Consider the following 115,343-nt stretch of genomic DNA (forward strand, 5'->3'; position numbering starts at 1 on the left):
ACTAAAACAGTGGGTTAAGTTTCGCTTCGCTACACATTATAACCCACTATTTTAGTCCGCTTAGTGCGGCGTTATGTTGCAGGAGTAATATGAATTTTATACCAGCTACCGAGGAACATTTTTACGGAATATCTGCTTTAGTTCCTACGGCTGAGGAATTGTATAGAATCTACCCAAGTGCGACTTTTCCTTTGGATAAAACACAATTAAATAAACTAATGATTGAACGTAAAGATCTGACTGTTTTGGTTGTTAATGAGCAGGTTGTAGCTTTTGCAAATTTATATAATGTTACTGAAAATGTATCGGCATTTATTGGCAATGTAGTTGTTGCTAATTCACACAGAGGTAGTGGCATAGGTAAAGCTTTGATGTTACATATGTCAGAAATTTGTATTGATAAATATAATGCTAGTGTCCATTTAGCAGTGTTTAACTTCAACACGAATGCTTTATTATTATATTCAAAACTTGGCTATAAACCTTACTCTGTTGAAGAAAGAGTTGGTTTTAAAAAAGAACCAGTAGCACTATTGCACATGTCGTTGAGTTAGCAACATAACAAGTCAATTTAAACGGAACTAAAACAGTTTGCCATGTTTCGTTCCTCAACAAGTTTGGCAAACAATTTTAGTCCGCTTAATGTGGGCGTTGTATAATCGAGCTATGAGAATAATTTTTCTATTTTCAGCCTTTCTTATCGGCTGCTCAGAATCAAAAATAGATTCCTGCTTAGATCAAGGTGGTAGCTTTAATTACGAAAAATGTAAGTGTGACTTCGAGGAAAACCATGGGTATAAAGAGTCGCATAGCTGCAAATAAGTCTAGCTTTTTTGTAAGCATGTTATTTGGCTTATTACTGGATATTTGATAATGCATCTATCCTGGCAGCACAACCCCCAATGTGAAATTCATTGTGAAGGTACTATGTATTGGGGCTATTGGTTTATGTTGGGTTTTTCAGTATTTATGCTGGTATCTCTAGCTGTATTTAGTTTAATTTGGATATTTAGCTATGTCAAAAGCACATAACAATACGTGCCAGCCGGACAATGTAGTTGATCCGATTCAGTAGACACTTCATTCGAACAAGATGAGGTGTTTATGCCAGCTTATAAAACAGGTAAAAAACTCAGCAATACTCGGTGGAGTTTAAGGCCACTGCTGTCAAATTAACTCACCTAGCGGTTGCTACAGTTAAAGGTGTAGCGGAGTCACTTGATATCCTTCCATTCAAGTTATCTCGGTGGCGAAAGAACTATCGCAAGGGGAAAATCATGTCGGATAGAAGACGTTATATTTTTAGGAAAGTCTCGTGATTACAAATTTTAATGAGTTTCATCAGGCACTATCAAAATACAAGAATAATATTGCGTGGGTTTACGGTTAGCTCTGATCCCAACAAAAGTATTGAGGAGCAAATGCGTGACAATGAAGAATTAGAAGTAATCACAATTTCAAAGGATTATCGTAAGATCCTTCTCCAAGAGTTGAACTTTTATGGTATCAATACGTCATCTATTTACCCTGACTTAGATGGCTTATCTAGCCATATGAACTGGATTGTTGAAAACAACATTTATAGCCTTGCACCAGAAAAAATATAACGTGGCGTTAAATGCCATACGGAGGTTCAATGGAAATTGAAGCGTTAAAAGTTCCATTCAATGGCACTTCGATTTTCGTTGATAAGATTGAATGGAATAGAGAAAGCGACACTAGAATAACAGTCGTTTTAGAATCGACGAGTGAAAGAGCAGAGGTAACTTTTAATAGTGACTTTGGTATGCGGGTATTAGATGAACTAGATATTGCTAATTTTTGGAGTAGTTCTAATACTTCCATTTTACGAGAAAGTTGGCTATTCAAAGTAAAATCTGGAGGTTGGTTTGATTTTGAGTCTAGCAGAAATGATTTTTACTCTAGAAATCAAGAAGAAACTCTCGAGTATATTATAACTAGCCATCAAGACTGTGTATCAATAATATGTTTGGAAGAGCCGATTGTCACTGTAATAAATAGCATTTAACGAGACGTTTAAACGGAACAAAATCTAACTCGTTTATACCCTACTCTGAGTCAGCAGAGTTGCTGACTTACTTATCTCTCTTTTAACATGTTACAGCCGCTCTCAGAACACTCCCGACAAGCCTATTTACACCTTGCATGTCTACCTTAGGGGTGAGTATCAATACTGTGATGTTCGCATTCAAGTTGCAGATCTAACTTTCATAAATCACTATTGATTGATTTATTATTTATATAGTAATGCGAGTAAAAAATGTTATTCTGATTTTTAGAACATGACTGATAAGAGGGGTCTTATGACTACACATAAGAAGAAAGGGTTCACCCTGTTAGCGATTAACTTTGTAGTACTAATCATCGCTTATGTGCTGTTAAAACTTGAGATAGGAGGCTTGCTTCCTGGGATTTTAATGGTGAGTGAGTTTTTTGTAATTATCATGATTGCAGTTCGCTATTTTGTTTATGACGAGAATGAAACACCTCAGTCTGTGCTAGATGACTTTGCAAAAGATGTGGCTAAATCTGAGACGGATATTTACAAAATTCGTTCAGGTCGAGATTGAAGAGTTGCCATTTCGGCACATGGTTTTTGAATAAAAATCGGCTAACAAGCTACTCCAAGGGGTAAAATGGAACAGCCCTCAGCGAGGCTTTAGTTGTAGATTCCTTTTGTTCAAAAATGTTTAAGAACGCCAGTGCAAACCTTACCCCAACCATTCTCTTGTCACGCAGTTTTCGTCAAACTGATTTTACTGCCACCAATATATTCAATAGGCGTTTGGCTAGTTAGACAAGAGAACGCCCCGTAAGCGGCCTTAGCCTCTCGATTGCCGAGCGAATAAATCATAGATAACAAGCTATTAAACGTTATGGGGAGCTGTACTTTTACACACGTTTAATGATAAAACCCACATCAAATAGTTACACAACAAGGTTCTATATAAATGAAAGGCGCAGGTGGAAGTTCTGGTGGCATTGGGCACTTTTTTATTGGTTTAGTCATGATGTGTGGTGGTTTCTACATGCTGCTAAATGCCATTTCGGTTACGTCTAACTTTGGTATGGGATCGAGATTATATAACTTTAATGCCTTAGGTGGATTTAGTGTTACCAGCGGTACCGTTATGATCCCCTTTATTTTTGGTGTGGGCTTAATTTTTTACAACTCGAAAAACATCTTAGGTTGGGTACTGTCTATAGGCTCTCTTGCTGCACTGTTATTTGGCGTTATATCTAGTGTTCGCTTTAGCATGCGCACCATGACCTCTTTTGATCTTATCGTTATTTTGGTTCTTGCTGTGGGTGGTTTAGGGCTATTTTTACGCTCACTTAAAACCTTAGACGCACGCTATAGCTAGTAAAAATCTACGCTTAACCAACTAAACCAAAGGTAACAACACAACGTGCTATAGCTCGCCAGTTAATACAGCGATGGGCTAAAGATAAGTCGGTATTAATATTACCGACTACGCCCAGTGAATGCTAAGGCATCGAGTCACCAAAGGATGTTGGTTGCAATATATGGACTCTAAGCGAGTAATGCTATTTGATGCCAAACGGTAACAAATTGAATCTGACATATTCCCCACTTAAAAACCTAATTCTAGTCTCTATAGATGAACTCGAACAACTAGCAGTGCTCGAAGGTGGCAAGTTAACTGATTGAAGTTTTAACCGCATACATTGGTAGTCGCTGTTTATTTAACGTAAAGCCCACACTCCCCCCGCTTTTGCTTAATCCCAAGCTAAACCCATCAATTTTGTATGACTATTAAGTAAGTCCCTCAATGGTGCTATCGGCATAGCTAGGCCTTTCATGCTTAAGGTCTGTATCTGAACCAAGCTCACAAATTATTTATATGTATTATTAAATTATATTAATACGATCACTTTTAATTGCTATTTATTGAGTAAGATATTGGTAGCTTATTTTCTGCTCAACTAACACTAAACAAAGAAAAGGAGATTCTATGTACCCTAGAAAGTGCTTATCCGTTGTTCTGGGTTTAATTCTTGTAGGATGTAATAGCAGCACCGATTCCCCTGCTACGCCAAGCGCCCCTGTTGATCCGCCTGTAGTGATAGACCCACCCACTGAGCCCGATCCCTCTACGCCAGATCCCACCGTTCCAGAACCGAGTTTTGGTTTACCCGAAGGTGTACTCACTGTGCCAGATGTTTCATGTAGCCAAGTATTTGATTCAACATCAGCGCTGGTAGATGCCACCTCAAAAGAAATGGAAGCTGGCACTACCCTTTGCTTAGCCGACGGCGAATACAGCGGTGATTTTACATTTAGCTTTGGCGGCGCTGGCACACTAGACAACCCCATAACAATTGCCGCGCAAAATCCCGGTAAAGCGATTTTAAAAGGCGGTGAAGTGGGCATTAACATGGGCGGTTCTTACACCCAACTGCAAGGCCTAATTTTTGATGGGGTGGAATATGGCAGCAACCTCATTGCCACCCGCTTTGGCACTAACGATTTATGTAACCATTGTCGGATTAGCGAAATCACCATTGTTGATGCTAAGGCGCAAGATGACTATGGCATTTTGGTACATATTTACGGCAAAAATGTCTGGCTTGATCATAGCGTGATTAGCGGTAAAACCGTGGCAAACCCTATGATTTCGTTTAACCGTTGGGTAGATGATGCTTGGGATGAAGCCACTAAACTGGCCGAACTTGCGCAAGGCATTGTGGTGTACAACAACTACATTGCTAACCGCCCGCCAGCAAACAATAAAATGTATGCGGGCAGTAGTGATAATGATTATGAAGCGATTCGTACCGGCTTAAGTTTTACCCACCATTACCCAGGTGATTCTTTTATTGTGCGAAACGTATTTGAACGCATTCAAGGCGAAGCCGAGGTTATCTCTAACAAAGGCTCTAATAACCTAATTGCTTACAATACCATTCGCAATAGCTATGGCTCGCTCACCAATCGCCATGGCAATAGCAACAAAATTGAACACAACTTTATTCTTAGTGAAGATTACCCGCTCTCTGGGGGAATTCGTATAGCTGACGACGGCCACTCGGTAGTGAATAACTACATTGAGGGAGCGCGTTATCAAAATACCAGCCATCATGGTGGTATTGTTTTGCTTGGTTATGATGGTGCGGGAGATGGCGACAACGGCTATCAGCAAGTAGAAAACGTGCACGTTGCCAACAACACCATTGTAGACAGCGTAAATAGCTTAAATATTGATGGTGGGGGTAAACCTCAACAGCCAAAGAATATTTACTTAGCCAACAACTTGATAGACCACGCCATTGGGCCGGTAATCACCCAAGCTGAGCGCGGCATGCTGCCCGATTCTAACGTGGTAGGAAATATCTTTTACGGCCAATCTTTTGCCGATGATGATGCCGTAGCATTAGGCACAGCAGGCATTGAGTTTTACAGCGCCAACTTGGAAAAAGGCGCAGATAATTTATATCGCCCTTCTGCTAGTTCCCCCAATTTAGATGCGGTAAGTGACTACAACAAAGCAGATTTTGCCAATGTTAGCTTAGATATGGATGGCCAAACACGTTCAACCATTAGTAGCGTGGGCGCCGACGAAGTACTCGCTAGCAGCATTGCCTTAACACCGTTGAGTTATGAAGACGTAGGCCCAAGTAGCTACCGTTTGAGCAAGCCACAAGCCACCATGCTTGAGACTAGCATTAGTAACCCCGCCTTTGATGATGGTTTAACAACTTGGGCCAACAGCGGCGCAGAGTTAGTGAATGGCAGTGAAGCCTTTTCGCGTAACGCCAGCGCCAAAGTGAGTGGCACTAGTCGCCTAAGCCAAACGGTTTCACTTACGGCCAATACGCCTTATGTAATATCGGCCTTTGTTAAAGGCAGTTATCAGCTTGCCTTGGGCGATTTGGTCAAGCACTCGGGTGTTGCTTCTAGCAGTAAATATCAGTGGGTAAGCGCCGAGTTTAACTCTGGCAGCGTAACCGAAGCAGACATAAGCTTAAGTTTGCCCGAGCAAATTACTACCGATACCGAACTAGCAGACGGTCATTTAGGTGAGTTTCGTAGCAACAGTGGCTCAAGTACGGTTTGGCTACAAAATGAGGGTGACAGTGCAGGCTTAGGTGATGTGGGCAGCTCAGGCGATACCGCCTTTAGTGATAGCGGTTCTGCTAGCAGTGGCTCGGCACGGATTCGCTTTAAGAAAAGCGGCACTAATCACAACTTTGCTGCTACCCCTGGTTTATCGCAAATGGTGGCGAATATTCCGCAAAATACAGATTTACGCTATTCACTTTATTACTGTGATAACAAAGGTGATAACTCATTAAGTACATTACATTACGGGCTTAAAGATTCTTCTGGCGACATTGTTGCTGAAGCTTTCGCTCATGTAAAAGATCTTAACGATGCACCACAAGGCGCTGTAAAAAGCTGCTTTAAGCAGGTGAGTTTAAGCGTTAACTCTGCAGCCAATACCAGCCTAGAAGTGTTTGCTTACATGACACTAGATACCAGCACTTACAGCGAGGCTGAGATTTATGCTCACCAGCAATTTACTGACGACGAACTGGAAGTGCGGATTGACGAATTTAGCTTAACTTACTCGGCAGCGCCTGATGGCGCTAGCGAAGGTTATTTTGACGATATTCGATTAATGAGCCGCCAAGATTAGCCCCTCCCAACAAAAGAGCAGTAGTTAGCTACTGCTCTTTATTGCTATTTAGCGACACGCCTATTCAATTAGTTAGCTATTTGCTTAGCCACTATTGGCAGGTGTAACCAGATACAACATTGCCGTTTTTATCGTAATACTGCGGCGCATTCCCAGTGCCGTTAAACGCACTTTGGTTGTAGCGAATATTAGTATTAGTACCACGTGCAGTACTTGTGCTTAAGCCACAAGGCACATTGTAAAATGAGGCGGTAACTTGATAAGGATTACGCGTGGTAAATTGCGACGCATCATTGTCTTGAATCACCAAGTTAGAAAAACCAAAACCTAAGATGGTGTTCTCACCAGTGCCCTTAAAGGTATTTCTTACCAAGGTAATGTTTTTACTGGCTTGTGCGTGATTTAACGGTGCGTGATGATCTTGAAAAGACAGTACATTAATTCCAGTGGCAAAGTTACCCGACGCACCCACCGTAATGGTGTTACTGTCGACAACAATATTGGCAGCGTTATGCTCTACATTAATACCAGCGGTAAAGTTGTTTTCGATATCAGCTGAAGAATTAATATCATCTTCAGTGGTGCTTACAGTGTTACCAGACACACTTAAATTAGCCACTGTAGCCAGCGCAATACCAAACTCATTCGCCCCTTCCACTATGTTGGAGTTAACCTGAGAGCCGTTAGCAAACACCACTGGTTTATCACTAAACTGAGCACGAGCAGCTGCATCAAAGAAAGGAATATTGGTAAAACTTGGCGGTACATACACGCCGTCGTTACCGGCATCTACCGAGATCCCCAAACGCACTCGATTACCACGAATTCGGTTATTAGAAATGTTTAATGTGCCGCCGTTTAGCACCACGTTATTGGCATTCACATTCCATACATTGTAAACACGACCAACATCGCGAAGCAGCTCCACGCTGCGATTCACTTTTATAAAATCGTTGTTACTAATGGTGAGGTTGTGAGGGATCAAACCAGAAGACGCAATACCCACAGGTGTGTTTTCAAAGGTATTGTTCTCAATGGTGATATTAGTAATTTGCTGGTAAGCATCTTCGTAAGGAATGTTAATTAGTCGCGCATTTGAATGATCGTTACCGGCCTCTGCGGCTACTTGCGTATTGGTATTCTGACCATTTTGGTCAATCAGCAGTAAGTTGCGAATGGTTACGTTATGGCTTTGAATATTAAACAAAGGCTGGAAACCGTCTGTAGACGTTCTTATCACTCTGCTCACTCGAAAGCCTGAATCACCTTGAATTATCACCGGTGTTTGTACATCAATCTGTTGGCCAGTAAATATGCTGCCTTGAATGGTAATAACGTCAACACCAGGTCCATTATTTGCGGCATCAGCTAACCGTGCTGATAACTGAGATGCGCTATTTGCCGTAAAGTTTGCTGCGCTCACTCCATGACTAAGTGCTAAACCCGCCACCAAGGCAATTAAGCTAGGCTTGAATAGGCAACGAGGTGACAAAGATGTATTCCAATTTTTATGCGCAATCATAGACATGAATGACTCTCCTTTGGTTAAATTCAACGCAAAGCTAACACCACTCATCAACAAAAAGAACATAATTGGATTACCAATTTTATCTTTTGTTAACCTATCTGCAGAAAATTTTATTTATCTATTTTAATAATAAAACTGAGAACTCAATCACTACAATCTTTCGTAAGCAATGCTTAATGAGCAAAGAATGCCAAGTAAACCACTAATAAATTGTGCAAATATAGGCAAGAACAGTAGTAGACCAATGACTTGGTTTGCGCTAAGTAAAGGGAAGTATTGTTGAATGTGGGCATCTAGAAGGTAAAGAAAACAGGTTAACCAAATTGATCTTTAGTTAACGCTGGCAGCTCTTTTGTTGATACATTAACTGATCGGCTTGCTCTAAGGCGCTTTCAATGCTGGGGAAAGCAGCAAAATCTACGTCTAATAAGCCAAAGCTAAAACGTAATGTATACGCGAGCTTATTCTCTTCTGCAGCCGCTTCTAAGTCTGCGGCAAAGCGCTGCAAAATCTCTTTGGCATCGGCAGCTTCGGTGTCGGTAAACAACACCACAAACTCATCGCCGCCCATACGAGCAAACAAATCAGACTCGCGAAACGAACCACACATTTGCTCAGCAAATAGTTTAAGCGCTCTGTCTCCTTCAGCATGACCATGCTCATCGTTAATCGGTTTAAACTGGTCTAAATCCATGTAGGCAATAGCCAAGGAAATCTTTTGGCGACGACACATGGCATAAGAGTAGTCAGCCAACTTCATAAAACCACGTCGGTTCGAAATACAGGTCAACTCGTCGGTACTGGCCAACTGTAAGGCTGCTAACTCTTGTTCCACCATAACCGCTAAGTCATTTAAAGCGACTAAATCGTCGGCACTTAAACTTTTCGGTTTAGTGTCAATAATGCACAAGGTTCCAATTTTTTCGCCATCGGGGGTGGATAACGGATGACCAGCATAAAAACGAATGTGCGGGTAACCGGTAACTAGAGGATTATCGGCAAAACGAGGATCGCTAAGCGCATCTTCAATTTGAAAGGTTTCATCACCCAATATTGCATGGCCACAAAAAGAGATGTCGCGAGGTGTTTCACTGGCATCAACGCCGAAACATGATTTAAACCACTGACGGTTTTCATCAACCAAGCTCACCAAGGCAATCGGCACGTCGAATAGTCGTTTAGCCATGCGCGTAATGCGATCGAATCGCTCTTCTGGCTGGGTGTCCAAAATATCGAGCTCTTTTAACGATTTAAGCCGACTATCTTCATTTACTGGTGTACTTGGTGCTTGCATATCCAACTTCTACATTGGCCGTAAGATTCACTATTGGCTGTTAAATCAACATCCTAGTTATCGTATTGCCGTTAACAATCATTCAAATTTAGTATCTACGGCAAGTCAATAAATGGCAAGTTTATTAATAACAAATATGTCTATATGTAACATAATTGTTAAGTAGCCTTACAAGTACCGTTCCTGCCAAGGCAGAGACATTCGCTAACATGGCGGCTTTTGTAAGCTAGGTAGAGCTTTCCATTTTGCAAGCTTGTTGGCCTTAAGCGGGCGTATTTGTCGCCAAATAAACCACCAGGTTAGACGAGAGCAATCTGTTTGCTGGGCTTGCTCTGCTAATCTGGCCCATTTATCGGTACACAGGTATTCACTCAGCTGCTGCGTAGCGCTGTACTCGGTTAATCGTAGATAGACCAAACGGCGCAACTGTTGTTGATTGTTAGACACTAAAGCCTGCACAAACATTACATTGCTAGGCAAAGGATGATAGCGGTAATAAGCCCCTATTCGCCAAAGTAACATCGCCGCTGCAAGCAACACTACAAGGCCAACAGTTAAGCCATATTGATGAGCGCGAAGCCAAGAACTCAAACTGTGTTTTACGCTAAAACTCCGCCCCGGCAGACTCAAAACCTTGAGGCTATTGCTTGATGTATCCCACCAACTTAGCATTAACGGCGGCAACACTAACTCACCACCGCTTTGCAACAAATACACTTGCTCTTGCTGTTTAAGCGAACGGTAGTCTCCACGAGCACTACTATCGTTGAGGTGATTGGGTTTTGGGTACATTTGATAAAGCTGATTGAGCTCATTATCTAAAAGATTGGGCAACAGAATTGATAAGGTATTTTGCCCGGTGATTTGTACCCGTCGAGTAATCGCATCACCGGCAATCAACTCACTATTGCTAAGCAACCACTCTTGGCTTATTTCTATATCGCTGGCCACTGCCCACTGGTCATTTTCATTAAGCAAACCCGTTGGCATCGTCGCATTGAGCTTATGTGGCTGAGTGTACACAAGTCCGCTGGCCTCTTTACCTGGCGCTGTAGACACTTTAATTTGCAAAGGTACCGCGGGAAGCGTGTACTCACCAGAAGCCTGCGGATATAAGGTTAGCTCCCAGCGCTGGCGAGACCATGTTTCACCATTGCGGCGCTCGGTGTAGTTAGTCGCCAGTAAGTTACGCTGCTTAGCAATCAAGTTAGGCACATCGATATTGCCGATGCGCGTTCCACCGGTGAACCAACGTGTGGTAGCCACCTCTATGTATAAAACAGCCTGCTGTTTTACAGCAACGTTTAGCACCTTATCAGAGGGTTCATCGCTATCCCCTAATGCTACCCACGACCTTACTTCCAGTTGCTTATTAGCAATCAGTGAATCTAATTCGTTGGCGCCACTTGGAAAGCTACAAAATACTGCGCTAACAACCAACAAGAACAAGCAATAGTATGTGTTTACCGCTCTCATCACTCTTCTCCTTTGCTTGCTAGCTCAGCCGCTTTAGACACCGCTTGTTGTTGCTGAACGCGAAATTTGCTTCTTAAAAACAACTTGGGATCGGCTTCAACCCGCTGTAACCATTTATCCGCTAACTCTTCACTGCCAAGCAGCTGTTCAGCGGTCAGCGTTTGGTTACGCATATCATGAGCCATTACCTGCTCATCGGCGCCGTCTGAAGTTTGTGGCTGGTCATCGGGCAACGCTATAGAGCCTTCAGGCTCATCTGGAGAACTGGTTTGGCTTTCACTAAATTGGTTAATTTCATCAATGATTTTTTGCACTTCTACCAGATTATGCTGAGCGGCTGAATGGTTAGGTGTTTTATCCAAGATATGCTGATAGAGATTACGAGCCGCAATATACTCACGCTGATGAGCTAAGGCGTTGGCGGCATAAAACAAAGCATTGTTAGACTCTACTTGTAGGAAGTACTGATGCGCTAAATCAAAGCGCTTAGCATAGTAGTAAGCCACGCCCTTATCCAAAGGCTGAGTATAACGCTCGGCTGCTTTTTCATATTGGTATCGATTAAAATACCACTGGCCTTGTTGGTCGCTGGTTAGCCACAAATTCATCCAAGCTTGCTGGCTTTTACTCCACAACGTTTCCTCGGTGAGCGGTGCTTGTGCCTTGCTTTCGACCATGGTTGCAAACGCATTCGGTGAGGTGGCTAGTGATAAACCGACACACCCCACTAAACACCATTGCACTAACCAACCGCGCCTAAACCACAGTAAAATCAGTATGCTAAATGGGAACAGCAGGTAATACCCCATGTCTTGCCATGGCATGGCGGAGTCGCCACTTAGCTGCATGTGCCGCTCTACTTGCTGGTTTAGCCATTGAACATCGTCTGCGTCGATAGTGACTGACTGCATACGCCCATTGCTGGCACTTGCGAGCTGCTTTAATGACGCTATGTCGGCTTGCCCACTATTGCTGTTGGCCATAGTGAGTATCAACAATTGCTGTGGATGTTTGGCAAAAAATTGCTGGTAAGCACTTATCGCTTCAGTATCAACGCCATCGCTAATTAACAGCACAGACCCAGTTTGTTGGCTAGCTGCAAATTGCTGTTCGATCAACGGAAATGCGCTGGCTGCAGACTTACCACTTAGTGGCATAATATCGGGGTCAATGGCGGCTAAAAATGGCGCAAACACCGCTTTGTCTTCAGTGAGCGGCATGGCTAAATGAGCAGAGCCAGCAAACACCACCAAACCGGTTTTACCCCCTGCACGCAGCGCTAATAAATCAGAGACTTTCTGCTTTGCCCGCTCAATACGACTGGGGGCAATATCTTGCTCCAACATAGATAAACTGTTGTCGAGAACAATCAATAACGAGGCTTTGTCTTCACCAAAAGGCGAGGCCTGTCGCTGCCACGTTGGGCCTGCACTCATTACAATAGCCAGCAGAGCCATTAGCGCTAACAACTTAAGCGGTAATAGCTTTTTCCATCCTGCATCCCCAACAGTTAAGGCTTTACGTAGGTGTTTAGGTAACTCAACCAGTGCTTTGCTCTGCTGCTCGCGCTGCCAACGAACCCATACAATGGCCGAAAATGGCAGTAAACACAGTAACCACCATGGGCGAATAAAATGAAACTGGCTTACTATTTGTTGCCAAAACAATCCATCAAACATCGGTGTCACCTCTCGCTAGCTGGCGAAAAGTCATCACTGAAAAGGCCAGTAAATACATTACTAATACCAGCGCTATTGGGTAAAAATGCACGGCTTGTTTGGGCCGGTAACTAATACTGTTAAACAGCTGTGGTTCCAACTCATCAACTTGTTGGTAAGCCTCATTTAACTGTTGCTGGTCTAAGGCTTGAAAAGAGCGACCGCCGCTTAAACTGGCCAAACTATTGATGACATCCATATCTAAGGCTGCTTCTCCAACGGTATTTGGATCGCCCATGGCAATGCTATGAATACGCACACCTTTAGCGGCAGCCACTTTGGCTGCATCTAAGGGCTCGACAAAACTGCCACTGTCATTACCATCGGTAAGCACTATCACTACTTTCTCGCGGTCGGCATCATCGCTATTTTCAAAGCTTTTAATTGCTAAACCCACCGCATCCCCTAAAAAGGTGCTCTGCCCCGCCATTGCGACTTCAGCTTGTTGCAACAAGGCTTGCCAAACCGTTAAGTCGGCGGTAAATGGGCTTTGAATAAACGCTGCATCACCAAATAAAATCAACCCTAGTCGGTCGCCTTTACGCTGTTCGGCAAAGCTATTCAGCACACCTTTAGCGGCATCTAAACGGCTAATAACTTGCCCTTGTGGCGACATAAAGTCTCGTTCATCCATAGAGCCAGAAAGATCTAATACCATCATTACATCTCGTCCTAACTGCTCTCTAGTTTGCGCTTCGCCCAATAACACCGGCTTAGCTAACGCACTAACCACTAATAACCAACTCAGTAGCAAAATCACCCGTTGCCACCAATGCGGCCGTAATTCACTGGCACCAGAGCTGGGTTTTTCATCTAAGGCTTGCAGTAAAGAGGAAAAAAACGGTACTCGAATTGCGCTTTGCTTGGTGCGATAAGCAGGCAGTAAGCGATAAACCAATAGCGGCAGTGGCAACACCAAAAACCACAGCGGTGCCGTAAACTCTAGGGTGTTGACCCAAGCAATACTAAGCATGATGCGCCGCCTGTTTACGCCAAAACGCCCGCAGAGAAAATGCCTTAGGCCCTTGGTGGTGGTTTAACCAATGCTCGCTCAGTAACAATAACTGGCTCAACTGTTGCTCGCTCAACACTTGCGACGAATCAAACAAACTACGCTGCCAGCGTTCGCCAAGTGGCTTGCTAAAGCCTCCATCGAAAAACTGATTGCTGAGTAGCGTTGACGTCGGACGCTCAACCACAAGTTTTTCATCAAGCAGCCCTAAAAACTCATGGCCACTGGCTTTAGCCATACTAGGTTCTAAATAAGCCAATACGGTTTTCAGAACAAAAAATACTCGTGTTGCTTGCTGCTCTATCGGTAACTCGCTAACGCCAGCTAAGGCGCTTAAGGCTTCTTTTCGATAACGGTTCAGCCAACAAAAATGTATGTACTTCGCCAGGTGAAAAACCGCAAACAACACCAAACAAAGGGCGAGCAACTGCCAACCCAGGGTTTGCGGCCACCAGCTCACCACTGGTAAAACATCAATTTCAGCAAAGTTTTTTAGCATGTAAGAGCTAGGCGGAATATGAGTGCTCATTTCAAGCCTCCCAAGCTTTTACAAAACTGACTAATGTGCTCACCGCTAGTATCCACTTCAATCAGCGGTAAGTTTTTTAAGGCCATTAGCTGTTTTAGCTGGCTGTGTTTTAACTCACCTTGCTTTGCCAGTTGTTGGTTAGCTTTGGCCAGCTTTGCCGCGCCTTGTAAGTTAATTTGCGATTGACCGTCACTCAGCACCCAATCTTTACTCTGGCTGGGCACCGCGTATTCCATAGGGTCACTAATCAATACTGCCAATACATCGTTATGTTGCTGTAGGTATTTGAATTGGGACAATTCTTGCTCGCTGGTGTGCTGCCAATCGCTCAGTATCACAATGATGTTATCTTTAAGCTTTAAACGCATAAGCTGTTGTAAGCTGGCACTTAGGCTAGATGTTTGAATGTCTTTGCTGTGCGCGCTTAAGGCTTGGTTGTGTTGACTTAAACGCTCCAACGCTGCGAGTAAACGTGCTTGAGCACGCTGTGGCTTTATTGAACTAAAACTGTCACTGCCATTTATCATCCACGCTACGCGGTCGTTATCTTTCAAGCTTCGCCAAGCGACCAGTGCTGCTAGTTCAGCAGCCACTACCGACTTCATGGTATCTAAAGAAGAAAAAAACATGCTGCTGCCTTGGTCTACACACAGCATCACACTGCGATCTTTCTCTTCGGTATAAGCGCGTACATGTGGTTTACCGGTGCGCAGGGTCACTTTCCAATCTAGGTTCCGAATATCGTCACCTTGCTGATAATGGCGTAACTCTTCAAAGTTAAGTCCTCGCCCACGAAACTTAGAACTATGGCGGCCGCTTAATACACTGCCCGACTTTAGATGCGGCAATAAGGAAAATGCGCCAATTTGGCCGCGCAGCTTAATTAAACGAGAATACTGGGCGTAAATTCGTCCATCACTATTATGTGATTGCGGTTTTAACAAGCGCTGATTGCTAGCCTCGACCATAGAAACTCCTAGGCAATTAACACATTATCGAGCAAGTCATTGACCAGCTGCTTGGCGTCACAACCATCGGCTAAAGCTTGGTAACTTAAACTAATTCTATGGCCTAAAACAGCATGAGCAACAGCGCGTACATCGTCTGGTAATACATGCTTACGCCCTTTTAGCCAGGCATGGGCACGTGCACATTTGTCTAAGGCAATGGATGCGCGCGGGCTGGCTCCGACTTCAATCCATTGAGCAAGAGATGTCTCTGGGTAGCGTTGCGGATGACGCGTAGCCATCACTAACGCCACAATGTAGTTCTCCACCACTTCAGACACCTCAATCTCTGCTAATTCGGCTCGCCCAGCTAAAATCACCTCTGGTGAAATGTGTTCTATTTGCTGCTGTTGCTTCGCTAACTGCTTAGCCGATTCTTCGCCACGCACTAAACGAATAATCTCGCGCTCAGCCTGGTCGTCGGGGTAACTCACCTCCACTTTCATAATGAAGCGATCCATTTGCGCCTCTGGCAGCGGATACGTGCCCTCTTGCTCAACCGGGTTTTGGGTAGCAAGCACCATGAACAGTGGCGGTAGTTGATGAGTTTTATCACCGACTGTAATGGTGCCCTCGGCCATGGCTTCGAGCAGTGCTGCCTGTACTTTGGCTGGCGCTCGGTTAATTTCATCAGCCAAGACTATAGAGTTAAACACTGGGCCAGCTTGAAAACGCAGCTGGGGTTTGCCGTTTAGCTCTTGGTAAACCTCGGTGCCGGTAACATCTGATGGCAGTAAATCAGGCGTAAACTGGATTCGCCCAAAGGAGGTATCTAGCACATCTGCCAGTGCTTTAATCGAGCGAGTTTTAGCCGTACCGGGCAAACCTTCAAGCAATACATGGCCATTGGTTAGCAAACCAATCACCAGCGATTCAACCACATGACGCTGACCAATAACCGCCTGTTCAACTTGAGATATTAACGAGTTAACGGCTAATTGAGTGTGTTCCACAAAACCTCCAAAATATAAAATACTGGCATTACTTACTTCAAAGAGTGCGAGAGTAAGCCGCAAAAACTACAAGGTAGATTGAGAATATTTGTTCTGTAAATCCTGATAGATTGACGCAGGCGCTAATGATTTAAGTTTGGCTAAGCAAGGCTTTGCCAAGGGATCGTTCTGCTGGATATACAAATCGCATAAGGCATAAAGATGCTGAGGTGATTGGCTGTTTTCAACGGCATGTTTAAGCAGAGTTATTGCTTGCTGCGGTGCATTTTGCTGAATAAACAAGGCATAAACATAAGAAAATTGCGGGTTATTGGGGCTAAGCTCTACTGCGCGCTTCAGTAAAATACCGGCTTGTTTAAGCTGTTGGTCTCGGTAAAAAGACAAACCCAAGCTATGAGCAATCGCACCACTTTTGGGCATTTCTTCTAAACCGCTCAACAACGTCTTGGTCGCTTTACTGTTACTTCCTTCCACACGGTAAATCTCGGCCATTTGAATCACCGCCTGTTCGGTTTTAGGCGCTACCGATAACACTTTTTGATAGGCTTTAATGGCTGTAAGATTGCGCTGCTGATATTGAGCCACTAACGCAACTTCTAACCAGGTTGCAACGCTGTCATCAGCTTGCTGAATTTGTCTCAGATAGTGGTCAACGGCCGGCTGAATAGCTTGTTGCTGCTGACTGTTTAATTTTGACCATAGCGGCACCAGGCTTCTACCTGCTGCGGCCTGAACCTCGCCAGATGAATCGTTCACCAAAGGAGAAACCACGTCCCATTTAGCCACCTCACTCCATTGCTCAACAGCGTCGATAGATGCCAAGCGCAGCTCAACATGCTGATCGCGGCTGGCTCGTGCAATCGCTATTAAGGCATTCGCTCCAGAAAACTGCCCTAATTGGCGAACGGCTTCGCTACGATGTTCAACTGATTTATTGATGTCTTGAGCCAACTGCGATAACGCTAATTCAGATGAATCTTGCGTATTTTGTTGGCTACTTATTGCCGGGCCACTTATTGCAAAGCAAGCTAATGCGAAATTTAAACACAAACTTTTCAGTGATAAAAACGGTGTCATTCAATGCACTCCTAAACCAGGGAATTATTCGTTACAGTGTCTGTTTCGCTAAACGTTCGGTGCTAACTAACTGACTGTGCAACAAGTAGATCTGGTCGGTTTTAGGGAAGCGGTTATCCTGTAACCATTGGTTCAACCCATATAATAGTTCGGTTTTACTCATCTCACTGATAGACGACTGATTATCTAAGTAACCTAACAAGTTTAGGTCACTCGCCAGCTCTGGCAACGCGGCACTAGGTGCTAATAACGCTTTAAAGCTGGGATGCTCCATCATCTCTATGGTGTCGTAATTGCTTTTAGCTTGAATGTAAGCCGCTTGTGCTTTCTCGAAAGGTTCTTGGCATTCTGGTAACTGTTGCTCACGGTTTTGGCAGCCATTAAATAGCTGCGCATAGGCAGTGTAACGGCTAGACATGGTTTGGTAGGCTAAGCTGGTTTTCTCGCTTAGCGCCTCTTGCGGAAACAACTCATTTGCCGCTGCCAAAGCTGGCTGTAATAGGCCCAGCAATACTGTTACTACAATATATTTTTTCATTTTTTGTTCCGCTTACTTAAAGGTTAAGGCCATTGCCGCGCTGTTAATTTTTTTATGTACCGGGTAACCCATGGCTTTCACCATAATGGTGATGTACGGGTCTATGTGGCGATAGAATTGCTTCCAACCCGTACACAAGTAACTTAGTCCGCGCTCACCCTCTAGGGTTTTAAGTATTCGGTTTTTCGGGCACTCTCCAAAACAGGCAAATTGGTAATCACATTGGCGGCATTGCTGCGGTAGGCTGGCTTCTTTGGCTTTGCCAAACTGCTGCTGTTTTTCTGAAAACTGTAGCTGCTCTAAGCTGCTATCGTTAATGTTGCCTAGTTTGTATTCGGGATAAACATAGTGATCGCAAGAAAATACATCACCGTTAGATTCAATCGCTAAGCCCTTGCCACACATAGGTGCGTGGGTACATAAGGGGTTAACTCGTCCCATCCATGTTTCAATGCAAGCTTCAAAATAGGGTACGTTGATTACACCCACGTCGCTTTGAAACCACTCGTCGAATACTGCACATAAAAAGTCGCCCCATTGTTTTGCCGATACGCACCACGCCTCCATGATTGAATCTGGGTGACTAGGGTCTGTTTCCGGCATGCTTACAAACGGCGTTTCACTGGCAGACCAACATTGAGGAGCGGTATTACGAAAGCTTTTGGGTTCAACAATAGGAATAAACTGCATTTGCGGTGACTTAACCACATCACGTAAGAAGCGATAAATCTCTACTGGCGCATTGGCCGATACATTATTTACACAGGTCAGGGTGGCAAAATTGACTTTATATTTGTGCAATACCTCAAGGCCCTTCATGGTTTGGCGAAAGGTACCACGCCCCGCCTTATTGGTTCGGTAGGTATTGTGTATCAGCTCTGGGCCGTCGATGCTCAAGCCCACTAAAAACTTATGCTTGGCTAAAAAACGCCCCCACTCTGGGGTTAATAAGGTGCCGTTGGTTTGTAGGTTATTTTCAATACTGACACCCGGTGGGCAGTATTGTTTTTGCAAACGCACCACATCACGGAAAAAGTCGACACCGAGCAAGGTGGGTTCGCCGCCCTGCCAATGAAATACAATTTCTGGAAAATTATGTTGCTCTATGTAACTGCGGATATAGGTTTCTAACATCTCAGCATCCATAGCCGGACTACACCCTTTTTCGTAGTCAAGTAACTGCTCTTTTGAGAGGTAGTAACAATACTTACAGTCGATGTTGCACTTTGGACCAATTGGCTTGGTCATTATGTTCATCCGTTGTACTGGTTTTCCCTGAAAAAGCTGAGCTGTTGAACTTGTCATCACGCGTTACCATCGTTAATTCTTAAATAAAAAAACGCTACCCCTAAATAAATTAGAGGTAACGTCCTTGTTCTCAATTTAGTTGCTAATTGCTACTTGTATTGAGCGTTCTGCCAAATGTTCATTTTCTCTACAATTTGATCGATTGAGAATGAACCAGGCTGCTGACGTGGTGGGAACTCAATAAAAGTTTGTAACCACTCACCCGTTACTGCTGCCCCCATGTATAAGTATGGTACGCGGTCAAACATCCACGCTTCATAGGTTCCAGACGTTAGCATTGCGTCTTCGTAAGGGTCTTGGCGAAGGTTAATAATGTAAGGAATGCGGAGTTCTTTCATCGGGCATTGCCATACTTGAAAGCCTGTGCACTCTTGTACGCTATACAGTACTTTCCAATCACCAATACGAACACCTGATACATCGCCGCCATCGGTGACATAGAAGAAGGTTTTACGTGGCCAATCGCTGTTATCATCGGCAGTAGTGCTTTTGCCTTCTTTCAGCTTAGGTAACAAGTTGTAACCATCTAGATGAACTTTGTAGTCTTTGCCATCAAGCTTGGTGCCTTTTTTAAGATCAGCAGCAATGTTTTCTTCGCCTACAGCCGCCATAAAGGTTGGCATCCAGTCGTTGTGAGCGCCAATTTCGTTAACCACCTGACCAGCAGGAATCTGTCCTGGCCAGCGAATCATTGCAGGTACACGGAAGCCGCCTTCCCAAGTACTGTTTTTCTCGCCGCGGTAACGCGCTGTTGCGCCATCAGGCCATGAGAATTTTTCTGCGCCGTTATCGGTGGTGTAAGACACAATGGTATTGTCGGCAATCTCTAGCTCGTCAAGCTTATCAAGTAGTTGGCCAACCATATTGTCGTGTTCAACTAAACCGTCGCCATACAAACCGCCGCGCTTAGATAAACCTTTAGACTCTTCTTTTAAGTGAGTCCAAACGTGCATACGGGTTGAGTTAAACCAAACAAAGAATGGTTTTTTATCTTGGTGTGCTTTGTCGATAAACTGCAAAGTTGCCGCTAAAAACTCTTCGTCTACGGTTTCCATACGCTTACGCGTTAATGAACCAGTATCCTCAATACGGCCATCAGCGTATGAGTGAATCACCCCACGAGGACCAAATTTTTTCTTAAACTCTGGGTCTTTTGGGTAGTCAGGGTTCTCAGGTTCTTCTTCCGCATTTAAGTGGTAAAGGTTGCCGAAAAACTCATCAAAACCATGGGCGGTAGGTAATTGCTCGTCACGGTCGCCTAAGTGGTTTTTACCAAATTGGCCAGTAACATAACCTTTGTCTTTAAGCATGGTTGCTAGCGTTGGATCTTCAGGGCGCATGCCCTCTTCTGCACCAGGAATACCCACTTTGGTTAAGCCTGTGCGCATTGGGTGCTGGCCCGTAATAAAGGCTGAGCGACCTGCAGTACAAGAGTTTTCACCGTAAAAGTCGGTGAACAATACGCCTTCATTGGCGATACGATCGATGTTTGGCGTCCAGTGCCCTGCTTGACCACGCGTATATGCGCTAAGGTTATCTATCCCAATATCATCTCCCCAAATGGCGAGAATGTTTGGTCGAGATGTATCGGTAGTGGCGAAACTCGCAGTAGCCGTAGAGGCTAACGCAAGCCCTACCGCCATTTGAATTAAGCTTCTTTTTTTAGTTATCAGCATGGAATTGCCTTTTTACAGTCTTCAAAACAACAAGGAAGCGTTAATGTAGTGAGCGAGCTTTGGGCTGTAACCAGTAGAACTACGTAAAAAATCGCAGTATTCACTGCCAATGTTATTGAGATCATGTTTTTTGCGGGCTATCGCCAGTAATGGAGAAACCTTGCAGACACTAAATTGCATGCCTAGCTCTGCTTAGTTAGAATCGCCGCGAGCCCCCCACAATGCAGATAGAATGACTAAGCAGAGTTTTGACGCCCAGTTTGAGCAGTTATTGCTTACCCACACCTCGCGTTTAATCGAGTTGCCTAACCAGCAATTTGAGAAGATGTTGGAAAGATCTGCTGTAGAAGCACTAGAGCTGTTTAACTTAGATAGACTAAGTTTGTACCCCGCTAGTCGGCCACAAGTAAACCTCAAGCAATACATTACTATGACTCGAGCGGCCGGCATTCCTAACTTTCAATTGTCGTTTTATGAAGACGATGCCGAGAGCTATTTTAACTCGTTGCGCAAGCTAAAAAGCATTACTACCTTTTCTGCGGATGATTTTGCTAAAACCGACAATGGCGTACTTAAACGCTTGGATAAAGAAGGGGTTCGTTGGCACGCCATTATCCCATTAGAAATTCATGGAAAGCTGTGGGGAGGTTTATCTGTAAGTAGTTACGATGAAAAGGTACAAGCCCCCGATCATGAACAGCTATTACGCTTGAAACTACTATGTCAGTTATGGGTATGTTCATGGCGCTACGCGATTTTGTCGCGTAACCTCAGCAAAGAATCTAACGAGATAAGCTACGTAATAGACCCCCTCGCCGCCTTAAGTAAACGGCAGCTGCAGGTACTTAGTCATCTGGCTGCAGGTCGTACGGCTAAGCAATGTGCTGAACTGCTTAACCTTAGTCACCGAACGGTTGAAACCCACAAGTACCGCATCATGGAAGCGATAGGCGTTAAAACCAATACTGAGCTGGTTAAGTTTGCAGCTCAGCATGATTTGATTGCCTACTAAGGCCTTAATCCAAGTTTAAAAACCTACCGCAACACCTAACCAGACGCTGGTATCAGTTTCTATTGGTGAACCGCCATTACCATTGTAGTGTACTGCCTTTATGTAAGGTGAAATGTTAGAGCCCGCTACGTTTTGCGCATAAAAGCCGAGCTCATGTTCATTCCAGCGATGCCTGTCGTCCACAATCCCTTGCATCGCAAATACATCATCTCGCGTGACATTATGGTGGGTATAGTCGTAAGCCATAGTAATGCTATGCGTTAAATCTACCGCTATACCAGCCTTCGCTTGTAAGTCGGTATAATCGGTCGATTCGCCAAAGCTCATATCATCATAAACGACAGTGCTGCCTTTACCTTGCTCCCATGCACCACCTAGGTAGAAGCTGAAATGCTCACCGAGTTGTTGGTTAAACAAAGCGGTAGCCATAAAATAGTTATCGCTGCTATGTTCAAATTCTTGCGGCGCGTCAAAGCGGCCATATTCTGCGGCAAACCACATATGGCGGGTATCATCAATATCTACCGTGCCGCTCACTTCTAATGCCGCCCAACCATCATCATCCATCATTAATTGCAGTCGCGCCTGTTCCGATAGCGCCATGCTCACACCACCTTCCCAAACACCACTGTCGTTATACTGAAGATAGGCACCAAAATCAGGGTTATATTGATTCTCGATATCGGCGGCATTAACAGTCAATGAGGTAGCGCTTAAAACAGCTAAGGCGATTACAGATTTATTCAAAATGATTCTCTTCTTTATTTTTATAATGTCACTAGGTGACGGTATGCTAGCTCTAATCAAAGCCAAGCTATTTGGTAAATAGTCCTACCCATCGATAACCGTTTGGGCATACCGAACTACTAAATGTTAATGGAGTGTTTCGCCCATCCATCGATACGCAATAACTCCCTGTCGCAGAACCTCGAATACTGTCAAAAGAGAAAGCATTAGCACTATTAAGCTGAACAACACTGATAATCAGGGCGATTGCTACTCTTTTATAAACACGTTTAGTCATTGTTTAATCCACAAAAAATTGCCCAAGCTCCGGGCATTAATATAAGGACAAGTTTTACCCGCCCTTTTCAACGCTAAAGCCAAGCAAGGCTCTACAACGGGCAATAGAATACCTAGAGAGGAGCAGTGGATTAAGTCGGCTGAGTGACAAGGGTTGTTTCACTAAATGAAACAATTAAAGAAATGTAAAAAGCCGGCCATAGACTGAGATATCGCTATGGCGGCTAATATGTTTTAACGCTCCTATTTGGGCTGGATGGCTAAAAAGCCTGCAATGTGCTGATTTACTTGCTCACTGTATTCATATTGCAAAGCATGACCCGCTCCCTGCACCAACACCAATTCACAATGACTGCCTAAGGCTTCTTTTACTTTGCCAGCCTGTGAAACTGGTAGCTGCTTATCGGCCGTCCCCCATAGTAATAAACATGGGATATTTTTGTCTGCTAGGGCGTAATAGCTCGCCATCATAGGCTCTTGCATTAAGTCGCGCAGAGTAGCCAATAAAGCGCGCCGATAGCCAAAGTAACGTAACGGTGGCTCAAACTGCTGCGCCCAATCCAAGGCGTTTTCAGGATTCGATAAATCCTCTAGCTGCTTTTTAGCCAAGTTCGGTACAAAAAAGCTGTAGGCAACATACTCGCCTATTATTGGCGTCGGCATCGGTGAGATATGAGGAGGGGTATTCAGTGGCGCGAGCAAAATCAAGCCTGCAACCCGATGTGGGTATTGCTCTGCAAAACTCACACAAATTGCCCCTCCCATCGAGAGACCCGCCAAATATACCGGCTCTTGAATCTCTTGGTCGTCTAGCAACTCTACGATTTGATCAACAAACAATTGGCGGCTGTAGCAGGTGTTAGGCCTTGCGGAGTATCCTCGACCATACAAATCAAGGCTAATCACTTGGTAACCTTGCTGAACAAGGCTATTCACATTGCGCTCCCACACATATGAGAATGCGGCAAAACCGTGCACCAATATCACCGTAGGAGCGGTTTTCTGCCCTACTCGATGAAAATGCACTACACCGAGGCTTAATTGAACATGCTGACCAGGGAGATCCTCAGGCTCCAATTCGTCAAGTTCAAAGACTTCTTGGTTACGGTAGAAAGGCAAGGCAAGGGCTGCCAGTAGCAGTAAAAACAACAAAAACTCTATCAGATATAGCATCGTCATTCCTCCACTTAAGGGGTAAAACCACTATACAATAAAGCCAGTTAAAAAGGAGTTAATGTTGCTGAAATTATGACCAAGTTAACCTCATTTCAACACTAACTCTTTATCCACACCTAATTGGTGTTATTTGTGTGATCTTAGGCGAGTATCGCGCTTACCACGGTACCTCAATACCCATTTCTTCAATTAAGCGAGCCACTTCTTTCCACGCAGATTTCTTTTGCGTCATATCAAGTTCTTCACCAATTAAAAAGTCACGGTCGCCAGGTGCATTACCGTGGCCTAACAAGGCTGCAATAGACATCCATACATAGGCTTGTTCTGGATCTTCATCCATATTTTCGCCTTCAAAGTAGCGTAAGCCTAATAGATAAGCCGCATCTTTTTGTTTGTTTAAAGCTGCTTGGTTATACCAGTATTCAGCCTGACCAAAATCTTGCTCTGTGCCTAAGCCGTCCCAGTAATGCTCCGCTAATAAAAACTGCGCTTCACCATCTTGTTGCTTAGCCGCAGCGGTTAGCCACTTAACCGCTTCCTCAGCTTGTACTCCTTGGCTGCTTAAGCCTTCTCGGTACAACACTGCAAGTTGAGTCATTGCTGCAGGGTTACCCGCCGTAGCAGAAGTTAAATAATGAGCCAAAGCGGTATCGTAGCTTTGTTCTGCGCCTTCGCCCTTATGAAACTGTTGAGCTAATTCGAATTCTGCTTGAGCGCACTCTTGAGAACATTCTACGGCTGGTACTTGTTGGTTTGAACTATCACTAGCGTTATCTGAACTGCTACAACCGGCAATAAACGCCGCTGCAATACAGCTTGCTAGGCAATACATTGTTTTTTTCATTTTTTATCCTTTGTTGACCGTTGCCTAATGACCAAATAAGACAACGCGGCAAAGCTAACACACTAATCCCTTTAGAAAATAGTGAATAAATACTTATTTGCGATGAATCAACTAGGAGAGAAAAAATAAAGAAACAGGTGTTAAGATCACAAAGTTGCTGCTAATCGGCTTTAGCAGCAACCTTAAAGTGAATAAAACGTCTATTTTACGCAGTTATCAAAAAAGGTAACGGTGGCTGGCCAATCGGAAAATACCCCCACTAACTCCAGCTCTTTCTTTAGTACATTAAGTACTTCAAGTTCTGGGTAGTCGGTGTAACGACGTTCAATGGTCCACGTAATTAAGTCTAAACCTTCGGCCTTAAGCTCTTTGGCGTACTCGGTCGCTACAACCACTCCGGCTTGCTGCTCAACCAAAGACGTGTAAATTGGCGCAACAATCTTGATACCTTTAGCGACAATCTCAGCGGGGCTTGGTACACCATCGAGTAAGTAAATAAGGTAAACCGCTTGTTCACCAAATTCTGGGTTATTAGCAATCCAAAACTCCACATCTTCAATAGAAAATGACTGAACGTATACTTGGCTTGGCTCAATGCCCGCCTCAATGTATTCGTCGATCATTTTCTGAGCGAACTCTTGCTGAGTAATGCCAGCTGCAGCTAGGTCTTGGGCGCTAGGCGTTTTCAGTTCTGGGGTCATTTTCACACCCAGCTCCTTAAACAAGGCAATGCTCTCTTTGTGAGATAACAAGGTACCTGTATCTGCATATAAATCGCTACGAAAACTCGGTGTGGCATCCATATATTCTTCAACAGTTGTCGCCTGTTTGTTGGCGGCATCCATTTTACCTTGTAAGGATTTATACTCTGCGAGGGTGAAATCTGAAGTACGACACTCCGCAGTGGCATCTACCCCATTTACCGTATCAGCAGGCGTAAATGGAATAGAACATTTAGCCGCCAGCTCAGGCACAGCCAATACATTGGTAGTAGTATGTAAATCAGCATGCGAATGACGACACACCAACTCAGCATCTTTGGTAAAGGCAACGTCACATTCTAATACGCCAGCGCCCATACGGGCTGCGCCAACATAGCTTTCACGCGTATGCTCAGGAAACATTAATGGCGCACCACGGTGACCAATTGAAAAATCACTCACTGCGTAGCTGTTCATATCGTCTACACAAGCTTTTAGGGTGTCTTTTAACTCTCCCTCAGCAAGCTGATCCACCAAAAAGGCTGGGCGAGGACCAAGCTGTACCTTTGAAATAGCACCAGACTTAGCAATTTGTACCGGATTGTCATCGTCATTACAGGCGCTAAGAAGAACAAGTGGGCAGAGAAGCATGCCTAAGTGAGTGAGTTTCATTGGCTAATATCCTTATTTTTAGTTTATTTAGTAGGTTTACTAGCCACCCAGTTAAGTGGGGATTGATTGCAAAATGATGAACAATTGATGTTGAATTTATGTCGCTGAATTTACTAACAAAAAACTAAATAAAAAGGCCAGCTTATTAAGCTGGCCTTGGTAGTTCCTTAAAGGCTTTTAACGATAATCAGGAATCGAGCGATTCCAAGTGACTAAGCCTTTCGCATTTGCCTTGCTTTGCCAATAGCTGGCTAATCGTGGGTTTACCTCGGTGCCTAAACCTAAACGATAATAATAGGCTAAGGTGTTGGCAGCAGGTTTTGAACCTTGTTCCGCAGCTAAGCTAAATAGTTCAAAGGCTTTTTGATAATTCTGCTCTACTCCACGCCCGTAATGATACATTCTGGCCAACCCCCACATGCCTTCGCTATTGCCGTTTTGCATGGCTTGTTCAAACATTTTCTGCGCTTTACTAAACTCTCGCTCGCCATACACGCCATGGTAATAAAGCAAACCTAATTCGCGGCTAGCGCTAGGGTGTAAACTGTCGCTGGCGACTTTGTAATAGTCAGCGGCTTTTTCAAGATCGGCTGGTTGATAGACACCTCGAGCGGTTACTTTACCGACCCAATAAGCAGATTCAGCTCGACCGTCATCGGCTAATTGCTTGTGTATTAAATAACAGCGTTGTTCTTGATTAGGTTTAGCGCACCAATTTTTAAGTTGTTGGCTAGTAAGATCTGTTTCTGCAGTGGCGTTAAATACGGTGCCGATTAGCAATATAGAGCAAGCTACACACCAAGTGATGAGTCTATTCATGATGTTTGTCCTTCAGCAATAAAGTGCATGTGGGTTAAGGTGGAAACCACGTTAACGCTATCTACCATGCAGTTTTGACGCCAAGTATAAAAGCCATATATTACAGCAACATCTCAAAACTAAAATGACATAGACACCCAAAATAGAGCATTAACCACTAACTTAAAGCACCAAAATAGTAATTATTGAAAAACATAATATATAAAATGAATACATTAATTCGCCAACACAGCCTTACGCCACTGCAAAGGTGTTTGCTTGAACCACTTCTTAAAACTGCGAATGAAAATAGCCGGTTCTTGGTAGCCCAACATCATAGAAATATCGCCAATAGAGAGTTGGCTATCGAGCAAATAGTCGGTCGCCATGGTTTTACGTGCGCCTTCCAATAAATTGGAATAACTGGTTTGCTTCGCTTTTAAACGCTTTTGTAATACCCGCACTTGAACACCGAACAACTCAGCGACATGCGCAATGCTGGTATTGCCGTCGTATATTAAAGCGGGAAGAATCTGATAAATCAGATCATCGATATCTTCTAATCGATTCAAGGCTTCGTTGCTTTGCTTTCTTAAGGCATAACTCGGGAATACCTGGGCGCCTTTAACGTGTGCCCAACGTTTATCAAACACAATGGCATTGGTGGCTTTGTTGGTTTTAATCGGGCAAGCAAACAGCTCAGACAACTCATCCACATGACTAAAAGAATGATCTAACCAAGCTTCATTAATTCGCCACTCTTCACCAAACAAGGTTTTAAAGGTTCGAAATACGCTGCCTAACATGGCACGGTGCATCGCATCACAATTGAATTGGTCACTAAAACACAATGAAAACTCAGCGCGTAGGGTATCCCCTTGTTCAACCAGTTCTAGTTCCGTTCCACTCGATTGAGCATTAAGAAAGGCCTTCAGCATATGAATCATCGCCTCTAAATTTGGCATTTGCTGCACGGCCACGGCTAATACGCCTTGCTTACGCAACGGCATAGTTAACCCGCATTGAACACTGGCCAAAGGCTTGTCGGCGTATTGATCCGCCACCGTTAGCAATTTGGTGAATTTTACCTGGCTCATCAAGCCGCCCTCACGCAGCAATACGCTAGGTGAAATATCAGCCTCGGCTAACAAGCGATATTTGTCTAAGCCTTGTTGCTCTAGTAGCTCAATCACTGATTTAAGCGCTGATACCTGAAATAAGTATTCTTTCACCTTGCACTTCCTTGTCTGGCTCAATCATATAAGTATCTCGGCAATTCGTTAAAAGTCAATTTTAGATTGTTGTGCGGTTAAAATAGCGGCAAGTTGAAAAGCCGAGTTGTATTTCAGATTGTTTATTTAGCTGTCCATACACAGCATATATTTAGGATCAATAATGACTAGAACACTTAAAACTATTTTTGCCATTACCTTGCTTAACCTATGCGTAAGCATGCCAGCATTGAGTAAAAGTGCTGCTGAAGAACGCGCGGAGTCAGACCAAATGGTTCAAGAAAGTTTGGCCGACTTTAAAAAAGAAAATGGCGAATTGGCCAGCAAAATTAACGGCGCGGTGGGGTATGCGGTATTTAGTAATGCAGGCATCAACTTGTTTGTTATTTCTGCTGGCGGCGGCCATGGTGTGGCAATAGATAACATCAGTGGTAAACGTACTTACATGAACATGGGCGAAGCTGGTGTAGGGTTTGGTGCAGGGGTTAAAGACTTTAGAGCACTAATGGTGTTTAAAACCCGAGAGTCCTACGACAAGTTTGTAGAATCAGGATGGTTATTTGGTGCACAAGCTGATGCTTCAGCTAAAGCGGGTGACAAAGGTGGATCTGCAGAAAGCGAAGGCGCGGTAGGCGATGTAGAAATCTACCAAATGACCGAAGCAGGTTTATCGTTAGAAGCTACCATTAAAGGCACTAAGTTCTGGAAAGATAAAGATTTAAACTGGAATAGCTAGGTAAGCTAGCTTTAGCTAACAACTAAAGCTAGTTTTGTTAGTAAACATTTTTCACTCTCTGTTTTCTATTTATCGGACACCAACTATGAAGCTATCAACATTAAGCAAAACCCTGAGTGCAACCATTATCACCATTTTTACCACTGCCGCCTTCGCGCAACCGGTGAGCTCTTTAAACGGTTTCTTCTCTGAGCAAGGCGAACAAGTTACTCCGGCTAGTTACCCTACTGATGAAACCTCTCATCAAATGCTTAAAAACCAAGATTTGGTAGGCGTGAATACTTTTTTGCACAAGCGCCAACTCACCCCCACCGATAACCAACCAGTAGTACGTATGAACCGCGATACCTACTATTCAATGGCAGTTGTTGATGTCTCTAAAGGTGCTAGCATCATTATTCCTAAGATGCCGGAAGGAAAATATGTATCGGTACAACCGGTCACCGAGGATCACCGTATTCAGCCAATGTATTACGGCGCTGGCACCTATGAGTTAAGCACTCACAGCGGTGACCACCTTTATTTGGTTGTGCGTTTAGACGCAACCTTAAGTGAAGAACAAGCGGCGAAGATTCAAGATCAAATGCAGCTTAAGGCCAACAGCGCTAAAGCATTTAGTGCAGAGCCGGTTAATCAACAGTCTTTCAAGAAAGTAGAAGATGAACTCAAAGCGCAAATGCTCGCTATTTCTGAGCGTGATGGCAAAAACGCCCTTACAGGCATGTTTACCGCACCAAACGACGATTCCAACAAACTGTATACCCAAGAGAAATACCAAGTAGGTGCAGCGGTTGGTTGGGGCGGCGCACAACAAGCAGACAACATTTATGAACTGTCGGGCAATTATCCTGCGGATACCTGTCATCAAGCCACCTTTAAAGACCCCAAAAACCACGCATTTTGGTCTATTACGGTGTACAACAAAGCGGGTTTTATGTTTAACGACTTAGCCAACCTAAGTTCAAATAACGCTAAGCCAAATAGCGATGGCACCTATACCATTAGCTTTGGTTGTGGCGAAGACGCCATTAACAACATTAAGACCGCCAACGACACCGGGGTGTTTAACCTGGGCGTGCGACATTATCAGCCTAGCGACATGATTAAAGTAGATGGTTATCGCATTGTGCCACTAGTAAAAAGTGTTAATTAGGCCCAGTTAACAAGACCCAAACAACCATAAAAAAGCCGCTTAATAGCGGCTTTTAATTTGCATTTAGTTGTATTAATTTGGCGATTAAATACCCGTGCTCATGGTGTACTCAAGCAAGCCAGTATGTTGCTCTATTTGTTCCCCCACTACACTAAAACCCTGCGATAAATAGAACTGGTAACTCGCAACATTTTGCTTATAGACTGCCAAGGTTAAAATGCTGCGCTGTTGTTTAGCATGAGCAATAAGTTGCTTACCTATCCCCTGCCCTTGGCTCGCTGGATCCACAAATATTGCAGCTATATGTTTCTCACTTAAGGCGTAAAAGCCAACCACCTTACCTGCTTGCTCGTACACATAGGTTTCGGCATTAGGTAAATAAAGGTCTCGCATATTATCTAGTTGGTCTCGCCAAAAGCTGGCTTTTACAAAGTCATGTGCTTTAATCGAAGCGTCTAACCAAATATCTAACACCTGCTGTGTATCTTGATGTTGGAAAGGTCTAATCATTTTGTTGAGTCTTTGTGCGTTCTAATCAGTAGATAATACCGCATTTCGACACTTTTGGCGTTTTCATATCAATGATGTTTTGATGAATATTCTGTGAGCAAAAAAGGTCTTAGGACCTTAGTAAGGATAAGGCTTTGTGTGCGTATTTTGATGAGATAGAATAAGCACTAGTTACCTCTTAAGTGTTAAGCAGCAATGAAACTACTTGCAGATAAAACCGGTGAGCAATTCCTTACTATTCTCGAAGAAGATGGTGATAAGCTTGTTGTACAGTTTATTTCTAACGAGGGTCTTAAAAAAGGTCAGCCATTCAAAGACTCACTACGCAGCCTGTTGTTAGTGGGCTGGACACACCGAAGCACTTCCACCGCTATTGGTTTATATCGCTTTAAGCAAGGTTATCTAGAAGATGCCCATGTGAGCTTTGCACTGCATCAGCTTTACCCTCTTGGTCGAAAAGTAAAACTGCCTTCGGGAGAAATAGCCCAAATAGCCAGCTATGCCAATACCCATAGCGACGGCTATTACATGTACTTAAGAAACACCCGTGACCAACAATTAAGCCGTTTAAAAATAACTCCCGATTGGCAATTGCTGCCTTCTACAAAGTTACTTGCTTTGCCGTATTTCCCTAAGCCTAAAACTCAACAAGAGCTTGATGTTATTAGCGATTACGACAAATGGGCTTGTGGATTTTAAGGCCGCTATTTAGCCTTAATTATTGAAATTCTTCACCGTGGTTTTCTAAAGTACGTAGTTGACATTTTTCACATTCAACATAACGGTCAACAAGGTCTAAGGACGCGCCCACTGCGCTAGCAGTGCCGCCAAAAAATCCTTCTAAAAAGGCTTTAAATTGCTCCATTTTACTGCTGCCATATTTAGAAGGCTTTTGTTTAACGATTTCTTTGTGTTCGGTTACTTTCTCACACTGTTGGCAAAATTGTCTGGTCATACTTCAACTCCATGTTAACTTCTGATAAAACCTTAAGCCATTAAATACAAAGAACAATTCCGTCCTATCATCACCTACTAACAGATTGTGTTAGCAAGCTTTAAAGAGAAATATTCTGTACTTACCCCAAAGCATTATCTAGAAAATATCAGCAAACTCAAATTTAATTGATAAAAACATCACAAACAAAGATGACACAGATTAAAGAAACGACCAATACAGTATTTAAACCCGCACTTAGTGCCCTTCATTCTCCATTTCCTCTACAAAATCATCGAGTTCTTTTCCAGGGGAGTGACTAAATACGCGTTCTAGGTGGGTGAGTTCGGTGATTCTATCAATGCGGAAATTGCGAAAAGCGTCGCGTAATTCACACCATCCTAATAGCGTCCAAGTACCGCGCCAAAAGTAGATAGCTAAGGGGCGTATGATGCGTTTGCTATCATCGGCCTTGGCATCTTTATAGCTAATCTCTAGGTATTCACGTTGCTGAGCAGCAATACGCAGGGGATCGAGGTATTTAAATTCATCCCTATCAATGTAGAAATCGGGGGCGAACATAAGTGATTGGTATGCCTGTAAGCGCTGTGGTAACACCGCTTCCACTTTTATCATGGCCTGCTTAGCCGCCGAGGAAAGCTCTTTACCCGCCCAGGTTTGCACCATTCGCATGCCAATTTGAATGGCTTCTAGCTCGTGTTCGTTAAACATGAGCGGTGGCACATTCACCTCTTGGCGTAATAAATAACCTACACCTGCTTCGCCTTCAATAGGAATGCCACTTAAGCATAGGTCTTGTATATCTCGGTAGATGGTTCGGGTGGAAACTTCGAGGCGCTCGGCTAAATCTTGGGCGGTGGTTAAACGCCGCATTCGAAGGATTTGTACTATTTGAAATAGCCTGTCTGCCCGTCTCATAGTTTTTCCATTTTGCTTGAAGAGCAAACACTAGCCCAGACCTGCAGGCTGAGCTAGCTAAATTTGCTGCGCATCATTCAATCTTTACTAATTTGAGTCTATTCAACCTTTGACCATAAACCTACTTTGTTACCTTCGCTGTCAACAAACAAAGCAATGTAACCATGCTCACCTTCATTAATCGCAGTAAGAGGTAGCAAGATTTGCACACCAGCGTCAGTAATTTTATTTACTAGCGGGCTAAGTTTTTCACTTAAGTGCAAGTACAAAGTACTGCCATCTAAACTTGGCTTCATCATTTCATGTTTGCATAGGCCAATGCTGGCGGCTTCTGGATCTTCGGTCTCTAGAATGGCCATCTCCATATCGCCCATATTCTCACGGCGAAAGGTTAAGTCGAAGTGCTCAGCGTAAAAGGCTAAGGCGCGGTCCATATCGGCGACGGCGATCTCGCCCCATACTAACGGTGCTACTGCTAACATAATTAACTCCTTGCTGTTACCTACTTAGCCCCCATGGCCAGCAGGTGTTAACACTATAAACACCTCCTACTGACAGCTTACTGTCAGTAGGGTTGCAGCAGTCTGATTTTATTTCCCTTACCTAAATCTTGTTCTAGCGCTAAGAGTTGGCAACTAGTGGGTAATGCATAGTGCCAAGCTATTGAATATAAGTGGCTTATTTGCAAAACTTCTGGCGACAGATTTATCACTATTAACACAAGGAAATGTGAGTGGCTAAGTATGAGCTAGTAAGTTTAGGCGCGCAAAATGGCAATAATCGTGATAACTACGTGGTAGCTAAGCTATGTAAAGCCTTAGACATTACACCAGCAGCGGCGCAAAAATACCTGCTAGAAGGCAATGTGCTTAAAGAGAACCTGTCTTTAAGTTTGGCCAAAAGTTTAGCCGAAGTTTTTAGTGAGCATGGCTTACAGGTAGAGCTTAGAGAAATGGCCATCAGTGATGCAGAGTTAGCTAACGCTAAAAGCCATACCGAGACGACTAAGCAAAATACCACTCCCAAACTAAAAGCCGATTTTATAAAACTATTAAGCGGCGAATTCCCGCGCTCTAGCGTAAGCCGTGAATACCGTATTGGTATGGTATGCACCTTACTTATCAGTATGATTGCGCCAGTTATTTACTTAGCCATGTTACTGGGCTTAATTAGCTTCTCAGTGTTTTACTTCTCTGTACTGGTCAACAACATTGGTGATTTTTCTAATGGCATAGCGATTCAAGCGTTACTGGTGGTGCCCTACTTTATTGTTGCCGTACTGATCTTATTTTTACTTAAACCTTTGTTTGCCACTTACCAACAACCCAAGCGTTACCGCCTTCAAGCAAAAAGAGCCCCCGCCCTTTTTAACTTGGTATATGTAATGTGTGACAAGCTTTCAGTGCCTCGCCCTAGCGAGATTTGCTTAGACACCGAGGTAAATGCTTCGGCTGGCGGCTTAGACGGGCTAATGAGCTTACGTAAAGGCGAACTGCGCTTAACTATAGGTTTACCCTTGTTAACCGGTATGAATATGCGCCAGCTTAGTGGTATTTTAGCCCACGAATTTGGCCATTTTGCTCAGGCTCAAGCAATGCAAACGCGCTACATTGTGCAAACCACTAACAACTGGTTTTACAGCCGCGCATACCACGCTGATGAGTGGGATTTACGCCTAGAAAAATGGGCTGCGCAAGAGCACATGCCCTTGGTTATGTATATAGGGATTATCGCCGCTAAGTTCTCGATTCGCCTTACTCGCTTTTTATTTAGTGGCCTGTTTAAACTTAACTTTCGCTTAACCCAGTATATGTCTCGCGCCATGGAGTTTGACGCCGACAGCTACGAGAGCCGCTTTGTTGGCAGCGATCAGTTTAAGAACACCGCCATTGAGTTACGCAAACTCGCGCTAGCCGCCCAAAAAGTATCTGATACCAATAAATTAGCGTGGAATGACAACAAACTACTCGCCAATATACCGTTGGCGATTGCCAATTTGGCAGCACAAACCAGCAAAACGCAGTTGAGTAAAATTGAGCAACAAATTCAACGTGGCGAAAGCTCTCCTTGGGATAGCCACCCAGCGGATATAGACCGCATAACATTTGTTACAGAGCGTAACGACAAAGGGATATTTGAGAGCGAGTTACCGGCATCGCTGTTAATTACTGATATAGAGACTTTGTGTGAATCGGTTAGTGCTTTTTCCTACACCGGCCAAGGCATAAAACAACCCAGTAATTACATGGTAAGTAATGATACTTTGATTGAAAATGAGCAACAAAAACAGCAAAGCGGCGAATACCTAAAACTGTTTTTTGGCGATATGTATAGCGGGCGCTTTTTCAATCTTTCTACCCTGGTAGAAAGTAAACCTCAGGGTTTAGCTGATTGTATCGAGCAAATAAATTCTCGCTATGCCCACGTTGCCACTCAAGAACAAGACTACTTTAAGCAACTAGACACCTTGCGAGTAAGTTCATTGCTCAAGATTTACTACGAAGCTAATCTCCCCGTAGAGCCTAAAGACTTTGATTTACTTGCCAATAACCGGGTAGATGTCGCGAACCTTATTACCGAATCAAAAGCCGCAATAAAGCAACACCAAAATGAGTTTAAGCACTTTGATAAGCTGCTTTATCATCGCATCTTTTTAAGCCGCGCTTTAATGTCTGCACAGCAAAGTGCCAGATTGGATAGCCTGCTCAGCGCGCTGCAAGGTATGGCCAAGTTAGATCCCATTATCAATAACCTCGAGTGTTTTCACTTTATACTCGACACCCTAGTTAACTTGGATGACCAATGGCAGGACAAGATTCATTCACGCTTGTTAGGCCAGGCTAACTTATGTGCCTTAGAATCAAACCGTTTAGCCATTGAAGCCAAAAACGTCAGTCTGCCTGACCCTAAATACCCAAACCTTGCAGAGTTTATTGAGGGTTGGAGTGGTGGCGTGCTTGAGTTTTCACCAACAACGCCACCATCGCAATACATGTATATTTGTGAGCAAAGCTATAAAGCCGCTAGGTACAAACATTATTGGCTATGTGCCGAACTCAGTCAGCTGTGCATGGAAGTACAACCTACGTTTGAGCACTCTCCCCTTACCCCATCAAAAGAGGCACAGCTTGAATGTGTGTAGTAGCTGGATAGGGAAAACAATCGCTGTGGGTAGATAAACGCGTCAGCGAATTTAAACTGAAAACGAACAATTTTGTACAAAACCTTCAGCGTGATCTACGTTATGATGAACGTTCAATCAGGCCAGCAAGGAGGTAAGCCAATGGCAGCAGAACAAGCACGTTATCAGCTTGCCGAAGAGCTAGGTGGCATAGAAATTCTTAATGCCCGCTACGAGAAACAAAACTTTTCTCGCCATAGCCACGAAGGCTACACCATAGGTGTGATTCAATCTGGTGCTCAGCAATTCTACCGTACTGGCGGCAACCATATTGCGCCGCAAGATAGCATTATTTTGGTGAATGCCGATGAAGTTCATACCGGTTGCTCAGCCTCTGAAGGCGGATGGTCCTATCAAGCTATGTATCCTACGCCCGAACAATTTGAACAACTCAGCCAAGAGTTAGGTATTAAGTCTCAGGGGGCGCCTTATTTCTCACAAGCCGCGGTAGAAGATGCGCTGGTGGCTAATTCGTTACGCAATACCATTGCTACTCTTGAACACTCCAGCAATCGCTTATTACGCGAGAGCATGGTCTATTCTAGCTTGAGTTTATTGTTGTCTAGGCACAGTAAAACTCGCCCGCTATCGGTGCTAAAGAAGGTGGCTGACAGCAAGCTAAGCGTAGTGAAGCAGTTTTTAGATGAAGAACCCGAAGCAGACGTATCCTTAAGTGAACTGGCAAATCTGGTTAACTTAAGCCCTTGTTATTTAGTTAAACAGTTCTTAAAGCAATATGGCATTCCGCCCCATGCCTACCAAATTCAGGCTAGGCTGCGTTTAGCTAAGTCCTTTTTACGCCAAGGTAACAAACAACTCGATGTAGCACTACATTGCGGTTTTCATGACCAAAGCCACTTTAGCCGCCACTTTAAACGCGCATTAGGCATTACACCTGGCCGTTACGCTAAAGAATTTCAGGCTTAGGCCTTTCCAACCAGCCGCTTTTTCAAGGAACAATGTGAATAGTACTGAAACCATTCTTCATCTCAATTGGCCAAGCAAGTGTAAAGCTTTTGCCAAAGGCGCGTTAGCCGTTTTACCCTTAACCATAGCGGTTATTCCCTGGGGTATTTTGGCAGGCTCTTATGCGGTAGAAGCAGGCTTAAGCCCGCTGCAAAGCCAAGCAATGTCGGCCATTTTGTTTGCGGGCTCTGCCCAACTGGTTGCTACCGGCATGTTTAAGCTGGGTGCTGGATTAATGAGTATGTTACTCACCACGATGCTTATCACTTCTCGGCATTTTTTGTACAGCATGGCCATGCGCCCTCAAATTAGCCCTTTACCCTTAAAGTGGCGTTTGTTGTTGGGGTATTTACTTACCGATGAACTGTTTGCCATTGCCAATAAAAACAAAGGGCAACGCTTTGATCCTTGGTATGCACTGGGAGGTGGTTTAAGCTTTTATTTGGGGTGGAACATAGCTTCGGCGGTGGGCATTATTGCTGGCGCTAACATTGAAGGCCTAGATAGCTGGGGCTTAGATTTTGCCATTGCCGCTACCTTTATTGCCATTGTGGTGCCTAACATCAAGCAGCCATCTGGCTTATTGTGTGTATTAATTGCCTTGGTTAGCTCGGTGGTGTGCGAGTTATTGGCTATTCCGGGTGGTTTGCTCATCTCGGCGATCTTAGCCATGGGTTTGGCCACCCTGTATGCAAAATGGCGAGGAGAAGAACAATGATTTGGTTAAGTATTTTTGCCATGGCGGCCATTGTATTTGCTAGTCGTTATTTGTTTCTAGAGCCCAAAATACCGCTGCGCTTAAGCAAAACGGCGCTGCAATTCTTAAGTTATTCCGCGCCAGCGGTGCTTACCTCTATATTTGCTCCTATTGTATTTATTCGTGAAGAAGAGCTAAGTATTGGCCTAGATAACCCTTACCTACTGTGCGCGATACTCGCGACTATTTTAGCGGTAAGCACCCGCAATGCTTTAATCACCACAGTAATCAGCATGGCAGTATTTTTTGTTATAAACTAAAAATGAAATAGTTATATATATCGTTAAGATTGAATTATCGCTCAGAAATCAGCCGATTAATTCCATAATCTGCTATAATCCTCTCCCACCAATGCACATGTAAGTGATGTATTGGCGCATATAGGCGCTAATATCACGTGCTTTATTTGGCTGTTTACTCCGCGTGGCTCAATCCTACGCAAAGCTTACACATTCATAGATAACCTCGAGTTTGAACGAATGGTACAGCAGTCACCGCTATTCAGTGTCCTGAATACGCGATCCAATATAGAGTTTTTATGAACACCGCTAAACAAATCAACCCACCCGTTTTTTACTCATCGTTAATTATTGCGTTAACGATTGCCCTATTTGCTGCGATCTTCCCTGATATCTCTGGCGCTAGCTTTAGTCACATTCAAACCTGGCTAAGTACAAACGTAAGTTGGCTTTACGTATTGTCAGTCGCTATTTTCTTAATGTTTGTTGTATTTGTTATGGTAAGTCGGCTCGGCGATATTAAATTAGGCCCCGACCACTCTGAACCTGACTACAGCAATGTATCTTGGTTTTCTATGTTGTTTTCCGCAGGAATGGGCATTGGTTTAATGTTCTTTGGTGTGGCCGAACCCGTGATGCACTACATGTCTCCGCCAGTGGGCGATGCCATAAGCATTGCCGCGGCGCAAGACGCCATGCGTATAACCTTCTTCCATTGGGGTTTGCATGCTTGGGGCATATACGCAGTAGTCGCTTTAGCACTGGCCTATTTTAGCTACCGCCATAAACTACCTTTACTGCCTCGCTCTGCCTTGTACCCACTGATTGGCGATAAAATTCATGGTCCTATTGGCCATGCTACCGATACTTTTGCGGTGGTAGGCACCCTATTTGGCGTAGCCACTTCATTAGGCTTTGGCGTTCAGCAGCTCAACGCTGGCCTACATTATCTATTTGGTTTACCGCAAACCGAATGGATACAATTGCTACTTGTCGTCGTGGTTATCGCCTTAGCCACGGTGTCGGTAGTGCTAGGTTTAGACGGCGGCATTAAGCGACTATCTAACCTCAACATTATTCTGGCAGTTGCCCTGCTGGTTGCGGTTTTAATCTTTGGCCCTACCGAGTTGTTATTGCAATCATACGTGCAAAATACCGGCACCTATATGAGTGAGTTGGTGAACAGTACTTTCAACTTATACGCCTACGACCGTAAAGAAGATTGGATTGGCGGCTGGACCTTATTGTATTGGGGTTGGTGGGTATCTTGGTCTCCGTTTGTGGGAACCTTTATTGCGCGGGTTTCTCGCGGCCGCACTATTCGTGAATTTATAGTAGGAGTACTATTTATTCCTACTGGTTTCACCTTTTTATGGATGACCGTATTTGGTAATACCGCCATTCATATGATTGCTGGAGACGCTGCTAGCTCATTAGCTTTAGCAGTGAACAATGATGTAGCCACTGCCATTTTTGTGTTCTTTGAACAGCTGCCACTATCGTCGTTATTATCGGCCATTGCGGTACTGCTTATTACCACCTTCTTTATTACCTCTGCAGATTCTGGTGCCTTGGTGATTGATACTATTACCGCTGGCGGCGAAACCAATACACCGGTATGGCAACGTATTTTCTGGACCTCAGTAATTGGTTTTATTGCCGCTGCATTGTTGTTTGCTGGTGGGTTGTCGGCACTACAAACCTTAACCATTGCCTCGGCATTCCCGTTTATGTTTGTTTTATTGTGTTTCTGTTATGGCTTATTTAAAGCACTTAAACACGACTACATGCTGCAAAATAGTGTGCAAACTCACAATACTTCAGTGCAATTTTCAAAAGCCAATATCTCTTGGAAAGAACGCCTAGATTCGCTGTTGGTGCACCCGCTTAAGCCAGAAGCCGAAAACTTTGTCAGTGGCGTAGTGCGCCCAGCACTGACCCAATTGGTAGAGCAATTTACCGAGAACGAGCTTAACGCTAAACTGATTGAAGACAGCGACAAGATTCGCTTAACAATTTACAAAGAAGAAGCCGAAAACTTTGCTTACGGGGTGCGTTTACGTCACTTTATGCTACCAAGCTACGCCGATGAAAAGCACAACGATTACTACCGAGCCGAAGTGTTTTTACTGCAAGGTGGTCAGCAATATGACGTATTTGGCTATACCGAAGACCAAATTATTGCAGACGTTATTAGCCAGTATGAACGCCACTTACACTTTTTATACTTGGCCAGCTCTGAGATTTTAGAGAAAGAAGAGAGCCCAATGCAACAAGCTCAGCATGAGGCACAAAGCGCGAGCTAACATATGAAAATATAAAAAGCCGGATCTTTTGATCTGGCTTTTTTATTTAGCTCTAGGGTGAAAGCCTAGTCTTCTAGCCACGCTAAGGCGGCTTGCTCGTGTTCAAATACTTGCACCTCACCAGCAATAAACCACTTACCGACTTTTGAGGCCCACTCAAGCCACTGCTGATGGCCTAATATGGCAATTTTTTCAAAGCTATGGCCATGTTTTAATCCCAGCTTTAAATCATCCCAGGCAGCGCGCATTTCCCAGCCTTCAAGCTCACTGGCATCAAAAAAACCGCGAATTTGAGGGTGTTTAACCTCGGCTAAAGCCGATTCAATAATCGGCGTGATGGTTTGATAATCTTGATGAGTAAGGGTGCCACAAGCTTTAAATGAGACCAGCAAGCGCGTTTCTAGCCGCTCAATGCCCACTGTTATACCGTGTCTGCGAATAGTCATAAGTGCTTCCTTGTTAAGCTAAACTCGCACTACCAGTATGGTAAAGATTGGCGCACACTCAAGCCGAATTGCTTGGCATTAACAACAAGCAATAAAACCCGCGTTTAGGTTTGATGTTTAGCCGATTTAAATGCAAGATCCTACAAATGAAAGATGAACCGCTACACATTCCACTGCCCTCGTTAATTCGTAGAATTGGCGGTAACAATGCCAAACTAGCCAAACAACTGGCAGACGCAAATAGCTGTGCAATAAAACGTATTCGTCGCTCACGTAATTGGCAGCTAATAGGCTCGGAACAAGCCGCTATAAAACTGTTAAAAAGCTTAAGAGAATTGCAAGATGAAGGCATGCGTTACTTAGTGACTAAGCTAGATGAACAGCTCAAGGCTTTTCAGGAACAGCAAGAACCTAAACACGACAGATTACTGCGTTTAGTGAGTGAGAAACCCAATATTACTTTAAACGAGCTCATCGAAATAACAGATTGTACGCTGGCAGAAGCAAGGCTAGCGCGATTTGAATCGGAGCTATAACTTAGCGACAAAAAAACCATGACCGATTGGTACGACTACCATAGATAAAGTGTAATAACTATCCCACTCTGGCCTTACAGCAACCTTCTCATTGGCGGCATATATTTCTCAGCCATTATTTTTAGTTATGACTGACTATGTTGCAGTTTTGACTCACTGATTTCTTGGCAAGGGACACAGCGTTGAGCATCAGGTTTAATCTTAAGGCGCTCTGCAATCGAGTCTCCGCAACTACTGCAATAAAGAGCATCTTCATCTTTGAGTCGCTCTAACGCCAAGTCTATCTGTTCAAGGTGTTGCTGATTTAGGTTATATAAAGCTATTTCATTTCTTTGAGTCTCGAGTTTTGACGCAAGATCACCGGCATCGGTTAGATCGCATTTGCTTTGGGCATTACTCGGCTTCTTATTGTGCGCTAGTAATTTTTCTTTATCCTTTATTAACTTAGCTCGTAACTCCACCAAAATATCATTCATAAAAAACTCACTTATTCTAACCAGCAAAATCTTATCGAGGGGGACTTCCGCATAATTTGTCTTTTTAGTTAAGGAAGTACATAGGTAAGCCATTCTGTATCACTGAAATAAGCGAAGACTTACACAAGCAAGCTCATAAATATAACCACCGCTAATAGCAGTGGCTTTAAACGCCATGAGATACCAAAAGTTATTCCAGATTACTTAGGCTGTCAAAGTTACTAATTCGTTTCCGTTCAAGAACAAGCTATTTAAGTAAGCTGCTCCCACAATCGCTCTACCTGCTGAAGCGTACTTGCGTAAGGTAAGTGCTCACAACGGCCAAACCCACTGAGTTGACGTAACTTAAATTTGGTAGACCAAGGGCTGGTAATGCCGGTTAAGAAGCGGCAGGCCATAATCGGGCTTAGCTTGGCTTTGTTGCCCGTACTAAGGTGCTGGTGTAAAGCTTGTAAGTCACTCAGTATTTGCCCGTCGTTTAGTGCAACGCTTGCAGTGGAATAAGCCAATTTAGCCACTTGACCTTGGCACACGCTGCAATGGCCACATTTCTGGGGGGCATTGTTATCATCAAAATAACGCGCTAACTGGTAGCTTAAGCAGCTATCTAGCTCAAAAAAGCGAACGAGCTGAGCGATCCGTTTTATCTCTTTGGTTTGGGTATCATTAAAGTAAGCACTTAAACGGCTAGCCAGTTCTGGCTCTGCTAAGGCTTGGGTATTCACTTGATACACCTCGGTAATTTTTTTGGTTTCCAGTTCAATTAAGCCCTGCTCCGCCAAATACTCTAAGGCGGCAACGACTCTTGAGCGCTCGGCTTGGTATTGCTGATACAGCGTATCAAAATTAAGGCTTCCCCAAATTTTCTTCATTTGGGTATGTTCAAAAATGGCTTGAATGAACTGCAAGCGCTCGCCAGAAAAGCGCGCTAATACGGCATTTTTGTCTTGTAAGAATTTGTATTTAAAATCGGCATAGTAAGCATATAAAGGTTTAACTAAACCTTGTATCTCTAACTGCACCAACAAGGTTTTTAAGGGTAATTGGCGAATATTGCTTAGGTTGCACAGGGTATTTATTTGTACTTCCCACTGCTGGTTTTGGCTTTCTTCTCGAATGTTGTTTAACACACTCTCTACGCCGCTTAATTCTGGTGTATCACCATAAACAAAGTTCTCAACCGTGGTTAGGCCGTCTAAATTTGCGAGCGTTAAACACTGCGAAAATTGCCCATCGCGCCCTGCTCGGCCAATTTCTTGGCTGTAGTTTTCTATAGATTTGGGTAAGTCGTAGTGCACCACAAAACGAATATTGCTTTTATCTACCCCCATGCCAAAGGCAATGGTGGCTACCACCACTTGCACCTTGTCATTCATAAAATCATTTTGAGTTTGCTGGCGCTGTTCGTTAGCAAAACCGGCATGGTAGGCCACCGCATTTATGCCTTGCTGCTGTAGGTGTTTAGCCACCTCTTCTGCGGTGTGCTGCAAGGTAACGTAAACAATTCCTGCCCCGCTTTGCTGGCTAACAAATTGGCTTAAGGTTTGATGTCTATCAGCACAGCTACAGGCTTGCACCGACAAATCTAAATTAGGACGGTAGAAACCAGTTTGTACAATGTCTTGCTCATTAATCGCAAACCGCGCGGCCATATCTAACTTTACTTTTTTAGTAGCAGTGGCTGTTAACAGCAGCACTAAAGGGATATTAAGCTCTTGGCGATACTGCGGCAGTTTTAGGTAATCCGGCCGAAAGTTATGGCCCCATTCAGAAATACAGTGCGCTTCGTCAACCACCAACATCGACATAGGCACCGATTGAATAAACTGGCGAAAGCGTTCGTTTTTAAAACGCTCTACCGAGACCATTAAAATCTTGGTTTTGCCGCTACGAATATCACTCATTACCTGCTTGCTTTGCTCTGGGCTTAGGGTTGAATCTAAACTGGCTGCGGCGATTCCTTTAGCTTGCAAAAACTCTAACTGATCTTTAATCAACGCCAATAAAGGTGATACCACCAAAGTAAGGTGTGGCAGTTGTAAAGCGGTGAATTGGTAACACAAAGATTTACCAGAACCAGTGGGAAATATCGCTAAACACGAGCGCTGTTCCAGCAAACGTTCTACCACTGGGGCTTGCCCGTGGCGGAAGCTTTCAAAGCCAAAGGTTTGTTGTAACTGGGATAAAAAAGCGTCGCTCATGTTGTGTTTACTCGTGAGTGTTTAAAAAGAAAATTTAGTTAAAAGCATCGTACAATGCGTGCGCGGCCAAGCCAGTAAACACGCTAATAGTCACACTTAGCAAAGTGCCCAGCATAACGTATTCGGTGAGTTTGCGGTCTGACTGCCCGGTTAAGTCACCAAATCTAAAGATTGATTTGGCCGCCACAATAAAACCGATGGCCGCAAACTGGTGCAGCAACACACAGGTTACAACTAAGCAGCGCTCAACCATGCCAATTGCCTGGCCAGCCATAGGCAAATTTTGCTCTGGTTGATGGGTAATCGGGCTCCAACGCTGTAGAACTAAGGCCAACAATTTAGAACTTGGGCTAAGTATCAGTAGATACGCTAAGGCAATAACTAAAGGGCCTGGTTCTAGTAGTTTTTGGCTTAACTCGTCTACCTGTTCCCATGACTGCGTTAACTCTACCACCAACAACAATAACACCAGTATTTGCGCTAATTGTCGGCCTATAAAGTAGCGGCTTGTATCGGGTAAATACGCGCTCACGCCACCAATTAATACACTTGCCACCAGCAGCGCTGCGGTTGCTACTAGCAAAGACACACTGGCACCTATTAAAGCCCACGCCAGCAATATAAATATCAAGCTTAGAACCAGTGCTCGACCATATAAATTGGGCGCAGCAAATTTTAATTGCTGAATATTGCTCGCCCAGTTAGCAGGCATACAATAAAACTCGAACAAGACATAGGCCAAGCCGATGCTAAGAGCGAATTGTGCTAGCTGTTCCATAGTAAAACTCATCCATAAGTTGTTTAAAAAAGTGTTTGTACTCGTCTAATAATTGATATTGCGATTGATTAAGCAGCTTGGTGGCATTTACCCGCGAACTGCTTAGTTGCTCGGCCAAGGCAGCATGGCTAGGCTCGGCCAATTGCCAATATAAGAATAAGGCCTTGGCCTGCCTAACGGTAAGTTCTTGTATTTGACGATCGGCAAACTTGGTTAACAAGGCAATACGCTGCACAAACTGCTCATTGTTATTAAAAATGCCTAAGTAATGGCGCTTTAAGCTATCCAGCCCACGCCCAGAGAGAATAAAGGCTTCGCCATTTGAGCGAGAAACGTACTCCGCCAATGGGTCAATTTTACCAATACCAATGCCTATTCGCGCATCAAAATTTTGTGCATTACTGCCATAAGCTTTTAAACCTAAGCGAATGCTTAACGCGCACTCTAGGGCCTTGCGTGGGTCGTTTAGCACTAACTGAAAAGCATCACCCCGAAAAATCTCGTAGCGACACTGATATTGCTCACTCGCTTGCGCTAAGTGTTCACTTAAACGTTGTAAAACTTTGGCGAAGTCTTCGCTACTCAGCTCACTAGAGCCCACTAAGTCTCCGGTAAGCACTGCTACTTGTTGCATATTCAGGCCTATATTTACTGACAGAACAAAAGTAACCCAAATTAGTTACTTAATCAAATGTAACCATTTAAAGTTACTTATTCTTAAGTAACTCTGTTATTCAAGCTTTCGCGCTCGGTGATACTGACTTTAAACAGGTGATTTTGCTGGTAATTCACACACCAACAAACATCATACAAATATAGGCAGATAACGCCGTAGCGAACTAACAAAAACAATCACTTAACCACTAAGTTAAACCTTGAACAAACCTTTATATCAAAGCTTAGCCAACAAAAACCTACCGCTACTCACACTGCCAGCCCAATAGTACAAAATACTCATCAAGCAAGATTCACTCTCGTATTTGTATGACTAGTTCACAAAATGAGCATTTTTGTATTATAAAATTACCTTTTGCAATGCGTAGCTGATTTTTTAATCACTAAGCTCGCTAACATTAAATTTCATAAGTTGATTATCAATTTTATGACATGGCCATTTACTTAACAGAAGCAGGTAAGCAGTAGGTCTACAAATAGTGGGGCAAGCTAAGGATAAAACCGCTCGTCTTAGTTTGCCTAAATGTACATTTACTTTAGCAACAAGGTTTTCCAATTAAGGATATTAGTGATGAAACCTATTGATAAACACGCTGCATCGAACAAGTTCCTGTTAAACAACAATGCCCTGAAAAAATCAGTGTGCTTTGTTGTTCTAGCGTTATCTTCTTCGTTAGCAACTGCTGCAACGTTCAACATGCAAAAAAATGAAACGGGCTACTCTATAGACGGAAACGGCGGTGCCGTTGACGGGCAGCAGCTATACCTATGGACCACCAATACCACCAATACCAACCAAAATTGGGTGCAAATTAGCCATGGAAGTGGTTACTACTCCTATAAAAAAGAAGGCACCAGCCTTTGTTGGGACGGGGGTTCTGGCGGTGCAAACAATCAAGCCGTCACACTAGAAGTATGTGACGCCAGCAATTACGACCAACACTGGAAAAAAGTAAAAGTCACCAGTGGTACCGAAATCTACCGCATCGAAAAACGCAATGCTCCGGGCTACTCGATTGACGGTAATAATGGAGCGGCAAAACGACAATCACTCTATCTTTCGCCCTCAAGCAGCAGTGTTAACCAACAATGGGAACTCACCAGAACTGATACTACATCTGGTGGCGGCTCAGGTGGCGGCAGCGGCGGTGGTGACTACAACTTAGATGCCTCTAAAGCACCTTCTGCAAATTTTGATTTATTGGATTGGTATTTGAGCATTCCAAAAGATGAGGGTGATGGTTACGCCACGTCGATAAAAGAAGTTGAGCTAGCAGCCAGTTACGAAGATGCCTATTTTTACACCGGTAGTGATGGCGGCATGGTGTTTTACACGCCGGTTAAAGGGGTAACCACCTCAAGCGGCACAAAGTATGTACGCACCGAATTGCGTGAAATGTTGCGCCGCGGAAATACCTCGTATTCTACCAGCGGAAAAGACAACAACTGGGCGTTTTCAAGCATACCAAGCAGCAGCCAAAGCGCCTTTGGCGGGATTGACGGCACGCTAGACGCTACCTTAGCGGTAAATCACGTAACTACAACCAGCTCAAATAACGAGCACGTTGGCCGTATTGTCATTGGCCAAATTCATGCTGAAAAAAATGAACCTATCCGCCTTTACTACCACAAACTACCGGGTAACAGTAATGGCGCCATTTACTTTGCCCACGAAACGTCGAAATCAGACGGTGGTAACGAGACGTGGTACAACCTACTTGGCAGCATGGTCTCATCAAACGGTAATTTAAGCAGTACTTCAAACCCTTCTAGCGGCATTGGCTTAAACGAAGAGTTCTCTTATACCATTACGGTGAATGGCGACTCGCTAATCGTAAAAATCAGCCAAAATGGCAGCCAACTCGCCAGTAAAACCGTCAATATGTCGGGCAGTGGTTACGATGACTCAGGCAACTACATGTACTTTAAAGCCGGTATCTACCTGCAAGACAACAGCAGTAACGATAGCGACTACGCCAAAGTTACCTTTTACAAGCTAAGCAATACCCACAATAACTACAACCCGTAAGTTAAGTGTTTTAGGTATTTAGCCAACAAAGTAAAGGCCGCTAACAAAGCGGCCTTTTTTAACAATGGTGTGGGCTTTGCTGGAAGACATTAAGCCGGAACATAAGTGCTAAAAATGAACAGTGCTGTATCAGCGAGCTATCTCATTTTCGCCTCACAAGGTATTACCACTCCCCTCCCCAGATAGTGCGATTTACCCTTAATGTTTCTTTCTTTGGATGGGAAAATACTGTGATTATACTCATGTGATATGCAATTCCTCCTTTTCACAGGCGCTTGCATTCTTTTCTGCTGATGTATTTGTCATTTTTCGAGCTAGGCGGCTGATGACGCTCAGGAAAGGTGATAATCTGTCTTTTATCAAATGTATGATAAGAGGAAAAATGCATTGTTTAAACAAGGAATTTTTCCTCTTATTAAGCTGTTAAGCCTCTGAGGGAGTACCGTGGACTTATTGAAATTACTAAAAGATAAAGCTGAATATTTCTCTACATCTGAAGATGATAGAGGAGTGTCCAGTGTAGTCACCCATATTGAAATTGCAGAGCGACACTATGAAAATGGTAAGTCTGGAGATGACTATCTATTCAATGATGTCATCTATAGAAGCAACCAAGCTTTTGAAGGCGCTCTTAAAGAAGCGTACCGAATAATTACCGGAAGTAACCCAAACAAAATAACACCACATAAGATTGAAAAGTACTTTGAAGAAAATGATGTTCTAAAAGAACGAGTTCTCCAGTTATTTACAAACTATCGAACGGAATGGAGAAATAAGTCAACCCATGATTATAAACTCTATTTTTCAGAGCAAGAGGCTTTTCTAGCAATAGTGAATATTTCTGCATTTATAAATATTCTACTTGATCAAATGGCTCAAAAACGAGCATATGACAAAGAGGACAATGAGCTTAAATCCTCTCCGCCAGCTAAAGGCACTAGCTCCAAAAACAAGCCTCTCATAGAGCGAGTGGTTGAACTTTTAATTTCGTTTTCGAAAGAAGTTCCAGATAAAACTTCAGGCTCTATGATTCCAAGAATCACCGAGGTCGAGCTGATTGGCTCCCTAACAGCATTCTTAAATAACCTTGCTGAAGATATCAATGTGTTTTCGGAGTATTCGATATCGAGAAAGCAAAATGGCCGAAATTACTATGCTGACTTCTTCCTGCAAAGAGATGCTGAGAAGCTGATAATAGAGATTAAAAACCCAAGTCACGGTGTTTCGCGCATACTGAGTAGTGGAACCGAGCAGCTACTAAACTATTTAACCGCATCAGGGGTTACAGATGGTGTCCTCTACATTCCACCACTACTAAAGAATGAAGAGCTGGAAATATCTAGGGTGTCTAAAATAATCGGAGATATTACGTATAATTTAGTCCAAATATACCCCAAGAGAAGACTTAACAAGTCAATCCAGCCGACCGCTGACGCGTCGGCTGATTGAGGCGTTAGCTGCCACTTCAAACTCATGCGTAAGGATGCACCTTGACTCTAGATAAGCTATTCGAATTGTTTGAAAAAACTTACTTTCACGAAATGGAAGTAAGAGAGAAGTTAATTGGTCGTGTTCAACTAAATTTTGCCCTTCTTGCTGCCGTATTATCTTTTGTTAGTTATATGGTAAGAATGGTCGACTTCGAACAAAAGACTGTCGTAATAATCACTTTTTTTATTCTAATCTCACTGATTATAATCTTATCTTTCTTCTGCCTTAAACATTTATTAAAGGCGTTTTGGGGAAATGAATATAAAGGGATGCCTTCGCCAATTGAAACAGATGATTTTCGTGATGAATTACTGAAACATAAAGGTTCTATTGATGAATACAATACTAAATACCCCGACAATCTTCAGGAAGTAGTTGTTATCAATGATTCAATGAAAACTTATTTATATGAACACTATCGAGATTGCGCTACACATAACACTATTATTAATGATACTAGATCAAGTCATATTCATCATTCGTTTAAATGGCTTTTGTTTTTAGCCATACCCTTTGTGTTATCAAGTATAGTATTTATCTCTGGTAATCTAGATGTATCATCACCACGAAAAGAAACCCCGATAGCCGATAAGTCCGCATCAAAAAATTTACAAGATATAAATAAAAACTTAGTTATATTAAATAAAAGTTTAGTTACGTTTAGTAAATCGGTAAACGAAAGTGTCACTAACCCGGACGCAAATAAATTACTTGTCAGTGAGTTACTTGAAATATCTAATAACCTATCTAGCATAAATGAAACATTAAAAGGAAATAAGCTTATGTCTAATAACCAAACGCCACCGCCACCAGTTAAGCCTTCTCAACCACCAGCTAGAAAAGTTATCGAAAATAATGCACCCAAACCTAAAATGTAGGATAAAACATGACTAATAAACCTGTTCCACCACCACCGCCGGTAGCTCCAAGAGCGCCTGTTACAAGAACATTAAAAGATGAAGTTCCACCACCGAAGAAAAAGTAGCAGCTAACAAGCCAATCAAGGCGGGACTGCTAAGTTTCGCTTCGCTACACATTTTAGCGAAGCATTATCAGCCCCTTATTGGGGCGCTGGAGGATCCCCTCATAAATCTTTCAGTCCCGCAGAGTGAGTCAACCAGCGAAACTCGTTAATTGCCCAGCGTATTCGCTGCTCTGGTATGTCGAAGTCAGGCCGTCTTCGCACTTCTTTGCCTAGCCTCACGATTGATAGTACCGCCCGTTTTCGAATGGTATTTGCCTGAAAGTGTCGTTGCCAACCTATATGCTGAGCAACCAGCCCTAACCACCATAAAGTGATTTCAGCCAGCATCGCTATCAGCAATAGCACGTCATACCTGCGCGGACAGCGCGACCGGCTATGGCGCAAGCCAAAGCCGTATTGGGGGCTTTTTAAGTCTCTAAAGGTTTCTTCTATTTGCATCCGTTTTGCGTATAACTTCGTCACTTGTACCGCGTTAAATAATTCAGGGGGTAAATTGCTGGCCAGTACCCAAGGCTCTTTGGCTTAGCGGTGATACAGCTTCTTGGCCGAGTGATTGTTACCGGAGCGGCGGGAGCGTTTATCTTTACGGTGCTTATCGTTAGATTTGAAGACATATAAATGACAGGGCATGGGTTTCTTGCGGGCTATCTGTACTGCGCCAATATAGCGTGATTTACTGCTCGCCGAATCATACAAGGTTTTAGTCAGCACCCATTGGTCACTGAGCTGGTAACAGACCTCACCACGTAGCCTACCCAGCCAATACCAACCGTAAGAGGCCACTTCTCTAAACCACGTGTTTCGGTATCCCGCATCAGTGATAATCAGCGGTGTACAGCCTTTGGGCAACACCTTCGCGAGTTCAGATAGAAACTGATTGTGGCTACGTGGAGCATTGTAATCTTTGAACTCGAAGGTGCGTTCATACAAGGTGATAGAACGGCCCTTTATTGAAACAGAAGCGCGCAATGTCATCATCCGTAATTGCTCACGAACATCAGCCCAATCAACCAAGACCACTGGCATGGGGTTAGCGCCGCAAATCTGCCGAGCATGCCACTGGTATATCGCTAAACGTTCACTATTTAAATGGTGATTACCGAGCAAACGGTCGATACGTTTAATGCAGTGTTTGGGTGAGGTACGGCTGGTGATATTCCGCCCTAGCTCGGTGAGAGACAGTTTATCGCCATCCAAGAGTGATGTAGTGGCAACCATCAGAGAGTTAAGGCGTTTTTTGTGAATATTAGGGCATAGCTCAATAAGCATTTGGTGTAGAATTTGAATTTCGCGCATCCCGACTGCCTCCGTGCAGGGTTAGATAGAAAAGGTTTTTGGCGAAATTAATTAGATCAAACCACGGGGTGCGCGTCTACTTATATGAGTTCTCAGAGGATTATGAGGGGATTCGCTAGATTGGGGCGTTTTAAGCCCACATAGAATCGAGTGATGATTGTAAGAGAAGAAATGTTCCAGCCAATCCTTGAGGTGTCAGATGCGTTTCGCCCTATCTGGAATGAATTTATTGAGGAGTGGAAAGATGATGATGAACTTCCACAGTATTTAGCTTTGGGAGACTTGGCGCGTTATATTTCAAGTTTAATCTCTGAGTCAAACATCGAGGAAGTTAAGAGAATATTTGCTGTCATCGAACGCTGGCACTTGGAGGGCGATTCATATGTAAAAGAAGCTGCCACAGTTGGAATTCTGGAAGACCTTCAATATATAAATGTAGTGGGTGAAGGGGTTCCGGAAAAGATAGAACTGTATTTACTCCCTGAGTCAAAGAAGTGGTGGTTAAAAGTCTACGAATTTTGGGAAGAAAGTAAAATCATTAGTGAGTAAAGCTTATAACAAACAGCTCAAGCCGACCTCCACTGCGTTGGGCGTTAGGCTTTTCGGAGGAAATTTGGAACTAAAGTACGCTAAATCAGAAGATTTGAATAAATTTGCGAAGCATGTGCCGATCAGCGATGAAATTACAACGCAATTACTCAAAGGACACTTGTTGGTCGAAGAGATTACTCGTGACTTGCTTCAAACTCTCTTGCTTAACCCCGATGCCTTAAAAGGCAATAGTGGTACTTCGTTCGATTGTCATCAAGTAATCTGTCTAGTGGAGTCGTTGCTTCCCTGCTGTGAAGATACAGAATGGGTTTGGCTTGCAGCTAAAAAGATTAACAAGATCCGTAACTCTCTAGCGCATCAATTAGAGCCTAAAGGGCTAGACCATATGTTGGGTGATTTTTTAAAACTTGTGCAAAGTAAATCACCTCACTATCAACAGATTAAGCGAAACTTAGATGTCCCTAGGCGAACTCTGATTTACGGAGCTCTCTTGGCACTTTGTTCTGAGTTATCAGCTTTGGTAGAAGAAGTTGAGACCAAAGCCTAACAAGCGCTTCAAGTTGATTCGTAACGCTTGGCACCTTTGGTGTGAATTTTGGTTTGTATGATTACGGTTTAAAATTTGGCTTCAGTGGTGCGTAACTCACAACTTAAGCGGGCGTTATATTTCAAGGAGCACTTTTGGCAGTCACTAGCAATAAATTAGCCGAGCATTACACTTGGGGAAACCAGTGTGACGGTTGGCATCTTGTAAAATCTGAAAGCCTAAGTGTAATCCAAGAAAGAGTGCCTTCTGGTTGTTCTGAATCTCGTCATTTCCACACCAAAGCAGAGCAATTCTTTTTTATCTTATCTGGTATTGCAACTATCGAACTTGAAGGAAAAACCTTCAGAGTAAAACCAAATGAGGGTATTCATATCCCTGCTGGTTCAAGGCACCAATTGAGTAACCAGCATGAAATTGATTTAATATTTACAGTAACATCCACACCACCAAGTCATGGTGATCGAATTGAAATATAACAAGGAATTCAACACGGACAATGTAGTTGATCCGATTCAGTAGACACTTCATTCAAACAAGATGAGATGTTTATGCCCATTAGCTAGGCGTTACTCCATCAAACCTAACACATTTTAGTCCATAAACGTGTTAGGAAATGATTCCTCTTGATTCCCTCCGACAGACTTAACTAGCAGCCGCCAAACGCAATACTGGTTTGTCATTAATCGGCAAGTGAATCAGTGCGGCGATAAAGGCCAGCGCTACGGTTGACCACCAGATAGGTTCGTAAGAACCGTAGTAATCATAAATACGTCCGCCTGCCCAAGCGCCCAGAAAACTGCCCACCTGATGGGTAAAAAATACTAAACCGTACAAGGTAGAGAGATACCGCGCACCAAACATTTGTCTCACTAAGCCAGAGGTTAATGGCACAGTACCCAGCCAACAAAAGCCAATTGCCCCGCCAAAAATAGCCGCGCTGCTCTCGGTAACCGGTAGGGTGACAAATCCGGCAATCACTAGGGTTCGCATTAGGTACAAGGCCGACATAACATGGCGCTTACTAAACCTATCGCCCATTACCCCCCAGAAATACGAACCAAAGATATTGAATATGCCCACATAAGCCAAGGCCATTGCCCCGGTAGTTGCGCTTAAATTTTTATCGGCCAAGTAACTCGGCAAGTGCGTAGCAATAAACATTACATGAAAACCGCACACAAAAAAGCCCGCATGAATCAGCCAATAGCCTTTATGAGAAAACGCCTCTGATAGAGACTCTTTTAGCGTTTGCTTGTCGTCTAATACAGCTTGATTGTCAGTGCTAGGTTTTGCGGCTTTCATGAACATGGCAAAGGCAATCATTACTGCACATAACAAGGCAAAGCCTTGAAGAGCGCCCTGCCAACCCACTTGGCTCATCATTAGCTGGGCACCAGGTATCATCGCAAACATGCCAAAAGAGCCTGCCGCAGTGGTTAAACCAAAGGCTTTGGCGGCATGTTTGGCCGGTACTACTTTTGCCACTGCACCTAATACAATCACATAACTGGTGGCACTTAGCCCCGCCCCAACTAATACCCCTAGCGACAAATACAGCATGCTGGGTTCAGCTGCGATAGAGCTTAGATACAGGCCTAAAGCATAAGCAATAGCACCTAAAATAATCACTCTTTTAGGGCCCCATTTATCGGCAGCCATACCAACAAAGGGCTGAAATACACCAAACAATAAGTTTTGCAGCGCAATGGCAAAACTAAAGAACTCTCTACCGAGCTGAAAGTGCTCAGACACTGGCATCATAAATATGCCAAAAGACTGCCTAATGCCTAGGCATATCACCAGAATGCCAATGCCTAGCCAAACTAGAATGGGAAATCGAAAAATACTCATTGTGCCTTCTTGCTTACTTTAATGATGTTGATGATGAGAGTGATGATGGCTGCTATGCATGCCTTCATCATTCATTTGGTGGCAACCGCTATTCATAGCTTGCTCGGCCAACAGCTTTAATAAGCTTGGCGAGTGATGTACCAGCAGCAAAGACAAACTCAACAAGGTGAGTATTCTTAATACTTGAGCAAGGGTAGATTGCGAAAACATGGGCCTTATTAACTACAAACAATAAAAAGAAGCGCGGAGTGTAAGGAAGTCGATGACATGTTCCAAATGAATTTTTGTCACTTAAGTTATGCAGTGAGCGCATAGTTTATTTGTTAGGCAGCGTTTGTGTATTTCGATCTATAAATCAACGCTGAAATAAGCGCTAAGCAAAACCAAAAAGCCAGCGACAATTCGCTGGCTTGTTAGTTTAAACGCATCAAGTAGGCCCGCTTACATGGGTTTGTCTAAGCTAAAACTAAAGCGAGTACCCTCGCCTAAGGTTGATTCAACACTAATAGAAGACCGGTGCAACTGCACAATTCGCTTAGCAATTGCCAAGCCTAAACCGCCGTGCGAACTTTTATCTTTCGCGCGATTAGCCGCGCGATAGTGGGCGTCAAAGATATGCGGTAAGTCATCGGCGGGTATACCGGTGCCAGTATCACTCACGGTAATTAACAGTTTGTCACTTTGCTGTACGGGGCTAATTAGCACCTTAATTTCATCGCCATCACTACAATGGCGAATCGAGTTTTCCAGTAAGTTAGTAAATACCCGTTCAATGCGTTGAATGTCGGCACAGGCGAGCAGCGATGGATCTTGCGGGTCGACACGCATGCTTACGTTCTTTTTGTGAGCGGCTAACTCGAGCTTTTGAATGACATCTTGTGCCAACTCGGCTATGGCCACTGGCTCTTCGTTAATGGTGGCGGAGTCACTGTCGAGGTGAGCAAGTTCAAATAACTGCTCCACTAAACTAGAGGTTTTACGGGCGCTACTCAATGCCACTTTAATCAACTGCTCGCCTTCTTCGGCCGACAGATCTTTGTGTTTTAATTGCCAGGTTTCTAAATAGCCCTGCAGCGATGCAAGTGGTGTACGTAAATCGTGAGATACGTAAGAAATAAGCTCGCGGCGCAATTGGTCGGTATCTTTTACCTTTTGGTATTGGCCTTTAATGGTGGTGGCCATGTCGCTAAATGCCGCCCCCAGCTTTTGTACTTCGTCGTGTGAGTTATCTTGCCAATGCCCCGCTATGTTCGAGCTTTGTTCCAAACCCACATGCTGGAATTGATCAATATCTTTAGCCAAGCGACGCAAAGGTTTGGTGAGCAAACCAAATATAAGAAACACCACCAGCAAACTAAATCCAAGGATGAACAGTAAGCCCAGCATGCTCAGCTTCATTATGTGGCTGCCCTGCAATAGCTCAGCCACGCTATCGTATATTTCACCACCAATGATGATGTACAAGTAACCTTTAACAGTGCTGCCTTCATGAATTTCAGCTACCGAAAAAATCTTTCGTCGGCTGCTGGAGCGAGGGTCGTCTCCAATAATCGGCATGGCGCTGTCGCCATTAATAAAGTGGCGGATCGGTTTTAAGGCTACTTGCTTACGTTTAATTTTGCTGGGATCTGCTGAGTAGGTCACCACGTTGCCGCTGGTATCGAGAATATAAAACTCAAAGCTAGGGCCAAGAATCATCATTGAATGAAAAGCTTGTTTAATTGCTTTGGGATCGAGCTGCCCGTCTTTGAATAACTGGCTGTCGTGCACCAAATGTTCGGCCAATTGTAGGTGCAGCTTCTGCTCAATTTCATTTTGGTATTGCTGCGAGCTTTGGTGAGCCAAACCTAGCAACAGGCCACCAGCAAGGATAAAGCACACCACTACCGCCAGCATTAACTTGCTGTAAAAAGAACTAATAAATTTAAACATCATTAAACTTGTACCCTACTCCCCACACGGTGAGCACATATTCAGGATTAGACGGATCGCTTTCTAATTTAGTGCGTAAGCGGTTGATATGAGAGTTCACCGTATGTTCGTATCCACTGTGTTTATATCCCCACACTTGGTCAAGCAGCTGAGCGCGACTAAATACCAACCCGGGTGACTTGGCTAAGTGATGCAGTAAATCAAACTCGGTAGAGGTAAGTTCTACCGCTTGCTCACGTACCGACACTAGGCGGCGGGCGACATCAATAGTTAAGTCTTTCCATTGCATCACACTGGGTGCAGGCTGGTTTTGACTTTGAATTAGCATATCTACTCGGCGCAACATGGCTTTAACCCGCGCTTGTAGCTCGCGTACACTAAAGGGTTTGGTGAGGTAGTCATCTGCGCCCATTTCTAAACCCACCACACGGTCGGCTTCAGAGTCTCGAGCGGTAAGCATTAAAATTGGGGTGTTTTGTTGTTGCGCGCGCAGTTGGCGGCAAATATCGAGGCCATCCATGCCGGGCAACATTAAGTCGAGAACGATTAAATCAAAGTTGTCTTGGCTGGCTTTGGCAAAACCTTCCGAGCCGTTTTCACAACTTTCTACCTGATACATCATGTCACTCAGGTTCATGGTGATCAGATTATTAATATCGTGGTCGTCTTCAATGACCAGGATCCGAGGGGACATACAGGCTCCTTTCCTTGTATTTATAGACAGACCAAATAGTTACGCCCGCACCGCAGCACGGGCGTAATAACAAACAGTATTAGTTGGTACGAGTAATAACTACGCGCCCAACAGTGCCTGAGATTCGATGATCAGGCAGCAATACTGACATTGCGTCGTCGGCTTGGGTTACTAGACCGGGATGGCGAGAAACTTTGTTCATCGTATCATCTCGGGCTGCGTTAAAGCCTTCGCCGCTGTCTGCTGGGCCAGGAATAGAACCCATTGCTTCACTGTTTGCTTCCGTACCAGCATCGTAAGCGGGTAGCGTGTAACTCATGCTGTCGCCTACCATTAAGCCTGAAACATCAATCGCATTCAAACCAGTAAACGCATCATTTGTGTTTACCATCATGCTTGCTAGGGATAATTTCATCTCAGTGCGATCTTCAGCACTAATCATTAGTTTTTCGTAGTTACCTGGGCCAATAGCCCCTGCACCTAGTACTGCAACGTTGGTATCGGTAAACATCGCTGCTAAGTCGGCAGCGTTTCCGCCTTCAGCCATGGTTTCTAAGGGTACACTTGCAGATAAACCTACCGACCACAAACTCATCGTAGCACTGTGTATACCTACCACTACTGGCGATAAAGGTTGTGCTGCGGTGTCGTTGTACACGGTGACTTCAAAGTCTAGTGTATCGGGTGGCAATACAACAACGGTGTCATCATCACTGCCACATGCACTTAGTCCTGCCGCCATTACCGCTACGGCCAAGGCTCTCTTTGCAAAACTTGAGATAGCCATAGATCCTCCTTAATTACTTAACGGTAACAACTACTTTGGCCACTGGGTTTAACCAGCGGTGAATACGGCTATCTAGATCGCTCATGCCGCCAGCTGCGTCTTGGTCACCTACGTTACCCGGGTGAATATGAATTTTGGTATTAGCTGAAGCTGTTGCTACGCCGCTACCACCAGTACCGCCGTTCATGCCAGGGTTAGCTGGAATACCTGGAACGCCAGACATACCGCTTCCATCGACAACTAGCTCATCGTTGACTTCGGTACCAGCGTCATAACCATTCATGTAGAAGGTATAAGTGCCGGCTTCGCTCGGAATTTCCCAGCTATCTTTACCCACAAAACCATCGTTGGTTGGCAATAACATTGCCACGATACTGAGGTGAGTATTACTGCCAGTGTCTAAATCACTAACCATTGCGTATTCGGTTGGGGCAAGTAAGCCACCAGCAGGGTTAGCCGATGAAACAGCAGATATACCGTCGGCAATGGTTTGTAGACCAGAGATATCACCACCTTCAGCCATTGCTTGCAGAGCTGAAGAGGCGGTTTGCCCTACTTTGAACAAATGTGCGTCAGAGGTATGTGCAGTAACTAATAGCGGTGTGTAATAGATACCTTGGGTAAGGTTAGTGATTTTAACGTCTACCACTGCGGCTTGGCTTAATGTACTTACAGCAATCAATGGCATTGCTAACAAAGATGACTTGAGATCCATGGTTCGCTCCTTTTGCGGTCCTTATTTAACAGTCAAATCCAGTATAAGAAGCACATGTCCCAACCAATTCACAGAGTTATCACTTTTTCATCACAGAGTACATTTTCAATTTAAATCAAATGGTTAAGCTTAAAATTTAATTAAAAACATTCCTTTTATAACGGTAAAGATAAATATCTACTGACTTAAATAGCAATAATAAATACCACTTTAGTGGTATTTATTGCACCGCTTTGGTCGTTATTCGGCACCAAAGTGGGTGAATAATCTGCAAACTCTCCAATCCCAAAGCAAACAACAGCCTAAAAAATACGGTAAATCATTGTTATTAAACAATTAACTAAATAGTTATTCATACAGAAAGTTCTCGGCTCATTTGTTGCAAATATAAAAATATAGATTCAATCGTTTCATTTAAAATTAACCCGCTAAGGAAGCCCTATGTTTACTTTAAAAAAATTGATTGCTAGCGCCGCTATCCTAGTCTGCGCCCTAACCAGCACTGTAAGCCAAGCCGACCAACTATCAACACTTATGGAACGCGGTGTACTAAAAGTGGCGGTACCTCAAGATTTTCCTCCTTTTGGATCTGTGGGTAGTGACCTACAACCAATGGGCTACGACATAGATATGGCGCGCTATTTAGCCGAACAATTAGATGTAAAGCTGGAGTTGGTGCCAGTAACCAGCGCTAACCGCATCCCTTACTTGCAAACCCGTAAAGTTGATTTAGTGATTTCCAGCCTAGGAAAAAACCCAGAGCGCGAAAAAGCCATCGACTTTAGTGAAGCCTACGCGCCTTTTTTCTTAGGGGTATTTGGCGCTGAAGATGTAACGGTAAGCTCGGCCAAAGAACTTACAGGCAAAACCATTGGCGTAACCCGTGGCGCTGTTGAAGATATTGAGTTAAGCAAATTAGTGGACAGCTCAACCACCATTAAGCGCTTTGAAGATAACAACACAACGCTGTCTGCCTACCTATCTGGCCAAGTTGAACTGATTGCTACCGGTAACTTGGTCGCTACAGAAATCGCCAAGCGCGTACCTACCCGCAAGCCTGAAACCAAGTTTTTACTTAAAAACTCACCTTGTTATGTTGGTGTACTTAAAGGCGAACAAGCTTTAGTAGACAAAGTGAACGGCTTAATTGCCCAAGCGAAAAACAGTGGAGAGCTAGAGCGCCTATCACTGGCTTGGTTTAAAACCTCGTTGCCTAAAGAGCTGTAAGACAAGGAGCGCGTAATGAGCTACCAACTGGACTTTAGCGGCCTACTGCCCTACTTACCCGAGCTCGCCAAAGGTTTATTAACCACCGCCGAGCTAACCGTGTATTCCACCTTTGCAGGAATACTGCTTGGCACCGCAGGTGCGGCAGGGAGAATAAGTAACAAAGCTTGGTTACGGTGGCTGATTAGCGCGTATGTAGAAGTGATTCGTAATACCCCTTTTATTGTGCAGTTATTCTTTATCTTTTTTGGCCTGCCAGCGCTAGGGCTTAAACTTAGCGCATGGCAAGCCGGCTGTTTAGCCATGGTGATAAACCTTGGCGCTTACCTCACCGAAATTATTCGCGCAGGGATTGAAGCCACCCCAAAAGGCCAATGGGAAGCGGGGAAAACCTTAGGTTTAAGTCACTGGCACATTTTTAGTCGCATCGTACTTCCTACCGCTTTTCAAAGAATTTACCCTGCGCTAGTGAGCCAATGCATCATAGTCATGCTGGGCTCTGCTGTGGTATCGCAGATATCGGTAGAAGAGCTCACCTTTTCCGCCAACTTTATACAATCGCGCAATTTTCTCAGCTTTGAATCCTATTTAGTAACAGCACTAATTTACTTATTGCTCGCCATTGCCATGCGCCAGTTGTTCGAGTTAAGCGCTCGGCGTTTATTTAAAAACCCGGTCTTGTAGGAGCCAATGTTTATGATGCAATTTACTGATTGGGACATTTTACGCAACCTGCTACTCGCCGCTCGCTGGACCATATTGCTGTCCCTTGTCGCCTTTGCTAGCGGTGGCTTAGTCGCGCTAATGCTTACCTTTATGCGCATTAGCAACAGCCCTGTTTTGGCCGCACTGGTAAAAGGCTACGTGGAGCTGTTTCAGGGCACACCTTTATTAATGCAGCTGTTTATTATCTTTTTTGGTTTATCGCTAATAGGTTTAGATGTTAGCGCTTGGACCGCTGCCATTATTGGCTTAACCCTATTCACCAGTGCCTTCTTATGTGAAATATGGCGCGGTTGTATAGAGTCCTTACCCAAAGGACAGTGGGAAGCTGCTAGAACCTTAGGCCTTAGCTTTTTTCAAACTATGCGCTACATCATTTTGCCGCAGGCACTAAAAGTAGCGATTGCCCCCACCGTAGGGTTTTCAGTGCAAGTAGTAAAAGGCACCGCACTTACGTCAATCATCGGCTTTGTAGAGTTAACCAAGGCTGGCACCATGTTAAACAATGCCACCTTCCAACCCTTTAAAGTATTTGCCTTAGTGGCTGTACTGTACTTTTTATTGTGTTTCCCGCTGTCGCTGTACAGCAAGCATTTGGAGAAGAAACTCAATGTCACTGGTTAGTATCGAAAACATTCATAAATATTATGGCCAACACCACGTATTAAAAGGTATTGATCTAAAAATAAAAGCTGGCGAAGTTATCTCTATCATCGGCCGCAGTGGTTCGGGTAAAAGCACTTTATTACGCTGCGTGAACGGCTTAGAGCCTTTTCAAAGCGGCGCGATAATTGTAGATAAACAAGCCGTAAGCGAAGATGAAAAACAGCTTAGGCAACTGAGCCGCAGCGTAGGCATGGTGTTTCAAAACTTTAATTTATTCCCCCATATGACAGCCGGCGAAAACATTATGCTGGCCCCCAAATTAGTATTGGGAAAAAACAAACAAGAATGCCTAAAACTAGCTAAAGAAGTACTCGAAAAAGTGGGTTTAGCGGACAAGTTTGATCAATACCCCACCAGTATGTCTGGCGGCCAGCAGCAGCGGGTGGCCATTGCGCGCTCGTTAGCTATGTCGCCCAAAGTATTGCTGTGTGACGAAATTACCTCGGCTTTAGATCCCGAACTTGTGGGCGAAGTGCTTAAGGTGCTTGAGCAACTGGCCGCCGATGGCATGACCTTAATATTGGTGACCCACGAAATGAACTTTGCCCGCGACATAGGCGATAAAGTGGTGTTTATGCATCAAGGAAAAGTGTGGGAAACCGGTGACAGCAAACAGGTTTTTGCTCAGCCGCAAACCACAGAATTACAAAGCTTTATCTCAGCAGTACTCTAAGCTTTAGCAAACCAATCTCGTAAAAGGAATGAATCATTTATGACTACATCGGCCTGTGCGTTTAACCAACGTATTGTTGAACACTATTCGCAACTTTCTGCTAAAGCGCGTTTAGTGGCCGACTATTTACAGCATCATCCCGATAAAGTGTTGATTCAATCTACCGCAGAAATTGCCAGTGCTTGCCACGTCTCTAAAGCCAGTGTTAGCCGTTTTTTTCGCCAGCTAGGTTACCAAGATCACCAACAAGTATGTGACGAGCTTAGACAAGAGCGCGAATGGGGCCAGCCGCTACTCACCAGTGAGCCCAGTGATACTAGCGAACATAGTGATTTAGCGGCCATTAGCCAGGTGTTCAAGCAGCTAGAACAAATGGATTGCGAGGCTCTAGTGCAGCAAATCGGCCAAGCCAAGCGTGTCACCATTATTGGTTACCGCAACAGCTATCCGCTGGCCATGCACTTTCGTCAGCAGCTAATGCAGTGCCGTAAGCAGGTACATTTACTGCCTATTCCCGGACAAAGTATTGGTGAAGAACTAGTGCAGTTTGATGATAAAGATTTGGTAATTCTAATTGGTATTCGCCGCCGTCCTAAAATATTTGCAGCGCTGATTGACCAATTGGAGCACCTTAATTGCTTGCTGATCACCGACCAAAGCGGCCAATGCTATCGCTCTAAAGTAAAACACTTGCTGGTGTGCCCAATGAGCAACCATTCGCCCCTAGATAGCTACGCTGCACCCATGAGTTTACTCGCCCATTTAAGCAATAAGGTCTACGATTATTTAGCACACTCGGCGCACACTCATAGCCACCAAATCAGTAACAATTATCAATTATTAGACGAACTAGAACCACACAACTAACAGCCTGTTGTTCCCTATTCCCTGACACAAAGCAGAGAGAAACAGTAAACAGCAATGAAACAGTTGAACCAAAACTTTAAATTAAGAGCCAGTTAGCTCATAAAAACGCCACCGCGTAACGACATAAAACTCGATAAATAAGGATACACATGAGTCAAGTAATGATTGCCGAGCAACCTGCCAACGCCCCAGCTTTTAGTCAGCAGTTTATTAACCTAGCCGACCAACGTTTAGGCAGTAAAGTGGTAGCGGTAAGTGATGATTTTTTTGCGGCTGCTGACCGTATGCTTAACCATCTACCGGCCGAATTTTATCCCGATAAATACGATGATAATGGCAAATGGATGGATGGCTGGGAAAGCCGTCGTCGCCGTGACTCTGGCCACGATTGGAGCATCGTTAAACTTGGCGTAGCTGGCAGCGTTAAAGGCTTACAAATAGACACCAGTTTTTTCACCGGCAACTATGCGCCCGCAATAAGTATTGAGGTTTGCCATTGCGAAGGTGATTTACCGGCAAACGATACCCAGTGGCAAGCACTATTGCCCGCCAGCGCCTTAAGTGCCGACAACAACCACTTTTTTGAAGTAAGCACCGAGCAAGCCATTAGCCACGTGAGAGTGAATATTTTCCCCGATGGCGGTATCGCAAGGCTTAGAATATTTGGTCAACCTGCGGCCACCGCGAACAGTGACCAACGCATTGATTTAATCGCCCTTAAAAATGGTGGCCGAGTGGTTGGTTTTAACGATGCCCACTACGGCACGCCAAGCAACTTATTGGCACCAGGCAAAGGGGTAAACATGGGAGATGGCTGGGAAACCCGCCGCCGCCGCGAACCCGGCAACGACTGGTGTATTATCGCGCTAGGCCAAGCAGGTAGTGTTGAAGACATCGACATTGCGACCACCCACTTTAAAGGCAACTTTCCCGATAAACTGTCTATTCAAGCCGCCAATATCAGCGACCCTAACGATTTGAGTTTAATCAGCCAGAGTATGTTTTGGGAAGAGTTACTGGCGCCCCAGGCTTTAAGTGCCGACAACGATCATCATTTTAGCGAATTAAAGCCCTTAGGCGCTATTAGCCATATTCGAATAAACATTTTCCCCGATGGTGGGATTAGCCGAGTACGACTTTGGGGCAAAGTAAAAGGTAATAATTAATGCTGGAGCTAACACTCGAACCGCTCACCAAAGCCGCTTTTGCGGCTTTTGGTGACGTGATAGAAACAGAAAACACCGAGCACTTTGCGATAAATGGCGGTTCTACCCAGCGTTATCACGATTTAGCTAAATTGCAGCACAGCGGCAGCCACTCAGCAATGATTTGCTCTATCTTTCGTGGTCAAGCATTTGAGCTACCACTCACTATTTCGATGATGGAGCACCACCCCTTTGGTAGCCAACTGTTCATGCCGCTATCTGATCGGCCTTATGTGGTTGTGGTGGCCAGTGCTGGAGCACTAAAAGAACAATACATTCGCGCTTTTTTAGCTCAAGGCAATCAAGGAGTTAATTACCATAGCGGTGTTTGGCATCACCCTCTTATCAGCCTGCAGCAAACCAGTGACTTTTTAGTTATTGACCGCAGCGGTAAAGAAGCTAACTGCGTTGAAAAATCCTTAAGTGCCGCGATACGTTTAATCGCTTAGCTTAATTAAGATGCTTGGCCAAAAAGTCATACACCATGCGCAAGCGCCTACTGGTGTTTAGCTCACGATGCACCACCAACCAAGACGGCGTAGCAAATGCGGGTAAATCTGCAAAAGCGCGCTCAACTAAGGGCTCGCTGTCTCCTACGTTCTCCAGCATAAAGCCTATGCCTAAACCTTGTTTAACCAGCTCCCATTGCACAAGGTGATTACTCACCGACACAGGAAAGTTGCTTTGTTCAAGCGCAAAGCCGGATTTACTTAACTCATCGATTAATTCATCACTTTTACTAAAACCCAAAAAATCCGCCTTAGCTAAACTTGTTATCGTACGCGGCTGAGGCCACTGCTGAAGATAAGCCCGCGCAGCATACATATGTACATTGATGTCTTTGAGCTTACGCGCAATCAGTTCAAGCTCTTTGGGTTGATAGGCGCGAATCGCAATATCAGCTTCTCGTCGCAATAAATCACTGCTGTCATTACTGGCAATGATTTCTACGCGGATCCCAGGTGCATGATCTCGTAATTTAGCAATAATTGGCGGTAAAATGTAAGCCGCGACCGCTTCAGATGCTGAAATACACACATCGCCCTCAATCGCTTCTGCGCGACCAGATGCAGATAACGACAAACTGTTCGCCGCATCGCCCATCGCCTTCACGTGTGCCAACAGTTCCAGCCCACTGCCAGTAAGTTGTAAGCGCCCACTCACCCTTTCAAACAGCGACACACCCAGCTCCTGCTCCAAGGCGCTAACTTGCCGCCCAAGTGTTGGTTGCGTCATATTCAAAGCTCGCGCCGCAGCCGACAAAGAGCCCTCTTCAGCAGTCACCAAAAAGGCTCTTGCCCGATTCCAATCAAAGTTTATTGAACGCCAATCCATTCGAATATGCATACCTAAGATACATAAAACTACATTGTTATAGCTTTATTGCATGGTTACTATTTACCCATTAGCAAGACAAAGCAAATATTAAAGGGAAGCACTCGATGGCGGCTAACGTTAAATTTTGGGATAAACATGCTAAGGGCTATGCCAAGCGAGTAATTGCAGATAACCAAGCTTACCAATACAAGCTAGAGCAAAGTCGCCAGTATTTTTCCAAGCAAGCCACCGCTATAGAAGTAGGTTGTGGAACCGGCTCAACAGCGCTGTTGCACGCCCCCCACCTTAAACATTTACTTGCTACCGATTTATCGTCGGGAATGCTAGACATTGCCGAACAAAAACGCCAGCAGCAAAACATCGGGAACGTAGATTTTAAGCAAGCAACGATTGAAGGTTTGGATGTAAACGAACCGGTAGATGTTGTGCTAGCACTTAACCTGATTCACCTTCTTGAAGACAAAGATACCGCCATTGGCAAAATAATGACCTGGCTAAAACCGGGTGGTGTATTGATTACCAGTACCCCTTGCTTAGGCGACAGAATGAAGTTTTTTAAGGTAATAGGCCCGATAGGTAAAGCACTAGGCCTAATGCCTTTGGTTAAGGTGTTTACCGAGCAAGAGTTGCTTAACAGTTTTAATCAGCAAGGTTTTAGCATTGAACAGCAATGGCGACCTAATAAAGCCATTTCTAGCTTTGTAGTCGCTCGAAAACCAAAGGTAGAATAGCGGTGTTTACACCGCCGCTTTGAGTGGATTTTCGCTTAGGCATTCTGCCAACACTTGTTGCAACAAAAAGGTTTCTCGCTCAACCGACATCCCCGCTTTCGGGTTATTTTCCATGGTGTCTAGATTGTGCTGAATAGCGTGATGAATGTTTAACCAAACTGGCTTCATGCCATTGTTGATTTCATAGTCTTCTAACGCATTGTTGCCCAGCTCATCGTCAATTTCACACAGATAACAATAAGACAGCATATGCATATAGTCAGCATCATCTTTATACCAGGGGCGATATTCTTCATAGCAGCCAAAGGCTTCTATATTGCGAATATTTTGTGCACCAGTTTCTTCACTCAATTCCCGCTTTAAGCCAGTAATAAGGTCTTCACCTTGATCCACGCCACCACCAGGTAGTGTGTAATCATGATAACGCTCGGTATACATCAGCAAGATATCGTCACCCTTCAACACAATCGCACGTGTCGCAATACGCTCTAAGGCCCTACCCGTAAGGGAGCCTAAATCGGAATGGATGGTTGATTTGAGTAAGCGCATAGTGATTTAGCTGATTGAAAAATGGCTGGCGAATTTAGCAGTTAAGTCCTAAACAAGCAAACCCACTTTATTGCGGTGACTTCGGGGTATAAATAAAGTTTTTTATTTATAAATATTTATGTCGACAAATTTTACATAAGACAAATAATAAGTCTTACCTTAAATCTTAACTACATGAAAAATAAAGGATAGTTATATAGGGCTTGATTCTTGCTTTATCGAGTGTCGAAAAATAATTATAAATCATTGGTTTAACTAAGCATCTTTGTAACAACATTGAAGGAATATACTTGTGCAAAAGACATCTTTAGCATTAATCACAACAGCGAGCCTCCTCCTTGGGTCCTTTACCGCTCAAGCCACCATGTTGAGCGGATTTGGTGGAGACGCTGGTTACGGTGAGCTAGCCATGGGCAGAAATGATGATGGTTCATCGAATCAACTCGACCTGCCCTTTGAAATTAACTACTTTGGCAATAGTTACAATGAGTTTTTCGTAAACAACAACGGGAACATTACTTTCGAAAGCCCATTAGATGGCTTCACTCCAGTCGCCTTCCCCGTTGCCGAACAGCCAATGATTGCGCCATTTTGGGCTGATGTAGATACCGGCTGTGCTGAATGTGGTGAAGTATATGTAGGTAGCCCTTCTGACGGTGTAGTAGCAGTTACTTGGGATAACGTGGGTTACTACGATGAAAACTCAAACAAAGCTAACAGCTTCCAAGCTGTACTGATCGACCGTTCAGATACAGGCGCAGGCAACTTTGATGTTGAATTTCGTTACGACAAATTAGAATGGACTACTGGTGATGCCTCTAACGGCTCAAACGGCTTAGGCGGCACCCCCGCTCAAGCAGGTTATGATGCTGGTGACGGCGAAAACTTTTTCGCTCTGCCTGGTTCATTTAGCGAGAATATTTTAGATCTCGTTTCAAGCTCTAATACTGGCGAAGATGGCGTATGGCGCTTTGCTATTCGCGAAGGCGCGTTACCAGGTGCAACCCCTGATAACCCAATAATGCCAGTAGTAGTAGATGGCGGTTGGGGTTTTGAATTCAACGTAGATGCCGATGAATTAGTCTTTATTGATCCAGATGTAGCGGTTGGTTACGACTACATTGTTGATTCAGGTCCAAACATTCGCACGGTTACGCTACCTGCTGGTTTCGACGACGATATGTTCTTTATCTGGCTATGGACTGGCGTAGATTGGGAACAAGTTGCCAATTTAGCTGCTGGTGATGTTTATGACTTTGGTGTTGATGGTGTTGACCGTTTCCGCGTAACGGGCATTGACACGTCAAACGAGCTGGACCCAAATGACGAACTAGCATTTGTTACCGGATTAACTTTTGCTGGTTCAGGCACCGTTGCCATGCGCCAATTACCAATTCTAGAGTTTATTCCTGGCCCAGGTAACGCAGTACCAGAACCTAGCACTTGGTTGTTGATGTTAGTAGCAGTAGTATTGTTACTTAGCTCTCGCAAACGCAGCGACTCTGCACCAATAAGCTTAATGCCTGCATAAGCTAAGCGGTTAAAAGTAAGGGAGCTTAAGGCTCCCTTTTTTGTTACGGACAACTTATGAAAAATGTATTTATCGCTTTATTTTCATTGCTTATCACTAGCACCACCTTAGCTGAAGATTTTGAAGCGTGGACAGTTAAATGCCCACCGGGTAAGCCCTGCGTAATCACTCAAATGATTATGAAGAAACAAGGCGATGCAGCAAACGTTATAGCCGGAGTGAGCTACTTCAATCATGCAGAACAACCCATTTTAAAAATTAGAATTAGCGCAAACGCTGAGCCTAAAAAGGGCTTGGGGTTAAAAATTGATGAGCAAAAAGCCCTTCATTTGCCTATCACTACCTGTGACAACAAGCTTTGCGAAGTTAATGTAGTCGCCGATAGGCAATTGATAGAAGATCTACAGAACGGAAAATTGATGTCGATTGCCTATATCCTTAAAAGTAACCAGCAACAAACTGCATTTCCGGTAATACTCACTGGCTTTAAACAAGCTTACGGCTCTATTCAATAAATAAAAAAAGGCCTCGCAAGCGAGGCCAAACACCACAGGGAATGTGGACTTGCACAAACATTTTTTGCTTTAGCTTTTTCGCAAAAAATGAAACTTTAAGAACTTACGGTTACTAGGCTTGGGTAATCGGTATACCCCTTAGCGCCACCACCATATAAAGTATCTTGATCTAATTCATTCAGCTCTGCGCCTTGCTTGAAGCGCTCTGGTAAATCGGGGTTAGCAATAAATGGCGCGCCAAAAGACACCACGTCAGTACTATCATTTGCAATCGCTTGTTCTGCACTCTCTGCGCCATAGCCACCGTTTGCCATATATGCACCTGCAAAACGACTGCGTATTTGGGCAAAACTAAAGCCTTCGTTATTCGCGCCAGCAAAGTTTTCAACAACATGTAAGTAAGCCAAATTCATTGGGCTTAACTGCTCAGTTAAGTAGTTAAAAAGAGCTTGAGGCTTGCTATCAGACATTGAGTTGAAAGTACCGGTTGGCGAGATGCGAACTCCAACTCTCCCACTCCCCCATACTTCAGCAACAGAAGCAGTAACTTCAAGCGTCAAACGCGCTCTATTTTCGATAGAGCCACCATAGTTATCGCTACGCTGATTAGTGCCATCTTTAAGAAACTGATCTAACAAATAGCCATTGGCTGCATGCACTTCTACGCCATCAAAACCCGCTTGCTTGGCGTTAATTGCCGCTTGCTTAAATTGCTCAACAATTGAGGCTATTTCATTACTTTCCAAAGCACGCGGTGTTTCAAAATCTAAAAAGCCTTGCTCGGTAAATGCTTGGCCATCTGGCGCTATGGCCGAAGGTGCAACGGGTAACTCCCCATCTAACTGAATAGCTGAGTGAGAAATGCGGCCAACATGCCATAGTTGCAGCACAATTTTTGAGCCCTTAGCGTGCACCGCATCGGTAATGGCTTTCCAACCTTGAATTTGTTGCTCGCTGTGAATACCCGGCGTAAAAGCATAACCCTTACCTTGCGGTGAAACTTGAGTAGCTTCAGTAATAATTAACCCGGCACTGGCACGTTGTTGATAGTACTCAACGTTAAGTGCCTGAGGTATATCACCAGGTTGGGCTGAGCGCGAACGCGTAAGCGGTGCCATCACCACCCGATGCTTTAAGCTAATATCGCCTAAGTTAATCGGAGAAAATAAGTTTGCTAGAGACATAATTAATTCCTTTCAGTTATCACAAAATGGCTTGGCTGGTTTATCTATTACTTAGCGCCAAATGGCTTTCGGCTTTAAGCCAATATTCGGCGTACAATTGATTAAAGTCGTCGACCACTGAACGCTGCACCGCAGGTAAGGCCAACAAACGCTCGCCTAATCCACTTAAGCGAGGAAACTCGGCCAACCAATCTTTAGCGTATAGCGTTTTCGTGGCCGCGAAACGGGTGAATAGAGGAGCTAGTGCAGTATCGATTAAGGCTAAATCATCCCCATTAAAATAGGCGTTTTCACTGGTAAGGTTTTCTAAGCGGCTTAGCTTGTCTTTTAGGCTCGCTAAGGCTGAATGGTAATCGTCTTCATTTTTCGCCATCGACGTTTGGTACTGAGCCATTAACACTTGGCTAGCATATTCAATCCACCCTCGATCTTTGGCTTTTTGCAAAGGATCTGTTGGCATCAACGAGCCTTCGGTAATTTCATCTAGAAACTCATTAATTACTGCTGACTCAAACAATACTTGGTCACCGTATTTCAATACTGGTACCTTGCCTAAAGGTGACAGTGCGAGAAACCAGTCAGGTTTGTTAGCCAAATCAACATATTGTATTTTGAAGTCGATCCCTTTGTGCAGTAAGGTAATCACCGAACGTTGAACAAAAGGGCAAAGCTTAAAACTAATCAGTTCAATACTTTGATTGGGCTGGTAGGTGGTGGGCATGATATTTTTCCTTGTTGTAACAAACAAATATTCACCTGGTTACCAAATACAACTTCTGTATCCAAACGAAACATAGTATCTTTTGGTAACTATAAGATTGTTTTGACGAACTACAAGTACGCACAAATTAGATATTTAGTTTCCTAGAGGTGCCTAATGTTGGATTCAGCGGCTTCCAGCCACGAAAAAAAATATGAAGTTTCTGAGACAATGCATGAATGTCCGGTGACTACTGCCATTGATGTGATTGGTGGAAAATGGAAAGTGATTATCTTGTATCAGCTACGAGGGAAAACGCTTCGCTTTGGTGAGTTGAAAAGAGAGATCCCTAAAATCACTCAAAAAACGCTAACCCAGCAACTGCGTAATTTAGAAAAAGATAAACTGATCGAACGAAAAGTATATGCCGAAGTGCCGCCTAGAGTGGAGTACACCCCGACGTTTTTGGCCGAACAACTAAACCCAGCCTTAGATTTATTATGTGCTTGGGGAAAAGACTATCAAAAAGCCCACGAGTGAGCTAAATACGCCTCAGCAATACATCACGTATCAAGCCAAGTGCGTGCTTTAATTGTTCAATATCTTGAGTGGCCATTAAGCTTATCCGCACTGCGGGTCTTTGTTGGCCTTCAACACTAAAATGTTGCTCACCGCTAAGGTGAATATGGTGTTTTAGCATCACCGCTACAAAGGCTTTACTGGTCCAGCCTTGTGGCAAGTAAAGCCAAAGATGATAAGCACAGTGCTCAACAAGCGCTTGATTCACAAACTCTAACTCACTAAAAATGTGTTTCGCAGCTTGCTGACGGACTAAGGCCTGGCGCTTTTGCCACTGGCTAATTTGAGCCACAGCCCCGCTTGTTATTAGCTGACAAGCCAATTGCATGAGTAAAGGGGAAGGCAGCCATACCGTTGTTCTCACTAAGTTTATGTAGTCATCACGCTCACTTTTGGGTACCACCAATAAGCCTAAACGCAAACTAGGCGAGACGCACTTAGACAAGCTGGTTAAATAAACCGTTTGCTGTGGCGCAAAACAATAAAAAGGCTTGATGTTGTCGTCCGCTAAAAAGCCATAAATATCGTCATCAATCACTTGAATAGCATAGCGATTAACTAACGCAGCCAACTGTTGCCGCCGCTGGTTTGGCATCACACTTGCTGTTGGATTTTGACAAGAAGCCACCAATATTAAGGCCCTAATAGCTTGCTGTTGATGTTGTTTTTCTAAGGATTCAACCAATAAACCTTGTTCGTCTAAGTCAATGGGTACCGGGATTCGGCCCGTTTGTCGAAGTACTGAAAGAATTCCGGGATAACATAAGCGCTCTACCGCTACTCGATCACCCACTTGAGTAGTAGCAAGTACCGCCACTAACAATGCATGTTGCGCACCGTGACAAACTATTACTTGGCTTTGCTCAGACACAATACCTTGGCTTTGTAACCATTGGTGCAAAATAGCTAGTTGCTCTGGATTACCGGCATCATCTTCGTAATCACAATATGCTGCCAAATCATCGCCAGCTAAGGCCTTAAGCTGGGTACGTAAAGGTGCCAATAAGGGTCCATTTAATGGCGTAACCAAGGAAAGGTTAAACTCATTTCGAGTTCGCCCTTTTATACCGTCGCTAAGGTTTACGTTAAATGAAACAAAAGTGCCTTGCCCCACTCCCGAACTTATTAGGGCTTTGCTTTCTAATTCTTGATAAGCCTGTCGCACCGTAACGGCGCTACAGCCAATCTCTTTGGCTAAAACACGATGAGCAGGTAACTTGTTTTGGTAGGCTAAATGTCCCTTTAATATTGCATTCTCAATACAACGGGCTATTTCCAAGTATAAAGGACGAGCTTGCGGGTTAAAACTCGCTAACAAAGCTTGCATAGAGATATCGATATTCCATAAAAAATAGCATGAGGGCGAAGGCTGAAGCGAAGAGCCTTACGAGATACTATGCAAGTGTATCAAACTAGTCAGGTTTTAATTTGTGCATCGTTTTACTGAATAAACAGCAAAACAACTACCTAGAACTCGAGTTTTTGATTCACCCAAGCTGGCATTGGTCGCTTAGTCCATTTTGCAAACGACATTTTCTCAGCTAAATAAAACTGGCGATAAGCCTCTACCGCATCCCCCGTTTGTTTATATTCAAGAGGCATAGCTTGAGCGAATTCGGTCAGGCCCTTTTGGCTATAGTGAAACTCGGTAAGCTTTTCCAACACCGCCATCGATTTATGGTCTGTCTCTTTGTTATAGCGATAACGGTACTCTCGGTTTAGTTCTATTGTTAATTGCTTAAGCCACAAAAAATTGTCATAAGATTGCTCAACCCAAAGCACACAAGGGTGGTTAAGGTGAGTAGATTTGTAAGGCGTAGTAAATCCTTTTTTATTTAAAGCGGTACACAACATTTGAACGCTTTCTAAAATCATTTTTACCACATGTTGGTCGCAGTGAAACTGCGCGCAGCGTTTAATATCATGGTCCAGAATAAAAATGTTCATAAGATTTCTCATGTGGATTGTATAAGCTGCATCCGCTCTATTGAGCAGTGCCAGTGACAATAATTTGAAGTTATAAAATCACTACGTAGCTAAGTGCTCAATCGATTAGAACAGCTTGCATTTTTTATCGCTTTCAATGGCCACAACAACTCACTATGTTGAACTAGCAGTGCGCTTTGCCATTGCACTAGTAAAACAAGTCAATTTGTCGAAAACTTACGCTAAGTTCAGTGAACCGTTTACATTGAACTAGTTCAATGTAAACATCATTTTACTGATTGCCGCTAACCACTTGCTTAAACATTTAAAGGGAATACACGATGAGTAAAGCACCTCTAACCACTGTTGCATTTATTGGCTTAGGAACAATGGGTTTTCCTATGGCTGGACATTTAAGCGACAAAGGCTACAAGTTGGTGGTGTATAACCGCACCGATGCCACAGCAAAACGCTGGTTAGAGCAATACACCGGCACGCAAGCCTTTACTCCAGCAGAAGCCGCCGCCCAAGCCGATGTAATTATTACTTGTGTGGGCAACGACCAAGATGTACGGGCTGTATGCCTTGGCGAAAATGGCATTATGTCTGCAGCCAAACCAGGCAGCATTTTAATCGACCACACCACCGCATCTGCTGAATTAGCACGTGAGTTATATAGTGCAGCTCAACAACATGAATTAGCATTTCTAGACGCCCCGGTATCTGGCGGTGAAGCGGGTGCAGTAAACGGCGCATTAACAGTCATGGTGGGTGGCGAGCAAACCACCCTAGATAAAGTGGAGAGCTTACTTGGCAGTTATGCCAAAGCCGTTACCTTAGTAGGTTCTGCAGGCTACGGACAAACCTGCAAAATGGTCAATCAACTTTGTATCAGTGGTATTTTACAGGGCTTGTCTGAGGCTTTACAGCTTGCGAAGGCGGCTGACCTAGACATTGATACCGTTGTGGGGGTATTGCAACATGGCGCAGCTGGAAGCTGGCAACTAACCAATCGAGCAAAAAGCATGGCAAACAACCAGTTTGATTTTGGATTTGCGATAGACTGGATGCGTAAAGACTTGGCCATTTGTTTTGATGAAGCTGACAAGCTAGGTGTGCCGCTACCATTGGCAAAACAAGTTGATGAAGAGTATGCCAAATTGCAGCAACGTGGGTTCTCACGTGCTGATACCTCAGCCTTAATCAAACAATTTGATCAAGAAGCGCGATAAGTTGCACTCAAAAAAAACCTAAGGCCGCAGGCCTTAGGTGGGAGTCACGCGAGAACGTGAATATATAAAATAAAATAGAAGTTCAAATAAAGCGAAAAGTGCGAAACATTCAGCCTAACAAGACGGCAATAAGGGAAGTGTTTATTGCCTGCATGTTTAAATAGGCTTTCAATACCTCGCGCAGCGTCAGTGGCTCAAACCAACAACATCTTCGCTAGCACACTAGTAATACTAACCCATCTTGAGAGAAGCCACTTAGATCCAGCATGATTCGCTGTAAGCATTACTATACAGATTATTCGAGAGCTAAAGAAAAGCCGATTGTTCAGCTTTAGCTTGCGCTATACCTAGAGCTAGACTAAGCTCGCGTGCAATTGTAGTTGGCAACTTTGATTGCCCATTACGCTACTTATTTCCATCTTTACTAGGTAACAATAATGACTCTTATTGCCGTTCCAGATTTAGCGAAACCAGAAGCTAAAAGCCATCACAAACCACGCCATTTGAAAAAGTTAGCGATTGGTCCTTTCGCACAAACCTGCGCAGAGATTAGATTTATTGCTGATATCGAGAAATTTGACGAAGTAGACGCTGCACTTGCCGCGACTCAACAGCAGCAAGGTTGGGATTTGTTTATTGCTTACTTTAACGAGCAATACCACGTAGCAATCAACTTCTTCACTGAGCAAGCTGAGCTAGAAGCTGTTGTTGCACAAGCAAACGCCACTATCGTTGAAGTACTAGGCAATGTTGAACTGCAAGTTCTTGCTGGTGATGCAAATTATGGCGATTGGGATAGCTGCTACGCAGAGTAAGTCGCATCCCATTTTTATTGGCGCAAATCCTCGATTAGCGCCAATAATGGCCTAATAGCCGAGTTCTACTTGGTTAATTTGTTGTAATTGTTTCACGGCACTCAAGGTCATTTTTAACGGCACCCAAATAAAATACGCTGAAGCCAGTATAACCATCACCGGATCAGCATACACAGCAAATTCTGCATACCGTGTTTTAGTCAGCACAATCGCAATGCCAAAGCCCATTAACACCGACGCGCTAATAACACTGTCCATTAACCATTGCTTTGCTTCCGCATCTAACAGCGCCGACTGAGAACCATTTTTACTTAAAACCCAATATGTTGCGACACACCCCACGACATTAACAAGGCCAAAGATTAACGCCAATCCTGTATCAACATTACGCCCGCCATGAATAATGGCCAACACAGCAGTAGCAAAAGACACCAGACACATCACGCTAATGGCTAAACCTTTAAAAGCTACAACCGCAGGCTCAATCATCAGCGCTTTGTTGGGTTTATCATCAAATACAGGGTGCTTCTTTAGCGCTAAGGAACCTAGTGATACCAAGGTGAGCGCTAAACTGACTAAGGAGTAAGCACCATCGAATACAATCACTAAAGAACCAGCCCATAACCCTAAACTGATACCCAGTAATGCAAAAAATAAAGAAGAGAAACTAGAAAAGCTTAACAGCGCTTTTTCGGACCAACTAGAACCAAACATTTAACTACCAATGGCGCAATTAAGCGACACAACCTTCTATTAAACAATAAAAGTTCGCCATTCTAGTGGGTAAATAATCTACATTCAAGAGTACCACGCTAAAGCCAATAGTACGCTTTTCCTGGCAATTACTGCTCGGACTCAACTAAGGCCTTAATTTTGTGGGCTTTTTCAAAATGATTAAGCTGATGGGTACTTATCCACCAGCTAGCGGCTTCCATTAGCAAAACAGGATCATCATTTTTATTGGCGAAAAACGCATAAAATGACAGCCCTACATCGCTCCCTTTGCTGGCCATTTTCTTATCGCACACTGTCACAATATGTTGTTTAAGACTGGCTCGCATTTTGTTCCCCTTATTCGCTAGCTGTCCAACCAGGCGCAATAGCCAAGCCCGCCACACCTTTAAGCACTGAACAGTCTTTTAAGGCTAGCTGATACTCGCCACCACTTAAGCTATGTGCAGTCGAACAATCTACATTCCATTGGCGCAGCAAATAACCTGCTAACGCAGCCCTTACTTCTAAGGTTAGTAAGCCATTATGCATCGCGTAGTCCAGCTCAATGGCCTGTGGGTGAACCAAGCTTGGGTGAGCAATCAGCTCAAGCTCAACAATGTGATTCCACTGTTTATCGTATTCACGCGCCTCTAAGGTCTCGATAGACTGATCCAGCACAGCAAGCTGGGTAAAGCGGGTGCATACAAAATCACGAAAACTGCCACTCACTCGGTCAAAAGCACGTACATGCCAACGGTGACCATTATTAACCAAGCTATGCGGAACGATCTCTCGGCTAGATTCCCCCGATGAAACAGACAAATACAAACATTGTAGGGGAACACGATGATGAATGGCGCGCATAATAGCCGCAATAAACTCTGCTTTAGGATGCACCAAACGAACGGCGTCAAAGCAGGTATCACTAGGTTCTAGTGGAAATGATAAGCCGTCGCCAAAACCATGAGATAAGCCGGTTAAAATGGCTTCTGGATTATGGGAAAACAAGGGACTAAATTGATCACGTCTTAAATAGCGACGCGCCTTGTGATCAAGGAAAGCATTATTGGGCGCAAACTGCTTGTAGCTTGATAAATCTCTAGTTGCAGCCGCAAGCCCAGTTTGAAAACGGCTAATCAAATCGGCTCGGCTTACTTCACCAAAATATTCTAAGCTAAAATCGATAAACGCTAGGCGACTGCGTTGCCCATGACTTAAGTCTTTTAGTTCCATTAATCAACACCCTACATTCCTAGAAAGAAAAAATATTAACAAGGGAGCCTTAGACAGGCAATCATTTTGATTAGCACTTATTTTAGTTCTGGTAGGCAGCAAACAATATTGCAATTTGTTACTTCCATAGCACTATAAATATCAAATATTGATCATTATTTTTTACATCTCAAATTGATTTTTAATCAAAACACCTGCCGTAAGCCGCAAAACAAGACGATGCCCATGAAATCAATTTATATTTAATTATCAAAAACTTAAAAAATAATCCTGTTTTACATCACACATCTACGTCACATAATTTTAGCCCCAAGCCTTAGCCTGCCCCAACTCAATATGTACAAAATATAAACTACAAATGTTAACGCTAACAAATACAAAAATAAAAAAAATAAGGACATAAAATGAAGCCTTTTATAACTACGCGACCACTCTTTAGCTGCGCACTGTTTAGCTCAGTGTTACTACTAAGTGCTATCGGCTTTTCGGCAGAAGCAGCGCTTAGCAAGCAAAATTTAGCCAACTCCGGATATTGGGGTGGCATTTTGCTACCCGATAACAACGCAATTAGCGCCTCTGAGTTGAACACCATTTACAATCGTTTTGTAGACAATTACATCGTGAATATTGGTAGCGATAAAGCACGTGTTAAATGGGGATCTGGCGGTGCATTGCGTGATGGCAGCGGAAACGTAAGTAAGGATGCTTACGCTACCGCCTCCGAAGGCATGGGCTACGGTATGCTGATTACCGCTTATGGCAACGACAAGACTCGCTTCGATAAACTGTACCGTTTTTACAAAAAAACTATTGATGATAACAACGCTGCCTTAATGCCTTGGTTGGTATGGGACAACGCCTCTCCAGTAACTAATCAAATTTGTTACGGCATTGTGGGTCAAAACCAAACCTGCTTTGGTGCCGGCGGTGGCGGCCCTGCTACCGATGGCGATGTTGATATCGCGATGGCCTTATTTGTTGCCGCAGACAAATGGAGTGGTACCGGTATTGATTACCGGGCTGAGGCCATTCACATCGTTAACGAACTACACGACAACTGGCTGCATTGGTGTGCTGACGATGGTGGCACTTGGGTTGTAAAACCTTACCAAAAATCTAATTTTGATCCCTGCAAAGACGAAATTGATGCCTCTTACTCTATTCCTGCTTTTTTCCGCTTCTTTGCAGAAGTGGCCGCATTAGACAGCAAAGTAAGCAACACCAACGATCGCTGGAACTCAGCTGCTCGTGATTTATATGCCAAATTGCTAGATAAACAAAAAGCGGGCCCTAACGGAGACAAAACCTTTGTGCCTGATTGGATGAAGCTAGACGGCAGCGCTGTATCCGGTCGCAGTACCAATTACGGTTCAGACGCTTCGCGTATCCCTTGGAGAGTGACCATGGATTACGCCTGGTATGGCACAGACGAATCACGTAACTGGACGCGCCGTTTAATCAATGACCTTGTCAACGATTCTAACAACGGAGACATATCAGGTATTAAGGCCGATATCGCTCAAGCTACTGGCAATAGCGCCGGGTACAACGGACGGTCATTCTCTGGCGGCTTTGCCGTTGCAGCCATGCTTTATGATTGGTATCCCGCTAACGCAAACAACTACACCAACCATTGGGTTAACGAAACCCTCAATGGCAGTTTACCGTGGAACATAGGTGCTAACGGTTATGAAAATGCCAACAACGATTACTACGGCATGGCTTTATCAGCGCTGTATGCGCTAACTCTAACCGGCAATACCTATAAACCTGCGGCGAACTGACAACAAACCTGCAAGGGTTGGCTGTGCCGTACAACCCTTGCTTAACCCGCAACTCCAAATGGAACAGCTAATGAACAAGCTAAAAAGAGTGTTGTTATTACTTGTAATTACTAACCTAGCATACGGATTAAATGCCGCGACATTAACCGATAAAAATGGCCAAGTAATGCGAGGGACACCGATGATCCTCGGTAAACCTTATGCAAAATCCAGCGGCACTGTCACTACCAATATTGAATCGTGGAGGAAAGTAAAAAACTTAGGTTTTAATACCGTTCGAGTAGCGTGGGTTGACCCCTTTGTTGCTTGGGATCCAAACTGGACACCTAAACCAGGGGCTAATTGGTCGGTAGATGAAGTGATTCCCTACCTAGATATCGCAGTAGCCAACGCGACTAAAACCGGTACCAATATCATCATTAACTACCACCACGTCGGCGAATTTCAACGCACTCGTGGTTTTGGCATGATGGCTGAGTTCTGGCGTAAAGTGGCGAGCCGCTATAAAGATAATGACTTGGTATATTATGAGTTGAACAATGAACAAGCTTGGAATGACGCAGATTACAAGTCATCTGCTTTTATGGAGCCAATGCGACAGGTCTACCAACAAGTAAGACGTGATGCGCCTCAACGCCATATTATTATGTTCTCGTTCCATTCAATGGCGCTGAATATGAAAAGTATCGTTGATCAATACTCATGGATTGATTGGAGCAATACCTCAGTAGGTTTTCACTTTTATGGTGCGCCTAACGGCAACATGAACCAAGAAATTGCCCACTTAAATGACCTGCTAAACAACTACCCTACTATTTGTACTGAGTGGGATTACTTAGGCGAAGGCCATAACTACGTTAAACGCTACTATGGTTATGATGTAAACGCCCAAGCCCTAGAAGAGTTACAACAATCATCAATTGATTGGCGTGGTTGGGGTGAATCTGATCTCGGTAATACCCGTGACAAATGGGTTCCCGATGCTAAACAAAAAGGTTACTGGTGGGGAGGCAACAACGGCGGTGGCGACAATGGCGGCGGTGACAACGGTGGTGGTGATAACGGCGGCGGAAATGGCGACAATACAGTCGTGGTTAGAGCGCGCGGTACTAGCGGTGGTCAATCGATAACCTTGCGCATCAATAACCAACCAGTACAAACTTGGTCACTCAGCAGTAGTTACCAAAACTATAGCGTTAATACCTCATCGTCAGGTGACATGCTAATTGAGTACACCAACGACCAAAATGGTGGTGATGTACAAATTGACTACCTAAGCATTAATGGCCAAGTCCGCCAAGCGGAAGACCAAACGTACAATACAGGTGCTTGGGCAAACGGCCAATGTGGCGGTGGAACCAAAACTGAATGGCTGCATTGTAATGGTGGCTTAGGTTTCGGTAGTACTAACTAACAAATTTAAGAACTGGCACTAGTGACGAATCATTTCTCGTCACTAGTGCTTATTTTAATCGCAGTGTTTCACCAATTGCCATACTCACAAACTCACCTTGTTTGGTTTGTTCGCTCAGCTCTATTAACTGCTCTGCAGGCTCCATCACTGGCTCAGCGGTTAAAGGGTAAGTGCCCCAATGCATGCCAATAGACAGTTTTGAGCGCACATCATTATGAATCATAATCGCCTCAGGCACGTTCACGTGCTGGTCTTTCATAAAATCGCGAGGGGCGTAGGCTCCAATAGGGATAAAAGCTAAATCTATCTCACCCGCCCATTGGCCAATCTCTTTGAAGTCGTAAGGGTTGTAACCAGTATCTCCGGCAAACCACAAACGTTTGTTATCTACTTCAATTAACCAACTGGCCCAATGGCTTTTATTGCGGTCAAACAAACCACGTGCCGACCAATGCTGGCTAGGCGTAGCTGTAATGTTTGTATTTGCTCGCTGTTCTGAATCCCACCAAGCCAATTCACTAATATTGTCGCTATCTACCCCCATTTTTTCAAACCACGCGCCCAGGCCCTCGGGAACTAAATAATGGGTAGAGTTACCTAAGGCTTTAACTGCCATTTTATCTAGGTGGTCATAATGATTGTGTGAGATCACCACAAAATCAATCTTTGGCAAATCTTCCGGATTAAAGGTAAGCGGGACTAATCGTTTAGGGCCAGCAAAACTCACCGGCGATACGCGTTCACTAAACACGGGGTCTGTAAGAAAAGTAACACTGGGTAGCTGCACCAAGAAACTAGAGTGGCCTAGCCAGGTAATTTTATTGGTTTGCTGTGGGTTATTGATTAGCGCTATATCTACCTTTTGACGCGGAATATCGCTGGCCTGGGCAGCTTGGTCAGCCCACACTTGCTCGCCAAAATAGCGAACATACAAAAACTTGAAAGGGTTTTTCTCTATAGGAGGAATATGGTTGTTTTGATACACCTTATCCGACGAACTACACGCCACAATCAGGCCTACGGTGAACACTACAACTAGCCCAGTTAACAACTTCGCCACTATCAATCCTTTGGAATTACACTCAATAATATTGCCACTGTAAAAGTTCAATAGCGCTTAAGGCAAGTACCAGAGCAATAAAAAAAGCGCTAGCCACCCGCTAACGCTTAATCTTCACAGCTAGAAAAAATTAATCTAAAACAAACTCTTGGCTTAAACTCATCACGCTAACGCGTCCTTTTCCTTCAGCTTTAGCGCGATATAAAGCGCGATCTGCTTGTTTAAGCAGCCAATCTTCATTTAGGTCGGCATGCTCTACTCCACCGCAATCGGTGATACCAATTGAGCAGCTTAAATCTGGCAATTCGGTCACTAACTCTGGTTTATCAGCCCAAGCACTCAATTCATTCTTGAAGTGATTTCGGTTCTGTAAATTAGTGAGTAAACGCTCTGCGGTAAGTTTTGCTTGAGCATGATTTGCACTAGGAAACACCACCACAAATTCGTCGCCGCCCCAGCGCGCAATAATGTCTCCAGCACGCATGGTTTGTACTAATAAATCGGCAAAGGCGCTAAGCACTTTGTCGCCGACATCATGGCCAAGTAAATCATTAACGATCTTAAAGTTGTCCAAATCGATATAAGCCAATGAACAATGATAAGTGCCATTTTGCTGCTCAAACATCACCAATTCTTGGTCTAATCGAGCCAACAAAGCTTGGCGATTAAATAAGCCCGTCAGCGAGTCTGTGGTCGACATTTTCAGCAAATTTTCGCGGTGTTTTAGTTGCTGTAATTGGCTGCCTAACTGGCGACTGATAAGATTTAAAGTGTCTTGATCTTGTCTATCGAAGTAACGGTTACTGTTAAAGTTACACAGCGTTAAAGCGCCATAAAGGTGCTCATCAACAAAAATAGGTAAACAGGCTAATGAGTTATACGTCGCCCGTTTTCCATCTTCACCTTTGGAGCTAAAACTGTTGTTTATCCAGGTAGTATGGTTATCTTCAATATGGGCTAAGTAATGTTGTACTTGTTCTTCGGGAATCGCTTTTCCTACATGAGTCCACTCTGTCCAACCTTCAGAAGTAAAGTGATGAATCATGCCGACTTGCACGGTAAAGTTGCCACACACCAGTTTTAAGCTCTCAACGGCTAAATCCATGGTGCTTTCAAAACGCTCAGGCAATGATTGCATTCGGCTAATCAACTGCATCTCGCGCAGCCGCTGCTGCACTTGCCGTAACTGAGTATCTTGCTTGGCATTACGCACCAAATCGAGCAAGTTTAAAGAAACATCGTTTAGCGGAAACTTCTCAATGTCTTTAGCATAAAAGGCATTACGTTTATCAATAACCTTTTTTATACCCTTAAAAATTTCGGTGAAACGCGGCAAGACTAAGGATTCGCACATAGCTAAGCTAGATAGCAGCAATTTATCGCACGCTTCCCAGTTACCTTGTCGGCTATAGACTTCCAATAACTCGGTACTGCATTGCGGCAGTAAGCGGCTATCCATATCTACAACTTCGCCTAACAAGGCGGGCGCTTTTTCAAAGATTTGCTGAGCCTCATCGAGTCGGTCATCTACAACATCAAGTGAGCCTTGCAATAATGCTCTTAAAAAGGCACCAGTACTGGACGGGTTAAATGGTAAACCTTGCATGCGTTCTAAACACTGCTGGGCGCGCGCTAACTCGCCTAATTTAGTATGGCAAAAGCCTTTTAAACTAAATACATCGTAAAGGTTACGAAAAGGAAAGTGAGTCATTTGGCGTATACGACAAATTCTCACCAACTGCTCTAATACGTCACAGGCTTGCTGATAATCTCGGGTACAAAAATACAGCCACGCAAAGTTGTACAAAGTAACCACTAATTCCGAATAATCACCGGTATGGCGAGCAATAGAATAGGCGGCTAGGTATTGCTGCTGTGCTTCTGGGTACTTTTCCAACAAGGTATTGAAGTAACCGGTACCGTTATACATTCTTACCCGTTCGCTGGCTTCACCCAGTTCTTCGCGAATACGCGAACTTACTGCAAAACAACGAAAGGTAGCGTGGTAACGGCTAATGTAAGAATAAATAATGCCTTTGCTGTGATAGCTGGCGGCAATGCCTTGGCGGTGCCCCATACGGCGAGCCAGTATCAGTGCTTGCTGAGTAAAATCTAGCGCAATAGTTGAATCGAGTTCTTCATAAAACCGCAAATACGTGTAGTAGTTACGCAGTGCATACAAGCGTGAACAATCCATATTGTATTGTTTCAATACTTTGTCTAGATGTTCAAACTCAAGTAACTGTAAAGGTGTAGATGACTTATCGTGAGCATAAAAGTTCACAAATAAAGATTGCGCTAACAAGTGCCCATCAACCGCTTGCCCAGCCAACTCTAAGGCTGCTTCTGAACATTGCATCGCTTCTTCAAAGCTTTGCTGCTGCACCAGGGTAATACTTAACAAATTAAGTAAATGTACCTTATTAAACGCGGGCTCTAAGGTTTCTTGAAACACTTGCAGCAACTCTAATTCGGTCACCGCAGAATTCAACTCGCCTTGATAAAGTAAGGCTTCGGCTAATTGAAGCTGCAAGCTAGCTTTTGTAGCATCGTCTAAATCGTTGCTTTCAAGCATTAAACGCGCCGCCGTTTCAGCTTCTGGCCAAGCCATAAAAGCAATATTTTCGGCCACTAAGGCGTCTGCACTTTTTATACAATCGCGATATTGCCAACGTGCTTTTAAAGGCGATTGGCTTGCAGGTACTTTGTGAATCAGCGTGGTGTCGTCTAACCAATCTAGAAACCCTTCCCACGCCTCATCGTCTTGGCGATTGGCTAAGGCATATTGAGTATCAATTGATACCAATACCATTAGCGGAAGGTTAGGTTTTTGATTGACCAAAGCTTTGACCAGCTGAATGGCCGAAGCAGAAGCAAAGTGCCAACCACTAAGCACTACCAAACAAGGCTCTAGTACCAACAGTTCGGTTAACTTAAGGATCGCTTTTTCAATAGACTGCTGCTCAAAGTACAAATCATCCACTATGACCATTTCACTACGGGAATAGGGTTTGCCTTCTAACATGTCGCATATATTCTGCTGCAGAGGAACAAAGTCGGTGACTTTTTGTGATAATTCTTTGGCAGTATATGGCGAGCATTCAAAGCGAGCGGTTAATAAGGCAAACAAAGCACTATAGGGCGAATAAGCACTAAGATTGTTGAGCGTAATCATGTACATCGGCACTGCTTGCTGCTCTGCAAAATCAGAAGCACAACGCGCTAAGTTTTCAGGGTCGGAACACTGGAAAAAGCTAAAACTTGCTTTGTTTTGCAGCGCTAATTGCCAGTCAATGGTCAATCGCTTAGAGAAATGGTCTACTTGGGGCATACTTGAAATCGCCCTCCCAGGCAAACTTGAACACTCGCTATAGTAAGATATTTACTCAATAATCGATGCCAAGATGGTCACATAAAGCTCGGGAAAAAGCCTATATATACAGCTAGATAATAAAACTGATAACTTGGTCAACTTTATTTAGTGTTAAGCTCGCCAACGCTGAATCAAACAGCCCATGGGTAAACAACAAAAATTAAACTTGATAGTCAACACTCGTGTTTAGGTGCTCGTATGTCGTACTATATCTAGATACTCGAACCATAATTATTTTAATGTCTTTAAGTACCCAACAACAAGCAAAACTTTGCCAAATAAACCAAGCCAAACAGATTCACCATAGCGAGTTGATTCAGTCACTATGGGGCGGATATGGCGAATTACTAAGAGTGCACTTTAAGCAGGGTTTGCGCTCTAGCCTAGTGGTTAAAAATATTCGCTATCCTGAGCAAGTAGAACACCCTCGCGGATGGAATACTCAAAGCTCTCACCAACGTAAAGTTCGCTCTTATCAAGTTGAACTTGCTTGGTATCAACACTTTGCAGCAGCCTGTGATAACAACTGTTACGTTCCAAGCTTGTTAGACCTAAGTGCAGATAACAATCAACAATGGCTGGTTCTTGAAGACTTACATACTCTCGGTTTTAATCAAGTAAAACAACAAGTAAGCGTAGAACAAGCCTTGGTATGTGTGCGTTGGCTGGCTTACTTTCATGCGCGTTTTTTACAAGCCCCAGCAGCAAAACTTTGGCAGCAAGGTAGCTACTGGCATTTAGCTACCCGCCCAGACGAACTCGCCGCCATGGAAGATAGTCCACTCAAGCAAGCAGCGACGGCCATCGACCAACAACTACAAAACAGTGACTACCATTGTTTGATTCACGGTGATGCCAAACTCGCTAACTTTTGCTTTAACCAAGAGATGAACCAAGCAGCAGCGGTAGATTTTCAATACGTGGGCAAAGGGTGTGGTATTCAGGATTTAGTCTTGTTTATGGGCAGCTGTTTAAGTGAACAGCAATGTTTTGAACAACAAGACCATTTTCTTGAAGTCTACTTCCACCAGCTTAAGCAGGCTATTTCGCACTATAAGATAAGCTTAGTAAACGTTGCCGAGCTAGAACGTCAGTGGCGCGCGTTATATCCCTTCGCCTGGGCCGACTTCCAGCGGTTTCTGCTTGGCTGGAGCCCTGATCATTGGAAGCTCAATAGTTACAGCGAACAACAAACCCAGCGTGCGCTTAAGGCCTTAGCTTAGTGAATAGCAATAATCATCCATCAATATCCTGCCCATTTAGCACGGCGAACCTTGAGCAGCTTAAGCAACTCGCCATTGAAGCCGCGCAACAAGCCGGAGAGTACATCGCCGCCTTCCCGCGTAGCTCGCTAGAGGTTGATCACAAATCTTCAGCCCTAAGTTTAAGTGCGCAAGTGGTAACTCAGGTTGATGTGCACTGTGAGCAATTGATTTTAGAACACTTGAAGCAGGCTACTCAGCAATTTGAGCTGGCGGTATTAGCCGAAGAAAATACTCAGCAACACAGTCTTAGCCAACACCCAAGGCTCACTCAGCCAGCATTTTGGGCCATTGACCCTCTTGATGGCACCCTCCCCTTTATTGAAGGCGGTAATGGTTGCGCGGTGTCTATCGCCCTTATAAACAAGCAAGGTCAGCCATTGATTGGAGTGGTATACCTTCCCTTCTCCAAAGTTTTTTATCACAGCTACTTTGACGTGAACTCCCATCAATACCGAAGCATTAAACAGCAGCAAACGCTTAGCCTTAGCACTGCTAATACCAGCCAAGCCTTAGTATTCTACTGCGATAGAAGTAGCTTGAAAGAAGCTTACTTTAGCCCACTAAAGCAGCAGCTAAGCGCCTTAGCAAATCGTTTAGGCTATCAGGAGCTAGTAATTAATCATCAGGCTGGCGCGGTAGTAAACGCTTGCTCAGTAATGGACAGCAATGATGCCTTTTACTTGAAATTGGCTAAGCGCAACGAAGGCGGTGGCAGCATTTGGGATTTTGCCGCTACCGCTGCTATTGCGAGGGGAAGAAAAGCGTGGGTAAGTGACAGTATGGGTCAAACCCTAGCGCTAAATAACTCAGGTTCTAGCTTTATGAATCAGCAAGGCGTGTTGTATGCCAGCTCCCAAGATATAGCTGAACAGATTTTAGCTTTAAAGCTGAATCAACAATTCAGTGATATCTAAGCTCAAAGCTACCAAGCGAAAGCTAAGCAACAAAAAAAGCCAGACAAGTGTCTGGCTTTTTATTACCGACTAAGGCTTACACTGCAGTATGAATACAGCTCACTGAGTGATCGCTAGTACCTTCCAACTGCGGTTTTAACTGAGCACACTGCTCGGTAGCAATTGGACAGCGAGTGCGGAATACACAACCCGATGGCGGGCTAATTGGCGACGGTAAATCGCCTTCTAGTAAATCAATGGTTTTGTTACGTTCCAAATCAGGATCAGGAATTGGCACTGCCGACATCAAGGCCTTAGTGTAAGGATGCGTAGGTTTATCAAAAAGTGCTTTTGATGTGCCCAGCTCTACCGCATTGCCCAAATACATCACCAACACTCGGTCAGAAATGTGCTTCACTACCGATAAATCATGAGCAATGAAAATAAGGCTAAGCCCCATTTCAGCCTGTAACTCTTTAAGTAAGTTAACCACCTGAGCTTGAATCGATACATCTAAGGCAGAGACCGGTTCATCACAAATAATCATCTTAGGTTTTAAGATTAGCGCCCGTGCAATACCAATACGTTGACACTGACCACCAGAGAATTCATGCGGATAACGGTTAATAACGTTAGGCAGTAAACCTACTTTGGTCATCATCTCTTTTACCTGCTGCTTTACTTCTGCCTTGCTCAGCTTGGGGTAAAAGGTTTGTAAGGGCTCGGCAATAATATCGCCAACGGTCATACGCGGGTTTAACGAAGCCAGCGGATCTTGAAAGATCATCTGAATCTCTTTACGTTTCTCACGTAGTTCTTTATGTGGCAATTTGGTTAAGTCTTGGCCTAACCACACCACCTTACCCGCTTCGGCTGGCACTAAGCCAATCACCGCACGCGCAAAGGTAGATTTACCACAGCCAGACTCACCAACCACACCCAAGGTTTCACCTTGATAGAGTTTTAGTGATACGCCGTCTACCGCTTTTAAGGTAGCAGCTGGCGCCCAAGGTAAACCTTTGTTGTTCTTAATTTTGAAATAGACTTTTAAATCCACTACGTCCAGCAATAAGGCTTTATCACTCATATTATTGGCCTCCGCTTAAGTGGAAGTTGTCATGGCAAGCACGCTGACGCTGATCGCCAAAAGTGCTTAGTTCAGGTGTATGCTGACGACAGTGATCGCTCACTCTGTGGCAACGCTCCTGGAATGGACAGCCCTGCGGAAGCTTTAACAAGTTAGGTGGATTACCCGGAATTGTTGGCAGTATTTCGCCTTCGGTATCCAAGCGTGGAATCGCTTTTAACAGGCCTTCTGTATAGGGGTGGCTTGGTCGATAGAATACGTCTTTAGCGCTCCCATATTCCATGGTTCGCCCAGCGTACATCACCAGCACTTTGTCACAAATACCCGCCACAACACCTAAGTCGTGAGTAATCATAATAATCGCCGTATTAAACTCACTTTTTAGCTCGTTTAACAAAGTCATTATCTGCGCTTGAACGGTAACATCCAAGGCAGTGGTAGGCTCATCGGCAATCAATAATTGTGGTTTACATAGTAAGGCCATCGCAATCATTACGCGCTGGCGCATACCGCCAGAAAACTCATGTGGATACATCGCCATGCGCTTTTCAGCTTCTGGCATTTTCACCGCATCTAACATGCGCACAGCTTCTACATGGGCTTCACGATTACTCATGCCCTTGTGCAAACGCAATACTTCTTTAAGCTGCTCACCTACTTTCATATAAGGGTTGAGCGAAGTCATTGGGTCTTGGAAAATCATCGAGATTTTCTCAGCACGAATAGCGTTTAACTGCTGTTCAGGCAAGTTAAGCACTTGCTGACCATTAAATAGCGCTTCGCCAGAAATGACGCCGTTTTTCGCCAGTAATCCCATTAAAGCAAAAGCGGTTTGGCTTTTACCAGAACCCGATTCACCCACAATGCCTAAGGTTTGTCCGGCTTCTAGTGAAAAGGTTAAATCATTCACTGCTGTAACACTGCCTTCAGGAGTTGAAAACTCCACGCGAAGGTCTTTAACATCTAATAAACTCATTGTTATACCCTTGCCTTACCGATCTTTCGGATCTAAGGCATCACGTAAACCGTCGCCTACATAGTTAAAACTGAATAGTGTGACAACCATAAATGCCGCTGGATACAGCAATTGCCAAATGGCAATCTCCATGGTCTGCGAGCCATCTTGTAGTAGTGCGCCCCAAGATGTCATTGGCTCTTGTACACCTAAACCTAAAAAGCTTAAGAATGACTCTGTAAGAATCATTTGCGGCACCAGTAAAGTGGCGTACACCGCCACAATGCCTAATACGTTTGGCACAATATGGCGAGTAATGATCTTCCATTTTGATACACCACATACTTCGGCGGCTTCAATAAACTCTTTGTTTTTAAGACTTAGAGTTTGGCCTCGAACAATACGCGCCATGTCTAACCACGATACTGCACCAATCGCCACAAATACCAAGAAGATGTTACGGCCAAAAAAGGTCACCAACAAAATCACAAAGAACATGAATGGAATGCCATAAAGGATCTCTAGCAAGCGCATCATAACTCGGTCTACTGTGCCCCCCAAAAAGCCAGAAGTGGCGCCATACAAAGTGCCAATAAGCACCGCAACAAATGCCCCCATTACACCAACAAGTAACGATATTTGACCACCTAATAAGGTACGTACAAACATGTCTCTACCTAAAGAGTCGGTACCAAAATAATGGCCACTCTCGATAGACGGTGCATGATGCATAGCGCCCCAGTCAGTATCGTCAAAAGCAAACTCACTAAGGTGCGAGCCAAATGCCACTAACAAGGTAATAAATACTAAGATGCCCAAACTCACCATCGCCGCGCGGTTGCGCATAAAGCGCATGCGGGCGTCTTGCCACAAGCTGCGACCTTCAATTTCCAATTTATCGGCGAACTCGCTAAGCGCTTCGCTGTTCTGTTTATTATCTAACATAGCAGCCTCCTAGTAGCGAATTTTTGGATCGATGAAGGCATATAAAATGTCGACAATCGCATTGAAAATAATAGTGAAACTACCAATCAGAATGGTTAAACCCAATACTAAAGAGTAATCTCGGTTAAGCGCGCCATTTACAAATAACTTACCAAAGCCCGGTAAACCAAAAATGGTTTCAATCACTACCGAGCCAGTAATAATACCGACAAACGCTGGCCCCATGTACGACACCACGGGCAGCAGTGCAGGACGTAAAGCATGGCGCAATATGATATGGCGATAAGGTAGGCCTTTAGCTTTAGCGGTACGGATAAAATTGGAGCTTAGTACTTCAATCATGCTACCGCGCATAATCCGCGCAAAAGACGCAACGTAAAGTAAAGACATGCCAAGCATCGGCAATATGATGTACTGCAGTTGCCCCCCATTCCACCCGCCTGCGGGGAGCCATTGCAGCTTAATGGCGAAGATATACACCAAGGTAGGGGCTAATACAAAGGAAGGCATCACCACCCCGGCCATTGCCGTAGACATAATACTAAAGTCCATCCAGGTGTTTTGTTTAAGTGCCGCTAGCGTGCCAACAGACACACCCATTAATACTGTGAATATAAAGGCGATAGAGCCAATTTTGGCAGACACCGGTAGGGCTTGCGCCACTAACTCATTCACGGTGTAGTCTTTATATTTAAATGAAGGGCCAAGGTCGCCTTGAGCCAAACTGCCTAGATAGGAGAAGTATTGCTCCAAAACCGGTTTATCTAAACCGTATTTCGCCTCGATGTTGGCGAGGACTTCAGGCGGTAGTGAGCGCTCACCAGAGAAAGGGCTTCCCGGGGCAAAACGCATCATGAAAAAGGTGATAGTAATCAATACCAGCAAAGTGGGGATTGCTTCTAACATTCGTTTTAAGATGAACTTAATCATACAAGTATCCAGCTTTTATTTATTTTCGTTGCGCACTATTACCTAGCTAACAACAAAATAAGGCACCCTGATAAGCAAGGTGCCTTATTCAACAAACATCAATTATTTAGCGATGATGTATAGATCTTTAGTGTAAATTTTATCTTCCGCGTTATTCATTGGGTAACCACCCACTGTTGGTTTAACCAAACGCGCATTTACATAGTGGTAGATAGGTGCAAGCGGCATATCTTGAGCAAGTTGCGCTTCCGCTTGACGGTAGTTATCACTGCGAACGGCATCGTCTACAGCAGCCATCGCACCATTCATGAAGCCATCGTAAGCAGGGCTATTGTAGAATTGGTCGTTGTTACCGTTGTTGCTTTGCATTAACGAAAGGAAGGTAGACGCTTCGTTGTAATCACCACACCAACCCGCGCGAGTAACATCGTAGTTACCGTTACGGCGGTTATCTAGGAAGGTTTTCCACTCTTGGTTTTCAAGGTTAACTTTAACACCCAACGTTTTCTTCCACATAGACGCTACCGCAATAGCAATTTTCTTGTGGTTCTCACTGGTGTTATACAACAAAGTAAACTCTAGAGGCTTGTCTTTACCGTAACCTAGCTCGGCCAGTAACGCCGCTGCTTTAGCGTTACGCTCTTTTTGTGTCCAGGTTGCGTAATCTGGCGTATCAACTTGTAAGCCAGCCACTTTTTGGTGAGCAAAATTGTAAGCTGGCAATTCGCCTTTACCTACAATGAACTTAGCGACTGCATCACGATCAATGGCGTAAGACAAAGCTTTGCGCACTCGAACATCGTCAAACGGGGCTTTTTTGTTGTTAAAGCCGTAGTAGTAAGAACATAAGTAAGGCGTTACTTTTAACGAATCTGGCTGCTCTTTTTGCATGCGCTTAAAGTGCTCATTGGCCATTTCGTAAGTCATATCAATTTCACCGGCTAAAAAGCGGTTCATATCGGTGACTTGGTTTTCGATTGGCAGGTAAGTTACTTTGTTAATAACGGTACTGTCGTTATCCCAGTAGTTTTCGTTACGAGTCATTACGATTTTTTCGTTAACCACCCACTCGCTCACTTTATAAGCGCCATTACCCACGAAGTTTGCCGGTAAAGTCCACTTGTCACCAAATTTCTCTACCGTTGCGCGGTGAACTGGCTTCAAGGTGGTGTGAGAAGTCATTGCTACAAAATATGGTAGCGCCTGCTCAAGTTTGATTTCTAAGGTGTAGTCATCTAATGCGGTAACCGCTAATTCAGACGCGTCTTTCTTGCCATCAATAATCTCTGCAGCATTTACCATGGTAGTCATTTCTAAGTACCAAGAGTAAGGAGCGGCAGTTTTTGGGTCTACAGCGCGTTTGAAACTATATTCAAAATCGTGAGCAGTTAATGCGTCGCCATTTGACCACTTTGCGTCTTTACGTAGGTGAAAAACGAATGTTTTGTTATCTTTAGTTTCCCATGACTCTGCTACTCCAGGCACTAAATTGCCATCGCCGTCTTGGTTTACTAACCCTTCAAGAAGCTCTCGAATCACGTTTGATTCAGGAACACCTTCGGTTTTATGAGGGTCCAAAGAAGCAGGTTCAGTACCGTTACCACGGACTAATTCTTGTACCGGCGCAAGTTTAACGCCAGCGGGAACATCTGCAGCAAAAGTAGCGGTAGTGAAGGTACTTAGTATTACGGCGCTAACGAGGCTAGCCGCGAGGGTTTTAGCAGTTTTCATTTTCATCTCCATATTGACACAGTGAGCTATATTTTAGCCTTCTGTGATATTTCCATTCACTTTACATGAATATTAAATCAGTACAATATTCTAATAAAAAGCTCATACACGCCAGATGCTACACTCGAATAACAAAAACGACAAATAATAAGTTACCTTTTACAGCCCATTCATCCCTATTATTCTCGCAAATAAATAGTTTTTTATTGTTAAAGCACTAAGTTAAGCTAACCTCTAACAATTATTGTTAATGATCAGTAAAAATCACTTTTAATTAGAATTACCACCCTTTTGTATTACAAAAGAATATGGTTAAAATTACAATAAATGTTCAAAAATTACACCAATCGCTAAATATCGCTGTATTTATTTAGTGATTTTTTTACATTTGTAACTTAGCAACACATGATCTGGATCAAGTGGTACCACTAAAGGGCTATTATAATCGCTGGTGAAAGTTAATTACTAAACCACTAAAGCGACATAACGGTCTACGATTTTCAGATTCGAATTAGACAGTATCGGTTTACTAATTAGTTTTAGTTTAAATGAGGAGAACAGGATGCCTGTAGGTAATATTGATGAGTTAAACGCAATGGTTGCTCGAGTAAAGGCAGCGCAAGCTGAATTTGCATCTTTTGACCAAGAACAAGTGGACAAGATTTTCCGCGCTGCGTCACTCGCTGCTTCTACAGCACGTATTGAACTAGCTCGTATGGCGGCTGAAGAGTCTGGCATGGGCATTATGGAAGACAAAGTGATCAAGAACCACTTCGCTTCTGAGTTCATCTACAACAAATATAAAGACGAACCAACTTGTGGCGTTATCGACCGCAACGACGAAGGCGGCACAATTACTATCGCTGAGCCAGTGGGTATTGTGTGTGCAATCGTACCAACTACTAACCCAACGTCTACAGCCATTTTCAAAGCTTTAATCAGCTTGAAAACGCGTAACGGTTGTATCTTCTCTCCGCACCCACGTGCTAAAAACTCAACTAACTTCGCTGCTAAGCTTGTGTTAGATGCAGCAATTGCAGCGGGTGCTCCAAAAGATATCATCGGTTGGATTGATACTCCTTCTGTTGAATTGTCTAACGCATTGATGAAGCACGATGACATCTCTCTTATCCTTGCAACTGGTGGTCCAGGCATGGTTAAAGCTGCTTACTCTTCAGGTAAGCCTGCTATTGGTGTTGGCGCGGGTAACACACCTGTTGTTATCGACGAAACTGCTGACGTTAAACGTGCTGTTTCTTCTATCTTAATGTCTAAGACTTTTGATAACGGCGTAATCTGTGCTTCTGAGCAAGCGGCAATCATCGTTGAATCTAAGTACGACGAAGTAATGGCCCGTTTCGCTAAATATGGCGCAGCAGTACTAAGCAAAGCAGACGCTGATAAAGTACGTAAAGTACTGCTTATCAACGGCGCGCTTAACGCTAAAATCGTTGGCCAACCAGCATACAAAATTGCTGAACTAGCCGGCGTAACAGTACCGAAAGCAACCAAAATCTTAATCGGTGAAGGCTTAGAAGCGTCTTACGACGATGAGTTTGCTCACGAGAAATTATCTCCAACGCTAGGTGTGTTCAAAGCGAAAGACTTTGAAGATGCTGTTCGCCAAGCGGGTATCGTATTAGACATCGGTGGTGTTGGTCACACATCTGTACTTTACACCGACCAAGATGCTAACGCTGATCGTATTGCTTACTTCGGTGACAAAATGAAGACTGCACGTATTCTTGTGAATACACCTTCTTCACACGGTGGTATTGGTGACCTTTACAACTTCGAATTAGCTCCTTCATTAACGCTAGGTTGTGGTTCTTGGGGTGGTAACGCGATTTCTGAAAACGTGGGTCCAAAACACTTAATCAACAAGAAAATTGTAGCGAAGCGAGCTGAGAATATGTTGTGGCATAAACTTCCTAAATCTATCTACTTCCGTCGTGGTTCATTACCAATCGCTATGGACGATCTAGATGGCAAGAAACGCGCACTTATCGTGACTGACCGTTTCTTATTCAACAATGGTTACATCGACGACCTTCGCTCTATTCTTAAAGAGAAAGGCATGGAAGTTGAAGTATTCCACGAAGTTGAAGCTGACCCTACATTAACAGTAGTAAAAGCCGGCGCTGCAGCATGTCATAGCTACCAGCCTGACGTTATTCTAGCTGTTGGTGGTGGTTCACCAATGGACGCTGCGAAAATCATGTGGGTAATGTACGAGCACCCAGAAACTGATTTCGAAGACCTATCAATGCGCTTTATGGATATCCGTAAACGTATTTACAAGTTCCCTAAAATGGGTTCTAAAGCAGAACTAGTATGTATTACTACTACTTCTGGTACGGGCTCTGAAGTAACACCGTTCGCCGTTGTAACTGACGATTCAACCGGTCAAAAATACCCATTAGCTGATTACGAACTAACGCCTAACATGGCAGTAGTTGACGCTAACTTAGTAATGGATATGCCTAAGTCTTTATGTGCCTTTGGTGGTTACGATGCGATTACTCACGCTATGGAAGCTTACGTTTCTGTACTAGCCAACGAGTACTCTGACGGACATGCACTACAAGCACTTAAATTACTGAAAGAATACCTACCTAGCTCTTACGCTAATGGTAAAACAGACCCAGTTGCTCGTGAGAAAGTTCACAATGCTGCAACTATCGCTGGTATGTCTTTTGCGAATGCCTTCTTGGGTGTGTGTCACTCAATGGCGCATAAACTAGGTGCTGAGTTCCACGTACCACACGGTTTAGCAAATGCGTTGTTGATTTCGAACACCATTCGTTACAATGCAACTAACAACCCAACTAAACAAACTGCATTCTCGCAGTACGATCGCCCTAAAGCGCGTGCTCGTTATGCTGAAGTTGCGGCACACTTAGGTTTCACTGCAGGTAACACTGAAGACAAGATTAACGCATTGTTAACATGGTTAGATGAAATGAAAGTGGCGCTTGATATTCCACTATCAATTCAAGCAGCTGGTGTGAACGAAGCTGACTTCTTAGCGAAAGTTGATGAGCTAGCGGTTGACGCGTTTGATGACCAATGTACTGGTGCAAACCCACGTTACCCATTAATCAACGAATTGAAGCAAGTACTACTTGATTCATACTACGGTCGTCCATACACCGAAGCAGCAGACAGTGCTGAAGCTGAGTCTCAAAAAGCTAAAAAACCAGCGGCTAAGAAAGCAACTAAAGCGAAAGCTTAATTGCTAACTAAGTCCTGAACTATAAGGCCCCGTTTACGGGGCCTTTTTTTTACTTTAAAATTCGCCTTACGCTTTGTCATATCGGGCAGCTATACTCATTTAAAGATATTCTGGGGTTATTGTTATGTCACTTTCAAAAGCTATTGCTCTATCAGCTTTGTTAATTAGCACCGCCAGCCTAGCCGAGGTTTTGCCCTTTGAGGCTGAATATAGCGCGAACTTTAAAGGCATCCCTATTGCAAAAGGCTATCGTCAACTTATCGATTTAGGCAACGATACCTATCAAATTAAAAGCATTGGCACTGCCCTCGCTGGCGGTTTAAAGTACGACGATACCTCGCGTTTTACCTATCATGAACAAGACGTACAAACTTTAGGTTTTGTGCTGAAGCAAAGCGGTCTTTTTTCTACTACCCAGGTCACAGGGCATCCCGATAGAAAGGGTGGATTAATTGTAGATGTTGATGGCGAGCGCCATCATTTTGAAGCGCCAGAAGATGTACACCAGTTAATGGATGCGGCAGGCTTTTCAGTACAACTACAGAATGACTTAAAGAAAGGCCTAACCGATTTAGATTATCACTACAACGTGATTGATGAAGTTGATAACTACCGCTTCACCGTTGTTGCTGAAGAAACCGTTACAACCAATTTAGGCACCTTTGAAGCCTTAAAAGTTGAACAAAAGAAACGAGAAGGCCGCAGTACTTGGCTATGGCTAGCGCCAGAGTTAGATTATCACCTAGTTAAAGCTGAGATTATCCGTAACGGTAAAAGTTGGGCAACCCTGGAGGCCACTCGGCTTGATATTCAAGGTTTAGACGACCAACAAATCGTTAAGAACTAAATCAGATGAACTAAATCGAAAGAACTAAAGCCTACCGTTAATACTTCATCATCTGCGTGTTCACTATTTTACTTTGAACACGCTGCTGCTCTGCTTCTGCCCAAAACTGATGCGCTTGCAACTGAATCCAGTCGCTAAACTGCTTTATCTTGTCACGATTAAAATAGGGTTTAGGTGCAACCAAGTAATAACTGTAACGCGGCTTCACTTCTACCTTTCCTAGCTTTACTAACACACCTTGCTGAATATACTTCCATGCCAAGCTATGTCTTACTAAGGCTATTCCTTGCACCGCTAACGCCCCCTCAATAACCACATGAGCGCCTTGGTAACGTAAATTAGCCTTAGCTGTACTTGATTCATAACCAGCCACTTGCAGCCAATGTTGCCAGTTCATATCTGGCCTCGCATCATCTATCACGGTGTGTTCGCTTAAGTTATTGAGCGATTCAATGGGGTGCTGCTTTAAATACAAGGGATGACAAACTGGATAAAGATGATCATCCATCAGTTTAACCGAATGCAATCCTTCGTAATCACCCAAGCCATAACGTACACATAAATCCACGCGATCCTGGCGAAAATCAATCAAGCTGTTCTTGGGCATAAGCATTACCGACAAATCTGGATGCTGCTGGCTAAACTCACCAAGCCGTGGCACCAGCCAATGCTGAGCGAACGATGGCAATACCGATAACGATAAGCTGAGTGGATCTGGGTCTTGGCTAATTTGTCGCACCCCATCCTGCAGGCTACGAAAAGCTTGTTTGGCATAGTGATGCAAGGTAACACCTTCTGGCGTTAGCACTACCTTACGATGTTGCCGCTCAAACAACTGTACCTCAACTCTCTCTTCTAACTGGCGAATTTGCTGGCTCATGGCTGCGGCACTCACATACAGCTTTTCGGCAGCTTGTTTAAAACTGCCCGTCTCTGCCGCCAGATAAAAATAGTACAAGCCCTGCAAGGGTGGCAAACGCTCACTCACTTAAGTTTTCCTTAACCGAAAGTCAATTTTAGTCGTTTGTCAGCTTACCCCAATTTAGCGTACTTTTTAACCATCAACACAAAAGGAGTTCATCATGAGTTACTTAAATCAGGCCAACCGTCACGTTCAACACAGTGTTTATGATGTAATTAAATTAAGCATTACACGCTTACCAAACTACATTAGCCGCTTACTGTTACGCAGAAAAAGCCGCAGAGAACTAGCGTCACTTCCAGACTACTTACTTAAAGACATTGGGGTAAGCAGAGCCGAAGCGATGCACGAAGCGGAAAAACCATTTTGGAAATACTAAGTCTGCGCAAACAAAGGTATTTATCACAAGGGCTTTATAATTCGTTGATGTTAATGTGTTTTATTTAAAGCCCTAAACTAATTGAGTTTTTACAAAATAAAATCTGCTCTGAGATATATTTTTACAAGATGTTTTTTTTGATTGTTTTCCGCTAGAATCATCGAAATTAAGCCACGCGGCCCGCCTCTAGTGGCAGCAATAAATGGATTTAGCGTTTCTTCTTTATGGATCAAGTACAATTTCACAAAGTACCGCCTAATTGCGGGATTAACCTAAGCATTACCACTCGTTTCAAAAAGGCCGCTGACTTTAAGGGCCATTGGATTGGTGTTGATCAAACCAGCTATATTATTTGTCGCCTCAATGGCGGTGACGCAAACTCAGGCATTAACATTATTAGCGAAGGCTGCGAAGTCAATGCACGGTTTCATTGGGACGGCAAACTTATTGCCTTCCGCTCTGAAATTGTCACGCTAATTAATGAACCCGCCCGTTGGATGATTTTACAATATCCGCAAAATGTTATGTCTATGCCACTGCGTAAATACGACCGTTACGAATGTTACCAACCCGCTACCTTACACCTAGATTCTAAACACGTATTACGCGGTGTACTAAAAGACATCTCCTCACGCGGTTGTAAGTTTGTACCTAGTGCGGCTAACAAGTTTAATATCAATGTGCTTAAAGATAAGAACCTTCAGTTACAAACTCGCTTTCCTAAACGAGATGACCCGATAATTCTTACCTGCCAAATAAAAAACACTCCGAATGAGCGTAATGAATTTGCACTCGGCTGCCAGTTTGTTCAAGATTACGAGATTGTAAATGAACAAATTGATAGGCAATTAGTTGATAAAGCCTATGAGAAGAAAATACAGGGTATTGCTTGAGCCAAACCTCCCGCTCCATTTTAATTACTGGCTGTAGTTCAGGCATTGGTCTGTATTGCGCCCAGCAACTTCATTCACGCGGTTATAAGGTTATTGCTTCCTGCCGAAAGGCTGATGATGTTCTGCGTCTCCAGCAAACTGGCCTTCACTGCGTGCAGCTAGATTTGGCCAGTGATACCTCTATAGAGTCAGCTTGGCAACAAACCTTAAACATTAGTAATGGCCAGCTCGATGCTGTGTTTAACAACGGCGCTTATGGCCAGCCAGGGGCGTTAGAAGATTTACCCACCCAGGCCTTACGTGAGCAGTTTCAAACCAATCTTTTTGGCTGGCACCACCTAAGCCGTTTGGCCATAGCACACATGCTCAAACAGCAACATGGTCGTATCATACAAAACAGCTCGGTATTAGGCTTGGTGGCCATGAAGTACCGTGGTGCTTACAACGCCAGTAAATTTGCCCTAGAAGGTTATACCGATACGCTGCGTTTGGAACTGTCTGACACGCCGCTGCACTTATCACTTATCGAGCCCGGCCCTATAACTAGCCACTTTAGAAAAAATGCCAAACGCGCTTTTGAGCAACATATCGATGCTAACAATACTCGCCACCAGCAAGCTTACCAGCAAACGCTTGAACGACTAGCGCAAGAAGGGCCAAGTAGCCAATTCACCTTGCCCGCTAGCGCCGTTTACAAAGCGCTATTGCACGCATTAGAAGCCAATAAACCCAAGGCCCGATATTACGTCACCTTTCCTACTCATTTGTTTGCTTGGTTACGGCGCATTCTGCCGGTTACTATACTGGACGCAATTCTTAAAAAAAGCTAAAGCTACTGGCAGCTTAAAGCACTCATGTTAAAGTAGTTTTCTCTTTGAATGAGTGGATTAACCATGAAACCTTGGATCAGCCGTTTAGGCTCTTTATTACTTATTTTTTCTAGCAGCCAAATTGCTGCAGAGCCTTCGCTTTGGTTAGCAAATAAAGGCCATCAACAGCTGTATCTATTTGGATCAATTCATCTTGGTACCGAAGATTTTTATCCACTACCTGCGCCATTTACTGAGGCTTACCAACAAAGCCAGCGCTTAGTGATTGAAACCAACGTGAGCAACATTAGCAGCCAAGATCAACAAGTGCTGAGTGCAGCTAGCCAACTGCCTGCCGGCAAAAGTCTTAGTGACTACATCAGCCCTCAATACATGACGCTTTTAGCCAAGCGCAGCCAAGAATTGGGCCTTTCTTCGCACATTTTCGATAACATGCAGCCCTGGTATGTAGCGGTGGTGCTTAGCCAATTACAAATGCAAACTTTGGGTTATCAGCCAGAGCTTGGTCTAGATTTGCACTTTATTAAACAAGCGGCACATAGCAATACACCGGTATATGAACTTGAGAGTTTTGCCGATCAAATAGAAGCATTAAGTAGCCTAAGTAGCATTCAAGTTCCGCTACTGGAGCAAACCCTCGATGACTTTGACCAAGTGCCTGATTTATTCAAGCAATTAGTCAGCCATTGGAATAACGGCGAGAACAACAAGCTACTTAACTTACTCAACGACGATCCAATGTTTCAACAAGGGGCTGAGCAGGTACTTGAAAAACTTCTTTATCAGCGAAATCGCAACTGGATGAAACAACTTACTCAGCTTGAAAATACCAGTTTCGTGGTAGTAGGTGCCATGCATTTATACGGTGAACAAGGACTATTAGACAGCCTTAAAAAGCTGGGTTACGCAATCCGTGAAGTCGATCCTTTAACAAATTGACCCACATCAATTTGACATTTCATTGACTAAATTAAGCTAACTTTACTTACCTGAAAGGAGAGTTAGCAATGGAACTTTGGCTCGATTTACTGTTTGGTAACAGCATTGGATTAATGTCTGTCACTGTAATTGCCACTACAATTGCATTGATGGGTTTTTATACTTATTACTTCTTGAAAAAAATTCGTCAAAGCGAACCTCCACAAAATTAAGCAAACGCAGCGGTTGCGCCGCTGCCCGCTCTGTTTTATAAAGAAGGGACTTCGTTGTTCAGGGGTTCTTTTATGTCTAATGAATTTGATCTTTTCCAGCAAGAAGTTGCTGGCGTAAAACCGTTAAAACAAGATGCGGTACTCAGTAGTTCTGATAGCCTCAATGATGCGGCCAAGCAAGCGCGTCAACAAGCCGCCGAGCATCATCACGCCACTTCTCAAGATTATTTATCCCTCGAGCATGTCACCCTGCTTCATCCTGACGATTTAGTGTCATTCAAAAAGTCAGGCCTACAACAAGGTGTGTTTAAAAAGCTACGCTTGGGCAAATATGAGATTCAAGCCAAACTCGATTTACATAAGTTTAGGCTAGAACAAGCTCGTAACGAGGTGGTGAGCTTTATTAAGCAGTGCCAAGAGCTCAATATTCGTAGCGCCCTTATCATTCCTGGTAAAGGCCACAACAGTGAACCACCCGCTTTACTTAAAAGTTACGTAAGCCAATGGTTACCACAAATTGATGCGGTATTAGCCATTCATAGTGCCCAAACCATGCACGGTGGCACAGGCGCTATTTACGTTTTATTGAAAAAAAGCGAGTCACAAAAACTCGATAACCGTGAGCGTCACGCTCGCCGCCTAGCGTAAACTAGGTTACTCAAGGAATTACTATGTCTAAGCAAAGCGCTTACCAAGCACTCAGCCAACATTTTCAGCACCTTTCTAAGCTGTCACATTTAAGTGCTATATGCGGCTGGGATCAAGCTACCATGATGCCAGATGGCGGCAATCAAGCGCGTGCAGAAGCCCTCGCCGAACTAGCGGTGCTAATTCATGAAAAAGCCACTCGCCCTGAAATGCAAGATTGGCTAGGCCAGGCTGCACAAGAAAATTTTAACCCTATTCAACAAGCTTCATTACGAGAAATGGAACGCAGTTGGCGCAACAATACTGCACTGCCAGCAGACTTAGTAAAAGCAAAGTCTTTAGCCACTGCCCATTGTGAGCACGCTTGGCGAGACCAACGTGGCGCCAACGACTGGAAATCTTTTCAGGTAAACCAGCAAGCCGTTATGCAACTGGCGATAGAAGAAGCACAGATCCGTGCCGAGCAAACAGGTTTGAATCCTTATGATGCTATGCTGGATTTATACGAACCAGGCATGCAAATGCAACGTTTAGACACGGTATTTGGCGAGATCCAAACTTGGTTACCGCAACTAATTCAACAAGTGGTTGATAAGCAATCTACTTGGCCAGCACTACAGCTAAATGGGCCTTTTCCTAGCGAGCAACAAAAGCAACTTGGTTTGGCCGTAATGGAAAAACTACAATTTGATTTTAAGCGCGGCCGATTAGATGTAAGCGCTCACCCCTTCTGCGGTGGCGTACCTAGCGATGTTCGTATCACCACGCGTTACGAAGAAGAAGACTTTACCCGTTCATTAATGGGTGTAGTACATGAAACAGGACATGCCCGTTACGAGCAAAACCTACCGCTAGATTACCTAGACTTGCCCCTTGGCCAAGCCCGCTCTATGGGTATTCATGAAAGCCAGAGCCTATTTTTTGAAATGCAGCTAGGGCGCAGCCAACCATTTGTAGAGCAGTTGCTTCCCTTGGTTAATCAGCATTTATGCCAACAACAACCCATGCAATTAGAAGAACTTAAACGCCACTACTTAAGCGTTAAGCCCGGTTACATTCGCGTCGACGCTGATGAGCTCACCTACCCTGCTCATGTTATGTTGCGTTACGAATTAGAGCGAGACTTAATTAATCAGAAAATTAGTGTGGCGGATATCCCAGAGCTGTGGGACCAAAAGATGCAGCAGTATTTAGGCTTATCCACCAAGGGGAACTTTAAAGATGGTTGTATGCAAGATGTACATTGGCCTGCTGGCTTAATCGGCTACTTCCCCTCCTATTCACTTGGGGCAATGTATGCGGCGCAGTTTCATGCTGCTCTGGTAAAAGCAAAACCAGATACTCCACAAGCGATTGCCGCTGGAGATTACAGTGGAGCCTTTGCTTGGCTTCAACAACATATTTGGTCGCAAGCCAGTATTTATGAAACCGATGAGTTGGTCCGCCGCTCCACTGGCGAAACATTGAATAGCCAGTATTTTGAACAACATCTTCGTACAAGGTACTTATAGAAGAGGCTAATAGGCAATTGCTACCCTAGTAGCAGTTGCCATTCCCACCCTAAGCTTGTGGCGAATCCCACTGTTGATGATTAAATGGCTCATTAAACGATAGATTCAAGTAACCATCAGATCTTCTCGGTAATCCATAAACTAAATTACTCACTTTGGCACTCGCTTTAGCTAAGGATACAGCAGGGTTGCTGGCACTAAGGCTTGCACCACTCCAGACTATTGAATTAAAAGCTTCGGGGGCACGTTGCTTTGACTCTCAGAAAAATAACAATTGGACGCTATACAACTAGCGCCCTAGTCCTTGGGTTAATCTACGCTTCGTTCGCGTCTAGTAACAACCAATCTTGAGGATTCAATGGGGAGGGAGCGTCCACTTCGGAGATATTGGAAAACGACCAAATAAACATGGTGCGGAAAAAACTATCAAGATCGTCCACTTCGCCATTTACCGCCACCTGTTTAGTAGGAGGCAAATTGCCAATCACATCACCACCAAAGGCCAATAAACTTAAAGAATCCGCGTAGAAATCAACGGTTAGCACAAAAAAACGCGTATTATCATTAAAACAAGTAGTTTTATTATCTTGCGCACCAGGCGGCGACAGGGTGGAATGTATATTGTGAATAGTCATAATAGACCTCATTTACGTTAACCAGAGAAAAATAAAGCATCCCTGTCACACAAATATGCCTACACTTCTGTAGGTCTAGTCCATCAATTTCGGGCAATTATCGCACAAAAAGCCCTACAAAACGACAGCTTTGACTAAAATTTTGAACTAAGCCTCAAAACTAGCAGTTCGAGACTAAATTTTGCTCTCGTTTGGTTATTTGCCGAGCATCAGGCATAATCCTTTGCAATATAAATTAGCTAGGATTTTAAGCTCGCTATGCACAATGCTGAAATAACTGGTTGGGGCAAATGTATGCCTCCAGCACGACTCACTAACCACGACTTAAGTACATTTCTCGACACATCGGATGAGTGGATTAGTAGCCGCACAGGGATTAAAGAGCGCTGTGTTTCGCATGTTGATATTGCTGAATTGGCAGCAACAGCAGGCTTACAAGCTTTGGCAGCCGCCGGCCTAACAGCAGATCAGCTAGACGCGATTATTTTGTGTACCTGTACCCCTGGCACCTCGGTACCGAGCAGCGCCAGCCGTGTTCAACAAATTTTAAAAGCTGACCAGGCTGCAGTATTTGATATGAACGCTGCCTGTAGTGGCTTTGTTTACGGTATGCAAACGGCGTCTGCACTTATTCAAACCGGAGCAATGAAGCGCATTTTGTTAATTGGTGCTGAGCGCCTGACTCAACTGCTCGATTGGACCAAACGCGATACCGCCGTATTATTTGGCGATGGCGCAGGAGCGGTTATTTTAGAAACTAATGACGACGCAGAAAAAGTGGGGTTCTTAGCGGCCAAATTAGGTTGTGACAGCGAAAAGCGTGAGATTTTGTTTATCTCTGATTTCGGAACAAACCGTAAGCGTTTTTCTGGGGTAGACACCTTATACAACTTTCAGTTTGAGGGACCAGAAATCTTCAAACGCGCAGTAAAAGGCATGGGCGAAGCGGCGACTAATGTGCTTGCACAAGCCAATATAGCCAATAACGAAGTTGACTTTATTGTGCCTCACCAAGCTAACTTACGTATTATTGATGCGCTGGCTAAACGTATTGATGCTCCGTACGACAACATTATGGTGAACATTGAAAAATACGGTAATACCTCCGCAGCTACCGTACCAGTTGCGCTTTGTGAAGCCTTAGAAGAAGGTCGAATCAAACCTGGTGATAACGTATTGCTTGCAGCCTTTGGCGCGGGTTTAACCTGGGGAGCGGCTGCTATTCGCTGGGGTAAGCGGGTTACGCCAATCAATCAATCAGACGCCAGCTTAAGCCCTTGCGATAAAACTGCCTTAGAGATCCTTGCGCCAGCCATTAAGGGCTGCCAAGAGGCTCGTAAAGCGGAAGCTGAGGCCTAATTAACTAAAACCTGATGCAGCTAGATACTAGGTCTAGCTGTATCCATTTTAACTCAGCACTACCACTGACTTAAACGACTTAACCAATGCTGAGTGAGCTCTATTTCGCAACTTAAATATTGGCTACCAGATCCGCTGCCTCCAGCCATCATTAAACGTTCCCACTCACACAAAGAGCGTCTAAATTCACCAAACTCAATCTTAGCGTTATCTAGTGCACTCACGATCCCTCTTGCGCCTTCACTAATGGATTCCAATTCAACAGCTTGATGATTTAACGCCACTAAACGTTGCCGCACTTGATGGTCCAATTGCGCCAAGCTGTTTTCTAAGCATTTGTTTACGTCTGGCTTGGTGTCTCGCTGCCAGCACTTGCCAATAATATTCACTTTGGGTGAACCCGCCTCAGCGCCGCCCAGAGCTTGTTCTTGAGCAAACGCACTCGGCATAGAAAAGCTCAGCGCTACCGCTGTAAAAAAACTAACGATTGGTGTATTCAAGCGTAACTCCTTGAGAATGGATCTTAAGGCTAGTGAGTGAGCCCATGTTAAGTGGAAGCTTCATAGACTGCTCGATAGCTAAATTTTGTACCTCTCCCACAATGGTGCGGATAACACCCGCATGGCAGATGCATACTATGGTGTTTTCTTGCTCTGGAAGTGCGCACAGTTGCAGCCATGCATTCAATACTCGCGTTCGAAACTCGGTCACTGTTTCGCCGGTTTTTCCTAAGCGAAAAGAGCTTAAATTATCGGCCCAAGCTTGTAATTCCGTGGCTGGAATAGTATCCCAGCTTTGCCCTTCCCAAAGGCCAAAATTTATCTCTTTGAGCCAAGCTTGATATTCTACTACTTTCGCTAACCCCAAAGCGTCAGCTAACTGTGAGCAACGCTGTAGTGGGCTGCAAATGACCCTATCGATAGATAATGCAGCAAGCTGAGGGCTGAGTTTAGTCACCGCCTGTGTTAAGCCTGTCGATTCGGCTAAGACATCTAACTGGCCGTAACAATGATTTGGCGCAATCAGTGGAGCGCTGTGGCGTATCAATAATACTCGGGTCACACCAATACACCGGTATTTAACCCAGCCACCAAGGCAATATAAATCATCACTTCTGCGAGCTGCTGCTGAGCCCCTAAACCGTCGCCAGTATACCCACCAAGCTTTAACTTAAGGTATCTGCCCCAAAGCACAGTAACGACCAAACTACTTATCAGAGCAAGTGCCAAAACATGAGTACTGATTAAGAGTGCCGGAACAGCTACCCAACATAATGCAAGCACCAGTTCTTTACGCCCAATAGACTGCGCGACGGCTTTAGCTTTGCTTGGCTCAGATGGCTCGCGCACATAATCTAAGCGCCATATCAGTAACACCGCGCTAAAGCGGCTTAAACTATGAGCAAGCCAGATAACCAATAACAGATTCATCATCGACAATTGCTGGCTAAGGCTTAATAAGGCGGAAAACTTTAACGCCAACATGCAACACAAACCCAGCACACCATAAGTGCCTAAGCGGGAGTCTTTCATAATGGTGAGTATTTGTTCGGTTTGGTAACCGCCACCAAAGCCATCGCAGCAATCTGCAAAACCATCTTCATGAAATGCGCCAGTGGCCCAGCAACTGGCTACCATCGACAACAACACCGCTAAAGGCGCACCCAATACCGGGATCAAGCCAATCATTACCGCTGCGCTAAGCCACGCGACTAACCAGCCTACAAAAGGAAAATAAGCCACACACTGGCTTAAACTGGTCGCATTGTAAGTGACACTGTGAGGCACCGGTACTCGGCTAAAAAAACTTAAGGCGTTAAACAGCAGATTAAGCTCATGCTTAAGCAGCTTAGCTATGCTCACGGCTAACTCCGGCGGAATCGAATGAAGCCATTTCCTTTAAAAAGTGAACTGCCGAACACACTAACGGATAGGCCAACGCCACCCCACTGCCCTCGCCCAAACGTAAAGACAAATCTAACAAGGCCTTGGCACCTAATGCTTTTAATAAACGCTGATGTGCTTGCTCGGCACTTTGATGGCAAAACACCATGTATTGTTTTACTAAAGGATTGATTTGGCTGGCTACTAAAGCTGCTGATGAACAAATAAATCCATCCACTAAAATAACCATTCGGCGATGAGCAGCTTCTAACATTGCACCCACCATAGCCGCAATTTCAAAACCACCTACTTTAGCCAGCCACTGCTGAGCACTATAGTCACCTTGGTGGTGCTTTAGAGCTTGCTCTAACACTGTGACTTTATGCTGTAAGCCTTGGTCATCTAATCCAGTCCCGCGGCCTACGCACTCTGCAACGTCAAGCTGTAAACAACCCGCCATTAACGCTGCCGCACTAGCCGTGTTGGCAATGCCCATTTCCCCAAAAGCTAATAAGTTAGAGCCTTCTCGTGCGGCTTGTGCTACCCGCTCTGCGCCCACTTCAATGGCTTGAATGCATTGTGCTTGGCTCATTGCATCACCCGTTAAAAAGCTTTGGGTACTTGGCGCTACCTTGCAACACTCAATCCCCTCTTCTGACAATAATTCAGCCACGCCTACATCTACAATTTCGAAATCGAGGCGGTGTTGGCGGCAAAACACATTAACTGCTGCGCCACCATTAACAAAATTTTGCACCATTTGCGCCGTAACAGCCTGTGGGTAGGCGCTCACCCCTTCACTCGCTATCCCATGATCAGCAGCAAACACAATCATTTTAGGCTTACGAATCTCAGGCTCTAGGGTAGATTGAATCTGGCCAATCTGGCAGGCCAAGTCTTCAAGTTGCCCTAAGGAACCTTGCGGCTTGGTTTTAAAATTAATCTTGTTTTTCAGGGCTTCAGCCAATCCAGAGTCTAAGGCTTCAATGACAAATTTATTATGCAAAATCAATTTCCTAGCAAGGTATACGCAATCCCTTTAGCTTAGCGTGTTTAATATCGGGTTTTAAGAAAAATATCCATGAAGACTCTAGGAATTTTCTATACTGATGATAAAAGTCTTAATCTATTTTGTGGGGAGCGTCGCGATGGATGATAGTGCAGAGCTATTTTTGTTTGATGAAGAAGACGAAGCCGCCAATGACTCAATAGAGCTTACGCCTTGGAAGGTGCTCATTGTTGATGATGACAGCGAGATGCACACGGTAACCAAGCTGGTGCTTAATAATTTTTCTTACCAAGAGCGCAAACTGACTTTTATTGATGCCTACAACGCCGCCGAAGCTTACGAGCTACTCAGCAACCATGCCGACGTAGCAATCGCCTTAGTAGACGTAGTGATGGAAAGTGATGACGCTGGTTTACTGTTGATTGATGATATTCGTCAACGTTTAAATAATCACGAAATCCGTCTTATTTTACGGACTGGCCAACCCGGTTTAGCGCCTATTAGAGATGTTATTCGTCGATATGATGTCAGTGATTACAAAAATAAAACCGAGCTTAGTGATGTAAACTTAGACACCTTAATGTGTGCTTCTTTGAGGGCTTATCAAGAAATCACAGAACTGCATTTGCAACGCAACAACCTGCGTGCGGTGATAAACTCTTCTAGTCACTTAGCCAATTGTGAAAACGAACAAAAGCTGGCCACCAGTGCCTTTGAAGAGCTATCAAGTTTACTTAGCAAACAACTTAATAATGTCTCTATTAGTGGAATGGCGATTAGCGTTTATCGCTCAAAACTATGTGTTTTACATAGCCAAGGTAAGTTGGACTATTTAAAAGAAATTCACAATCTACATGAGCTTCCCAATCGGATCCAAAACCTGATAAACCAAGTTCAACAAACTCAACAACATCAATACGCAGAAGGTAATGCGCTGTTTTATTTAGCGAATAGTGATAGCGAACCAATGATGTTTTATTTAGAAGGTTGGACAGAGCAAGACCAGCCGCAATTCGAACCCTTAAGCTTTTATATTCAAAGTACCTCGGTACGATTAGAGAACCGTCAATTACAAAAGCAATTGGCTCACGGTCAACTACAGCTAGTCGAAATGATCTACCAAAGTATTCAAAGCGAACGCCCCAAAACAGATTTACAGCGCACTATTGAAAGCAACTGTGAGCAGCTAGCGCCCGCGTTAAAGCTAAACCCTCAAGAGTGCCTTTACCTACGTCAAATTGCAGGCTTTTATGATTTAGCCAATGTGGGCCTGCCCGATGTGCTGCTCAGCTGTAATATGCTTAATAAAGATAGCTGGAATAGAATTTCTGAGCACTGCGGCTTACCTGAGTATCTTCAAGATCCCAGCGTTCAAATGATAATAGACGCCGCCTTAATAGTGGCGAACCAATATCAAGAATATTGGGATGGTAGCGGCCAGCCTTTAGGCCTAGCAGCCGAAGCTATCCACCCCTTCGCTCGAATCATTGCACTGGCGGTATTTTTGGCTGAGTACAGCAACAGTGAGCAACTACAACAGCAGCTTGAGCAACGCGCAGGCCAACGCTTTGACCCGCAATTAGCAACATATGCGACTAATAACCTTATCTAAGCGCAAATTTAGCTCATCAATGTGTAAACTCTAACCAATATTAAGCTGCCTTATGGGCAGCTTCTTGCTACACTTCGCCCTTGGTCAAATTTGGGGTCTTCCGGTGTTACTTTGCCCTTGCGGCAGCGGTAGTGATTTTCATCAGTGCTGCCAGCCTTTTATAAACGGTACTTCCAAGCCTGTTAGTTGCGAGCAATTAATGCGTTCGCGCTACACCGCCTTCACACTTGGAGATGCTAACTATCTATGGCAAACCCACCACCCTGATTTTCGTCAAGGTGATGCGCCTAGCGCCTTTAGCGAAGACGAAAAAAATCAATGGAAGAAGCTACAAATTCTCTTTAGCTGCCACCTTACCAATGGCCTAGCTGGCATAGTGGAATTTAAAGCCTATTACCAAGAGCATGATCAATTAAACATTTTGCACGAGCGTTCTAACTTTGTAAAAAGCCAAGATCGCTGGTTTTATACCGATGGCGAATTTGCGCCTAAGTCTTTGGCTCGCAATGCTAAATGCCCCTGTAATAGCGGCAAAAAGCTAAAGCAGTGCTGTAAGAAATCTTAACTTTAAAACTGAATAAATCGAAAAGACAATGGAAAGAAAAATCCTTTTAACCGAATGCCCAGATGCCAAAGGCTTAATTTCGAGCATTACCAACATCTGTGCTAAGCACCAACTTAATATCATTAAAAACAACGAGTTTGTTGATAATGCTGCCGGCCGTTTCTTTATGCGCACCGAGCTAGAGGGCTACTTTAACGATAAAACCCTGTTAGCCGATTTAGACGGTGCTTTACCTGCTGGTAGTATTCGCCGATTAGAAAGCGCAGGCCGTAAACGCATCGTGATCATGGTGACTAAAGAAGCCCATTGCTTGGGTGACTTGCTAATGAAAGCGGTATACGGAGACATGGATGTAGAGATTGCCGCGGTAGTTGGTAACTACGATAGCCTGCAAACCCTGACTGAAAAGTTCGATATTCCCTTCCATCACATTAGCCATGTAGATTTAAGCCGCGAAGAACATGAGCAACAAGTGATTGAAGTAGTTCAACAATACCAGCCAGACTACGTAGTATTAGCTAAATACATGCGTATTCTTACACCAGCCTTTGTAGAAGCATTCAATAACAAAATTTTGAATATCCACCACTCGTTCTTGCCGGCGTTTATTGGTGCTAAGCCCTATAAACAGGCTTACGACCGTGGTGTGAAAATTATTGGCGCTACTGCTCACTTCGTAAATAACGACTTAGATGAAGGGCCGATTGTTGAACAGCATGTTATTCATGTGGATCACTCATACAGCGCTGAAGAAATGGCTAAAGCGGGACGTGATGTTGAGAAAGCGGTATTAAGTAAAGCCCTGCAGCAAGTATTAGACGAGAAAGTTTTTGTCTACGGAAATCGTACCGTGGTATTTCGTTAATTAACTATTTTTTAGTTAAAATACTGCACCTTAAGTGGCTTTGAGTAATCAAAGTCACTTAGTACCTTATACATATCCACGCCTTTCACTTCAGTATCTACTTCTTGCTGCTTAGGTTGCTTGGCTACTGAGTGCTTTAAACGTGTGAGTAAGTCCACGTTATTGATGACTTCAACGGGCACGCCTTCAACGCTGTCATCAGCATAGGCTGCATAGCCTCCTAAAGCTTGCTCTAAGCGAATACTGCTGATATCTCCCGCTTGCGCTCTCTTGCTCCAATTGGCTTGCACAGCAAACTCATCGTCTTGTGCTAACAAGGGGCGCCGATTCGCTAATTGAAACTTATCTCGAAGGCTTTGTTGAATTTGCTCTCGATTTTGCTTCTGCATCGAAAACTGAGCTTGGTCACAAACGTTTTGGCTCAACATGCTTAGTAACAAATGAAAACGCGCTTGCTCACCATGAGCGGTACTTTGGTTAAGCGTATCGCCTAACTGCAGTTCGTCACATAAGCTGCTATTTCTAATTTGTTCAACTAACATATTGCCCCTCCGGTTCTATCTCTAGCTATCGGAAAAGCAGGCCAAAACTTTAGCCTATTCGCATCAAACGCGCAGATAATAAGCAAACAGTAGTCAGTCAGTAAAAATCTGCTTATTTTTACTTTACAGCCCACTTTGTTCTGGTAATATGCCGCTCCACAAGCAGGAGGGGTTCCCGAGTGGCCAAAGGGAACAGATTGTAAATCTGTCGCGAAAGCTTCGGTGGTTCGAATCCACCTCCCTCCACCATATTTGTTAAAAAAAGACACCTTAGGGTGTCTTTTTTTATGCCCGCAATAAATGCCAATCGTCACATCTTCGCTTGATCAAAACCCACAGGCACAGAAAAACACAGCTCAAGTTAGATAAGAGCTATTGCAGGCGAGAATAAACTGAAACGAATGGGCAAAAGGAGAAGAGAAACAAATACGCCAAGCTAAATTTAGCTTGGCGTTCCAACCAAATACGGAAAGTAATAAACGGTAAATAGACTAACTTACTAAGTAGAAAGACATACATTGTGCAAATCTAACCACTCAACTAAGGCGGTCCAGCCATCTTAAGGATAAGCCTTAAGATCTGTAACTTTCCGACCTTGGATCACTCCAAGTTTGGCTTTGACTCAGCGTTGGTGAGACCAAAAGTCTCACCAACAGATTAATATTAAATCAATTCCGGCCAGTTTGGCAAGATCAAATAAACGATAGTATTACTCAACTAACTCTCTGCGCCCTTCTCTGCTTTAACCGAGATAAACTTATGCTAGGATAGCGAAAAGTGATCAGAAAACTCATAAATGGCAGCGCAATACAATTACAGCGGGAAGCAAATACTTATTGTTGATGACCAACGAGCGTTTCAGGTCATGCTTAAGGCTATGTTGCAAAATTTTGGCGCAAACGATGTTTTTTTTGCCAATACTGGCGAAGCTGCAGTAAGAGCCTGTCGTAAACGAAAATTTGACATTTTGTTGGTTGATTACAATTTAGGCACCGGCAAAAACGGTGGCCAATTACTTGAAGAGCTAAGAGTTAGCCAACTATTAGAAGTAGACGCTCTATTTTTTATCATTAGCGGTGATAACAACAAAAGCATGGTGTTAAGTGCGTTAGAGATGGAGCCCGATGAATTTATCACTAAACCTTTCTCGCAGTTTCAACTACATAATCGCTTAGCCAGAGCCCATGTTAAACGCCAAAGCCTGCGTGAAGTTTTCCAAGCATTAGCGAAGAAAGACTACACCAAAGTCATTGAGCTATGTGATCAACAGATTGAAGCTGAAAGTCGCTACACTAATTATTGCCGCAACATGCGGGTAGAGGCTCAAATTGCCTTAGGTGAATTTGAAGCCGCCAAAGTGGCTCTCGAAACCATACTCGAAGAACGCAAACAAACTTGGGCTAAGGCAACACTTGGCCGAGTGCACTTGTTACTTAAAGACAATAAAAGCGCAATTAATACACTTAGCCGTTCAGTAACCGAAAGCCCGCTATTGCTTACTGGTTACGACTGGTTAGCCCGCGCCTATCGCGCCGAAGGCGAAACCGACAAAGCATTGGAAACAGTGCTTAAAGCCTCAAAGCTGGCAGTAAACAGTATCGAACGCCAACAGTTGTTGGCCGAACTGGCCATGGAAGCAGGTGACCTTACCTTAGCTAAAGAAACCTTCTCTACCATTTTACAGTTAGCGCGACGCTCCATTCACCGTGGTCCACATCATCTATGTAATTACGTTCGTAGCCTGATTGATGAAGCTCAGAATGAAGATGACTTATACCGTAAAAACCGCCTGCTACAAGAAGTAAACTCGGTGCTATTTCACGCCCGCCGTGAAGAAGGTAAAGACGAAGACTTTAACTTTGACGCCTTTGAAGGCATTAGCCAAGCTCGTGTGCATGCTACTAAAGGCGAAATGAACAAAGCCAAGCGCTTACTATTTGATAGCCACGAAGGCTTGTTAGAAGAACCCAGTAAAGTAAGCGGCGAACTGTTACCCGATACCTTTCTAACGTTGAACTCAGTGGGAGAGTTTGAATATGCGATGCCCTTTGCTGAAGAGTTAGAAAAACGAGCAGATATAGACCCGATTTCACTCTCTTCGGCCCAAAAAGTACTGAGAGCTGAAGATTTTGAATTGAAACTCGGCCAGTTCCGCGAATACAACAAAATGGGTATCGAGGCTTACGAAGAGAGTCGCTACATTGAAGCCACTAACTTCTTTGACAAAGCGCTCCAAGTGGCTCCTGGCAACACTGGTGCCATTCTCAACAAGATCCAAGCAATACTTAAACAATTAAACCAATCACAAAAAGGCATTAGTGGCCAACTGCTCACCGACTGCAAAACCACAATTAAGCTGCTCGACGGCTTGAAACTCAACGATAACCACGCCGAACGTTACTCAACCCTGAAAAGTGAGTTTCAGCAACTAGGTAGCAAAAACAAATAGCCATTGCTCAACAATAAGCACCGCCAAGGTACTTAACATGCTAGTGCTGCCATGCTCGCAAAATCCCGCTTTTGCAATACACTTATGATTAAGCAAGCTTAAAAACTAGCTAATAATCAGTTTGTTGGTAAGCGACAGGAAATTACAAGCAATGGCGAAATGCTCTGAATGTTTATATCAAGACAGCTCTGGTGCAAACTGTACAGAGCCAGCCTTAAGCAGTGGTTTGTGTTTTTGGCATGACCCAGACGAAGATAAAAGCGGTGACGAGATAAAAGAAAAGCTCGAAAGCTACGCGAAACGCGGCGGAATGTTGCGTGGTATCAGTTTAAAAAAAGCCAACCTAGCAGGCATCGATTTAGTCAATTACAACAATAAACAAGGCTACGACATGACCGGCGTAGACCTTTATCGTAGCAACCTAAGAGGTGCCCACTTATTTAACATTAACCTGCAACACGGCAGCTTAATGAAAGCCGACCTACGTGATGCTAACCTCAATCATGCCAACCTAACCAAAACCAACTTGCTGGGTGCAAAAATGGACTTGTGCAAATGCGACAGTCTTTGTGTGGGAGAAAAAGTGCTGCAAGAACAGCTTGGCAGCGCTGCAGAGAAGCAGCAAGACAAAGATGCAATGGCAGATTACTACCAGCAGGCCGAAGAAGTTTACCGCTGTTTACGTAAAACCGCAGAATCAGAAGGCTTATTTACCACCGCAGGGATATTTCTAAAAAAAGAACTCACCATGCGCCGCTACCAAATGCCCAAATACTCTTATAAGCGCGCCATCTCAAAACTGGTGGATTTGGTGTGTGGTTATGGCGAGCAACCAATGAGGGTTGTACTTACCTCGCTACTAATTATTTTAAGTTGTGCAGTGGTCTACTTTTTTACCGGGATTCATTTTAACGGCAATGTTGTATCTTTAGACTTAAGCCAAAGCCTTGGACGCAATATTGTCGCGTTTTTTGAGTGTCTGTATTACAGCGTGGTCACCTTTACCACCCTTGGTTACGGCGACTTTACCCCAGTAGGTTTTTCACGTATTTTTGCCGCTATTGAGGCCTTTAGCGGGAGTTTTATTATTGCGCTTTTTGTGGTGGTATTTGTAAAAAAAATGACCCGCTAACCACCCTAGAAAAAACCACAGCAAATCAATCTACAAAAATGAAGCGTTTTGGCTTAGTCTTAGGCTAAGCTTTCCGCTAATCATTGATTAGCAATAAAAACAGAGAAGGATCAATACATTGAAATTTGTTGTGCTGGCGGTGCTGGCGATATTTGTAATCTTGTTTATTTTACGCGCCAATAACAGCGCGAAAGCCACTAAACAAAACCGCCAATTAGGCCAAGATTTCTTAAGTAAAAACGGCCAAGAAGACGGCATTATTACCACAGACTCCGGCCTGCAATATAAAGTATTGGAAGATGTGGTTAATAGTGATGAAAAGCCATCGGCCAACAGTACCGTAACGGTACATTATCATGGCACCTTATTGAGCGGACTGGTCTTTGACAGCTCAGTTGATCGCGGCCGCCCAGCTCAATTTCCTTTAGGTCAAGTAATTGCCGGCTGGACAGAGGGTTTGCAATACATGAGTGCAGGCGAAAAATTCCGTTTTTTCATTCCTAGTCAACTGGCCTATGGCGACCGCAGCGTGGCTTCTATCCCTCCGGGTTCAACCCTGGTTTTCGATGTAGAGCTCATCTCCATCGACACTAAATAAATTCCATTAAAAAAGCCTTGGCATTGCCAAGGCTTTTTTATTCAAACAATCACTACCAAACTAAAACTGCGCAAGCGCTTGAGAAAAATCAGCCAGCAAATCTTCGGTGTCTTCGATACCAATAGAGCAGCGGATCATTGTTTCACTAATACCAGACTCTTGGCGAGCAGCTAAGCCCATTTCAAAATAGATAGTTTGAGCTACCGGCAAAGCGAGTGTGCGATTGTCACCAAGGTGGGTAGCATTAATCACAATTTCAGTTTTATCTAAAAATTCTGCACAATCAATTCCGTCAACTAAATCAAAACTCACTAATGCGCCAAAATGCTTGAACAAGTCATTTGCACGCTGATGCTGCGGATGTTGTTCCAGACCAGGGTAATACACCTGGGCCACTTTAGGGTGAGCGTCTAACATCTTAGCTAAGGCTAGCGCATTGGCACATTGGCGCTCCATACGTAACG

General features: G+C 44.0%; 112 protein-coding genes, 1 tRNA gene, 2 pseudogenes and 1 riboswitch (1 of these 116 running past the window's edge). Of the genes and pseudogenes, 57 read left to right on the forward strand and 58 right to left on the reverse strand.

Annotated features, from left to right (window positions below; all coding sequences use genetic code 11):
* Window positions 1-89: 89 nt before the first annotated feature.
* The 7 genes and pseudogenes from Q4549_RS16880 (at window position 90) to Q4549_RS16910 (ending at window position 6,683) form a co-directional block, all read left to right on the forward strand.
* Window positions 90-554, forward strand: coding sequence for a GNAT family N-acetyltransferase (locus Q4549_RS16880; RefSeq protein ID WP_303553739.1), 465 nt, complete (start codon window positions 90-92; stop codon window positions 552-554).
* Window positions 555-1,104: 550 nt separating this feature from the next.
* Window positions 1,105-1,295 (forward strand): annotated as a pseudogene (locus Q4549_RS16885) (transposase); the annotation flags it as partial.
* A gap of 126 nt (window positions 1,296-1,421) precedes the next feature.
* The gene (locus Q4549_RS16890) at window positions 1,422-1,607 is read left to right on the forward strand and encodes a hypothetical protein (RefSeq protein ID WP_303553738.1); all 186 of its coding nucleotides are present in this window, start codon (window positions 1,422-1,424) and stop codon (window positions 1,605-1,607) included.
* Window positions 1,608-1,636: 29 nt separating this feature from the next.
* The gene (locus Q4549_RS16895; RefSeq protein WP_303553737.1) at window positions 1,637-2,029 is read left to right on the forward strand and encodes a hypothetical protein; all 393 of its coding nucleotides are present in this window, start codon (window positions 1,637-1,639) and stop codon (window positions 2,027-2,029) included.
* 295 nt (window positions 2,030-2,324) lie between these two features.
* A complete protein-coding gene (locus tag Q4549_RS16900) occupies window positions 2,325-2,591 on the forward strand; it encodes a hypothetical protein (protein ID WP_303553736.1) in 267 nt (88 codons plus the stop codon).
* Between the two features lie 381 nt (window positions 2,592-2,972).
* Window positions 2,973-3,386, forward strand: coding sequence for a hypothetical protein (locus tag Q4549_RS16905; RefSeq protein WP_303553735.1), 414 nt, complete (start codon window positions 2,973-2,975; stop codon window positions 3,384-3,386).
* A gap of 612 nt (window positions 3,387-3,998) precedes the next feature.
* Window positions 3,999-6,683, forward strand: a complete 2,685-nt coding sequence (locus Q4549_RS16910) for a polysaccharide lyase 6 family protein (protein WP_303553734.1) — start codon at window positions 3,999-4,001, stop codon at window positions 6,681-6,683.
* 91 nt (window positions 6,684-6,774) lie between these two features.
* Here the strand turns inward: Q4549_RS16910 and Q4549_RS16915 are convergent, their stop codons facing one another.
* The 12 genes from Q4549_RS16915 to Q4549_RS16970 form a co-directional block, all read right to left on the reverse strand.
* Entirely contained in the window at window positions 6,775-8,211 is a 1,437-nt protein-coding gene (locus Q4549_RS16915; protein WP_303553733.1) for a hypothetical protein, read from the reverse strand.
* A 334-nt stretch (window positions 8,212-8,545) separates the two neighbouring features.
* The gene (locus Q4549_RS16920) at window positions 8,546-9,505 is read right to left on the reverse strand and encodes a sensor domain-containing diguanylate cyclase (RefSeq protein ID WP_303553732.1); all 960 of its coding nucleotides are present in this window, start codon (window positions 9,503-9,505) and stop codon (window positions 8,546-8,548) included.
* Between the two features lie 204 nt (window positions 9,506-9,709).
* Entirely contained in the window at window positions 9,710-10,981 is a 1,272-nt protein-coding gene (locus tag Q4549_RS16925) for a hypothetical protein (RefSeq protein WP_303553731.1), read from the reverse strand.
* Window positions 10,981-12,660, reverse strand: a complete 1,680-nt coding sequence (locus tag Q4549_RS16930) for a VWA domain-containing protein (protein WP_303553730.1) — start codon at window positions 12,658-12,660, stop codon at window positions 10,981-10,983. Before Q4549_RS16930 ends, Q4549_RS16925 begins: the two co-directional genes overlap by 1 nt.
* Complete coding sequence (locus tag Q4549_RS16935) at window positions 12,653-13,672, reverse strand: VWA domain-containing protein (protein ID WP_303553729.1); 1,020 nt, start codon at window positions 13,670-13,672, stop codon at window positions 12,653-12,655. Before Q4549_RS16935 ends, Q4549_RS16930 begins: the two co-directional genes overlap by 8 nt.
* Window positions 13,665-14,240, reverse strand: coding sequence for a DUF4381 domain-containing protein (locus Q4549_RS16940; RefSeq protein ID WP_303553728.1), 576 nt, complete (start codon window positions 14,238-14,240; stop codon window positions 13,665-13,667). Before Q4549_RS16940 ends, Q4549_RS16935 begins: the two co-directional genes overlap by 8 nt.
* Entirely contained in the window at window positions 14,237-15,208 is a 972-nt protein-coding gene (locus tag Q4549_RS16945; RefSeq protein ID WP_303553727.1) for a DUF58 domain-containing protein, read from the reverse strand. The genes Q4549_RS16940 and Q4549_RS16945 overlap by 4 nt, the downstream gene beginning before the upstream one ends.
* An 8-nt stretch (window positions 15,209-15,216) precedes the next feature.
* Complete coding sequence (locus Q4549_RS16950; RefSeq protein ID WP_303553726.1) at window positions 15,217-16,200, reverse strand: MoxR family ATPase; 984 nt, start codon at window positions 16,198-16,200, stop codon at window positions 15,217-15,219.
* A gap of 66 nt (window positions 16,201-16,266) precedes the next feature.
* A complete protein-coding gene (locus tag Q4549_RS16955; protein ID WP_303553725.1) occupies window positions 16,267-17,277 on the reverse strand; it encodes a hypothetical protein in 1,011 nt (336 codons plus the stop codon).
* Between the two features lie 31 nt (window positions 17,278-17,308).
* On the reverse strand, window positions 17,309-17,815 hold the full coding sequence (locus Q4549_RS16960; protein WP_303516613.1) for a hypothetical protein: 507 nt from the start codon (window positions 17,813-17,815) through the stop codon (window positions 17,309-17,311).
* Between the two features lie 12 nt (window positions 17,816-17,827).
* The gene (locus Q4549_RS16965) at window positions 17,828-19,063 is read right to left on the reverse strand and encodes an anaerobic sulfatase maturase (protein WP_303553724.1); all 1,236 of its coding nucleotides are present in this window, start codon (window positions 19,061-19,063) and stop codon (window positions 17,828-17,830) included.
* Between the two features lie 149 nt (window positions 19,064-19,212).
* Window positions 19,213-20,793 carry an arylsulfatase gene (locus tag Q4549_RS16970; protein ID WP_303553742.1) on the reverse strand — a complete coding sequence of 527 codons (1,581 nt, stop codon included), beginning with the start codon at window positions 20,791-20,793 and terminating at the stop codon, window positions 19,213-19,215.
* Window positions 20,794-21,031: 238 nt separating this feature from the next.
* Between Q4549_RS16970 and Q4549_RS16975 the strand changes: the two genes are divergently transcribed.
* Window positions 21,032-21,811: a response regulator transcription factor gene (locus tag Q4549_RS16975; protein ID WP_303553723.1), complete on the forward strand. Its 780-nt coding sequence runs from the start codon at window positions 21,032-21,034 to the stop codon at window positions 21,809-21,811.
* Between the two features lie 15 nt (window positions 21,812-21,826).
* Here the strand turns inward: Q4549_RS16975 and Q4549_RS16980 are convergent, their stop codons facing one another.
* The 6 genes from Q4549_RS16980 to Q4549_RS17005 form a co-directional block, all read right to left on the reverse strand.
* Window positions 21,827-22,558: a hypothetical protein gene (locus tag Q4549_RS16980; protein ID WP_303553722.1), complete on the reverse strand. Its 732-nt coding sequence runs from the start codon at window positions 22,556-22,558 to the stop codon at window positions 21,827-21,829.
* 519 nt (window positions 22,559-23,077) lie between these two features.
* Window positions 23,078-24,007: an alpha/beta fold hydrolase gene (locus Q4549_RS16985; protein WP_303553721.1), complete on the reverse strand. Its 930-nt coding sequence runs from the start codon at window positions 24,005-24,007 to the stop codon at window positions 23,078-23,080.
* Between the two features lie 160 nt (window positions 24,008-24,167).
* On the reverse strand, window positions 24,168-24,854 hold the full coding sequence (locus Q4549_RS16990) for a tetratricopeptide repeat protein (RefSeq protein WP_303516621.1): 687 nt from the start codon (window positions 24,852-24,854) through the stop codon (window positions 24,168-24,170).
* A gap of 200 nt (window positions 24,855-25,054) precedes the next feature.
* Window positions 25,055-26,227, reverse strand: a complete 1,173-nt coding sequence (locus Q4549_RS16995) for a glycerophosphodiester phosphodiesterase family protein (protein ID WP_303553720.1) — start codon at window positions 26,225-26,227, stop codon at window positions 25,055-25,057.
* Window positions 26,228-26,404: 177 nt separating this feature from the next.
* Window positions 26,405-27,046 (reverse strand): tetratricopeptide repeat protein, encoded by a 642-nt coding sequence (locus Q4549_RS17000; RefSeq protein WP_303553719.1) that lies wholly within the window; start codon window positions 27,044-27,046, stop codon window positions 26,405-26,407.
* A 215-nt stretch (window positions 27,047-27,261) separates the two neighbouring features.
* Entirely contained in the window at window positions 27,262-28,257 is a 996-nt protein-coding gene (locus tag Q4549_RS17005; RefSeq protein WP_303553718.1) for an AraC family transcriptional regulator, read from the reverse strand.
* 163 nt (window positions 28,258-28,420) lie between these two features.
* Between Q4549_RS17005 and Q4549_RS17010 the strand changes: the two genes are divergently transcribed.
* Entirely contained in the window at window positions 28,421-28,993 is a 573-nt protein-coding gene (locus Q4549_RS17010) for a YSC84-related protein (protein WP_303553717.1), read from the forward strand.
* A gap of 85 nt (window positions 28,994-29,078) precedes the next feature.
* The gene (locus Q4549_RS17015; protein WP_303553716.1) at window positions 29,079-30,146 is read left to right on the forward strand and encodes a DUF1254 domain-containing protein; all 1,068 of its coding nucleotides are present in this window, start codon (window positions 29,079-29,081) and stop codon (window positions 30,144-30,146) included.
* Between the two features lie 84 nt (window positions 30,147-30,230).
* On the opposite strand, the gene Q4549_RS17020 is transcribed toward Q4549_RS17015, so the two are convergent.
* Window positions 30,231-30,656 carry an N-acetyltransferase gene (locus Q4549_RS17020; RefSeq protein ID WP_303553715.1) on the reverse strand — a complete coding sequence of 142 codons (426 nt, stop codon included), beginning with the start codon at window positions 30,654-30,656 and terminating at the stop codon, window positions 30,231-30,233.
* Between the two features lie 195 nt (window positions 30,657-30,851).
* Between Q4549_RS17020 and Q4549_RS17025 the strand changes: the two genes are divergently transcribed.
* Window positions 30,852-31,355 (forward strand): hypothetical protein, encoded by a 504-nt coding sequence (locus Q4549_RS17025; RefSeq protein WP_303553714.1) that lies wholly within the window; start codon window positions 30,852-30,854, stop codon window positions 31,353-31,355.
* Window positions 31,356-31,374: 19 nt separating this feature from the next.
* On the opposite strand, the gene Q4549_RS17030 is transcribed toward Q4549_RS17025, so the two are convergent.
* The 3 genes from Q4549_RS17030 to Q4549_RS17040 form a co-directional block, all read right to left on the reverse strand.
* A complete protein-coding gene (locus Q4549_RS17030; RefSeq protein WP_303553713.1) occupies window positions 31,375-31,611 on the reverse strand; it encodes a hypothetical protein in 237 nt (78 codons plus the stop codon).
* A 237-nt stretch (window positions 31,612-31,848) separates the two neighbouring features.
* Entirely contained in the window at window positions 31,849-32,529 is a 681-nt protein-coding gene (locus tag Q4549_RS17035; protein ID WP_303553712.1) for a YafY family protein, read from the reverse strand.
* 98 nt (window positions 32,530-32,627) lie between these two features.
* Window positions 32,628-33,011, reverse strand: a complete 384-nt coding sequence (locus tag Q4549_RS17040) for a VOC family protein (protein ID WP_137672713.1) — start codon at window positions 33,009-33,011, stop codon at window positions 32,628-32,630.
* Between the two features lie 251 nt (window positions 33,012-33,262).
* Here Q4549_RS17040 and Q4549_RS17045 point away from each other — a divergent pair, with 251 nt between their 5' ends.
* The 5 genes from Q4549_RS17045 (at window position 33,263) to Q4549_RS17065 (ending at window position 39,978) form a co-directional block, all read left to right on the forward strand.
* Entirely contained in the window at window positions 33,263-35,671 is a 2,409-nt protein-coding gene (locus Q4549_RS17045; RefSeq protein WP_303553711.1) for a M48 family metallopeptidase, read from the forward strand.
* A gap of 141 nt (window positions 35,672-35,812) precedes the next feature.
* Entirely contained in the window at window positions 35,813-36,637 is an 825-nt protein-coding gene (locus Q4549_RS17050; RefSeq protein ID WP_303553710.1) for an AraC family transcriptional regulator, read from the forward strand.
* 34 nt (window positions 36,638-36,671) lie between these two features.
* Window positions 36,672-37,394 carry an AzlC family ABC transporter permease gene (locus Q4549_RS17055; protein ID WP_303516640.1) on the forward strand — a complete coding sequence of 241 codons (723 nt, stop codon included), beginning with the start codon at window positions 36,672-36,674 and terminating at the stop codon, window positions 37,392-37,394.
* Entirely contained in the window at window positions 37,391-37,693 is a 303-nt protein-coding gene (locus Q4549_RS17060; protein WP_137672709.1) for an AzlD domain-containing protein, read from the forward strand. The genes Q4549_RS17055 and Q4549_RS17060 overlap by 4 nt, the downstream gene beginning before the upstream one ends.
* A gap of 278 nt (window positions 37,694-37,971) precedes the next feature.
* Complete coding sequence (locus Q4549_RS17065) at window positions 37,972-39,978, forward strand: BCCT family transporter (RefSeq protein WP_303553709.1); 2,007 nt, start codon at window positions 37,972-37,974, stop codon at window positions 39,976-39,978.
* A gap of 65 nt (window positions 39,979-40,043) precedes the next feature.
* Here the strand turns inward: Q4549_RS17065 and Q4549_RS17070 are convergent, their stop codons facing one another.
* A complete protein-coding gene (locus Q4549_RS17070; RefSeq protein WP_303553708.1) occupies window positions 40,044-40,424 on the reverse strand; it encodes an STAS/SEC14 domain-containing protein in 381 nt (126 codons plus the stop codon).
* Between the two features lie 146 nt (window positions 40,425-40,570).
* Between Q4549_RS17070 and Q4549_RS17075 the strand changes: the two genes are divergently transcribed.
* The gene (locus Q4549_RS17075) at window positions 40,571-40,960 is read left to right on the forward strand and encodes a ribosome recycling factor family protein (RefSeq protein ID WP_303553707.1); all 390 of its coding nucleotides are present in this window, start codon (window positions 40,571-40,573) and stop codon (window positions 40,958-40,960) included.
* Window positions 40,961-41,085: 125 nt separating this feature from the next.
* Here the strand turns inward: Q4549_RS17075 and Q4549_RS17080 are convergent, their stop codons facing one another.
* The 4 genes from Q4549_RS17080 to Q4549_RS17095 all read right to left on the reverse strand — a co-directional run bounded on the left by Q4549_RS17080 (window position 41,086) and on the right by Q4549_RS17095 (window position 45,049).
* Window positions 41,086-41,436, reverse strand: a complete 351-nt coding sequence (locus Q4549_RS17080; RefSeq protein WP_303553706.1) for a TraR/DksA C4-type zinc finger protein — start codon at window positions 41,434-41,436, stop codon at window positions 41,086-41,088.
* Window positions 41,437-41,687: 251 nt separating this feature from the next.
* Window positions 41,688-43,637 (reverse strand): ATP-dependent DNA helicase RecQ, encoded by a 1,950-nt coding sequence (locus tag Q4549_RS17085; protein WP_303553705.1) that lies wholly within the window; start codon window positions 43,635-43,637, stop codon window positions 41,688-41,690.
* A 34-nt stretch (window positions 43,638-43,671) separates the two neighbouring features.
* Entirely contained in the window at window positions 43,672-44,415 is a 744-nt protein-coding gene (locus tag Q4549_RS17090) for a DUF3307 domain-containing protein (RefSeq protein ID WP_303553704.1), read from the reverse strand.
* A complete protein-coding gene (locus tag Q4549_RS17095; protein WP_303516651.1) occupies window positions 44,387-45,049 on the reverse strand; it encodes a hypothetical protein in 663 nt (220 codons plus the stop codon). Before Q4549_RS17095 ends, Q4549_RS17090 begins: the two co-directional genes overlap by 29 nt.
* A 612-nt stretch (window positions 45,050-45,661) precedes the next feature.
* Here Q4549_RS17095 and Q4549_RS17100 point away from each other — a divergent pair.
* The 3 genes from Q4549_RS17100 to Q4549_RS17110 all read left to right on the forward strand — a co-directional run bounded on the left by Q4549_RS17100 (window position 45,662) and on the right by Q4549_RS17110 (window position 49,488).
* Entirely contained in the window at window positions 45,662-47,119 is a 1,458-nt protein-coding gene (locus tag Q4549_RS17100) for a polysaccharide lyase family 7 protein (RefSeq protein ID WP_303553703.1), read from the forward strand.
* 444 nt (window positions 47,120-47,563) lie between these two features.
* Window positions 47,564-48,568, forward strand: coding sequence for a hypothetical protein (locus Q4549_RS17105; RefSeq protein WP_303553702.1), 1,005 nt, complete (start codon window positions 47,564-47,566; stop codon window positions 48,566-48,568).
* A 41-nt stretch (window positions 48,569-48,609) separates the two neighbouring features.
* The gene (locus Q4549_RS17110) at window positions 48,610-49,488 is read left to right on the forward strand and encodes a hypothetical protein (RefSeq protein ID WP_303553701.1); all 879 of its coding nucleotides are present in this window, start codon (window positions 48,610-48,612) and stop codon (window positions 49,486-49,488) included.
* A 206-nt stretch (window positions 49,489-49,694) separates the two neighbouring features.
* On the opposite strand, the pseudogene Q4549_RS17115 reads toward Q4549_RS17110, so the two are convergent.
* A pseudogene (locus tag Q4549_RS17115) lies at window positions 49,695-50,891 on the reverse strand (IS4 family transposase).
* A gap of 153 nt (window positions 50,892-51,044) precedes the next feature.
* Here Q4549_RS17115 and Q4549_RS17120 point away from each other — a divergent pair.
* The 3 genes from Q4549_RS17120 (at window position 51,045) to Q4549_RS17130 (ending at window position 52,466) form a co-directional block, all read left to right on the forward strand.
* Window positions 51,045-51,440 (forward strand): hypothetical protein, encoded by a 396-nt coding sequence (locus Q4549_RS17120; protein ID WP_303553700.1) that lies wholly within the window; start codon window positions 51,045-51,047, stop codon window positions 51,438-51,440.
* Window positions 51,433-51,990, forward strand: a complete 558-nt coding sequence (locus tag Q4549_RS17125; RefSeq protein WP_303553699.1) for a hypothetical protein — start codon at window positions 51,433-51,435, stop codon at window positions 51,988-51,990. Before Q4549_RS17120 ends, Q4549_RS17125 begins: the two co-directional genes overlap by 8 nt.
* A 134-nt stretch (window positions 51,991-52,124) precedes the next feature.
* The gene (locus Q4549_RS17130) at window positions 52,125-52,466 is read left to right on the forward strand and encodes a cupin domain-containing protein (RefSeq protein ID WP_303553698.1); all 342 of its coding nucleotides are present in this window, start codon (window positions 52,125-52,127) and stop codon (window positions 52,464-52,466) included.
* A gap of 166 nt (window positions 52,467-52,632) precedes the next feature.
* On the opposite strand, the gene Q4549_RS17135 is transcribed toward Q4549_RS17130, so the two are convergent.
* The 6 genes from Q4549_RS17135 to Q4549_RS17160 all read right to left on the reverse strand — a co-directional run bounded on the left by Q4549_RS17135 (window position 52,633) and on the right by Q4549_RS17160 (window position 57,969).
* A complete protein-coding gene (locus Q4549_RS17135; protein WP_303553697.1) occupies window positions 52,633-53,841 on the reverse strand; it encodes an MFS transporter in 1,209 nt (402 codons plus the stop codon).
* A gap of 18 nt (window positions 53,842-53,859) precedes the next feature.
* Complete coding sequence (locus tag Q4549_RS17140) at window positions 53,860-54,051, reverse strand: hypothetical protein (RefSeq protein WP_137672698.1); 192 nt, start codon at window positions 54,049-54,051, stop codon at window positions 53,860-53,862.
* Between the two features lie 231 nt (window positions 54,052-54,282).
* On the reverse strand, window positions 54,283-55,776 hold the full coding sequence (locus tag Q4549_RS17145) for a cell wall metabolism sensor histidine kinase WalK (RefSeq protein ID WP_303553696.1): 1,494 nt from the start codon (window positions 55,774-55,776) through the stop codon (window positions 54,283-54,285).
* A complete protein-coding gene (locus Q4549_RS17150; protein WP_303516178.1) occupies window positions 55,766-56,467 on the reverse strand; it encodes a response regulator transcription factor in 702 nt (233 codons plus the stop codon). The genes Q4549_RS17145 and Q4549_RS17150 overlap by 11 nt, the downstream gene beginning before the upstream one ends.
* 79 nt (window positions 56,468-56,546) lie before the next feature.
* Window positions 56,547-57,254 (reverse strand): spondin domain-containing protein, encoded by a 708-nt coding sequence (locus Q4549_RS17155; RefSeq protein WP_303553695.1) that lies wholly within the window; start codon window positions 57,252-57,254, stop codon window positions 56,547-56,549.
* Window positions 57,255-57,267: 13 nt separating this feature from the next.
* Window positions 57,268-57,969, reverse strand: coding sequence for a spondin domain-containing protein (locus Q4549_RS17160; RefSeq protein ID WP_303553694.1), 702 nt, complete (start codon window positions 57,967-57,969; stop codon window positions 57,268-57,270).
* Window positions 57,970-58,410: 441 nt separating this feature from the next.
* Here Q4549_RS17160 and Q4549_RS17165 point away from each other — a divergent pair, with 441 nt between their 5' ends.
* From Q4549_RS17165 to Q4549_RS17195, 7 genes are all read left to right on the forward strand, one after another.
* The gene (locus Q4549_RS17165; protein WP_303553693.1) at window positions 58,411-59,196 is read left to right on the forward strand and encodes a transporter substrate-binding domain-containing protein; all 786 of its coding nucleotides are present in this window, start codon (window positions 58,411-58,413) and stop codon (window positions 59,194-59,196) included.
* A gap of 15 nt (window positions 59,197-59,211) precedes the next feature.
* Complete coding sequence (locus Q4549_RS17170; RefSeq protein WP_303553692.1) at window positions 59,212-59,880, forward strand: amino acid ABC transporter permease; 669 nt, start codon at window positions 59,212-59,214, stop codon at window positions 59,878-59,880.
* Window positions 59,881-59,892: 12 nt separating this feature from the next.
* Complete coding sequence (locus Q4549_RS17175; protein ID WP_303553691.1) at window positions 59,893-60,543, forward strand: amino acid ABC transporter permease; 651 nt, start codon at window positions 59,893-59,895, stop codon at window positions 60,541-60,543.
* Window positions 60,530-61,258, forward strand: coding sequence for an amino acid ABC transporter ATP-binding protein (locus tag Q4549_RS17180; RefSeq protein ID WP_303553690.1), 729 nt, complete (start codon window positions 60,530-60,532; stop codon window positions 61,256-61,258). Before Q4549_RS17175 ends, Q4549_RS17180 begins: the two co-directional genes overlap by 14 nt.
* Before the next feature lie 39 nt (window positions 61,259-61,297).
* Window positions 61,298-62,125 (forward strand): MurR/RpiR family transcriptional regulator, encoded by an 828-nt coding sequence (locus Q4549_RS17185; protein ID WP_303553689.1) that lies wholly within the window; start codon window positions 61,298-61,300, stop codon window positions 62,123-62,125.
* Between the two features lie 149 nt (window positions 62,126-62,274).
* Complete coding sequence (alc, locus tag Q4549_RS17190; RefSeq protein WP_303553688.1) at window positions 62,275-63,291, forward strand: allantoicase; 1,017 nt, start codon at window positions 62,275-62,277, stop codon at window positions 63,289-63,291.
* On the forward strand, window positions 63,291-63,779 hold the full coding sequence (locus Q4549_RS17195) for an ureidoglycolate lyase (RefSeq protein WP_303553687.1): 489 nt from the start codon (window positions 63,291-63,293) through the stop codon (window positions 63,777-63,779). The genes alc and Q4549_RS17195 overlap by 1 nt, the downstream gene beginning before the upstream one ends.
* A gap of 1 nt (window position 63,780) precedes the next feature.
* Here the strand turns inward: Q4549_RS17195 and Q4549_RS17200 are convergent, their stop codons facing one another.
* Complete coding sequence (locus Q4549_RS17200; RefSeq protein WP_303553686.1) at window positions 63,781-64,665, reverse strand: LysR family transcriptional regulator; 885 nt, start codon at window positions 64,663-64,665, stop codon at window positions 63,781-63,783.
* Window positions 64,666-64,772: 107 nt separating this feature from the next.
* On the opposite strand from Q4549_RS17200, the gene Q4549_RS17205 reads away from it, so the two are divergent.
* Window positions 64,773-65,399, forward strand: coding sequence for a bifunctional 2-polyprenyl-6-hydroxyphenol methylase/3-demethylubiquinol 3-O-methyltransferase UbiG (locus Q4549_RS17205; protein WP_303553685.1), 627 nt, complete (start codon window positions 64,773-64,775; stop codon window positions 65,397-65,399).
* Between the two features lie 6 nt (window positions 65,400-65,405).
* On the opposite strand, the gene Q4549_RS17210 is transcribed toward Q4549_RS17205, so the two are convergent.
* The gene (locus Q4549_RS17210; protein WP_303553684.1) at window positions 65,406-65,948 is read right to left on the reverse strand and encodes an NUDIX hydrolase; all 543 of its coding nucleotides are present in this window, start codon (window positions 65,946-65,948) and stop codon (window positions 65,406-65,408) included.
* Window positions 65,949-66,240: 292 nt separating this feature from the next.
* On the opposite strand from Q4549_RS17210, the gene Q4549_RS17215 reads away from it, so the two are divergent.
* Both Q4549_RS17215 and Q4549_RS17220 read left to right on the forward strand, forming a co-directional pair.
* Complete coding sequence (locus tag Q4549_RS17215; protein ID WP_303553683.1) at window positions 66,241-67,479, forward strand: nidogen-like domain-containing protein; 1,239 nt, start codon at window positions 66,241-66,243, stop codon at window positions 67,477-67,479.
* 56 nt (window positions 67,480-67,535) lie between these two features.
* The gene (locus Q4549_RS17220) at window positions 67,536-67,994 is read left to right on the forward strand and encodes an invasion associated locus B family protein (RefSeq protein ID WP_137672682.1); all 459 of its coding nucleotides are present in this window, start codon (window positions 67,536-67,538) and stop codon (window positions 67,992-67,994) included.
* Between the two features lie 95 nt (window positions 67,995-68,089).
* On the opposite strand, the gene Q4549_RS17225 is transcribed toward Q4549_RS17220, so the two are convergent.
* A complete protein-coding gene (locus tag Q4549_RS17225) occupies window positions 68,090-69,178 on the reverse strand; it encodes an alkene reductase (protein WP_303553682.1) in 1,089 nt (362 codons plus the stop codon).
* Between the two features lie 40 nt (window positions 69,179-69,218).
* Window positions 69,219-69,899: a glutathione S-transferase family protein gene (locus Q4549_RS17230; RefSeq protein WP_303553681.1), complete on the reverse strand. Its 681-nt coding sequence runs from the start codon at window positions 69,897-69,899 to the stop codon at window positions 69,219-69,221.
* Window positions 69,900-70,055: 156 nt separating this feature from the next.
* Here Q4549_RS17230 and Q4549_RS17235 point away from each other — a divergent pair, with 156 nt between their 5' ends.
* The gene (locus Q4549_RS17235) at window positions 70,056-70,418 is read left to right on the forward strand and encodes a helix-turn-helix domain-containing protein (RefSeq protein WP_137672679.1); all 363 of its coding nucleotides are present in this window, start codon (window positions 70,056-70,058) and stop codon (window positions 70,416-70,418) included.
* Window position 70,419: 1 nt separating this feature from the next.
* Here the strand turns inward: Q4549_RS17235 and Q4549_RS17240 are convergent, their stop codons facing one another.
* Window positions 70,420-71,784 carry a PLP-dependent aminotransferase family protein gene (locus tag Q4549_RS17240; protein WP_303553680.1) on the reverse strand — a complete coding sequence of 455 codons (1,365 nt, stop codon included), beginning with the start codon at window positions 71,782-71,784 and terminating at the stop codon, window positions 70,420-70,422.
* Between the two features lie 140 nt (window positions 71,785-71,924).
* Window positions 71,925-72,404, reverse strand: a complete 480-nt coding sequence (locus tag Q4549_RS17245) for a pyrimidine dimer DNA glycosylase/endonuclease V (RefSeq protein WP_303553679.1) — start codon at window positions 72,402-72,404, stop codon at window positions 71,925-71,927.
* Window positions 72,405-72,724: 320 nt separating this feature from the next.
* Between Q4549_RS17245 and Q4549_RS17250 the strand changes: the two genes are divergently transcribed.
* Together Q4549_RS17250 and Q4549_RS17255 are read left to right on the forward strand one after the other, a co-directional pair.
* The gene (locus Q4549_RS17250) at window positions 72,725-73,615 is read left to right on the forward strand and encodes an NAD(P)-dependent oxidoreductase (RefSeq protein WP_303553678.1); all 891 of its coding nucleotides are present in this window, start codon (window positions 72,725-72,727) and stop codon (window positions 73,613-73,615) included.
* A 437-nt stretch (window positions 73,616-74,052) separates the two neighbouring features.
* A complete protein-coding gene (locus Q4549_RS17255) occupies window positions 74,053-74,430 on the forward strand; it encodes a hypothetical protein (protein ID WP_303553677.1) in 378 nt (125 codons plus the stop codon).
* A gap of 51 nt (window positions 74,431-74,481) precedes the next feature.
* Here Q4549_RS17255 and Q4549_RS17260 read toward each other — a convergent pair whose 3' ends face one another.
* From Q4549_RS17260 to Q4549_RS17270, 3 genes are all read right to left on the reverse strand, one after another.
* Complete coding sequence (locus Q4549_RS17260) at window positions 74,482-75,144, reverse strand: cation transporter (protein ID WP_303553676.1); 663 nt, start codon at window positions 75,142-75,144, stop codon at window positions 74,482-74,484.
* Window positions 75,145-75,272: 128 nt separating this feature from the next.
* Window positions 75,273-75,491 carry a DUF6500 family protein gene (locus Q4549_RS17265; RefSeq protein ID WP_303553675.1) on the reverse strand — a complete coding sequence of 73 codons (219 nt, stop codon included), beginning with the start codon at window positions 75,489-75,491 and terminating at the stop codon, window positions 75,273-75,275.
* A 10-nt stretch (window positions 75,492-75,501) separates the two neighbouring features.
* Complete coding sequence (locus Q4549_RS17270; protein WP_303516122.1) at window positions 75,502-76,377, reverse strand: WYL domain-containing protein; 876 nt, start codon at window positions 76,375-76,377, stop codon at window positions 75,502-75,504.
* Window positions 76,378-76,781: 404 nt separating this feature from the next.
* Between Q4549_RS17270 and Q4549_RS17275 the strand changes: the two genes are divergently transcribed.
* Window positions 76,782-78,161, forward strand: a complete 1,380-nt coding sequence (locus tag Q4549_RS17275) for a glycosyl hydrolase family 8 (protein ID WP_303553673.1) — start codon at window positions 76,782-76,784, stop codon at window positions 78,159-78,161.
* 70 nt (window positions 78,162-78,231) lie between these two features.
* Entirely contained in the window at window positions 78,232-79,575 is a 1,344-nt protein-coding gene (locus Q4549_RS17280; RefSeq protein WP_303516117.1) for a cellulase family glycosylhydrolase, read from the forward strand.
* A 49-nt stretch (window positions 79,576-79,624) separates the two neighbouring features.
* Here Q4549_RS17280 and Q4549_RS17285 read toward each other — a convergent pair whose 3' ends face one another.
* Together Q4549_RS17285 and Q4549_RS17290 are read right to left on the reverse strand one after the other, a co-directional pair.
* Window positions 79,625-80,635, reverse strand: a complete 1,011-nt coding sequence (locus Q4549_RS17285) for an MBL fold metallo-hydrolase (RefSeq protein WP_303553671.1) — start codon at window positions 80,633-80,635, stop codon at window positions 79,625-79,627.
* A 130-nt stretch (window positions 80,636-80,765) separates the two neighbouring features.
* Window positions 80,766-83,966: a diguanylate cyclase gene (locus Q4549_RS17290; protein ID WP_303553669.1), complete on the reverse strand. Its 3,201-nt coding sequence runs from the start codon at window positions 83,964-83,966 to the stop codon at window positions 80,766-80,768.
* A 281-nt stretch (window positions 83,967-84,247) separates the two neighbouring features.
* Here Q4549_RS17290 and Q4549_RS17295 point away from each other — a divergent pair, with 281 nt between their 5' ends.
* Both Q4549_RS17295 and Q4549_RS17300 read left to right on the forward strand, forming a co-directional pair.
* Complete coding sequence (locus Q4549_RS17295) at window positions 84,248-85,231, forward strand: phosphotransferase (RefSeq protein ID WP_303553667.1); 984 nt, start codon at window positions 84,248-84,250, stop codon at window positions 85,229-85,231.
* On the forward strand, window positions 85,231-86,187 hold the full coding sequence (locus Q4549_RS17300; RefSeq protein WP_303553665.1) for a 3'(2'),5'-bisphosphate nucleotidase CysQ: 957 nt from the start codon (window positions 85,231-85,233) through the stop codon (window positions 86,185-86,187). Before Q4549_RS17295 ends, Q4549_RS17300 begins: the two co-directional genes overlap by 1 nt.
* Before the next feature lie 76 nt (window positions 86,188-86,263).
* Here Q4549_RS17300 and oppF read toward each other — a convergent pair whose 3' ends face one another.
* The 5 genes from oppF to Q4549_RS17325 all read right to left on the reverse strand — a co-directional run bounded on the left by oppF (window position 86,264) and on the right by Q4549_RS17325 (window position 91,814).
* Window positions 86,264-87,253, reverse strand: coding sequence for a murein tripeptide/oligopeptide ABC transporter ATP binding protein OppF (gene oppF, locus Q4549_RS17305; RefSeq protein ID WP_137672665.1), 990 nt, complete (start codon window positions 87,251-87,253; stop codon window positions 86,264-86,266).
* A 1-nt stretch (window position 87,254) separates the two neighbouring features.
* On the reverse strand, window positions 87,255-88,229 hold the full coding sequence (locus Q4549_RS17310) for an ABC transporter ATP-binding protein (RefSeq protein ID WP_303553663.1): 975 nt from the start codon (window positions 88,227-88,229) through the stop codon (window positions 87,255-87,257).
* Window positions 88,230-88,244: 15 nt separating this feature from the next.
* Window positions 88,245-89,153 carry an oligopeptide ABC transporter permease OppC gene (gene oppC / locus Q4549_RS17315; protein WP_137672663.1) on the reverse strand — a complete coding sequence of 303 codons (909 nt, stop codon included), beginning with the start codon at window positions 89,151-89,153 and terminating at the stop codon, window positions 88,245-88,247.
* Between the two features lie 9 nt (window positions 89,154-89,162).
* Complete coding sequence (gene oppB, locus Q4549_RS17320; RefSeq protein WP_137672662.1) at window positions 89,163-90,083, reverse strand: oligopeptide ABC transporter permease OppB; 921 nt, start codon at window positions 90,081-90,083, stop codon at window positions 89,163-89,165.
* Window positions 90,084-90,185: 102 nt separating this feature from the next.
* On the reverse strand, window positions 90,186-91,814 hold the full coding sequence (locus Q4549_RS17325; protein ID WP_303553659.1) for an ABC transporter substrate-binding protein: 1,629 nt from the start codon (window positions 91,812-91,814) through the stop codon (window positions 90,186-90,188).
* A 562-nt stretch (window positions 91,815-92,376) separates the two neighbouring features.
* On the opposite strand from Q4549_RS17325, the gene adhE reads away from it, so the two are divergent.
* Window positions 92,377-95,049 (forward strand): bifunctional acetaldehyde-CoA/alcohol dehydrogenase, encoded by a 2,673-nt coding sequence (gene adhE / locus Q4549_RS17330; RefSeq protein WP_303553657.1) that lies wholly within the window; start codon window positions 92,377-92,379, stop codon window positions 95,047-95,049.
* A 124-nt stretch (window positions 95,050-95,173) separates the two neighbouring features.
* Complete coding sequence (locus tag Q4549_RS17335) at window positions 95,174-95,896, forward strand: DUF3108 domain-containing protein (protein ID WP_303553656.1); 723 nt, start codon at window positions 95,174-95,176, stop codon at window positions 95,894-95,896.
* A 37-nt stretch (window positions 95,897-95,933) separates the two neighbouring features.
* Here the strand turns inward: Q4549_RS17335 and Q4549_RS17340 are convergent, their stop codons facing one another.
* On the reverse strand, window positions 95,934-96,884 hold the full coding sequence (locus Q4549_RS17340; RefSeq protein ID WP_303553655.1) for a LysR substrate-binding domain-containing protein: 951 nt from the start codon (window positions 96,882-96,884) through the stop codon (window positions 95,934-95,936).
* A gap of 94 nt (window positions 96,885-96,978) precedes the next feature.
* Between Q4549_RS17340 and Q4549_RS17345 the strand changes: the two genes are divergently transcribed.
* The 7 genes from Q4549_RS17345 to Q4549_RS17375 all read left to right on the forward strand — a co-directional run bounded on the left by Q4549_RS17345 (window position 96,979) and on the right by Q4549_RS17375 (window position 102,230).
* The gene (locus Q4549_RS17345; RefSeq protein WP_303516086.1) at window positions 96,979-97,197 is read left to right on the forward strand and encodes a DUF1127 domain-containing protein; all 219 of its coding nucleotides are present in this window, start codon (window positions 96,979-96,981) and stop codon (window positions 97,195-97,197) included.
* Window positions 97,198-97,421: 224 nt separating this feature from the next.
* A complete protein-coding gene (locus Q4549_RS17350; protein WP_137672656.1) occupies window positions 97,422-98,090 on the forward strand; it encodes a PilZ domain-containing protein in 669 nt (222 codons plus the stop codon).
* Window positions 98,087-98,920, forward strand: a complete 834-nt coding sequence (locus Q4549_RS17355) for an SDR family oxidoreductase (RefSeq protein ID WP_303553653.1) — start codon at window positions 98,087-98,089, stop codon at window positions 98,918-98,920. The genes Q4549_RS17350 and Q4549_RS17355 overlap by 4 nt, the downstream gene beginning before the upstream one ends.
* A 63-nt stretch (window positions 98,921-98,983) precedes the next feature.
* On the forward strand, window positions 98,984-99,859 hold the full coding sequence (locus Q4549_RS17360; protein ID WP_303553652.1) for a TraB/GumN family protein: 876 nt from the start codon (window positions 98,984-98,986) through the stop codon (window positions 99,857-99,859).
* A 68-nt stretch (window positions 99,860-99,927) separates the two neighbouring features.
* Window positions 99,928-100,071: a DUF3149 domain-containing protein gene (locus tag Q4549_RS17365; RefSeq protein WP_137672653.1), complete on the forward strand. Its 144-nt coding sequence runs from the start codon at window positions 99,928-99,930 to the stop codon at window positions 100,069-100,071.
* A 72-nt stretch (window positions 100,072-100,143) separates the two neighbouring features.
* Window positions 100,144-100,719, forward strand: a complete 576-nt coding sequence (gene smrA / locus Q4549_RS17370; protein ID WP_303516075.1) for a DNA endonuclease SmrA — start codon at window positions 100,144-100,146, stop codon at window positions 100,717-100,719.
* A 23-nt stretch (window positions 100,720-100,742) separates the two neighbouring features.
* Window positions 100,743-102,230 (forward strand): carboxypeptidase M32, encoded by a 1,488-nt coding sequence (locus tag Q4549_RS17375; RefSeq protein ID WP_303553651.1) that lies wholly within the window; start codon window positions 100,743-100,745, stop codon window positions 102,228-102,230.
* A 314-nt stretch (window positions 102,231-102,544) separates the two neighbouring features.
* Here Q4549_RS17375 and Q4549_RS17380 read toward each other — a convergent pair whose 3' ends face one another.
* On the reverse strand, window positions 102,545-102,865 hold the full coding sequence (locus tag Q4549_RS17380) for a hypothetical protein (RefSeq protein ID WP_303516071.1): 321 nt from the start codon (window positions 102,863-102,865) through the stop codon (window positions 102,545-102,547).
* 258 nt (window positions 102,866-103,123) lie between these two features.
* Between Q4549_RS17380 and Q4549_RS17385 the strand changes: the two genes are divergently transcribed.
* Complete coding sequence (locus Q4549_RS17385; protein WP_303553650.1) at window positions 103,124-104,224, forward strand: ketoacyl-ACP synthase III; 1,101 nt, start codon at window positions 103,124-103,126, stop codon at window positions 104,222-104,224.
* A 59-nt stretch (window positions 104,225-104,283) separates the two neighbouring features.
* Here the strand turns inward: Q4549_RS17385 and Q4549_RS17390 are convergent, their stop codons facing one another.
* From Q4549_RS17390 to cobT, 4 genes are read right to left on the reverse strand one after another with little or no spacing between them, the layout of a single operon-like run.
* The gene (locus tag Q4549_RS17390; protein WP_303553649.1) at window positions 104,284-104,724 is read right to left on the reverse strand and encodes a lysozyme inhibitor LprI family protein; all 441 of its coding nucleotides are present in this window, start codon (window positions 104,722-104,724) and stop codon (window positions 104,284-104,286) included.
* On the reverse strand, window positions 104,705-105,286 hold the full coding sequence (locus tag Q4549_RS17395; protein ID WP_303553648.1) for a histidine phosphatase family protein: 582 nt from the start codon (window positions 105,284-105,286) through the stop codon (window positions 104,705-104,707). The genes Q4549_RS17390 and Q4549_RS17395 overlap by 20 nt, the downstream gene beginning before the upstream one ends.
* Window positions 105,283-106,086 carry an adenosylcobinamide-GDP ribazoletransferase gene (locus Q4549_RS17400; protein ID WP_303553647.1) on the reverse strand — a complete coding sequence of 268 codons (804 nt, stop codon included), beginning with the start codon at window positions 106,084-106,086 and terminating at the stop codon, window positions 105,283-105,285. Before Q4549_RS17400 ends, Q4549_RS17395 begins: the two co-directional genes overlap by 4 nt.
* Complete coding sequence (cobT, locus tag Q4549_RS17405; protein WP_303553646.1) at window positions 106,073-107,113, reverse strand: nicotinate-nucleotide--dimethylbenzimidazole phosphoribosyltransferase; 1,041 nt, start codon at window positions 107,111-107,113, stop codon at window positions 106,073-106,075. The genes Q4549_RS17400 and cobT overlap by 14 nt, the downstream gene beginning before the upstream one ends.
* 142 nt (window positions 107,114-107,255) lie before the next feature.
* On the opposite strand from cobT, the gene Q4549_RS17410 reads away from it, so the two are divergent.
* Genes Q4549_RS17410 through purU form a run of 3 tightly spaced genes read left to right on the forward strand, consistent with a single transcriptional unit; the run spans window position 107,256 to window position 110,158 of the window.
* A complete protein-coding gene (locus Q4549_RS17410) occupies window positions 107,256-108,728 on the forward strand; it encodes a DUF3369 domain-containing protein (protein ID WP_303553645.1) in 1,473 nt (490 codons plus the stop codon).
* A gap of 52 nt (window positions 108,729-108,780) precedes the next feature.
* Window positions 108,781-109,293, forward strand: a complete 513-nt coding sequence (locus Q4549_RS17415; protein WP_303553644.1) for a YchJ family protein — start codon at window positions 108,781-108,783, stop codon at window positions 109,291-109,293.
* A 28-nt stretch (window positions 109,294-109,321) separates the two neighbouring features.
* Complete coding sequence (gene purU / locus Q4549_RS17420) at window positions 109,322-110,158, forward strand: formyltetrahydrofolate deformylase (RefSeq protein ID WP_137672642.1); 837 nt, start codon at window positions 109,322-109,324, stop codon at window positions 110,156-110,158.
* An 11-nt stretch (window positions 110,159-110,169) separates the two neighbouring features.
* Here the strand turns inward: purU and Q4549_RS17425 are convergent, their stop codons facing one another.
* Window positions 110,170-110,700 (reverse strand): VC2046/SO_2500 family protein, encoded by a 531-nt coding sequence (locus Q4549_RS17425; RefSeq protein ID WP_303553643.1) that lies wholly within the window; start codon window positions 110,698-110,700, stop codon window positions 110,170-110,172.
* A 165-nt stretch (window positions 110,701-110,865) separates the two neighbouring features.
* Here Q4549_RS17425 and Q4549_RS17430 point away from each other — a divergent pair.
* The 4 genes from Q4549_RS17430 to Q4549_RS17445 all read left to right on the forward strand — a co-directional run bounded on the left by Q4549_RS17430 (window position 110,866) and on the right by Q4549_RS17445 (window position 114,879).
* Window positions 110,866-110,949: transfer RNA gene (locus tag Q4549_RS17430), tRNA-Tyr, on the forward strand.
* Window positions 110,950-111,241: 292 nt separating this feature from the next.
* A riboswitch (cyclic di-GMP riboswitch) is annotated at window positions 111,242-111,326 on the reverse strand.
* A gap of 170 nt (window positions 111,327-111,496) precedes the next feature.
* On the forward strand, window positions 111,497-113,149 hold the full coding sequence (locus Q4549_RS17435; protein WP_303516049.1) for a tetratricopeptide repeat-containing response regulator: 1,653 nt from the start codon (window positions 111,497-111,499) through the stop codon (window positions 113,147-113,149).
* A gap of 151 nt (window positions 113,150-113,300) precedes the next feature.
* A complete protein-coding gene (locus tag Q4549_RS17440; RefSeq protein ID WP_303553642.1) occupies window positions 113,301-114,281 on the forward strand; it encodes an ion channel in 981 nt (326 codons plus the stop codon).
* A gap of 118 nt (window positions 114,282-114,399) precedes the next feature.
* Window positions 114,400-114,879, forward strand: coding sequence for an FKBP-type peptidyl-prolyl cis-trans isomerase (locus Q4549_RS17445; protein ID WP_303553641.1), 480 nt, complete (start codon window positions 114,400-114,402; stop codon window positions 114,877-114,879).
* Between the two features lie 60 nt (window positions 114,880-114,939).
* Here the strand turns inward: Q4549_RS17445 and Q4549_RS17450 are convergent, their stop codons facing one another.
* Window positions 114,940-115,343: the final stretch of a cystathionine gamma-synthase family protein gene (locus tag Q4549_RS17450; RefSeq protein ID WP_303553640.1), read on the reverse strand. It continues 832 nt past the right edge of the window; the window shows 404 of its 1,236 coding nt (coding positions 833-1,236); its start codon lies beyond the right edge, outside the window — the gene reads right to left on this strand; it ends in the stop codon at window positions 114,940-114,942.

It is taken from the genome of Agarivorans sp. 2_MG-2023 (genome assembly GCF_030548085.1).
Lineage (GTDB): Bacteria > Pseudomonadota > Gammaproteobacteria > Enterobacterales > Celerinatantimonadaceae > Agarivorans.

Excerpts from the sequence above, each read along its gene's own strand:
- Q4549_RS16925 (WP_303553731.1), bottom strand. The coding sequence starts at position 10,981 with ATGAGAGCGGTAAACACATACTATTGCTTGTTCTTGTTGGTTGTTAGC.
- Q4549_RS16995 (WP_303553720.1), bottom strand. The coding sequence starts at position 26,227 with ATGAAACTCACTCACTTAGGCATGCTTCTCTGCCCACTTGTTCTTCTT.
- Q4549_RS17350 (WP_137672656.1), top strand. The coding sequence starts at position 97,422 with ATGGATCAAGTACAATTTCACAAAGTACCGCCTAATTGCGGGATTAAC.
- alc (WP_303553688.1), top strand. The coding sequence starts at position 62,275 with ATGAGTCAAGTAATGATTGCCGAGCAACCTGCCAACGCCCCAGCTTTT.
- Q4549_RS17090 (WP_303553704.1), bottom strand. The coding sequence starts at position 44,415 with ATGGAACAGCTAGCACAATTCGCTCTTAGCATCGGCTTGGCCTATGTC.
- Q4549_RS17365 (WP_137672653.1), top strand. The coding sequence starts at position 99,928 with ATGGAACTTTGGCTCGATTTACTGTTTGGTAACAGCATTGGATTAATG.
- Q4549_RS17175 (WP_303553691.1), top strand. The coding sequence starts at position 59,893 with ATGATGCAATTTACTGATTGGGACATTTTACGCAACCTGCTACTCGCC.
- Q4549_RS17180 (WP_303553690.1), top strand. The coding sequence starts at position 60,530 with ATGTCACTGGTTAGTATCGAAAACATTCATAAATATTATGGCCAACAC.
- Q4549_RS17335 (WP_303553656.1), top strand. The coding sequence starts at position 95,174 with ATGTCACTTTCAAAAGCTATTGCTCTATCAGCTTTGTTAATTAGCACC.
- Q4549_RS17360 (WP_303553652.1), top strand. The coding sequence starts at position 98,984 with ATGAAACCTTGGATCAGCCGTTTAGGCTCTTTATTACTTATTTTTTCT.
- Q4549_RS17040 (WP_137672713.1), bottom strand. The coding sequence starts at position 33,011 with ATGTTAGCAGTAGCACCGTTAGTATGGGGCGAGATCGCCGTCGCCGAT.
- smrA (WP_303516075.1), top strand. The coding sequence starts at position 100,144 with ATGTCTAATGAATTTGATCTTTTCCAGCAAGAAGTTGCTGGCGTAAAA.
- Q4549_RS16935 (WP_303553729.1), bottom strand. The coding sequence starts at position 13,672 with ATGCTTAGTATTGCTTGGGTCAACACCCTAGAGTTTACGGCACCGCTG.
- Q4549_RS17205 (WP_303553685.1), top strand. The coding sequence starts at position 64,773 with ATGGCGGCTAACGTTAAATTTTGGGATAAACATGCTAAGGGCTATGCC.
- Q4549_RS17135 (WP_303553697.1), bottom strand. The coding sequence starts at position 53,841 with ATGAGTATTTTTCGATTTCCCATTCTAGTTTGGCTAGGCATTGGCATT.
- Q4549_RS17185 (WP_303553689.1), top strand. The coding sequence starts at position 61,298 with ATGACTACATCGGCCTGTGCGTTTAACCAACGTATTGTTGAACACTAT.
- Q4549_RS17260 (WP_303553676.1), bottom strand. The coding sequence starts at position 75,144 with ATGTTTGGTTCTAGTTGGTCCGAAAAAGCGCTGTTAAGCTTTTCTAGT.
- Q4549_RS17075 (WP_303553707.1), top strand. The coding sequence starts at position 40,571 with ATGAAAGATGAACCGCTACACATTCCACTGCCCTCGTTAATTCGTAGA.
- Q4549_RS16945 (WP_303553727.1), bottom strand. The coding sequence starts at position 15,208 with ATGGTCGAGGCTAGCAATCAGCGCTTGTTAAAACCGCAATCACATAAT.
- Q4549_RS17385 (WP_303553650.1), top strand. The coding sequence starts at position 103,124 with ATGCACAATGCTGAAATAACTGGTTGGGGCAAATGTATGCCTCCAGCA.
- Q4549_RS17275 (WP_303553673.1), top strand. The coding sequence starts at position 76,782 with ATGAAGCCTTTTATAACTACGCGACCACTCTTTAGCTGCGCACTGTTT.
- Q4549_RS16915 (WP_303553733.1), bottom strand. The coding sequence starts at position 8,211 with ATGTCTATGATTGCGCATAAAAATTGGAATACATCTTTGTCACCTCGT.
- Q4549_RS16955 (WP_303553725.1), bottom strand. The coding sequence starts at position 17,277 with ATGACACCGTTTTTATCACTGAAAAGTTTGTGTTTAAATTTCGCATTA.
- Q4549_RS17120 (WP_303553700.1), top strand. The coding sequence starts at position 51,045 with ATGATTGTAAGAGAAGAAATGTTCCAGCCAATCCTTGAGGTGTCAGAT.
- Q4549_RS17425 (WP_303553643.1), bottom strand. The coding sequence starts at position 110,700 with ATGTTAGTTGAACAAATTAGAAATAGCAGCTTATGTGACGAACTGCAG.
- oppB (WP_137672662.1), bottom strand. The coding sequence starts at position 90,083 with ATGATTAAGTTCATCTTAAAACGAATGTTAGAAGCAATCCCCACTTTG.
- Q4549_RS17085 (WP_303553705.1), bottom strand. The coding sequence starts at position 43,637 with ATGAGCGACGCTTTTTTATCCCAGTTACAACAAACCTTTGGCTTTGAA.
- Q4549_RS16965 (WP_303553724.1), bottom strand. The coding sequence starts at position 19,063 with ATGACCAAGCCAATTGGTCCAAAGTGCAACATCGACTGTAAGTATTGT.
- Q4549_RS17225 (WP_303553682.1), bottom strand. The coding sequence starts at position 69,178 with ATGTCTCTAGCAAACTTATTTTCTCCGATTAACTTAGGCGATATTAGC.
- Q4549_RS17015 (WP_303553716.1), top strand. The coding sequence starts at position 29,079 with ATGAAGCTATCAACATTAAGCAAAACCCTGAGTGCAACCATTATCACC.
- Q4549_RS17160 (WP_303553694.1), bottom strand. The coding sequence starts at position 57,969 with ATGGATCTCAAGTCATCTTTGTTAGCAATGCCATTGATTGCTGTAAGT.
- Q4549_RS17410 (WP_303553645.1), top strand. The coding sequence starts at position 107,256 with ATGGATGATAGTGCAGAGCTATTTTTGTTTGATGAAGAAGACGAAGCC.
- Q4549_RS17100 (WP_303553703.1), top strand. The coding sequence starts at position 45,662 with ATGAAACCTATTGATAAACACGCTGCATCGAACAAGTTCCTGTTAAAC.
- Q4549_RS17250 (WP_303553678.1), top strand. The coding sequence starts at position 72,725 with ATGAGTAAAGCACCTCTAACCACTGTTGCATTTATTGGCTTAGGAACA.
- Q4549_RS16990 (WP_303516621.1), bottom strand. The coding sequence starts at position 24,854 with ATGAAAAAAACAATGTATTGCCTAGCAAGCTGTATTGCAGCGGCGTTT.
- Q4549_RS16960 (WP_303516613.1), bottom strand. The coding sequence starts at position 17,815 with ATGAAAAAATATATTGTAGTAACAGTATTGCTGGGCCTATTACAGCCA.
- Q4549_RS17380 (WP_303516071.1), bottom strand. The coding sequence starts at position 102,865 with ATGACTATTCACAATATACATTCCACCCTGTCGCCGCCTGGTGCGCAA.
- Q4549_RS17280 (WP_303516117.1), top strand. The coding sequence starts at position 78,232 with ATGAACAAGCTAAAAAGAGTGTTGTTATTACTTGTAATTACTAACCTA.
- Q4549_RS16940 (WP_303553728.1), bottom strand. The coding sequence starts at position 14,240 with ATGAGCACTCATATTCCGCCTAGCTCTTACATGCTAAAAAACTTTGCT.
- oppC (WP_137672663.1), bottom strand. The coding sequence starts at position 89,153 with ATGTTAGATAATAAACAGAACAGCGAAGCGCTTAGCGAGTTCGCCGAT.
- Q4549_RS17265 (WP_303553675.1), bottom strand. The coding sequence starts at position 75,491 with ATGCGAGCCAGTCTTAAACAACATATTGTGACAGTGTGCGATAAGAAA.
- adhE (WP_303553657.1), top strand. The coding sequence starts at position 92,377 with ATGCCTGTAGGTAATATTGATGAGTTAAACGCAATGGTTGCTCGAGTA.
- Q4549_RS17345 (WP_303516086.1), top strand. The coding sequence starts at position 96,979 with ATGAGTTACTTAAATCAGGCCAACCGTCACGTTCAACACAGTGTTTAT.
- Q4549_RS17095 (WP_303516651.1), bottom strand. The coding sequence starts at position 45,049 with ATGCAACAAGTAGCAGTGCTTACCGGAGACTTAGTGGGCTCTAGTGAG.
- Q4549_RS17210 (WP_303553684.1), bottom strand. The coding sequence starts at position 65,948 with ATGCGCTTACTCAAATCAACCATCCATTCCGATTTAGGCTCCCTTACG.
- Q4549_RS17080 (WP_303553706.1), bottom strand. The coding sequence starts at position 41,436 with ATGAATGATATTTTGGTGGAGTTACGAGCTAAGTTAATAAAGGATAAA.
- Q4549_RS17000 (WP_303553719.1), bottom strand. The coding sequence starts at position 27,046 with ATGAATAGACTCATCACTTGGTGTGTAGCTTGCTCTATATTGCTAATC.
- Q4549_RS17060 (WP_137672709.1), top strand. The coding sequence starts at position 37,391 with ATGATTTGGTTAAGTATTTTTGCCATGGCGGCCATTGTATTTGCTAGT.
- Q4549_RS17245 (WP_303553679.1), bottom strand. The coding sequence starts at position 72,404 with ATGAACATTTTTATTCTGGACCATGATATTAAACGCTGCGCGCAGTTT.
- Q4549_RS17325 (WP_303553659.1), bottom strand. The coding sequence starts at position 91,814 with ATGAAAACTGCTAAAACCCTCGCGGCTAGCCTCGTTAGCGCCGTAATA.
- Q4549_RS17230 (WP_303553681.1), bottom strand. The coding sequence starts at position 69,899 with ATGCCCACCACCTACCAGCCCAATCAAAGTATTGAACTGATTAGTTTT.
- Q4549_RS17070 (WP_303553708.1), bottom strand. The coding sequence starts at position 40,424 with ATGACTATTCGCAGACACGGTATAACAGTGGGCATTGAGCGGCTAGAA.
- Q4549_RS17220 (WP_137672682.1), top strand. The coding sequence starts at position 67,536 with ATGAAAAATGTATTTATCGCTTTATTTTCATTGCTTATCACTAGCACC.
- Q4549_RS17255 (WP_303553677.1), top strand. The coding sequence starts at position 74,053 with ATGACTCTTATTGCCGTTCCAGATTTAGCGAAACCAGAAGCTAAAAGC.
- Q4549_RS16985 (WP_303553721.1), bottom strand. The coding sequence starts at position 24,007 with ATGCTATATCTGATAGAGTTTTTGTTGTTTTTACTGCTACTGGCAGCC.
- Q4549_RS17035 (WP_303553712.1), bottom strand. The coding sequence starts at position 32,529 with ATGAGACGGGCAGACAGGCTATTTCAAATAGTACAAATCCTTCGAATG.
- Q4549_RS17295 (WP_303553667.1), top strand. The coding sequence starts at position 84,248 with ATGTCTTTAAGTACCCAACAACAAGCAAAACTTTGCCAAATAAACCAA.
- oppF (WP_137672665.1), bottom strand. The coding sequence starts at position 87,253 with ATGAGTGATAAAGCCTTATTGCTGGACGTAGTGGATTTAAAAGTCTAT.
- Q4549_RS17435 (WP_303516049.1), top strand. The coding sequence starts at position 111,497 with ATGGCAGCGCAATACAATTACAGCGGGAAGCAAATACTTATTGTTGAT.
- Q4549_RS17235 (WP_137672679.1), top strand. The coding sequence starts at position 70,056 with ATGTTGGATTCAGCGGCTTCCAGCCACGAAAAAAAATATGAAGTTTCT.
- Q4549_RS17440 (WP_303553642.1), top strand. The coding sequence starts at position 113,301 with ATGGCGAAATGCTCTGAATGTTTATATCAAGACAGCTCTGGTGCAAAC.
- Q4549_RS17270 (WP_303516122.1), bottom strand. The coding sequence starts at position 76,377 with ATGGAACTAAAAGACTTAAGTCATGGGCAACGCAGTCGCCTAGCGTTT.
- Q4549_RS17240 (WP_303553680.1), bottom strand. The coding sequence starts at position 71,784 with ATGCAAGCTTTGTTAGCGAGTTTTAACCCGCAAGCTCGTCCTTTATAC.
- Q4549_RS17145 (WP_303553696.1), bottom strand. The coding sequence starts at position 55,776 with ATGATGTTTAAATTTATTAGTTCTTTTTACAGCAAGTTAATGCTGGCG.
- Q4549_RS16910 (WP_303553734.1), top strand. The coding sequence starts at position 3,999 with ATGTACCCTAGAAAGTGCTTATCCGTTGTTCTGGGTTTAATTCTTGTA.
- Q4549_RS17025 (WP_303553714.1), top strand. The coding sequence starts at position 30,852 with ATGAAACTACTTGCAGATAAAACCGGTGAGCAATTCCTTACTATTCTC.
- Q4549_RS17010 (WP_303553717.1), top strand. The coding sequence starts at position 28,421 with ATGACTAGAACACTTAAAACTATTTTTGCCATTACCTTGCTTAACCTA.
- Q4549_RS17150 (WP_303516178.1), bottom strand. The coding sequence starts at position 56,467 with ATGTCCCCTCGGATCCTGGTCATTGAAGACGACCACGATATTAATAAT.
- Q4549_RS16890 (WP_303553738.1), top strand. The coding sequence starts at position 1,422 with ATGCGTGACAATGAAGAATTAGAAGTAATCACAATTTCAAAGGATTAT.
- Q4549_RS17170 (WP_303553692.1), top strand. The coding sequence starts at position 59,212 with ATGAGCTACCAACTGGACTTTAGCGGCCTACTGCCCTACTTACCCGAG.
- Q4549_RS17050 (WP_303553710.1), top strand. The coding sequence starts at position 35,813 with ATGGCAGCAGAACAAGCACGTTATCAGCTTGCCGAAGAGCTAGGTGGC.
- Q4549_RS16920 (WP_303553732.1), bottom strand. The coding sequence starts at position 9,505 with ATGCAAGCACCAAGTACACCAGTAAATGAAGATAGTCGGCTTAAATCG.
- Q4549_RS17290 (WP_303553669.1), bottom strand. The coding sequence starts at position 83,966 with ATGCCCCAAGTAGACCATTTCTCTAAGCGATTGACCATTGACTGGCAA.
- Q4549_RS17165 (WP_303553693.1), top strand. The coding sequence starts at position 58,411 with ATGTTTACTTTAAAAAAATTGATTGCTAGCGCCGCTATCCTAGTCTGC.
- Q4549_RS17375 (WP_303553651.1), top strand. The coding sequence starts at position 100,743 with ATGTCTAAGCAAAGCGCTTACCAAGCACTCAGCCAACATTTTCAGCAC.
- Q4549_RS16930 (WP_303553730.1), bottom strand. The coding sequence starts at position 12,660 with ATGTTTGATGGATTGTTTTGGCAACAAATAGTAAGCCAGTTTCATTTT.
- Q4549_RS17200 (WP_303553686.1), bottom strand. The coding sequence starts at position 64,665 with ATGGATTGGCGTTCAATAAACTTTGATTGGAATCGGGCAAGAGCCTTT.
- Q4549_RS16900 (WP_303553736.1), top strand. The coding sequence starts at position 2,325 with ATGACTACACATAAGAAGAAAGGGTTCACCCTGTTAGCGATTAACTTT.
- Q4549_RS17020 (WP_303553715.1), bottom strand. The coding sequence starts at position 30,656 with ATGATTAGACCTTTCCAACATCAAGATACACAGCAGGTGTTAGATATT.
- Q4549_RS17155 (WP_303553695.1), bottom strand. The coding sequence starts at position 57,254 with ATGGCTATCTCAAGTTTTGCAAAGAGAGCCTTGGCCGTAGCGGTAATG.
- Q4549_RS17415 (WP_303553644.1), top strand. The coding sequence starts at position 108,781 with ATGGGCAGCTTCTTGCTACACTTCGCCCTTGGTCAAATTTGGGGTCTT.
- Q4549_RS17310 (WP_303553663.1), bottom strand. The coding sequence starts at position 88,229 with ATGAGTTTATTAGATGTTAAAGACCTTCGCGTGGAGTTTTCAACTCCT.
- Q4549_RS16905 (WP_303553735.1), top strand. The coding sequence starts at position 2,973 with ATGAAAGGCGCAGGTGGAAGTTCTGGTGGCATTGGGCACTTTTTTATT.
- Q4549_RS16895 (WP_303553737.1), top strand. The coding sequence starts at position 1,637 with ATGGAAATTGAAGCGTTAAAAGTTCCATTCAATGGCACTTCGATTTTC.
- Q4549_RS17140 (WP_137672698.1), bottom strand. The coding sequence starts at position 54,051 with ATGTTTTCGCAATCTACCCTTGCTCAAGTATTAAGAATACTCACCTTG.
- Q4549_RS17195 (WP_303553687.1), top strand. The coding sequence starts at position 63,291 with ATGCTGGAGCTAACACTCGAACCGCTCACCAAAGCCGCTTTTGCGGCT.
- Q4549_RS16880 (WP_303553739.1), top strand. The coding sequence starts at position 90 with ATGAATTTTATACCAGCTACCGAGGAACATTTTTACGGAATATCTGCT.
- Q4549_RS16975 (WP_303553723.1), top strand. The coding sequence starts at position 21,032 with ATGACTAAGCAGAGTTTTGACGCCCAGTTTGAGCAGTTATTGCTTACC.
- Q4549_RS17030 (WP_303553713.1), bottom strand. The coding sequence starts at position 31,611 with ATGACCAGACAATTTTGCCAACAGTGTGAGAAAGTAACCGAACACAAA.
- Q4549_RS17065 (WP_303553709.1), top strand. The coding sequence starts at position 37,972 with ATGAACACCGCTAAACAAATCAACCCACCCGTTTTTTACTCATCGTTA.
- purU (WP_137672642.1), top strand. The coding sequence starts at position 109,322 with ATGGAAAGAAAAATCCTTTTAACCGAATGCCCAGATGCCAAAGGCTTA.